Raw genomic sequence first — 115,343 nt, forward strand, 5'->3', positions numbered from 1 at the left:
ATGGATGAAAATTTAATGATGATATGGCAGAAGTGCCTTCAGTTTATGCGCGATAATCTCAACGCAGCTGAAGACAATTCTGATTTGAAAAAGCTTGAAAAATCTTTCGACTTGTTGTTCGATAAAGTGCAGCCAATTTCTTTGGTTGACAACAATCTTACACTAATGGTACCTAGTGATTTTTACAAAGAATATATTGAGGATAATTACTTGTCTCTACTTTCTGCTGCCCTGAAGAAAAATATAGGAAAAGGAGTAAAATTATGGTATTCTGTAATGGAAAATAAACCTAACGGTTTAGAAAAGCCTGTTACAATGAATATGAAAGGGAAAAGCGTACCAACTCCTAAAGTTCAGGAAACAATGCCTCAAGGTTTTTCATCTAATATTGTTAATCCTTTTGTCGTTCCTGGAATCAAAAAAGTAAATATTGATTCTAATTTGAAATCTGATTTTTCCTTTGATAACTATGTAGAAGGAGAAAGCAATAAATTTGCAGCAACAGTAGCAAGATCTATTGCAAAAAGACCGGGAGCAACAGCTTTTAATCCATTGTTCTTATATGGAGGATATGGAGTAGGTAAGACACACTTGGGACAAGCAGTAGGATTGGAAGTTAAAAGCCAGTTTCCTGATAAAGTTGTTCTTTATTTATCTTCTGAAAAATTTATACAGCAATTTATTTCAGCAGCAAAAGCACATAAACAAACTGAATTTGCTAACTTTTACCAAATGGTAGATGTTTTAATTATAGATGATATTCAGTTTCTTTCCGGCAAATCAGCTACTCAAGATAGCTTCTTCCATATTTTTGATTATTTACATCAGAATGGAAAACAGATTATCCTGACTTCTGATAAAGCTCCTGTGGATATTATGGATATCCAGGACAGAATTGTTTCCCGTTTCAAATGGGGACTTTCTGCAGAGATCAAATCTCCGGATCTTGATACCAGAAGAAAGATCATTGTAGATAAACTAAGCAGAGATGGGATAGTTTTAACCGAAGATATGCTTGATTTCTTAGCTGCTGAGGCTAAGACTAACGTAAGAGAGCTAATTGGAGTAATCAATTCAGTAATTGCCTACTCGACAATCTATAAATCTGATTTAAGTCTTGAATTATTAAAGGATACCATTAATAAGATTGCTGCTAATCAGAAAAAAATCATCAATATTCCTTATATTCAGGAGATTGTGTGTGATTATTTTGGAATCAAAAGAGAGCAGTTGCTATCTAAAACAAGAAAAAGAGAGATCGCACTTCCAAGACAGTTGGCCATGTATTTTGCAAAAGAATTTACCAACGCTACTTTCACAAAAATTGGTGAGGAAATGGGAGGTAAAGATCATTCCACAGTAATGTACGCTTGTGAAACGATAAAAGATGTTTCCAAGATCGATAAAGAAGTTAAAAAGTACGTAAAAGAACTTACGGAAAGGATCAAGCACTAAAATAATTTAATTTTACAATAAAAGAAAATGAAGGATAGAAATTATTCTTCATTTTTTGTTTAATTTTGGTAGAAAGGTTAGTTTTTAATTGATACAATTATTCACATGAAAATATTGATGGTATGTCTGGGGAACATATGCAGGAGCCCTTTAGCAGAGGGAATTATGAAAGAGAAGCTTCCTTCTGGTTTTTTAGTGGATTCTGCAGGAACGATTTCAATGCATGAAGGGGAGCATCCGGACAAACGGGCAATAAAGACAGCTACCAATCATGGAATTGATATTTCAAAACAGAGATCAAGACCCATTACAAGTGCTGATTTTGAAAAATTTGATAAAATATATTGTATGGATATTGATATTTATAGTGATGTCATTTCAAAAACTAAAAATGAAGCGCAGAGACAAAAAGTCTTTTTGTTTTTAGAAGCAGCAGGCAATCATCAGAATGCGGAAGTTCCTGATCCTTATTGGGGAGATATGAATGATTTTGAAGATGTTTATCAACTTTTAGATGATGCATGCAATATAATACGAAATCAAATTTTAAAATAATATGAAATATTTTTTTTTACTATTTATTCTTATGGGTACTCTTTCTTTTTCTCAGACTAAGGATGAGGTTGCCATTCGAAAAGTAATGGATGATTTTATGGGCTGTATTAAAACTGGGGATGAAGTGAAATACCTTTCCTTATTTCAGGAACCTGTTCTCTGGACTGGTGTTTATGCTGATCGTACACAAGTAAAACGTTTAGAAAAAAATCCTAAAGCTGACAGTCATTTTGCTGATGATTACAAAACATTTATCAAAGGATTTAAAGATGATAAGTCAGAAGAAAAATTTGATAATATTAAAATTATTGAAGATGGATCAATCGCTTCAGCCAATTTTGACTATAGTTTCTGGTATGATGGAAAAATGAGCAATTGGGGAAAAGAGATATGGACCCTAATGAAAATTAATGGTTCGTGGAAAATTACTTCGGTAACATTTTCAATGGACCTGACAAAATATTTCCCACAACCTTCACTCAAAGAAAGAACCCAAAAATAAAAGAATGCTTTTTTTACTTCCAGCCTATTTATCAGAAAATACACCTCTTACCCATTTTTCACCAGTTATGAATGATTATATCATGCAGACTGATTATTTTTTTGTGGAAAATGAAAAGACCGCCCGAAAAGTCATTAAATTTTTTGCACCTGAAAAAAAACAGGCAGATCTTAAACTTTTTTTATTAGATAAATACACTGAAAATGCTGATATCAAAGAAGCTCAGGAATTGATGTTAAAAGGTCAGGATTTTGGATTGCTTTCTGAAGCAGGGCTCCCATGTATAGCTGATCCTGGAAACCTTATTGTAAAATGGTGTCATGAGAAAAATATTAGAGTAATCCCTATTTCAGGGCCATCTTCTATTATTCTGGCTTTGATTTCAAGTGGATTCAATGGTCAGGAATTTTCTTTTAACGGATATCTTCCAATCGATAAAGGAGAAAAAAAGAAACAGATTTTACATTTAGAAAGCTTAGTGCAGAAAACAGGGTTTTCTCAGATTTTTATGGAAACACCTTACCGGAATAATCCTCTTTTTGAAGATTTGTGTAAATTCTTATCACCTAATACAAAACTGTGTATTGCAGCTAATATCAATGATCCGGAACATGAATTTATCCGGACAAAAACCATTAAAGATTGGCAGAAACAAAAACCAGAGCTTCATAAAATACCAGCTGTTTTTGTGCTTGGCAAATAATTGTCTTTGCGATCCGTATGGCGAAGCAATCTCAAAAAGAAAGAACTTTTTATAGAACGATGGGAGACCATTGGATCAATAAAAATCCGGATATGAATTTCATATCCGGATTTGTTTTATTTTTTTCTTCTTCCTTTCCATTTTCTCCATAAGAACACGATTAAAGGAATTACTAAAAAGAATGGCCAAAAAGAGATAATGCCCAATATGAAAGCGATAAAACTATTCCAGCCTTCAGTAATAGAATCTCCAAAACGGTTTCCGAACCCTATTTTTGAGGTAGCAGAACTTCTTACTTTCTCCTTATATAAATTTAAATTTAAAGTACTGTAATTAACTCTGTCATCAATGAAACGAAGCTTCCCTTCGGCTACATCGATCTCATCTTCTAAACCACGTATTTTTTCCTGAATTTCAAGCATATCTTTTGTGTTAGAAGCTCTTTTAAGTAAATCGCGATACTTTTCAAGATAGATTTTCTTATTGGCAAGCTTTATGGAAACGTCGGTATATTCTTCAGTTACATCCTGGGAAGAGATGTTTTTTGACAATACCGAGCCTATTCCGTTAGAAAAAGAATTAACAAGAGCATCGAAATTTTTATGAGGAACACGTATTGTTAATTCTAGATTTTCATCAACATCGGAGTTTCGAAAATCTTCAGTCTGGATATAAGCATTATTTTTCTTTAAGATTTCAGCCGCCTGAATTTGGGATTTTTTAATATCTCCTACCTGAATACGCAAATCTCCATTCTTTATAATTTTCTTAGAAATAGTATCTGTTTTTTTTGAAAGATTTTTTTGCGTTGGTTCTTGAAGTGCTGGCGGAGGCGGAGGTGGTGGTTCGTTTTCTGTTGAAGTAATATTTTTATCTTCTTGCATTACTTCTAAGAGATCCGCCTTAACCTCATGGCTCACTTTCTCATTAGATTTACTACAATGCACAACAATGACTAAACAAAATAGAAGTAGAATTAATTTTTTCATAAATGATTTTGAATGAATGTTATCAAAAATCATGCTTGAGTATAAGAAATGGTTAAAAATTAATATCTTATCCCCGTTTTCTTTAAGATAAATGTTAAAAGCCAGACAGGTCCAATTAAAAGAAACTTAAGATCTTTTAAAAAAGGTGGCTTTTTACCTTCAATTTGATGTCCGAAAAAACGTAAAATCCAGGTGGCAGCAAACAGAGATAAGTAAATAATCCATGCACTGTTCCAAAAATTAATATTAACGGTATATACTAACCGTTCCATCAGAAGCATTATAATGAGCATTATAATGCTGATCAGTAATGATAGCCGAAGGTAAAATACCGTAATCAGAGCTACTGCGATGGTGCTTATAATACTGATGCAGCCAAAATAGGGTGAACACATATGGGGTGACGGAATAAGAGAAATAAAACCTAAAATAGTCCAGAAAGTCAAAGGAACACATATCCAATGAATGAATTTGTTCGTTTTGTTTTGGTGACTTTTACAATATTCTGCAAAGAACAGGTCTATTTTTCTCATGCTAAGGAATTATGACAATACTAAATTAATAAAATTTTGCAACCGTCCAAGAGATTGAATAAATTTGCGTTATGTCTGTCTTAGAAAAATTTGGTGTAGAAATTTTCACACAACATAATATTTTCGAGAGAATCTCTACTGAAAAGCCTTTCCGTCCTGATAATCCTGCGTTTATTTTTGTGAAAACAGGAACGATAAAGATTCGTCAACATTTTAGAGATCTGGAGCTTAGTCCGAATATGTTTATGGTAACTGATCCACAAACAGTGTATGAAATGATATCTGTAAGTGATGACTTTCAATCCAGGATGGTTTCTTACAAAAGAGAGTTTATATCTGCTCTGTCCCTCAAGTTTAATCGTTTAATAGGATACCGGTATTTCAGACAGCAAATGAACAAAGGAGTTCCCTTTAAACAGGATGAAATGGAGGTGGTATGGAAAAGTGTCAACTTCCTTAAATACATATTAGATTCTGACACAGAAATGATGTATAAAAAAGAAATGGTAGAGCATTTATTTTCTGTTTTCTGCTACCAGATGGCGGGAATTATTTCTAAGGAAGACAGTAATTCACTCGGGCAAATGTCCAGACAGGAAGAAATTGTTTTTATTTTTTTAACTGATCTTGCCGAGCATCATAATACCCAAAGGACAGTGGAGTTTTATGCCGGAAGACAATCTATTACAACCAGACATCTTTCCTCGGTGGTTAAGATGATTACGGGAAAGTCTGCGAGTCATATTATCGCGACCATTGTTCTCAATGAAGCGAAAGTTCTTTTAAACTCTTCCAGCAGGCCGGTTTCAGAAATATCATCGATGCTTGGATTCAGTGATCAATACTCATTTTCTCATTTTTTCAAGAAACATCTGGCAGTAAGTCCAAGCCAATACAGAAATCAATTTGAAGGGTAAATCCTACATTTGAACATCTTTTTCCAATTATCAAACATTTGTTTGATTTCTTTGTCGCCGTAACTTTGCCTTTGTAAAACAAGGTAAAATGATAAACAAGGTAAAAACAGCACTATCAGTATTGATAGCTATATTCCCTGCGCTGTTTTTTGCGCAGGAAGTCAGACAAATGACGGCAAATGAGATTGCTGAACTCGCAATTCAGAATCATCAGCAGTTAAAAGTTTCAGCTCATAATATCAATATAGCGAAACAACAAACAGATATTACCAAGCTTCAAAAGCTACCCAATATCACCGCATCAACAAGTCAGTTTTATTTGGGTAATGCAGTAGCAATTGATAAAGATTTTTCCAATTCTACCTCTATTCCCATGCCTCACTATGGAAGTTCTTATGCAGTACAGGCTACACAACTGATATTCAAAGGAGGTTTGGTAAATAAGTCTATTGAAATGGCAGGATTGCGTGAGCAGCTTTCCGAGCTTGATCTCGAAAAGAATAAGCAGGAGGTCAAAATTCTCGTCATATCCAATTACTTAGATGTATACAAGATCCTTAACCAGGAGTCCGTTTTTCAAAACAATAAAAAACTTGCCCAGGAACGTTTAAAGAATATTCAAAAGTTCTATCAGCAGGGTATGGTGACGAGAAATGAAGTCATTCGTGGTGAATTAGCCATCAAAAATTTGGATCAGGGAATCTTAACGCTTGTCAATAATCGGAAGATCCTCAATTATAACCTGAATATTGCCTTGGGATTACCAGACGGTACAGAAATTATCCCCATTGAAAGTTTAACCAATAAAGAAGCAGGCATTGGAATGGATTATTATATGGACTTAGCTCACAACAGTAATCCGCAATTGAAATCTGCAAAAAAGAATATTGACCTTGCCGATAAAAATGTAGAGATCATAAAAACTGATCAGCTTCCTACATTATCAGGTTTTGGAGGTTATACGTTACAGCGCCCTATTACCACAAGAAGTCCTGTTTTGGATATGTATTCAGGAGGATGGCAGGCCGGAGTTTCTTTAAGCTATAATATCGATAATCTTTATAAAACCAAGGAACGGATAAAGCTTGGAGAGATGCAGAAAGTGCAGGCCGGAGATGCCATGACTCTCACACAGCAGAATGTAGATATGGGAGTAAATGCTGCTTACGTAAAATACCAGGAATCTATCCAGCAGGCTGATATCTTGAATGATGCTAAACAATTAGCAGAAGAAAACTATAAGATCACAGAAGCTAAATACTTAAATCAGCTTGCTGTACAGGCAGAAATGATCGATGCACAAAATCAGAAACTACAATCGGAGCTGGATTTTGCCAACGCGGAGATCAATGTGTTATATCAATATTATAATCTTTTAAAATCAACAGGAACCCTTTAATTTTTAAAACTGAAAGACAAGATAATGGAAAACAAGGAACAACAAAATATAGACTCTACTCCCGCTACACCAAGTGCAGGAGCTAAGAAAAAAGAGGCTAGAAAAAATAAGATACGTGCGATCATTTCTAATATTATCGTATTTCTGATCATAGGTTTTGGACTATTCTGGCTGGTTAGGGAATATTTTCACATTGGAGATAAGAGCTATACGGAGGCTGCTCAGGTAGAGGAATTTATTAATCCCATCAATACTAGGGTTTCAGCATATATAAAGGAAATAAAATTTATAGAACATCAACAGGTAAAAAAAGGAGATACGTTGGTGGTTTTAGATAAAAATGAAATTATAACACAATTGGGACAAGCGGAAGCTGCCTATCAAAACGCCTTAGCACAACGATCTGCTACCAGTTCATCAGTTAATACTGTTTCCAATAATGTCAATGTTATGGAGTCTAATATTGCGGGTGCAAAAGCAAGATTATGGAATGCAGAACAAAATCTGAATAGATATAAAAATCTTTTAGCTTCCGAAGCAGTTACCAGACAACAGTACGATCAGGTAAAAACGGAGTATGATGCGCAAAAAGCTGCTTATGAAACTTTAGTTAATCAGAAACAATCTGCTAACCTTTCTACTACAGAGGTTAAAAGCAGATTGGGAATCAATGATGCTGAAATTAAAAGGACAAAATCAGCTTTGGACATGGCCAGGATCAATCTTTCTTATACGGTGATCACTGCTCCTTATGATGGGATTATGGGGCGAAGAACAATTTCTGAGGGTCAGTTGATCCAGCCCGGACAACAGGTTGCAACGATTGTTTTAAATGGAGAAAAATGGGTGACAGCAAACTTTCTTGAAAGCCAGATGCCGAATATAAAAATCGGCGAAAAAATCACAATGTCGGCAGATGCTTTAGGAGGTAAAAAGTTTGAAGGAGTTGTTAAAGCGATCTCTGCAGCTACCGGATCCAGATATTCAAGTGTTCCAACGGATAACTCCACAGGTAACTTTATTAAGGTGCAGCAGAGAATCCCTGTAAGAATAGAATTTACCCGTTCCAACAAAAAAGAAGATGTGGATCAACTGAGTGCGGGAATGAACATGAATGTGAGTATTGACGGGAAAAATTGAGATTCTACCAATCTTTAACTTTCCACTTTCAATTTTCCACTTTTAACTACTAACTAACAACTAGCAACAAAAAATGTACAACAAAGGACTATACCGTAATTGGGTACCAAAACCAGTTCAGCTCTTGCTGATGGTCTTGTCACTATCTGTAATAATGCCGTTAGGGGGTGTTTATACAGGGAATATCAGCTATCTTGTTGGAGGTACAGGAGCTCTTTCTGAGTATTTTGTTTGGGCCAATTATGCAACAACAATAGGAATGGGTGCCTGTATGCCTGTACTTCTCAGAATAAAAATGAGATTTAAAATTCGTGATAAGATCACGCTGATTCTGGTTTTAGTAGGATTGTTGAGTTATATCAATTCAACTACTTTACAACCAATGGTTATGGTAACAACTTCTCTTGTTATTGGATTTTTAAAAATGATGGTCGCTATCGAATTGTTTTTACCATTAATGGCAATCATCGGAAATAGAGGGGTGTTTTATGGAGTATTCTATTCTTTTGTTTTAATGATGAGTCAGGTTGCAAGTTACTTGGCAGCGGAGGTTTCAGTTCTTTATAATTGGCAGCACTTTTATGTTATAGTGGCTATTTTGTGCTTTGTTTTAGCACTTTTACACTGGATCCTGATGCATGATAAATACTTTGCACTTAAGGTTCCTTTGCATTATATCGACTGGTTGAGTATTTTGCTTTTCATTTCAACATTTATGTTTTCAGCTTATGTGTATTCATTTGGAAAGCAGCAGGACTGGTGGAATTCACCCAAAATCATGTATGCAAGTATTGCGGCATTTATAAGTTTTGCTTTGTTGGCGACCCGTCAATTAACTCTAAAAAGACCTTATTTATCATTTGTTGTATTCAAAAAAAGTAATGTTCAGAACGGTTTATTTATGCTCTTCTGGTTGGGAATGTTCCTTGGGACCGCAACATTACAGAACACTTTTGCGGTAGGAGTACTTGGATATGATCAGGTCACTAACAGCAGTCTCAACATCTTAATGATTCCTGGGATCATATTTGCCGGGATTGTTGCTGTCTTTTGGTTTAAAAAGGAAAAGCCTTTAAAAATGTTTGTTTTCTCTGGATTCTCTTCAATGATAGGATATGTAATCGTCATGTATTTTTCTATGGTATTAGAATTTAATTATGATGGATGGTACCTTCCTATGTTTTTAAAAGGCTATGGAATGTGTTCATTATTTGTTTCTGTTTGGTATTATACATTAGATAAACTGGAACTAGATGATATGTTGGCGGCGATCGGCCTGGTATTGGTTTGGAGAACTTTTTTAGCGGTGGGTTTTTTCTCTGCTCTCTATTCGTGGTTTCAATATCACTTTCAGGTTGTTGCTATTGGAGATCTGGCAGTCTATATTGATGGGATGACCATAACTCCGCAAACATTAGCGGGCAAAATGAAGACTGTTCAGCTAAATGCGGTTATCATTGCAAGTAAAAAAATATTTGGTTATATCATTATAATGGGCTTCGGAGTGTTGGTGTATGTTCTGGGACACCATTTTGGACGAGAACGTTTCCAATACGGAAGATTTATCAGAATGCTTAGCGGTAAATCAGTAATTGCCCGAAGAAGATTGGAAGAACGAAAAAAATTATTGGAAGAAATAAAAGATGCGGCAGGTCCCGCAATGTAAAAATACCTTGTTTTTCACTAGTAAAACCCTGAACTTTTTGTGAGTTGGGGTTTTACGTTTTCCTGATTCCCCTAAAAAGAAGTGCTGACTTTAAATATGAAAAATTTCATACATTCTAATTTTTATTTAGACGTAATAAAAATTAAATTTGGGAATTATTATAAAACTATTAATAAAAAAATGAAAAAGCAGCATGTAGTAACTTTATTGGCTTCAGGAATGATTTTTTCTCAGGTAATTCAGGACTTAGCTTCTAAAAATGTCGAAGATGTGGTTGTTTTAGCTTCAGGAAAACCTACAAAGATCTTCGAAATTCCCGGAACGGTTGGGGTAGTACAGAAGGAAAAGATTCAGGAGCAGGTAAAAAGTGGAGTTCCTATCAAAGAAATGTTATATTCTACATAAGGACTTCCGAACTCTTTAATTATAAAGGAAGAGGAAGAACATTCGATTTATCTTATACATTCGATTTTTAAATTAATCTCAAAAAATTCAGTTATGGCTAAAATGCAAGCCGGCCAGATTGTTGCCGAAGTGACCAGAAAGGAGTATATAACACCCCATTTTATAAGGGTTTATCTTCATTCTGAGGAAGTATCACAGTTTAGAAATACTACGATTGGAGATAACAATAAAATTGCGATCCCGCCACAGGGTTTAAATGAGATCCATTTTCCGACCTGGGGTGACAATCATGAATGGATATATCCGGAGAAAGAAATAGCTCCTTCTATCAGAACCTATACCCATCGCGGAATCAATTGGGAAACCAATGAATTGTATATCGATTTTGTAGATCATGGTGATGGGGGGCCTGCTTCAAAATGGGCAAGAGAAGCCGAAAAAGGTTCAAAATTGGGAGTGATGATGCGAACTGAACCAAGAGAACTCTATCCTCAGGTTGACTGGTATTTTTTGATTGGCGACGGTACTGCGATCCCGGTTTTAGGTGCTATTTTAGAAGCGCTTCCGGAAACGGCCAAAGGAGTTTGCATTATTGAAGTTCATGGGAAAGAAGATGAACAAAAATTAGAAACTAAAGCTGCCATAGAATTCATATGGGTTCATAATCAGGATTCTCATTTGGGAAATAATATGACACAAACGGTAAAATCAGTAAAAATCCCTGAAACTTCGAAGTTCGGATACCTAGCCTGTGAGCTTTCAACAGTAAAAGAGGTTCGAAACTATTTCAGAAAAGAAAAGAACTGGAAACAATCAGAATTGTATGCCTATTCTTACTGGAAAGCGGGCCTGTCCCAGGATCAGTCCCAAAGTGAACGAAGAAAGGATAATTCAGATCACTAAAAATAGACCCAGGAGCATGTCTGGGTTTTTAGTGGCGAAAATACTATTCCTATTTTTCGAATAATGATTAAGAGCTCTTTCCCGCTATTCACTCATACTCTTCTTTTATCCTGAGCCTGTCGAAGGAGGGTAACCGTTCCTATCGGGACTAGCTGTCATTGCGAATAAAGTGGAGTCACTTCATTCATAGTCTATCAAAGATTGCTCAACAACTGTAATCTTAGTAGTTGTAATTATTTTTCAAGCCAAAACCCGTATCTTTAGCCTTTTAAAAATTGGTATGAAAGATTTAATGGGTAAAGCGATCTGGGATTATTATCACAATGAAAATTCAGAAGATCTGCAGACTGAAACTTCTATTTCTGAACTGGATGAACTTCCTGTAGATTACCTTTTCAGGGATTTTGAAGAAATGAATGGTCTTGAACAGAAAGCTTTAGAACTATCTCATGGAAAAGTTTTGGATATTGGAGCCGGAGCCGGTTCTCATGCTTTATATCTTCAAAATGAAAGAAATCTGGATGTCGTGGCGTTGGATATTTCTCCAAAATCTGTTGAGGTTTGCCAGTTAAGAGGAATTAAAAATGCTGTTTGCCAAAATATACTTGATTTCTCCGGGGAAACCTTTGATACCATTTTATTATTGATGAATGGTACGGGAATTTTTGGAAGTTTAGAAGAGATAGATAGCTATCTTCAGAAATTACAATCTTTACTTAATGATAAAGGGCAAATCTTAATTGATAGCACAGATATTTTATATATGTTTGACCGTGATGAAGATGGGGGAGTATATATTCCGGCAGAAGGGTATTATGGAGAATTGGATTACATTGTTCATTATAAAGGTGAATCAGAAGACCCAATCAAATGGCTCTATCTTGATTTTAATACGCTGCAAAACGCTGTGCACAGTAATGGTTTTGCTATTGAAATGGTCATGCAGGATGAAGATGCTTATTTGGCAAGACTCACAAAAAAATAATCTATCCTCGTCATTGCGGGCAAAGTGAAACAATCTCAAATAATTTATAGATGACATTTCTTCGTTCCTCGCAGTGACAGTAGCAGAAATAAAAAAAGACACATGAAAATCATGTGTCTTTTTTATTATAAAATATCGTTGATTATCCTATTTCAATACCATTTTCAACATTGCTGTCGTCGGGAGTAACGAAAGATAATTTACCATCTGGTTTAGTGGTTAACAAAAACATTCCCTGAGATTCAATCCCTCGGATTTTTCTTGGGGCAAGGTTTAATAAGATCATTACCTGCTTTCCAACCAATTCCTCAGGAGTAAAGCTTTCAGCAACACCAGAAACAACTGTTCTGATATCCACGCCAGTATCCACTGTAAATTTCAATAATTTATCAGCTTTTTCTACTTTTTCAGCTTCCAGAATAGTAGCTGTTCTTAAGTCAATTTTTGAAAAATCGTCAAAAGTAATTTCCTCTTTCATAGGTGTTGCGTTAGGATTTGTCTTTTTATTGTTTTGTTTTGTGTTTTCTAGTTTTTGAATTTGGGCCTCAATAACGTCATCTTCTATTTTTGAGAAAAGAAGAGATGCTTCATTGATGGTATGTCCACTTTCAATTAAAACAGATTTTGTTTCAACATCATTCCAGCTTAATTTCTGAGCATTGAACATATTCAGTAATTTTTCAGAACTGAAAGGCATAAAAGGTTCACAAAGCTGAGCAAGGGCTACAGCGATCTGAGCACCGACAAATAATGAATGTGCTGCCTTTTCAGGATTGTCCTTAATTGTTTTCCAAGGCTCTTCAGTTTGGAGATATTGGTTTCCAAAACGAGCTAAGTTCATTAAAGCAGTTAAAGAATTTCTGAATTCATAGTTTTCTAAAAATCCTGAAATTTCTTTCGCCGATTTATTGATTTCCTGTAATTCGGGAGCATTTTTATCTCCTTGAGGAACCACTCCGTTATAATATTTATGAATAAGAACCGCAACTCTATTGATGAAGTTACCAAAGATTCCTACCAATTCAGAATTGTTTTTTGTTTGGAAATCCTTCCAAGTGAAGTTATTATCTTTTGTTTCCGGAGCTGATGAAAGTAAGGCATATCTCAAAACATCCTGTTGCCCTGGAAAATCTTCAACATATTCATGCGCCCATACCGCCCAGTTTCTCGAAGTTGAAATTTTCTCATTTTCTAGATTCAGGAATTCAAATGCGGGAACATTGGTAGGCATGATGTAATCCCCATGGGCTTTCATCATCGCCGGGAAAATAATACAGTGGAAAACAATATTATCTTTTCCGATGAAATGGACCAGATCACTGTTTTCATTTTGCCAGTAATCTTTCCAGTCTTTTCCGTTTTTCTCTGCCCATTCCTGAGTGAAGGAAATATATCCGATCGGTGCATCAAACCACACATAAAGTACTTTACCTTCTGCGTCAGGAAGTGGAACTGGAACTCCCCAGTTCAAGTCTCTGGTCATGGCACGAGGTTTTAAACCATCATTCAACCATGATTTTACCTGTCCGTATACATTGGGCTTCCAATCATCCTTATGTCCTTCAATGATCCATTCATTTAAGAAATCTTCATATTCATTTAGAGGAAGGTACCAGTTTTTGGTCTCTTTTAAGATGGGAACATTTCCACTTAGCATTGATTTCGGATTAATCAGTTCAGATGGAGAAAGGGTAGTACCACATTTCTCACACTGATCTCCGTAAGCATTTTCATTGCCACAGTTAGGACATGTTCCTACAATATAACGGTCAGCTAAAAATTCATTAGCCTGCTCGTCAAAGTACTGTTCAGAAATTTCTTCGGTGAATTTTCCTTTTTCATATAAGGTTGTAAAGAAATCCTGGCTGGTTTCGTAATGTTTTTTAGAAGTTGTTCTGGAGTATTCATCGAATGAAATTCCCAGATCTGAAAAAGATTTTTTAATGATTTCGTGGTATTTGTCCACAATATCCTGAGGGGTTACCCCTTCTTTTTTTGCTCTTATGGTAATAGGAATTCCATGCTCATCTGAACCACAGATAAACGCTACATCTTTTCCTGATCTTCTTTGAAATCTTGCGTAGACATCCGCAGGAATATAAACACCTGCCAAATGTCCTATATGAACCGGTCCGTTTGCATAGGGCAAAGCTGCCGTAATCATCTTTCTGTTTGACATTTATAGTAATAATTTAACTACAAATATACGGAATATCTCCCGAAAATTCCTGATAGCTCGTAATATTAGCAATCTTAAGCTGTAATTATAAAATAAATATTACATTTTGTTAAACGGATGTTTAACTATTTGTTAATACCTGGATAATATTATGTATTGCATAGGATCGTGTAAATAAATGAAAAGCAGAAATCTAATCTTTGGGCCGCGTTTAATTTACATAAAATTATCTAAAGTTTTATTAAATTTATGATAATTCTAATTTTTTTATAAATTGCAAGTCTGGTTTGAACACCATTATTACTACAAAAACGAAACTATATAAAAACAATATTGTGAGAAATTTTACAACGGTATTAAAAATCGCGCCTGCTTTTTTATTGGCCAGTTCGATGGTTTATGCACAAGACTCTGTGACCAAAGAAAAGAAAATAGAGGAAGTCGTGCTGATTGGATATGGAAAGCAGAAAAAATCGGACGTAACGGGTTCGATAACCTCCGTATCTTCAAAAGATTTTAACGGTGGTGCTACATCTGCAGGACAGCTGATCCAGGGAAAGACTCCCGGAGTACAGATTACCAACAATAGTGGTGCTCCTGGTGCAGGAACTGCTATAAGAATTAGAGGAACAGCTTCTTTAAATGGTAACAATTCACCATTGATTGTTATCGATGGTGTGCCACAGGATTTTGTAGGGGTAAACGGTGCATCTGATCCTTTATCATTGATTAACCCTAATGATATTGAGACGTTTGATATTTTGAAGGATGCATCTGCTACTGCTATTTATGGTAACCGGGCTACAAACGGTGTTATTCTCATTACAACGAAGAAAGGAAGCGCAGGTAGATTTAGAGTTAACTTTTCGACTGTTTCTTCCGTTTCCACAAAAATGGGAAATGTTGATGTCCTGGATGCAGATCAATTTAGAAACTTTGTAAATACTTATGCACCCGCTGCCTATAAAACAAAGTTAGGAAATGCGAATACCAATTGGCAGGATCAAATCTATCAGGCAGCATGGGGAACTGATAACAATGTAGCGTTTTCAGGTGGTGTTAAAGGCTTGCCTTACCGTTTATCAATTGGCTATAATGAACAGAATGGTATCGTAAAAACCAATTCATTTAAAAGAACATCTGTTGGATTAAATTTAAATCCTAAATTTTTTGACAATCACTTGTCTGTAAATATAAGTACAAAAGGAACTTTTACGGATAACAGATTCGTTGATGGAGGGGTTATTAAATCAGCTACTTATTTTGATCCTACACAACCTGTGTATTCAGGGAATTCTAATTTTGGAGGATATTATGAATGGCTGGATGCAGGATCTGCAAATGGTACTAATGTAAATGCTACTTCAAATCCATTAGGAATGATTAATGGGATTCACGATGTTTCATCGGTTTTAAGAGGTTTGGGAAATATCCAGTTGGACTATAAATTTCATTTCCTTCCTGATTTGCATTTTAATGTAAATGCCGGTTATGATTATACAAGAAGTGATGGACAGAAAAAAGTGAGTGCACTCTACAGACCTGGGGTAAACGATATGGGTAGTTCTTCTATCTATAGAATGGAAAAAAAGAATAAGTTATTGGAAACTTATTTTAATTATGTAAAAAATATTTCTGCGATTAATACAGGGATTGATCTTACTGCTGGTTATTCTTACCAGGATTTCCGTACTATTATACCTGGGTCGATCAATTATAAAGGAAATGCTCCAACTAAGATTAATAATGATTTTGAAACCCAAAATACTTTAATATCATTCTATGGAAGAGCAATATTCACCATTGCAAATAAATATATTATTTCAGGATCATTAAGAAGAGATGGATCTTCTCGTTTCTTTAATGGAACAAAAGATAATCTTTGGGGTAATTTTCCGGGAGTATCTCTTGCCTGGAAGCTAAATGAAGAAAGCTTTATTAAAAATATTTCTTCTATCAGTACATTAAAACTGAGAGCTGGATGGGGGAAAACAGGACAACAGGAATTACCAGGTTTAGATGGTAACAGACCATTTAATTATCCTGCTTATGCCGCTTATAATCCAAGTAATGATGGTGCTTATTACCAATTTGGTAATCAGTATTATTATATGTTCAGACCTAATATTTATAATCCAAATCTTACTTGGGAAACAACTACAACGAAGAATTTAGGAATCGATTATGGGTTTTTAAATAATAGAATCTTTGGTTCTATTGATGTTTTCCAGAAAGATACTGAAAAACTATTGGTTTTAGCTCCAATTGCCGCAGGTGACTTAAGTAACCAAAATTTACTGAATGTAGGTAATATGAAAAATAAAGGAATTGAGGGTAGTATTACTGTTGTTCCTATTAAAAATTCAAATACAACCTGGGAGTTGAGTTTTAACGCAACACATTATAAGCCGGAAATAACAAATCTTTTAGAAAGAGCAGATGCAAGCTTTAATATTCCTGTTGGGGGAATTGACGGAGGATCAGGAAATACTATTCAGGCTCATGCAGTAGGATATGCACCGAATGCTTTCTGGGTGTATCAACAGGTTTATGACAATAATGGAAAACCTTTAGATGGAGTATTTGTTGATAGAAATGGAGATGGAGTTATAAATACTTCGGACAAATACTACTATAAGTCTACAACACCAGATGCAATTTTAGGATTCTCTACTAAGGTTTCTTACAAAAACTGGGATTTTGGTTTAAGTGCCAGAGCGGTATTAGGTAATTATGTTTATAATAATGCAGCGTCAAATAGTTCATTGCAGTCCGCTTCTACTAATGAGTATCTCCAAAATGTATATTCAACAGCACCATCTTATCAGTTTTCGTTACCACAGTATTTTTCGGATGTTTATGTGGAAAATGCTTCATTCTTAAGGTTGGATAACGTTAATATAGGATATAATTTTGGTGAAGTATTCTCTAAAGGAAGTAGCTTGAGAGTATATGGTATGGCTCAGAATGTTTTTGTTATAACAAAATATTCGGGGATAGATCCTGAGGTTTTCAATGGGATAGACAATGGTTATTACCAAATGCCTAGAATTTATTCATTAGGTCTTAATTTTCAATTTTAATTAGTAGTAAAATGAAATCAAATAAAAGTTTTAAAAATATATTTTTAACAGCCTCTGTTATTGGGCTGTTATCAGTCACATCGTGTGTTAACGACCTTGAGAGAGAACCTATCACAGATATTACTTCTGCAAATGTTTACAAGGATTTTGGTAATTATCCTAATATTTTAGCAAAATTATATGGTGGATTGGCCATGGGAGGCCAGGTTAGTGGAGATGGAGCAAACTATCCGGATACTGATATTAATGGAATTAATGGTGGTTTTTCTCAATATACCAGATTAATGTATACCATGAATGTTGTTTCCACAGATGAGGCAGTTATTGCATGGAATGATGGTAATTTACATACTATTCATAAGATGACCTGGGATTCCTCTAATGAATTTATCTCTGCCTTATATTATAGAATCTTTACTGAAATTGCTTTTTGTAATGAATTTTTGAGGAATGTAACAGATGAGAAATTAGCAGAAAATAATATTACTGGAGATAATCTGGCTCAGGCGAAGCTAATGCGCACAGAAGCAAGATTTTTAAGAGCACAATCTTATTATCATGCACTGGATATGTTTGGAAATGTTCCATTTGTAAAAGAAGATTATCTTCCTGGATCTGTAAATCCACCACAAAGGATTGAAAGAGCTGCTTTATTCAATTTTGTTGAACAGGAATTGTTGGCTTGTAGTAATGATTTAAAAGATCCGAAAGCAAATGTATATGGTAGAGCAGATAAAGCAGCGGCGTGGTCATTATTGGCAAGATTATATCTAAATGCTTCTGTGTATACAGGAACACAAAGAAATAATGACTGTATTACCTACTGTAACAAAGTAATTGGAGCTGGTTACTCTTTAAAGCCTAAATATGGAGATTTGTTCCTTGCAGATAATAATCTTAATAATCCTGAAGCAATTTTCTCAATTAATTTTGATGGAATAAATACACAAACCAATGGAGGAACAACGTATCTGGTTCACGCTGCTATAGGCGGATCAATGCAGGCTGCAGATTATGGAGTAAATGGAGGCTGGGGTGGTCTTAGAACTACAAAAGCTTTTGTAGGTAAATTCCCTGCAAATGGTGCTGATAAAAGAGGTAATTTCTTCACTACCGATCAAAATCTGGAAATTAATGATCTAGGTTCATTTAATGACGGCTATGCTTTTATTAAATTTAAAAATATTAAAAGTAATGGAGTGGCCGGAGCTGACAAAACCTGGGTAGAAGCTGATATTCCATTGTATCGTTTAGCAGATATTTATTTAATGTATGCTGAAGCAACCCTTAGAGGGGGAAGTGGAAATATTGCCACTGCGGTAGGTTATATTAATCAATTGAGAGAAAGAGCATATGGAAATACTACTGGTGATGTTACTGCAATCAACCTGGATTTCATTTTAGATGAAAGATCAAGAGAACTGTCATGGGAAATGACAAGAAGAACGGATCTTATTCGTTATGGAAGATATACTACAGGTGATTATTTATGGCCATGGAAAGGAAATGTGAAAGAAGGTAAAGCAGTTGAAAGCTTTAGAAATTTATTCCCAATTCCTGCTAAAGACCTTGTAGCCAATCCTAATTTGATTCAAAATCCCGGGTATTAATTTTTAAACTCAATCTGAAAAATGAAACATTTTTTTAAAATATTAGCCATAGCGTTCATTGGGCTTCTCGTTATTTCATGTGATAAAGATGAGGATCAGGCTATACTTGGCGAGAACAGCCAGGGTAAAATTTCTTCGGATAAAACCAATGTCGTTCTGAATGAAGTTACTGCAGGCAACACAGCTATTAGTTTTACCTGGGTAAATCCAACCTATAATACAGCCATTGTACCTAAAAGACAAATAGAATTTGGAGTTAAAGGGAAGGGTTTTAAGGATAGTTCTGTGTTTGATGTAAGCAATGATATTACTACCATTTCGATGACTCATGCGCAACTTAATGCAGCAATGTATAGCTGTGGAGCGACTCCGGATATTTCGAATCAAATTGAAATAAGATTAAAAACAATAGCAGGAACTGCATTTTTTTATTCCAATACGATTAATGTAACCGTAACTCCATATACTCCGAACCCGGATTTGGTTTATCCCAAAATAAATGTACCGGGAGCTTATGCTGGAGCAGCGGGTTATGCAGATTGGACTCCGGGTAATTCTCCTAATTTATTTTCACCTGGAAAGGATGGGAAATATAGAGGATTTATTTATGTAACAACCTTGGCTAGTGATAAAGGCAAATATAAATTTGCAATTAATGAGGACTGGCCGGGCAATAAAGGGGATGATGGTACACTTTCGGGTAAATTAAAAGTTGATGGTGCAGATATAGCTGCAAGTGCTGTTGGAACACATTATTTAAAAGTAGATTGGGCTGGAAATACCTACTCATCTGTGGCGGCTAATTTTGGAGTAATTGGAGATGCTACACCTACAGGTTGGAATTCAGATACTGATTTAGTATATAATCCTTCTACCAAAAAATATGAAATAGCATCTATTCAATTATCAAGTACTGGGTTGTTTAAATTCAGAGCTAATGATGATTGGGCAATGAAGTTTCAACCTTCAAATGGCGATCAGGCATTAGTGTCAGGAACAGGAGTGCAGACATTCTTTAACATTGAAGGTACTGTAACTGGGGATTCCGGTTATAAGGTTGCCGTTACGGGAGCATATAAAATAGAATTAGACTTACATAATTCTGCTAATTACAAATTAACGATTACAAAATTATAAAACAGGCTGGAATGCCTGATAAAGTGTTGTTTTATTAGCAACACTTTATTTATTTTTAAACATATAAATAGTCATTATGAAGAAAATTACAGTTGGAGCTTTATTGTTTTCAATGATGTTTGCGGGCGTTAATGCACAAACTTTAAAATCACCGGACGGGAAGTTCGAAATGGACTTTCAGGTAAAGCAGGGAGTACCTTATTATAACTTAAAATATAATGGGACGATAGTTGTTGAAGATTCTAAATTGGGATTGAGATTATTTAAAGACTCAGCTATCAAATTTGCCTCTGAAATTGCGAAAGCAGACGATGCTAAATTTGATCTGAATAACGGTTTTACTAAAACAGACGAAAAAAGAGATTCTAAAAATGAAATCTGGCAGCCGATTCTTGGTGAGAAGAAAAATTATATTAATAACTATAACGAATTAGCAGTAACCCTTAATCAGGCTTCTTCAGACAGAAGTATTGTGGTGAAGTTCAGATTGTTTAATGATGGATTAGGGTTCAGATATGAATTTCCACAACAAAAAAATCTTAACTATTTTGTCATCAGAGAAGAGGATTCTGAAATCGATTTTCCAACAGATATGAAAGCGTGGTGGATCGTAGCGGATTATGATTCTCAGGAATATCAATACCAGGAGACAAAAATTTCTGAAATTCCTGCAAGATGGGATAAAGCTTTTGACGCCAATGCTTCACAATCATTGGTAAAAAATGCAGTTCAATCTCCTTTAATGTTAAAGAAAGAGGGAAAAACCCCTTTGTATGTTAACGTTGCGGAAGCGGCTGTTTTAGATTATCCAGCCTCTCATTTAGAAGTAGATGCTCAGAATTTTAAATTCAAAACTCATCTTACTGGAGACAGACAAGGTGCAAAAGGATACATTCAGACACCATCTGTTACCCCTTGGAGAACGATCATTGTTTCGCCAAAAGCAGAAGAGGTGATGGATTCTAAAATGATTTTTAACCTTAATGAGCCGACAAAATATAAAGATACCTCTTACATTCACCCAACAAAATATATGGGTGTATGGTGGGAGATGATCATCGGAAAATCCCAATGGGCTTATTCTACAGCAGAAAATGTTCATTTAGATAAAACTGATTTTACTAAACTGACTCCAAACGGAAAGCATGCTGCTAATAATACAAAGGTTAAAGAGTATATTGATTTTGCGGCTGAAAATGGTTTCCAGGGACTGTTGATTGAAGGTTGGAATATTGGATGGGAAGACTGGTTCGGGCATTCCAAAGACTTTGTTTTTGATTTCATTACCCCTTACCCGGATTTTGATATCAAAATGCTGAATGACTATGCACACTCAAAGGGAATAAAATTAATCATGCACCATGAAACTTCCGGTTCAGCAGCGAACTATGAAAGATGGGCGGACAAAGCATTCCAATTGATGAATAAATATGGATATGACGCTGTAAAAACAGGGTATGTGGGAGATATTATTCCAAGGGGAGAGCATCATTATTCTCAGTGGACGATCAACCATTTCTACAGGATTGCTGAGAAAGCGAATGAGTATAAAATCATGATCAATTCTCACGAATCCGTACGTCCAACGGGTGAAAGCCGTACCTACCCGAATTATATTTCTGCTGAAGCAGCCCGTGGAACAGAATATGAAGCATTCGGAGGAAACAATGCGGATCACCAGACTATTTTACCATTCACAAGATGGATGGGAGGTTCAATGGACTATACTCCAGGAATTTTCCAGACTAAACTGGATTATTATTTCCCTGGGGATAAACGTTTTGTAAAAACGACTTTGGTAAAACAATTAGCGTTATATGTTACGATGTATATGCCGCTTCAGATGGCTGCTGATTTACCTGAGAATTATAAAAAGCATATGGATGCTTTCCAATTCATCAAAGATGTGGCTGCAGACTGGGATGATACCAAAATCTTAGCAGCAGAGCCTGGAGATTATGTAATCACGGCAAGAAAAGCTAAAGGAACTGATAACTGGTTTGTAGGCGGAATTACCGATGAAAACAAACGTGAGTATACGGTAGATTTCTCTTTCCTGGATAAAGGTCAGAAATACGAGGCAACGATTTATGAAGATGGAAAAGATGCTGATTATATCGACAATCCACAAAGCTATAATATCTACAAAAAGCAGATAACGAGCAAGTCTAAGATCAACTTTAAAATGGTAAGAAGTGGCGGTTTTGCGATCTCCATTAAACCCATAAAATAAATTTTAAGCATTCACTTAAAACTTAAACCTTACAGGTGTATGATCCTGTAAGGTTTTTTTAAACCTGTCCATTATGAAAAAACTATATATAATTGTAGCCCTTTCAGTTGTTTCGTTTGCTTTCTCACAATTAAAAACGTTGGAAAGGGTAGAACCTGCTTTTTGGTGGAAGGGAATGAAAAATCCTGAACTTCAGTTGTTGGTGTATGGAAAAGATATTGCAAGTAATGAGATTGAACTGTCAGATGGCGTTACAATAAAAGATATTCAGAAAGTTGAGAATCCTAACTATATCTTTATTACCATTAATACGGATGAGGTAAACGTCCCTGAATTTAAGATCAACATAAGAAAGGGAGAAAAAAATATAGCTTCTTATTCTTATGAACTGAGACAAAGAAATCCCAATTCAGCGGATCGGGAATCTTTTACCTCTAAAGATGTTATGTATCTGATTATGCCCGATCGCTTTGCGAATGGTGACGAAAAGAATGATTCCCGTCCTGATCTCACTGAAAAAGCAGACAGAAACCTACCTAATGGAAGACACGGAGGTGACCTTCGCGGAATTATCAATAATCTGGATTATATTCAAAATTTGGGAGCGACATCTGTATGGTTAACTCCTGTTACTGAGGATAACGAAAAAGTGTATTCTTATCATGGATATGCACAAACGGATCTTTACAAAATCGACGGTCGTTATGGAACCAACGAAGAATACCGTGAGTTATCCCGTGAATTGAATAAAAGGAAAATGAAGTTGGTGTTGGACTATGTCACCAATCACTGGGGAGTTTCCCATTGGATGATCAAAGACCTTCCTACAAAAGATTGGATTCACTGGTTTAAAGAAGGTGAAAATGGTTTTTATAGGTCCAATTATAAAACAACCACCCAATTTGATACGAACGCATCTGAAATTGATACCAAATATGCCTTAGATGGGTGGTTTGATAAAACAATGCCTGATATCAATCAAAAAAATCCGCTTGTTTTAAGATATTTGATCCAAAATGCAATCTGGTGGATTGAATATGCGGAGTTAGGAGGTTTTCGTGTGGATACCTATCCTTACAATGATAAAGAAGCAATGGCAAAATGGGCCAAAGCAATTACTGATGAATATCCAAAATTTAATATCGTAGGTGAAACCTGGCTCTATACGGCAGGTCAGATTTCAGCCTGGCAAAAAAATTCAAAAACAGGAGAAGCAGCAAACTATAATTCTAATCTGCCTTCGGTAATGGATTTCATGCTGTATGGTGATCTTCCAAAAGCATTTAATGAAAAAGAAAGCTGGGATAGCGGATTAATTAAATTATATAATGTATTTACCAGTGATTTCCTTTATCCGGATATCAATAATATGCTGGTCTTTTTTGAAAACCATGATACGGAAAGATGGAATGAAATTTTTAAGGGAAATCCGGAAGCTTATAAAATGGCACTCACTGTAATTGCTACGGTGCGGGGAATTCCACAAATCTATTATGGCTCTGAGATCGGAATGCGAGGTGATAAAAATAAGGGAGGTGATGCTGATATCAGAAGAGATTTTCCGGGAGGATGGAAATCGGATCAACAAAACGCTTTTAAGCTATCCACGCAAACAGCAGAACAGAAACAGTTTTATGAGTTTACCCAAAAGCTTTTGAACTGGAGAAAGGGAAAAGAGGTTATTCATACAGGAAAAACTAAAAACTATATTCCTCAGAAGAATGTTTTCGTATATTTCAGATATAATGAAAAAGACAGTGTAATGATTATTCTAAACAATGATAAAAAGGAGCAAACTCTGGATTTAAAACGCTTTAACGAATCTCTAAGCAACATTCAAAGAGGGAAAGATATCATTTCGGGAAAAGAATTTTCTTTACAAAATAGCCTAACCATACCGGCAAAAACTTCTATGGTTATTGAATTACAAAAATAATTTACATCAATTTACTTATTCTAGACTATGAAAAAATTAACGATCATTTATGTACTGGCACTTTTGGTGCTTAATCTTACCCATTTATCAGGGCAATCCAAAGAGACCAAATTTGGAAAAGATAAAACGGAGATCAATACGATGCTTGACGGCTTCAATGTAGCAGCAGCAAAAGCTGATTTTGATGCTTACTTTAATTATTTTGCTGATGAATCAACATTCATTGGAACAGATGCAACTGAAGTTTGGGATAAAAAAGCCTTTATGGTTTGGGCTAAACCTTATTTCGACAAAAAGAAAACCTGGAATTTTACTTCACTTAAAAGAAATGTCTATTTCAGCAAAGATGGAAAACTGGCTTGGTTCGATGAATTATTAGATACTCAGATGAAAATTTGTCGTGGTTCGGGTGTTGTAGAAAAGATAAATGGAACCTGGAAAGTAAAGCAGTATGTTCTTTCGGTTACCGTTCCCAATGAGGTGGTAGATAAAGTGGTCGTTGAAAAAACTCCTATTGAAGATGCACTTTTACAACAACTGAAAACCAAATAATATCTTACAGAGAGAATGGGTAAAAAAGTAAAACCAAACTTGTCCATGGCTCAGATCATCAATATGAGCATGGGGTTTTTAGGAATTCAGATGGCTTTCGGTTTACAGAACGGAAATGCCAGTAGGATTCTTGCCAATTTTGGGGCTGATGTTCATGAATTATCCTGGTTTTGGTTGGTAGCCCCCGTCACAGGACTTATTGTGCAACCCATTATCGGGCATATGGGAGATAATACCTGGAGTCCATTGGGGAGAAGGAAGCCTTATTTCTTAATTGGAGCTGTTTTATGCGCAATTGGTCTGGTTTTACTTCCGAATGCCGCTTCTGCTACGCATATGATGGCCGCTAATGTATTATTGTTAGCTGTTATATTTTTAGCAATGATGGATGCTTCTATCAATGTTGCAATGGAGCCTTTCCGTGCATTAGTGGGAGATATGCTTCCAAAGCATCAGGGAACGATAGGGTTTTCAGTTCAAACAATCCTCATTGGAATAGGGGCTGTGATAGGGTCTTATTTACCGGATTGGCTGACCCGATTAGGTATTTCTAATGAAGCTCCTTCTGGTTTTGTAGCCAATAATGTTATTTATGCATTTTATATAGGTGCTGGAATATTGTTATTGACTATATTATATACGATACTAAGTACAAAGGAATATTCTCCAAAAGAGTTTGCAGAATTTGAAAATGGGAAAGAAGTAGTTGAGGAACCATCCAAATTCACGGATATCTTTAAAGATTTTGCTAAAATACCCTTACTCATGAAAAAGCTTGGTGCTGTACAATTTTTCTCATGGTTTGCCTTGTTTACCATGTGGGTATTCACGACAAGTGCTTTAGCAACGCATCATTTGGGGCTTTCTCCCCAGGATACACATTCTGTTGAATTCAATAAAGCCGGAGATCTTACCGGGAAATTATTTGGATACTATAATTTATGGGCGATTCCATTTGCCTTTTTATTAACTCCTATTGCCAAAGTAATTGGAAAAAAACAAACACATGCTCTGGCTCTTCTTTGTGGTGGTATTGGACTAATTTCAATGTACTTTATTAAAGATGTAAGTTACCTTAAGATTTCTATGATAGGATTAGGTTTCGCATGGGCAAGTATTCTGGCAATGCCTTATGCGATGTTAATTGATGCAATTCCTCAAAAGAAAATGGGGGTCTACATGGGAATTTTTAATTTCTTTATTGTGATTCCACAAATTATTAATGGTCTTTTTGGAGGACCTATTGTAAGTAAGTTCTTTGGAAACTATGCTATCGGTTATGTTGTTGTGGGTGGTGTCTGCATGATTTTGGGAGCAATTCTTACAATGATTTTTATTAAATCAGAAGATGAAACACCTAAAGAAATTGAAGAAGAAATACAGCAGGTGCATTTTTGATGAGGTTACAATTTAATACATAAAACATATTAATAGAAGCGGGCTTTAGCCCGCTTTTATATTTTAATACATCCGGGAAAGCTTTGATTCAAAACATTATTTACATCTCGCAGATTTAGCAGATCCCGCAGATTTTTGGTCATTTTTAAAATATTATGAACATCAATAGGGGTGGGCTTTAGCTCACATTCTATTATTATGCATCCAAAAACGGCTTTAGCTAAAACCTAATTTTAACCTCATATTTTTAGTAAAGAATACAGATATTTTTTGACCATTTTCATTTATGATTTTCTCATAAAATGCCTTCTCTTTATTTATACAATCAATTAGAATTTAATTTTTAATTAAGCTAAGCCTTGCTTTAAATCTCTAACTTAGATTAACCAAATAACTGAAAATGTACGATATCATCATTATAGGAAGCGGAGCAGGAGGAGCAACAATGGCTTATAAACTAGCCGATACTGGGAAAAAAATTCTGATCATCGAAAGAGGTGACTATGTTCCTGTTGAAAAAGAAAATTGGGACTCTGTCGAGGTTTTTGAAAAGAACAGATATACAACCACCGATTTATGGCTGGATAGGCATGATAAACCCTTTCGACCGGGAATGCATTATAATGTAGGTGGAAATACTAAATTTTATGGGGCAGCTTTATTCCGTTTGAGGGAAGAAGACTTTAAAGAGATAAAACATTACGGAGGAATTTCACCTTCCTGGCCTATTCAATATGAAGATTTAAAGGAGTATTATCTTGAAGCAGAGAAACTTTTCCATGTTCATGGTAAAAGAGGATCTGATCCCACTGAACCTTTTGATTCAGAACCATATCCTAATCCGCCATTACCTCATGAACCTAGAATACAAGAGATCGTTGATCAACTGACCGATTATGGATTTCATCCTTTTGAATTGCCTGTTGGAGTCAATTTTAAACCTCATAATGCTGCAAACGCTCCTTACACATTAGATCGTTTTGATGGTTTTCCGGATGCTTCCGAAAGAAAGGGTGACGCTCATCTTTGTTCACTATCAAAAGCGTTGGAGTATCCCAATGTAGAATTGATGATCAATACAAAAGTTCTCAGATTACATCCCAATGATTCGGGAACCAAAATTTCAGAAGTTGTCGTGGAACAAAATGGTGACATAAAAACCCTGACTTCAGATTTGGTCATCCTTTCAGCTGGCGCTATTAACTCCGCTGCCATATTATTGGAAAGCAAGAACGAACAATTTCCTTATGGTCTGGCTAATACTTCAGATCAGGTTGGAAGAAATTATATGTTTCATCAGAATACAGCGTTAGTTGCATTGTACACAGAACCAAATCCCACGAAATTTGGAAAAACTTTTGGGATAAACGATTTTTACCACGCCAACAGAGGATACGAATTTCCTTTGGGGCATATTCAAATGTTGGGAAAATCTGATGAACACCAGATTAAAGCGGATAGTCCAGTTGCAGCACCTGGCTTTACTTTTGAGCTAATGGCAAAACATGCGGTGGATTTTTGGCTGACTTCAGAAGATCTTCCGGATCCTGAAAATAGGGTAACCGTTGAAAACGGACAGATCAAGATTACCTATTCTGAAAACAATCAAAAAGGACATGAGCTGTTGAAAGCAGAGCTGATCAAAGCTTTAAAAGCATCTGGCAAGTTTGAAAGCTTTCTGTTCAAGGGATTTTATTTCAGTAAAGGAATGGATGTAGCTTCTCCAGCCCATCAAAATGGAACTACAAAAATGGGAACAGATCCTAAAACTTCAGTGGTTGATACCTATTGTAAAGCACATGATTTAGAAAATCTGTATATCGTCGACGGAGGATTTTTTGTTTCGAGCGGGGCAGTAAATCCTGCATTGACCATTATTGCTATGGCATTGCGCGTAGCAGATTATCTTAAAAATTCTTTTTAAGGTCATGAACTCCAGAACAGTCACCATTGTTGTTGTCTATTTATTAGCTTTTTTAACAGGAGTTAATTTCGTTGTATTTCCGGCATTAGGAACTGCTTTTACGGATCAGTCATTATTTGCGTTAACTCCGTCACAGTTTGGAAATCTATTTATTCCACAGGTGATCTGTATTATTCTTTCCTGTTTGGGAGCTCCTTTTTTAGTTAATAAAACAGGACCTAAAATAGTTTTGGTTGCCGGTCTTTTATTAATGATTATATCCACAGGAAGTTTGTGGCTGCTCCATCATTTCATTGGTGTTAAGTCCTTATTATTTCCTGTATTAATGATTTTGGTAGCATTTACGGGAACAGGATTTGGTCTTTCTATCACAACACTGAATCCATTAGCGGCAAGTTTGTTTGAAGATAAAAGGTCTTCTGCGATTTTGATTTTACAGTTTTTAGTTGGATTGGGAACTTCTACTTCTCCTTTAATGATAAACCTTGTAGGAGGTGTTAAAAACTGGATGTACCTCCCCGGAAGTATATTTGTTGTGGTGGTTATTGCCTTTGCAGCTTTTTTATTTTTAAAATTAGAGAAAGGATCTTTTTTTGAGCTTCCCAACCATTTTAAAACTCCGGGAAAATTATGGATTTTCTTTATTGCTATTGTTTTGTATGGCTGTATAGAAGGTACTTTCGGAAGTTTTGGAGGAATTATACTTAAAAATCAGGGTTTAGATAATAATAAAGCCAGTCTTGGGCTCTCTCTATTTTGGGGAGGCATTGCTTTGAATCGACTGTTATTTGGAATTTTTTCAAAACGGTTTGACCTGTCTTATGTTTTTCTTACTTCGCCTCTTTGGGTAGCAGGCTTTCTTTTTATAATGTTAATCGATCCCAATATAAATATCCTATTATTCCTAATGTTCTTTATTGGGTTTTTCATGGGAAGTATTTTCCCCGGATCTATTGGTTGGGGAACGGTAGAATTTCCTACACTTTCTGTCTTGGTGTCGGGGTTTATGATGGCGGCCAATCAGATCGGGACTGGTGTTGTAACCAATGTCTTAGGTAGCTTTTCAAATGATACTTCTATCATATTGGAATTTCTAATCTTTTTTATGCTCATCATTTGCGTTTTGCTCTTTTATCTTAAGCGGAATTCAAAGATTAAAGAAGCATTTTAAAATAATAAAAGCGGATCTGAGTGAATCCGCTTTTAATTTACAAGTCCGAAACTTTAATAGTTTTCATTAATTATGCGAAAACAGCTTCTATTTCTGAAACGGTTTTAAGTAAATTTTCCTCTTTAAGTTGAGGGATCATAGTTCCTTCAGATTTGAAAATTTCAATATCTGTAATTCCGATGAATCCGAATAAAGTTGTTAGATAATGTTCCATATTTTCAACAATTCCATTATCGTAAATTCCACCCACTGCCAGATTGAGATACAATTTTTTATTCTTTAATAATCCCTTCAGTATTCCGTCACTGTAGGAAAATGTTTTATTGGCAACTGCAATACTGTCGATCCAGGATTTTAGAGTAGAGGGAAAAGTAAAATTGTAAAAAGGAACACCAATCACGATAATATCAGCTTCCTGAATTTCTTTTAAAGCTTCATCAGAATATCTTGATGCATTTTTTTGGTCATTATTTTTTTCCTCATCAGGAATAGCAAGTGATGCAAAATGTTTAATTTCCATATGAGGGATCGGATTTGTAGACAAATCACGAACAACTACTTCGCTTCCAGGATTTTTTTCTAATAATTGACTGATAAGAATTTCAGAAAGCTTATTACTTATCGAATTTTCACCATTGATGCTTGTTTTGATATTTAAAATGTTTGCCATTTTGTTTTTATTTTTGTTGATTATTAATGACAAAATTATTGTAAATTTACTTTCAAAAGTATAGTAGTTACCTAAAGGAAAGTGGAAAAAATGGAAAAGCAACCCAACCATAAAGAATGCATGCAGGTCTTGAAACCTGTTCGTGATACCCTGGATATTATTAGCGGCAAATGGAAATTACAGATTATCATTTCCCTGAATGCCGGAAATAAGCGTTTTACAGAAATTGAACGAAGTATTCCTAAACTTACATCAAAAGTTTTAGCTAAAGAATTAAAAGATCTGGAGCAAAATGGTTTGGTTGAGAGAATAGTGAAAGACACCTATCCCGTTTCCATTGAATACTTGCCGACAGAATATACCAAAACGTTGCATCCGGTTATAGGATCATTAAGTGAGTGGGGGAAAAATCATCGGCAACATATTTTTGGGACTACTATGACAGAGGTGGCTGATAATGGTAGCTAAAAGGGTTAATAACTAAGAGGCAAAATGACTCAAATGTTAAAGCGTAAGGCTTTAAACTATAAACGCAATCTTTGTCATTCCGTAGGAATCTATATTATTCTTTAAACTTTAAAATGTTTAGATTCCTACGGAATGACAAGGTCGGCTAATAAATGCTTCGGGTAAACAAAAAACTCTCTCTTGGAAAATTCTAAATTTATAATCAAAATTTACAACTATCAACTATCAACTTTCCATTTTCAACTTTCAACTCATTCTCTTTCTTATCCTACATCAACATCCATCCCACCCACACTCCCTACATTTGTATCATAATTAATCAAAGATGAAAACAGTATATCATAAATCAGATTCAAGAGGCCATGCTAATCATGGTTGGTTAAACAGTTACCATACTTTCAGTTTTGCGAATTATCAAAATCCTGAAAGAACAAACTTTGGAGTTTTAAGAGTATTGAATGATGACACCGTTTCTCAGGGAATGGGATTTGGAGCCCACCCTCACAGAGATATGGAAATTATTTCTATTCCTTTAGAGGGAGATTTGGAGCATAAAGATTCAATGGGAACTACGGCTGTTATTAAAAAAGGGGAAATTCAGGTGATGAGTGCCGGAACTGGTGTTCAACATAGTGAATACAATAAAAACAAAGATGAAGAAGTAAAATTCTTACAAATCTGGGTTTTCCCAAGAGAATTGAATGTAGAACCTCGATACGATCAGAAAAGCATTAAAGAAGGGGAAAAAGTGAATGGATTCCAGCAGATTCTTTCACCCAATAAAAATGATGATGGTGTTTGGATTCACCAGGATGCATGGTTCAACCTGGCGAATTTTACGAAAGGGAATGGTAAAAACTATGTTTTCAATAAAAAAGGAAACGGAGTTTATGCTTTTGTATTAAAAGGAAGCGCCAAAGTAGGTGACCGGGTTTTAAATGAAAGAGATGGATTAGGTATTTGGGATACTCAGAGTTTTAACATCGAGGCTGTTGAGGATACAGAAATATTATTGATGGAAGTTCCGATGGAATTACCGTCTTATTTGAAATAAAAATTAAATTTGTAGACATTAAAAAAATTAAATAGAATGAAAGTTTTAGCAATAGCAGGAAGTAATTCCGAAGCATCAATGAATAAGCACTTGGTATCTTATGCCGCTTCTATGTTTGGAGAAAAAGCAGAAATAGAAGTAATCGATTTAAATCCTTTTGAAATGCCAATTTATAAGCATGAAAGAGAATTAGCTGGTGGTGTACCTCAGGAAGCAAAAGATTTTGCTGCAAAGATTGATGGTGCCAATTTATTGTTGGTTTCTTTAGCTGAACATAACGGAACTTACTCAACGGCTTTTAAAAATGTATTCGATTGGGTTTCTAGAATTAAAGACAGAACGGTTTGGAATGAAGTGCCTATGCTTTTAATGTCTACATCACCTGGTGGTAGAGGAGGAGCCGGAGTTTTGGAAGCTGCTGGTAAACGTTTTCCTTTCCACGGTGGAAATGTGGTAGAAACATTTTCGCTTCCTTTCTTCAATGATAATTTTGATAAAGCGGCTGGAAAAATATCTAATGAGGAAAAAGACAGTGAGTTAAGAGAGAAAATTATTAAGATTTCTGCCATTGAAACAATCTTGGAAAAATAGAATTTGAAATCTAATTTAAAATTACTATTTTTGCAAAAAGAAAAGAGATGAAAATTCAGTCCACTTTCAAAGAATGTTTTTCAATAAAAGGGAAAACTGTGGGCTCTAAAATTCTCAGATAAAATACTGGCCGATAATCTACTAAGATTGTCGGCTTTTTTATTTTCAAAGTTTTGAATAAAATTAATATAAAAGATAAGATACATCAGATGACAGATATTACAATAGTCTGCAATCTGAGATCTCGCATCTAAAATCTAAATACAACATGAGCAACACTTACAAATCTGCAGGAGTAGACAAAGAAGAAGGATACAAAACCGTTGATAAGATCAAAAAAGCGGTCGGTGAAACCCACAATTCCAATGTATTGAATCATTTGGGGAGTTTTGGTGCTTTTTATGAGATCGGGGGTTATAAAAACCCGGTATTGGTTTCAGGTACAGATGGAGTAGGAACAAAGCTTAAAGTAGCTTTAGATTCTAAAAAATATGATTCTATTGGGGTAGATTGTTTCGCAATGTGTGCTAATGATATTCTTTGCCACGGTGCTAAACCATTATTCTTCTTAGATTATTTGGCTTGTGGAAAATTGGATTCTGAAATTGCTGCAGAAATCGTTTTAGGAATGGTGGCAGCTTGTAAAGATAACAACTGTGCATTAATTGGTGGAGAAACTGCTGAAATGCCGGGAATGTATCAGCCAGGAGATTATGATGTTGCCGGATTCTGTGTAGGAATTGTTGAGAAAGATCAGATCATTGATGGTTCTAAAATAAAAGCGGGTGATAAAATCATTGCATTACCAAGCTCAGGATTCCATTCTAATGGATTTTCGTTAGTAAGAAAAGTATTCCCGAATTTTGACGAAGAATTTGAAGGAAAACCATTATACGAAACACTTTTGGTTCCTACCAGATTATATTATAAAGACATTCACAAAGTAATTGAAGAAGTAAAGGTTGCGGGGATCGCTCACATTACCGGAGGAGGTTTATATGAAAATATTCCAAGAATTATTGGTGATGGTTTATGTGCTTCTATTGATGCTTCAAAAATTCAGATTCCAAGTATCATGCTTGAATTGGAAAAAAGAGGTGGCGTAGCACGTGAAGAAATGTTCGGAACCTTCAATATGGGAGTAGGGATGATCGTTGTAGTCGATCCTCAGCATGCTGAAAAAGTATTACATCTTTTAGATGATGCTTACGAAATAGGAGAAATTACTGAAGGAAGCGAGAAAATTAATTTAACATTTTAAAGACTTCAGATTCCAGATATCAGATTCCAGACTTTCGTCTAGTATCTAGTGTCTGACATCTAGCATCTAAACTTAATGAAAAACATCGTTGTACTCGTTTCAGGTTCCGGAACCAATCTTCAAAGGATTTTAGATACCATTGACAACGGAGAAATCCAAAATGCAAAAGTATCTCTTGTTGTTGCAGATAGAGAATGTTACGGACTTGAAAGAGCAAAAAATCATAACATAGATACTATTCTTATTCCAAGAGGGAAAAATTTTAGTAACGAATTGACTAAAGTAATTCCTGAAAATACAGATTTAATTGTATTGGCGGGCTTCCTGTCTATTCTTAAACCTGAATTTTGTGAACATTGGAATGGTAAAATAATTAATATACATCCTGCTTTGCTTCCTAAATATGGAGGAAAAGGGATGTGGGGAATGAATGTTCACCATGCGGTTATTGAAGCTAAAGAAAAAGAAAGTGGTGCAACCGTTCATTTTGTAACTCCCGGAATTGATGAAGGAGAAGCAATTCTTCAGAAATCATTTGAAGTGACAGAAAGTGACAGTCCGGAAACATTAGCTGAAAAAGTACATAAGATTGAATATGAAATATTTCCGATAGCAATCAATAAAGTACTCAAGAATCAACACCAATAAACACCAATAAAATGACAATGAGAATTTTTATTTCTCTTTTGACTGTTTTTATCCTGTTTTCGTGTAACAAGGTTGCAACGAAAGATCAGGAGATCAAAATAGAAAAGTATTTTGATTATGGAGATTCTATTGAATCAGGAGGAGTGAAGATGATTCCAATCACGACACCTGCCGGAGACTTTAAAGTGTGGACAAAACGTTTCGGGAGCAATCCGAAGATCAAAATTTTGCTTTTACACGGAGGTCCGGGAATGACGCACGAATATATGGAATGCTTTGAAACTTTCTTCCAGAAAGAAGGTTTTGAGTTTTATGAATATGATCAGTTGGGATCTTATTACAGTGACCAACCGAAGGATGACAAACTTTGGACGACGGATCGTTTTGTAGATGAAGTAGAACAGGTACGAAAAGCAATTGGTGGAGACCAGTCTAATTTTTATGTTTTGGGTAATTCCTGGGGTGGAATTTTAGCCATGGAATATGCGCTGAAATATCAGAAAAATTTAAAAGGATTAATCGTTGCCAATATGGTTGCCAGTGCACCGGAATATGGCAAATATTCAGAGGACGTTTTGGCAAAGCAGATGAAGCCGGAAGTTTTGAAAGAGATAAGAGAAATCGAAGCAAAAAAAGATTTCAATAACCCACGTTATATGGAATTGCTCGTTCCTAATTTTTACAATGAGCATATATGCCGCTTGAAAGAATGGCCGGATGGATTAAACCGGGCGATAAAACATGCTAATGCAAATGTGTATACATTGATGCAGGGACCGAGCGAATTTGGAATCAGCGGACGCTTGGCAAACTGGGATGTTAAGAACCAGTTGCACAATATCAGTATTCCGACATTAATGATCGGTGCAAAATATGACACGATGGATCCAAAAGCGATGGAAGAACAAAGCAAATTGGTGAAAAAAGGAAGATACCTTTATTGTCCAAACGGAAGTCATCTTGCAATGTGGGACGATCAAAAAGTTTTTATGAATGGAGTCATTAATTTTATAAAGGATGTTGATTCTCAAAATTTTAAGAAGTAAGCAATTAATAAGAATCTCAAAATTTATAATTGCAAAAACAGATAGCCCTGAATCTGTAAAATATTGTTTTAAAAAAATCTAAGTAAATAAAAGTAAATCCGGAGGTGAAAGACCGGGAATACAGTTTGAAATGGCTGTGAAAAGTAAAAAATTGAAAGTAAAATGAGTAAAAAGAGAGTTTTAATCAGTGTTTCTGACAAGAACGGATTAATAGAATTCGCTCAGTTTCTGGAAGCCCAGAACTACGAATTGATTTCTACTGGAGGAACATTCAAGCATTTGAAAGAAGCAGGTTTAAATCCTATTCAGATCGATGAGGTGACCAACTTCCCTGAGATGTTGGATGGTAGAGTGAAAACTTTACACCCAAAAGTTCATGGCGGATTATTAGCTGTTCGTTCGAATGAGGAACACATGAAGACGGTTCAGGAACATGGAATTGGTTTGATCGATATGGTTATCGTAAATCTTTATCCTTTCTTTGAAAATGTAAACAAAGACATTTCTTTACATGAAAAGGTAGAATTTATTGATATCGGTGGTCCTTCTATGCTTCGTTCAGCAGCTAAAAACTTTGACTCTGTTACTGTAATTACTGACGTGGAAGATTATACAGCAGTAAAAATTGAAATGGAGCAGAACGGAGATACCTATATTGAAACCCGTAAAAAATTGGCTGGTAAAGTATTTAACCTTACTTCTGCTTATGATGCTGCTATTTCAAGAATGCTTTTAGAAGAAGAATATCCTACTTATTTAAGTGCTTCTTACAAAAAAGCAGCTGACTTAAGATACGGTGAAAACCCTCATCAGACTGCTGCTTACTATGTTTCTACTTTCGAAAACGGAGCAATGAAAGATTTCGAACAGCTTGGAGGAAAAGAACTTTCTTTCAACAATCTTCGCGATATGGACCTTTGCTGGAAAGTAGTTACCGAATTCAAAGAAGAATTGGCTTGTTGTGCAGTGAAACATTCTACTCCTTGTGGAGTTGCTATTGGAACTTCTGCATTGGAAACTTATCAAAAAACTTTTGAATGTGATCCAATTTCAATCTTTGGCGGAATTGTTGCAATGAACTACAAGATCGATGCAGTGACTGCTGAAGAATTAAATAAAACTTTCCTTGAAATTGTAATGGCTCCTGATTTTGATGAGGAAGCTTTAGAAGTTTTGAGAAAAAAGAAAAACTTGAGAATTATAAAAATCGTTAATCCGGTTTCTGATAAGCAGACTTGGGTGAAGATTGACGGAGGTATTTTAGTTCAGGATAATGATACTTATTTTTCTGAGGATATTAAAGTAGTAACCGACGTACAACCTACCGAAGAGCAGAAAAAAGCATTGCTTTTCTCTCAGAGAGTAGTAAAATACGTAAAATCAAATGCGATTGTTGTTTCCAACGGAATTCAGGCCTTTGGAATCGGTGGTGGACAGGTTAACAGAATCTGGGCTACTCAACAGGCAATTGAAAGAGCTAAGGAGAAATTCTCCGGAAATCTTGTACTGGCTTCAGATGCATTTTTCCCTTTCCGTGACGTAGTAGATTTCTGCGCTGAGCAAGGTATCAAAGCAATCATTCAGCCGGGAGGTAGTGTAAAAGATCAGGATAGCATCGAAGCCGCAAACGAACACGGAATTCCAATGATGTTTACTGGAGTTAGACATTTTTTACATTAATTAAATTAGAATTAAAAAGTAGTTTTGAGGTGGCATTTATCGCTTTCAAAATTATATATTTGTATATTATAGACTAGATAATTAAATAAAGTATGAGAATCTTAATTATAGGTGAAGGTGGAAGAGAGTCTGCATTGGCAGCGAAACTTCATAATGACTCCAGAGTTACTAAAATGTTTTTTGCTAATGGAAATGCAAGTACGGATGTAATAGGGAAAAATATTCATTTGTCGGAAATTAAAGAACTTAGAGATTTTGCTATCAAAGAAAAAGTGGATTTGACGATCGTAGGTCCTGAAGCTCCACTTGTAGCTGGTTTGAAGGATGAATTTAAGAAGCATGATCTTAAAGTTTTTGGTCCAAGCCAGAAAGTAGCAAGTCTTGAAGGAAGTAAAGCTTTCTCTAAGAAATTTATGCAGACCTATGATATTAAAACAGCTAAAGCTGTTGTATTTGATTCCTATAATGAGGCTAAAGAGTATGTAAAGACTCAGGAATATCCTTTAGTAATTAAGGCAAGTGGTTTAGCTGGTGGAAAAGGTGTTGTAATTTGTGATACTTTAGAAGAAGCTGAAGCTACGATCCATGATTTCATGATTCGCAGAATTTATGGAGATGCGGGTATCCGTTTAGTTATCGAAGAATTTTTACAAGGTTTTGAAGCATCTATTATAGCATTCTCAAACGGTGAAAAATTATTCCCTTGTATTGCTGCCAAAGATTATAAAAAAGCTGGAAACGGTGATACAGGACCAAATACAGGAGGTATGGGATCTGTGGCACCAAGCCCGGAATTTACGGCAGAACATCAGGCTGATTTCGAAAAGAACATCTTAGAACCTACGGTTCATGGTCTTAAAGAAGAAGGATTCAGCTTCAAAGGAATTATCTTCTTTGGATTGATGGTGACTAAAAACGGAACTTACCTTCTTGAATACAACATGAGATTCGGAGATCCTGAAACTCAGGTGTTGATGGCTCTTATGGAAAACAACCTGTTAGATGTTATCAATGACTGTATGAATGGTAAAGACATTGAGCTTAAGTTTAAAGACGAAAAAGCAGTATGTCTGGTAATGTGTTCAGGTGGTTATCCAAGAAACATTGAAGTAGGCTTTGAGATCAAAGGAGAAGACAAAGTAAAACATAGCCAGTTATTGCATGCAGGAGCTATCAGAAAAGGAGACAAAGTTGTTTCTAATGGAGGTAGAGTTCTTAACCTGGTTGCAACTGGAGCTACTTACGAAGAAGCTCGCAAGAAAGTATACGAAGATGCACTTCCGGTTCACTTCGATTACAGTTTCTACAGAGAAGATATCGGAAAGTTTTAATAAAAATCATAAAAAAAGATTTGGAACGTTTCCAAGTCTTTTTTTGTAAAACAATTAATATTAGAAATAAGATTTCAGATGCTAGATTCAAGACTTCAGACCTAAAAATCTGATATCTGATGTCTAAAATCTGATATCTTTCAAACAAATCAATTATAAAAATGAACAACGGTATTATCATATTAGATTTCGGATCACAGTACAACCAGCTTATCGGAAGAAGAATCCGTGAGATGGGTGTATATTCTGAAATCTTACCTTACAATACACCTTTACAAGAAATTTTAGAACGCCAGCCGAAAGGAATTATCCTTTCAGGTGGTCCAAGTTCAGTAAATGCAGAAAATGCTCACCTGGTTGAGAAAGCGTTATACGAGCAGGGAATTCCTGTATTGGGTATCTGCTACGGAATGCAGCTTACAGCGCATGTTTTAGGTGGTAAAGTAAACAAAGGAGAAAAAGGAGAGTATGGAAAGGCTCACTTAGATATTATTAAAGAAAATGCTTTATTAAAAGGGGTAAGCCAGAACTCTGTTGTTTGGATGAGCCATTTTGATGAGGTGGGTGATTTACCCGCTGGATTTGAATTGAATGCAAAATCTGGTGTTATCGCTTCTATATCCAATCCTGAGAGACAAATTTATTGCGTTCAGTTCCACCCTGAGGTTTCTCATACTGAAGAAGGTGGGAAAATGCTTGAAAACTTTGTTTTCGCGATCTGTAATGCAGAGAAAAACTGGAAACTGACCAATTATATTGAAAAAACAGTAGCTGAGATCAAAGAAAAAGTAGGAGACAATAAAGTGATCCTTGGGCTTTCCGGAGGGGTAGACTCTTCCGTAGCGGCAGTTTTGATCCATAAAGCAATCGGAGATCAATTGACATGTATCTTTGTTGATACAGGTTTATTGAGAAAGAATGAAGATGTAAAAGTAATGGAAAACTATGGAGAGCATTTCCATATGAACATTAAATTGGTTAACGCTTCAGAAAGATTCTTAACAAAATTAGCGGGAGTAGACGATCCAGAACAGAAAAGAAAGATCATCGGAAACGAATTTATTCATGTTTTTGATGAAGAATCCCATAAAATTGAAGGCGCTAAGTTTTTAGCGCAAGGAACGATTTATCCTGATGTTATCGAAAGTCAGTCTGTAAACGGACCTTCTGCGGTAATTAAATCTCACCATAACGTAGGCGGACTTCCAGAGGAAATGGAATTTGAACTTTTGGAGCCTCTTAGAGAGCTTTTCAAGGACGAAGTAAGAAAAGTTGGAGAAGAATTAGGTATTCCTCATCATCTGGTACACAGACACCCTTTCCCTGGTCCTGGTTTAGGAATCAGAATTTTGGGAGCTGTTGATGCTGAAAAAGTGAAAATTCTACAGGAAGCTGATGATATTTTCATTGAAGAATTATACAAAAATGACCTATACGAAAAAGTGTCTCAGGCTTTTGTAGTATTACTACCTGTTAAATCTGTTGGAGTAATGGGAGATGAAAGAACGTATGAATACACTGCTGTAGTTCGTTCTGCAAATACCATCGATTTTATGACGGCAACGTGGAGCAGACTTCCTTATGAGTTTTTAGATACTGTTTCAAGCAGGATCATCAACGAAGTAAGAGGGATCAACAGAGTGGCGTATGATATTTCAAGTAAACCACCTGCAACGATTGAGTGGGAATAATCCTAATTTGAAAATAAAAAAAACAGAATCCTACTTTTTTAGTAGGATTTTGATTTTTTATGATTATACTCATGGATAATTCATTTTTTACACCGTACCTTTGTACAAGAATTACATGATTTATATTGAATAGATATAATAATTTTTTTTTCATCATTTGTGTTTTTGACCTCCCTTCGGGGAGGTTTTGTTTTTTACAATAAGCATTTTTAAAGCCTTTCCTTTTAAATATTTACGTTAGAGGGATTAAATATTTTCTATGTATTTTGATTTATACTAAATTTGGAAAACAGAAACAGTTTTTACCATTTTATTCAATTTAATATGCTTTTAAAAACATTTTTTCCACTATTACTTACAGGAATTTTTTTTCCTAATTTAATTTCAGCACAGCACATGTATCCTCCTCGAACCCAGAAATGGAATGCTGATGAATTGGGAAATCAGCGGGCCGTTTTACGATGGGAAGCATCTACAAAACAAGCCAAAGCTACTATTCCATGGAGAAATGTAAAAGTAAGTTCAGATCAGAAACTGATTATTATAGACAGTCTCACTCAGAAACAATATGAGCCGGACACTTATCTGAATGTCAATGAGGAAGAAGGTTCATTCATTTTCACTCCAATATCAGGAAAAGGAATTTACTATGTTTACTTTCTTCCCTATCAGCTTGACAAAAGGACTAATTATCCAACAGCATCTTATCTGAAAAAGAATGATAAAGGAACAGGAAAGGAAGTAGAGATGCCATTGGCCAATCTATTAAAAATAGAATCGGTGGATTCATTTGACAGCAATGAACCGATGGAGATGATCGCTACTCAAAAAGAAGTCGATCAATATAAAGCGAAACATCAGAATGAGGCTTATCTTATTTTCCCTGAAGTTAGGGAGAATCCGATTAAGATGAATAGAATCCCTCAACATTGGGTAGATGGTAGAAAAAATTCCTCGGTGCTACAGGGGAAAACGGAAAGAGGAATGTTTTATGCCTTCCAAATCGGAGTTTTACCTCTTAAAACGGATCTTAAAAAAGTGAAAATTATAGCTTCTTCATTAAAAAATGTTTTAGGAGCTACTATAGAATCTCAATATTTTAATTGCATTAATACGGATGGTATAGGGTATAATGGAGACCAGCTTCAGCTTAATGTAGATGTGAAAAAAGATGATCTGCAAGCTTTTTGGTGTGGTTTTGATATTCCGGAAACTACATCTCCGGGAACTTACAAAGGAACAATTATGGTTCAGCCTGAAAATGCGGCCGCACAAATGGTAAAAATTATATTGACCGTAGGTGAAGGAAAGGCTGTTAATAAAGGTTTCGATGAGCCTTGGAAGATGACCCGTTTGCCATGGCTTAACTCAACCTTGGCACAAGGCAATACCGTAATAAAACCCTATACACCTTTACAGGTTAAAGGACAGGAGATTTCATTGCTGGGAAGAAAAGTAATATTAGATGGTTCAGGATTTCCGAAACAGATTGAGACTTTCTTTACTCCTGAAATGACCTCGATTGGAAAAAGAGCCAACCCTCTACTCAACAAGCCTATTCATTTTGTGACAAAAAGCTCAGGGACAAATATCGATAATTGGAAAAGCTCAGGAATCCAGTTTGCCGGACAAGAGGAAGGTAAAGTGTCCTGGAGCAGTACAAGCACTTCAGAAAATCTGAAAATGCAGGTTGAAGGTTCTATCGAATTTGATGGTTTTATGGAATATACAGTGAAGATCACTGCATTGAATGATATTGCTCTTCAGGATATTGCCATGCAGATCCCTTTTGCAAAAGATAAAGCAACTTATATGATGGGATTGGGTCAGAAAGGAGGATACAGACCTGAAAATTTTGAATGGAAATGGGATGTTGCCAAGAAAAATCAGGATGGGGCATGGCTGGGAAATGTAAATGCCGGAATACAATTTTCCTTACGCGATCAAAATTATTCGAGACCCCTCAATACCAATTTTTATCTGCAAAAACCTTTGATTCTTCCTGCTTCATGGGGGAATGACAACAAGGGAGGAGTGAGTGTTAAAGAAATGGAAGGTGGTGTTTTGGTCAATAGCTTTAGCGGTGCCAGAAATATGAAAAAAGGGGAGGAGCTTTATTATAACTTTCACTTGTTGATCACCCCATTTCATCCTATCAATACTGAGGAGCAGTGGAACAACCGTTTTTATCATGCTTATAAACCAGTTGATACAATTAAAGCCAGTGGTGCAAATGTGATCAATATTCATCATGGTAATGAGATCAACCCTTATATCAATTATCCTTTCGTAGCAACTAAAGAAATGAAAGAGTATATCGCTAAGGCTCATGAAAAAGGGCTTAAGGTGAAGATCTACAATACGATTCGTGAGGTATCCAACAGAATGTATGAGCTGTATCCTGTAAAAAGCCTGGGACAGGAAGTTTTTTCTTCCGGAAAAGGAGGCGGTTACTCATGGCTACAGGAACATCTTCATGACAATTATATAGCAGCCTGGTATGTGCCTGAGTTTAAAGATGCGGCCATCATCAACAGTGGGATGAATCGTTGGCATAATTATTATGTGGAAGGAATGAATTGGCTGGTTAATAATCTAGGGATTGATGGGATTTACCTCGATGATGTAGCCTTTGATAGGGTAACGATGAAAAGAATAAAAAGGGTGATGACACAAAATGGACATCCCGGTATCATTGATCTGCATTCTGCCAATCAATACAATGATAAAGATGGTTTTAATAATAGTGCTAATCTTTATCTTGAACATTTTCCTTATATCAATCGCTTATGGTTTGGTGAATATTTCGATTATAATAATAACAGTCCTGAATTTCTGTTAACGGAAGTGAGCGGTATTCCTTTTGGGTTGATGGGAGAAATGCTACAGGATGATGGAAATCCATGGCGGGGAATGCTTTACGGTATGACCAGTCGCCTGGGTTGGTCTGGAAAAAGCAATCCGACCCATCTTTGGAAAGCCTGGGATGATTTTGGAATCAAAGGATCAAAAATGATTGGCTACTGGGTGAATGATAATCCTGTTAAAACAGATAACCCTGCAGTATTGGCTACCATTTATCAGCAAGGTAAAAAAGTAATGATCTCACTTGCGAGTTGGGCTCCGGATGATACACAGGTAAGATTAAAAGTGGATTGGAAAAAATTAGGACTGAATCCAAAAAACCTGAAAATGAGTCGTCCTGCAATTAAGGATTTTCAAGAAGCGAAAATATTTAACATGGATGAGGAGATCAGTATTCCAAAGAATAAAGGTTGTTTGTTAATTATCCAATAGAATAAAAAACACCCGATAATAGGAGAAAGTTCGGCTTACAATTTGATTTATTTTACCTAAATTTAATAAAATTTATATCAAATGCAAGTAGATACAAGGACTTTAAGCGTTCAGGATTATGATGGATTAGTTGAAACCATGAGGCGTGCTTATCCGCAAATGTCAGAATATGTCTGGTCTAAAAAAAGCATCGAAAAATTAACGAAGATATTTCCTAAAGGCCAGATCTGTATTACTGTAGATGGTAAACTGGCAGCTGTAGCTTTATCCATAATTGTTAATTATGATGAATTTGGAGATGATCATACCTACAGTGATATTACGGGAAATTATACTTTTAATACCCATTCTTCCACAGGAAATGTTCTTTATGGTATTGAGGTTTTTGTAGATCCTGAATATAGGGAGTTACGGCTGGGAAGAAGATTATACGATGCAAGAAAAGAATTGTGCGAGCAATTGAATCTGAAATCCATTGTTCTTGGTGGTCGGATTCCCAATTATCACAAATATAGCGATGAATTATCAACAAGAGAATATATTAGAAGGGTAAGGGATAAAGAAATTTATGACCCTGTTTTGTCTTTTCAGCTATCCAATAATTTCTTACCCATTAAAGTTCTTAAGAAATACCTTCCGGAAGACGAATCTTCAAAGGAAAATGCGGTTCTTCTGCAATGGAATAATATCTATTACAGCAAAAATCCCAATACAATGCAGGACAGTATCATTCGACTGGGTCTTGTCCAATGGCAAATGAGACATTTCAAGAATATTGATGCTTTTTACGAGCAGGTTGAGTTCTTTGTGAATGTAATGGGTGATTATAAATCAGATTTTGTTCTTTTTCCGGAACTCTTCAATACTCCTTTATTAGCTCCATTTAATAAGCTGTCAGAAAGAGATAGTATGATTGAATTGGCTAAGCTTACCGAGCAGATCAAGGTAAGAATTTCAGAACTGGCAATCAGTTACAATGTTAATATTATTTCCGGAAGTATGCCTGTTTTTGATTCAGATAATAATGATCTTTATAATGTGAGCTATCTGATGCACCGTGATGGACGGATTGATGAATACCGTAAAATACACATCACACCCAATGAAAGAAAGTATTATGGAATGAAGGGTGGTAATGAGATTAAGGTATTTGACACAGACTGTGGAAAAATTGGACTTGTAATTTGTTATGATGTGGAATTTCCGGAGCTGCCCCGAATCCTGGCAGATCAGGGGATGAAAATTTTGTTTGTTCCCTATCTGACAGATACACAGAATGCCTATATGAGAGTGCGCCACTGTGCGGCAGCAAGGGCCATTGAAAATGAATGTTATGTTGCAATAGCAGGATGTGTAGGGAATTTACCCGGAGTAAATAATATGGATATCCAGTTCGGTCAGGCGGCTGTATTTACCCCTTCGGATTTTGCCTTTCCATCAAATGCCATAAAGGGAGAAGCTACTCCAAATACAGAAATGACTCTTATTGTAGACGTAGATTTAAATCTTTTAAAAGATCTCCATTATAACGGTTCCGTGCAGATCCTCAAAGACCGACGAAATGATCTTTATGAGACGTACTTAAAATAAACTTTCTAAAATTAAATATATAAATCCTGTCTTTGAAGACAGGATTTTATGTAAGCTATACCTTATGAAGGCTGTTTTTGGAATACCAATTTTGACCACATTACATTTTCTTTACCTTTTATCAGACTAGGCTGGTTTTCAAGGAACATAAGGGTCTTGAATCCCAATTGTTCGGCATGTCTTATTGTTTTTTCTCCATTGGTATCATAAATATGACTTCCCACACCTGCTGGTCCATTTCGGAGAGTTAGCGCAAAAATACCATTGGGAGCTGTAAGACTGGCAATTTTGGATATAGAAAGATATTGCTCTTCAGGGGCAAGATGATGCCAGATTCCTGATGCTAATACAAAATCAAATAAGATATCAGAATTTTTTAATGTTGTAAGCTCTGGTAAAGAATCGTCGAGCCATTCAATAGTAGAATCCGGGAACAGTTCTTTTCCTAGTGTTCGGAACTCTTGTAGAGGCTCTACTGCCGTCACAGAATGTCCCATTTCAGAAAATACAGCAGCATCTCTTCCTATTCCGGCACCAATATCAAGAATAGAACCTGGTTTTTTAGGAATAAATTGAATAAAATCCTGATGGAGCTCAAAAAAATCGATCGAAAGAGTGGCTTTCGTAAATTTTTCCAGAGCTTCAACATAGCCTCGGGTTCCGTAAATTTCCTTTTTCACAATGGGATCCGTATTATTTTGATACAGAAAAGACAGGTTTTCACCTGTCTCTCTTTATACTGTTATCCTTTGTTGGATTATGCTAACTGTGGACAAACCACAGCAGGGCAGATCAATCTTGGACATCTTGGTCTTCCGTCAGTAGGGCAACATTGATTTGAGCATCCTACAATGATAATTCCAGCTCCTGAAACTGTTCTCAATTCTTCTCTAGATAGTTTTTTGATAGGTAAATTTTTCATTTTGTAATATTTTACAGGTTAGTAATAATTTTGTACCCTATAAAGATAAAAAAAACTAATAAATAACAATAAATATGAAATTTTTTCTTCGCTCCCTATTTTAAATAATGCATAGGAACAGTTTTTGGAGTAATTTGCAATCATTATCTATAACAACATGTTTGATAAACAACAACGAAAACTGAAAAGATCCGCCAGACTGATCTCCGTATTAAGTAAATATGGATTTAAAGATATGCTGGCAAGAATGAATGGAGGGAATAAGCAAGAAGAGGATTCTGGAAATTCCGATGAAATTATATCAAAAGGGACAGTTTATGAAAGGATCAGATTGGTTTTGGAAGAATTGGGCCCCACATTTGTAAAATTAGGTCAGACATTCAGCAACAGAGAAGATTTACTTCCACCAGAACTAATTCAGGAATTACAGAAGCTACAGGATAAAGTGGATACAGTCGAGATGAACGTCACTGAAATTCTGGAAAATGAATTTAATATTTCCACTAAAGATCATTTTCAGGAAATTCAGGTACAGCCTTTAGCCACTGCTTCTATTGCTCAGGTGTACAAAGCTACCCTGCTTGATGGAACAGAAGTGATTCTGAAAATAAAAAAGGCAGATGTACAAACGGTTATAGAGGATGACTTGCTTTTAATAAAAGATCTTGAAAAAATTGTTTCTTCGTATTCTGAAATAGGAGAGAAGCTTAATTTAAAACAGGCAATCTCCACTTTTGAAAAATCTTTGCTCGAAGAAGTTTCGCTGATCAATGAAAAGGATAATATTTTACAATTTGCCCGGAACTTTAAAAATAGTAAAGAAACCTATGTTCCGAAAGTCTATGAAGAATTCTCCAACAATAATGTTCTTTGTATGGAGTTTATTGATGGGATCAAGGTAATAGACAAAGCTCAGCTTTTGGCCCATAATATTGATCCGGTAAAAATTTCTGAAGTAGGATTGAGATTATTTGTTTCGCAGATATTGGACTATGGTTTTTTTCATGCGGATCCACACGCAGGAAATATTTTGGTGAAAAAGGACGGAAAGGTTGTTTTCATAGATTTTGGAGCCGTAGGACAAATTCAGCCTAATGACAAGGAGATTCTTGAAAATCTTATTGTGAGCTTTGTTGCTAAAAACTCACACAAAATAGTCAGATACCTGAAGAAAATGGCTATTAGCTATGAGATTCCGGATGAAAGGAGATTTGAAAATGATGTGAATGACATTCTGAACTTTGTTCACAGTTCTTCATTACAGGAGATCAATGTCCAGGTGATGATCAATAAAATGAAAGATATTCTTAAAGATAACCGACTGCATATGCCGGATTATTTTTATCTGTTATTTAAAGGAATCAGTCTCATAGAAGGAGTAGGAAGGACAATTAATCCTGATCTCGATATTGTAAAAAGTCTTAGCCCGTACACAAAAAAAATATTTGCTAAAAAAATTAGCCCGAAGAATATTTTAAAGACAGGAATGGATAAAATGATGAATTTTACAGATAATGTTGATGAAATTCCCAAGGAACTTCGTTCTGTCTTACAGAAACTGGATGAAAATAAATTTACTATTTCCAGTGAAATTAAAAATATCGACAAGACCAATCAGATTATCAAATCGAGTGCTATTAATATGATATTAGCTTTAATTCTCGGTGCAAATATGATTGCGACAGCCATTGTTTTTGTTTCAGAGGCTCCGCCCCGAATAGGAGAAATGTCGTTAATCGCTGTTTTAGGTTTTATCTTTTCAGTGATATTGGTTGTGATCATTTTGCTTAGAATAACAAGGAAATAATCCTTTAGGAGAAGAAGTATTTAAATAAAAAATAAAAAAATAACCGGATGAAATTACTGATCTTACTTGCGATGACGCTTTACAGTTCTTTTTTATTAGCCCAGGAAACCAATACTAAGGGGATACAGGGTGACTACGATGGAAATGGGACAAAAGAATATGCCTATATTAAAATAAATGATTGTACAGAGGAATGTGACGGAAAATGTGAAACCGTGGTTTATTTTAGTGATAAGAATATAAAGTCTTTCACAGTTTCACAAGCCAATGGGGTAGAATTATATAATCTTGGCGATCTGAATGGGGATGGAAAAGACGATATAGGAACGTATACGCTTTGGTGTACAAGTTGTTGGGCTCCATTTAGTACTTATACCTATAATAAAACGGGTTGGAAAGCTTTGGTGAAACCGATTACTACTCATTGTTCACAATGGGAAGCGGATAAATTCCCAATTAAAAAAGACCCTAAAAAGAAGGGGAATGTTATTATTACTTCCAGCGAATGGAAAGATGATGATATTAAGATTGTGACTAAAAGCGTTAAAGTGAATTGAAAATTGAAAGTGGAAAGTGGAAAATTGAAAGTTATGAATTATTTTTGCTAGAAGCTAGAAGCTAGAAGCTAGAAGCTAGAAGCTAGAAGCTAGAAGCTAGAAGCTAGAAGCTAGAAGCTATTCAACTATCATTTCCCATTATACATATTAATACCTATCTTTGCAAAATGGAAAAACTCACTTTTGCAGATTTTGGCCTGCCGGTTAAAATTCTTGATGTTTTAGCGGATTTAGAATTATTCGAACCTACACCTATTCAGGAAAAGAGCATCAGTCCGATACTTTCCGGAAGGGATGTAATGGGGATTGCTCAAACCGGAACAGGGAAAACGCTTGCTTATCTTTTGCCGGTTCTTAAGACCTGGAAATATAATAAAACAGGAAACCCAACAGTTTTAGTGCTGGTACCTACAAGAGAATTGGTGGTTCAGGTAACAGAAATTCTTGAAAAACTAACAGAAAATCTTACTGCAAGAGTTATAGGAATCTATGGTGGGAAGAATATTAATACACAAAAGCTTTTATTTAATGACGGTTGTGATATTTTAGTGGGAACTCCGGGAAGGGTAATGGATTTGGCTATTGATAATGCAATTTCTCTGAGAGAGGTCCAGAAACTGATTATTGATGAGTTTGATGAAATGCTTAATTTAGGATTTAGACCGCAATTAACACATATTTTTGAAATGATGAAGGAGAAAAGACAAAACATTCTTTTCTCTGCAACAATGACGGAAGCTGTAGATGAAATGCTGGATCAGTATTTTGCACATCCAATTGAAATTTCATTGGCAAAATCTGGAACTCCACTTGAAAAAATAGAGCAGACTGGCTATAAAGTTGAAAACTTCAATACAAAGATCAATTTGCTCGAGCATTTATTAAAAAGCGAGGCAGATATGTCTAAAGTGTTGATTTTTACTAATAATAAAAAGAATGCAGATTTACTGTTTGCTAAGATTGATGAGTTATTTCCAGAGCAGTTTGACGTTATCCACTCAAATAAATCTCAGAACTACAGATTGAAAGCAATGAAGCGTTTTGAGAATGAAGAGATCAGAGGATTGATAACAACAGATGTCATGGCAAGGGGATTGGATATTTCGAATATCACACACGTGATCAACTTTGAAACTCCTGAAGTGCCGGAACAATATATTCATAGAATTGGTAGAACCGGTAGAGCAGATAAAGATGGTAAAGCCATTACTTTTGTGACTAAAAAAGAAGAATCTTTGGTATTGGATATTGAACTCTTAATGGACAAAGATTTGAAATTTATTGATTTCCCTGAAGAAGTAAAAATAAATCCTAAAAAGATCGCTTCTGAGGAAGATCAGGTTGTCATGAAAAACCCGGCACAGGTAAAGTTATATGATGGTGGCGGAGCTTTCCACGAGAAAAAAGATAAGAATAAAAAAGAAAACTGGGGTGGACCTTCCAAAAGAAAAGCACCAAAGAAATTTGGAGCTAACAGGGCACAACAGAAGGCGATTTCAAAATCGAAAAGAAAGAAATAATAAAAAAGAAGCTCTATAAGAGCTTCTTTTTTTATAGTTGCATATTGTTCTTTTGAAGAATTTCTTTAAATTTTTCAATCTTCCCTTTTTCTTTCATACTTTTATAAATTGCTGACATCATGGCTTCAGCATCACTCCTATAGGGCGATTTTTGATCACTATAAATCCGGTAAGCTTTACAGATATAATCTAATGCTTTTTCTTCATCTTTAATACCTGAAAAATAAATCTGCCCCATCCCGTAATATACTTCCGGATCTCCAGGATATATTTTGTCTAAATCTAAATATGCATCAATTGCTTTTTGAAAATCTTTTTTGTAGATATAAACGAGTGGAATGTTTTGTAACGGCATTTTTCCTTTAGGATCTATTTCAAGAGATTTTTTGTAAGCAAAAATAGCTTTGTCATATTCATTTATCCTTCTATAATTGATCCCTAAATTATCCCAGGCGTACTTAAATTTTGGATCTTTTTCTACGGTTTTCTCGTAGTTTATGATAGCTTCTTTCCAGTCTTCCTTCTGTGAAGCTTGTAATCCCTTATTATAGAATTCTAATGCAATAGGATCTTTTGAAAGTTCATCATTTTTAGTTTCTGATACCTTAGTTGCATATTTTACACTCTCACAATTCCTCATTAGATAGCTCTCTAATTCATTATAGCTATCGATATATTGCTGAGATTTTTTGTTCGTGTTAAAGGTTAGATTGATTTGTTTTTTACCATCGACTTCAGGCGCATTTTTTTGTAAAGTTTCGACGCTTCCTAGAAGTGATCCCATTTGTAAAGCACCTGCCTGCTTATCAATACAATCATTAATATCCTTTAAAATGTCTTTTTTATCCCGATTTAATAGAGTGATTGAATCAGTACATTTACAGGCATTGTCGGAAAGCTCTTGAATAAGTTTCTTCTTATCAAAATCTTTATCTTTTTGTCCAAACGCCCATGAACAAATGAAAAAAAGAATTAAAATGGTTACTGTTTTTTTTATCATCTTTAAATTATTTCATATAAGGTCTTATAACATCCGCCCATATCTTATTTCCTTCGGGAGTAAGATGTAGCATATCTTCCAGAAAAAGATCCCTTCTTACATTACCATTGGCATCTTCCATTGCTTTTGTAATATCAATATATTCCGAGTTTTTCTGTTTTTTTATAAAAGCCTTAATCTCAGTGTTTGTTTCTTTCATTTGCTGCCACAGGATTTCTCTGCTTGGCGAAAATTTTATGGAAATATAATCAACCTCTATATTAGGAAATCTTTTCCGAATTTTTCTGTAAAATGTTTTAAAGCGTTCAACTACAACTTCAGCCTTTAACTGATGATCATCCGCAAAATCATTGTCTCCACAATAAATAATAATTTGTTTTGGCTGGTAAGGAGCAAGCAGATCATCAGCAAACTCATTAAGATCTGTTAATCTTGAGCCGCCAAATCCACGGTTTATGAGCGTTTTATCGGGAAAATAACTGGCTATATCTGTCCATCTTGTAAAAGATGAACTTCCGATTAAAAGGATGGCATCTTTTGGAGGAGGTGTTTCCTTATCTAATTTTTTAAAATTTTGTATGTCCTGCCAGAACATTGATTTTTTTTCCTGTGAAAAGAAAATGGCAAATGACAGCAATAAAAATGCTGATAGAATCTTCTTCATTTTTTTAATAATTTTTAGTTATTGAAAACCCGTCTCAAAAAAAACTCCCGAATTTTTCGGGAGTATGGTTTTATCTTTTGTAACTGATGTAGATGTTATCTACCACCGTATCACCATTTACATCAATATTTCCAAATAGCTGTTGTAGCTTTAATTCTGTGTTGTTTAGAATAACAACTCTGTATTTAAGCTCAGTATCGTTGTTGTATTTTATTGTTAAATCTTTTGTATCTGTATTATATGTGAAGGTACCTTCACTTTTTCCATTTTGCTGGCAATCTGCACCCACTCCTGCATAAGAAGTATATGACGTAAAATAATCCGTTCTGAATACTGTAGTGTTTTTCGTACTACATCCGCTAGGAGTGTCGGAGGAAAGTACAGTTTTATTGTCTTTTCCGGAGATAATTTCTGTTTTACTCGTCTTCCAATCTCCCTTCATCATATCCAGTTCATAAGCTTGTATATTATCATCTTCACAAGAAGTAAGCGCCAGCGCTGAAAAGGCAAATAAAAGTAGCTGTTTTTTCATTTTCACAAATTTAAGAATATGCTAAAATATAAATAAATTTGAAATATTTGTAATGAAATTAAGGTTTTTTAAACATATGTTTACAAATAAATTAATTTCAAGTTTAAAACTGGAAGTTCAAAGCAATATAGAATTTAAAGATGTAAGAATTTAAATAGTTTAAAAATTAAAAACCTTTCATCCTTTGACTTCTTGTTTCAAGCCTTATTAATAACTCATTTCTACAATCTTATAAGCATCCTGAGGGGTTAGTTTTTTATATTCTCCCAAACCAAGCCAATTTCTTTCTGTAAATGCTTTTTCTACTCTCTCAGCTGTTCCTTTATAGTCTTCTGTATATTCCGAAAGTTTGGTCTGGATATCTAAACGGTGAAAAAATTCTTCCATTTTTTTGATTCCGGCTTCTGCTTTTTCTTCAATACTTCCTTCTGTTATTCCCCAAACTCTTTCAGCATATTGTGCTAATTTTCCTTTTTTAGTATCAAAATTATAACGGTAATGAGAAGGAGCTATAATAGCTAGTGTTCTTGCATGGTCGATTCCATAGTAAGCTGTTAATTCATGTCCCATGGCATGAACAGCCCAGTCTGTAATCACCCCTTTCTGAATTAAGCCATTAAGAGCCATTGTACAGCACCACATAAAGTTTCCGGCAGCATCATAATCAAAATTATCGGCAAGAACCTTTGGAGCTGTTTCCTGAAGACTGATCAATATACTTTCGGCAATTCTTTCCTGTAGATCGGCAGAAGAAGGAGCTGTCATATATTGTTCCAGTACGTGAGTATAAGCATCAGTAATTCCGTTTACGATCTGTCTTTTAGGAATAGACCTTACAACTTCAGGATCTAAAACTGAAAACTGTGGGAAAAGACCAGGTCCCCCTGTTGATAATTTTTCGTTGGTTTCCCTTCTTGAAATAACGTATCCGGAATTCATCTCTGAACCAGTTGCGGGAAGCGTTAAAATACTACCGAAAGGCATACCTTCACCTTCAAATGTTCTCACAGGTTTTGTAAGAATCTCCCAAGGCTCACCATTATAGTTTGCTGCTGCGGAAAGAAATTTAGTTCCGTCAATAACCGATCCACCACCTACTGCCAGTAAGAAAGTAATTCCTTTTTCTTTGATCTCCTGAAGCGCATTAATAAGAACTTCATATTCAGGATTGGCAGGAATACCGCCAAATTCATGTACTTCATGATTTTTCAGGGCTTCCTTTACCTGATCATAAACCCCGTTATTTTTAATGCTTCCGCCCCCGTAAATCATTAGTATTTTGGCATCAGCAGGAATTTCTTTTGAAATTTTAGCGATTTCACCTTTTCCAAAAAGTATTTTGGTTGGATTTTTAAATTCGAAATTGAGCATTATTTTGATTTTATTTTAAGTCAAATTTACGCAATGCAATATGAAAATTGAGTTAATGAAGTTTTAAAATTGAAATACTTTCATTTTATAAAAACTATTAATAATGGGTCCTTATTATCTTTCGCTTAAATAGATTTTAGCAGTTTCTATAAACTTCTCTTTATTTTTCTTCATGTTTTCTATCATTTTCTTTTTGTCGGGAGGAGTAGGCAGGTATTTATCTCCCCAAATATTAATCTCGACAATAATAGGAATCAGATCAATACCTTTTTCTGTAAGGTGATAGAGGATTTTTAATTTACTATCCGGGTGATTCTTTTTATCAATAACACCATTGTCCAATAAGTGCTGCAATCTGGAAGCTAATATATTGGTGGCAATCTTTTCATCAGCTTTAAGAAATTCTCCATAGGTGCATTCTTTATTGAGCATGAGATCACGGATGATTAAGAGAGACCATTTATCTCCCCATATTTCAAGGGATGAGCTAATCGGGCAGTCAGATCTTTTTTTAGTCATAATTTTTACATTAAAAAATACTTGCAAAATGAAAGTTTTTATTTAAATTTACTTTTATTTTGCAAGCAAATTTAATCATAAATAAATTAATAGATCAATGGAAAATTATGACGTTGCCATAATAGGTTCTGGTCCTGGTGGATATGTAGCAGCAATCAGGGGCGCACAATTGGGTTTCAAGACTGTGATTATAGAAAAGTATGATACTTTAGGAGGAACATGTACGAATGTGGGCTGTATCCCCACGAAAGCATTACTGGACAGTACGCATCATTATGCAGATGCCAGAAACAACTTTAAAATTCATGGAATTAATCTCAATGAAATCAATCTTGACTTCTCTCAAATGTATAAAAGGAAATCAGAAGTGGTGGGTAAAAATACTTCTGGGCTTGAGTTTTTAATGAGCAAAAATAAAATTACCCGTTTGCAAGGTGTTGCCAGGTTTATCAATAATTCTACTTTGGAAATTACCGGAAAAGAAGGAGTCCAAACAATAGTTGCAAAGAATTATATTATTGCAACCGGCTCTAAGCCTTCCACTATACCAGGAATAGTTATAGACAAGCGAAGAATTATTACTTCTACAGAAGCGCTTGCTCTTCAGGAAAAACCTAAAACCATGGTCATTATTGGCGGTGGGGTGATTGGAGTGGAAATGGCATCTATTTTTAACCGTATGGGAACTCAGGTAACAATCCTTGAATACGCTGATCGTCTTATTTCAACAATGGATCATGAGCTGGGTAAAAATCTTCAAAAGATTTTAAAAAAGGAGGGTATTGATATTCATCTTAATCAGTCTGTTTATAAAGCAGAAAATATAGGTTCTTCTGCCAATGTATTTTTTCGGGATGAAAAAGGAAAGGAGAATGTGATGGAAGCCGAATATGTTCTTATGGCAGTAGGGAGAAGACCATATACAGAAGGATTAGGTTTAGAAAATACAAATGTGGAACTTGATCAGCGTGGTTTTATTAAAGTGAATGAAAAATGTCAGACATCAGTATCTGCTATTTACGCAATTGGTGATGTTATTGGAGGCGCAATGCTAGCTCATAAAGCGGAAGAAGAAGGAGTTCTGGTTGCGGAAACAATTGGGGGTCAAAATCACCATATTCATTATAGCCGTATCCCATCTGTCGTATACACTTGGCCGGAGGTAGCGTCTGTAGGATATACTGAAGAGTATCTGAAAAATAATCAGATTGAATATAAAGCAGGTAAGTTTCCATTTTCGGCAAGCGCACGGGCAAGAGCTTCCATGGATACGGAAGGTTTTGCAAAAGTCTTGGTCGATCCTAAATATGGTGAAGTTTTAGGAGTGCATATTATTGGGGCAAGGGCAGCTGATTTAGTTGCTCAGGCAGTTATTGCCCAGGAATTTGAAGTGACAGCTGAAGATATGTTCCGTATTTCCTATGCGCACCCAACCTATTCAGAAACGTTGAAGGAAGCTTATTTGATTGCATCCGGACAGGGAGCAATTAATATATAATAGTTTTAATCTCTATAAAAACTACTCTTTCCAGGGTAGTTTTTTTATTGAGTGATACACTCATCGCTTTTATCATAAATTCCATTAGTTTTTGCTTCGAGTTTTCCGGTTTTCCTATTGATTTTAATGAGGAATGACTCTTTTGTAACGGGACAGTCTTTTGATTTTAAACCATATATCGAAACGTACTTATCTTCTATTTTATAAGACCCTGTGAATCTATTTTTCGTGTCAATTGAATAACCATATGTTTTGGCGATTAATAAAGCCTCCGGAAGGTTGTCAATTGTTCCTATAAAATCTCTTAGTTGCTGTTCTGTGGAAAAATACACTGATCTTTCTTTTTTGCAGGCAAGAATATAAGAGAAACATCCTTCTCCAATACATTTTTGGAAAAACCCCTTTTCAGGAAAAGGTTCGTTGATCGTCATAGGGCCCGGCATCTGACTTTCATAAATAACAGCCTTATCAGGATCGGTGATGTTGCTTAGTACTCTCCAATAAGCATATTCTTTACTTGGTATGATGAATGGATACAGATAATCAGTGGTATCCAGAATATCAGGAATTTTTTTGTAATCATCCGGAACTTTAATCTGTGCGAAAAACAAATTGGATATGATGAGGGAAGCAGCAATGATTAGTTTCATAGATGAAAGTGTTTCTGACAAATTTACGAAATGGAATTTTTATTCCATTATTGAATCGGGTTATTCCTTAACTGCTTTATTAACGGATTAAAAATTTATGCTACTGTTTGTCTTTCAAATAATCAGCAGCATTTGTATTTCCCGGATTTAAAAGAAGTGACTTCTTATAATTGACAATAGCTTCTTTTCTGTTTCCCATAGTTTCTAAAATCTCACCATAACTGTCAAAAACATTTGCGCTTTCAGGAAATAATAAAGTGTTTAGTTTAAATACATTTAATGCCTCATTCTTTTTATTGAGACCTAATAATTGGTAACCCCATGCATTTATTTCGTCTTCTGTTAAAGAGAAGTCTTTATGATCTTTTTTTAATGTTTTATATGCTTTGTCGATATTGCTGAATCCACCGTTTATGACTTGTTTACGTAATAATTTCATATTAGAACTTAAACCAAAACCGTTTTCAATTTTCATATCTGGACTATAGTAACTGGCTATTTCATCAATAAACCATTCTGGATTCGAGCCTTGAAGATTCGTTAAAACAACAATGGATAAGTTATCCTGAGGGTAAACGAATAATGCAGAGCGCATTCCTCCAACCGGGGCTGCTGCCGGATGGTCGTCTCTGACTACGGTAGGCCAACCCAGTGCATACCCGTTTGTTAATTTATTAAAGCCATCGACATGTCCATCATTGAGTTTTGTGGTAGTGAAAAGCTGTTTGATACTGTTTTTGTCTTTTAGTAACTGGCCATTTTGCAATGCAATAAGCCATTTACCAAGATCTTCAGCAGAAGAAATAATTCCTGTTGCTGTTCTGAAAAAAACAGGAAAAGTAGCAAAAGCATTATGCTGTTTTCCATCGTTGATCCACTTTCCATCCGTATTGATGATCGTAGAATAAGCTCCGGCACTATTGGGAATGATGTCATTGGAATCCCCAAACTATGTAACAGTCATTTGGCATGGTTTAAATTGATTGTCTTCAATAAATTTTGTAAAATGCTGACCACTCAACTTGGTAATGATTCGTCCTAAAATATAATATCCGGTCTGATTATAACTAAACCTTTCTCCCGGGCTGAATTCCATGGGTAGCTTTTTGACCAATTCCCAATTCTTTTCTTCAGAGCCATCCCCTAAAACCTGTTCTTTATTGTCGATATTATTAGGAAGTCCGGAAACATTACTTAAAACCTGTCTGATGGTGATCGGCTTCCATTCGTTTGGAATATCAGTAATATAGAGGGAAATAGGATCGTCAACTTTTAATTTTCCTTCTTCTTGCAGTTGTAAAATAGCCACCCCAACAAAAGCTTTGGTCATGGAATTAATGGAAAATACAGTATTTGTTTTTACGGCAACCTGATGCTCAACGTTGGCTAGCCCATAGTTGTTGAGCTTTTCAAGTTTCCCGTTTCTGATAATAGCCAATTGGAGCCCTGGTATTTTGAGCTGTTCCATTTTATGCTCAAGAAAAATGTCGATACTATCTGAAGTTTTTTGTGCTGAAACCAGATAAGAAAGTAATAGTGAAATTGCTATCAATGCATTTTTTCCGGATAATGATAAGTATTTCATAGAGTAGGATTTATACATAGAACATCTTTGGTGGCTATTAAGTTACATAGGTACATACAATATTAATAGAAAAGAGAATTTTATTGTTCGGAAATTCCATACTAACAGAAGGTTTAATATTTACTCATATTTTATATTTTTTTAATTAAAATAAGCACCAATTACAAACAAAATCTCCTAAATTTGTTATATGATACATGACCAACGCGCAGAGAAATTCAGGCAAATTGTAGAAAATAAGTTTCAGATCTACAACTCTTTATTTATGAGTTTGCCTTATGATAAAATGACGAATATCGGGATGCTACTCCCGTTTTTATATGAGGAAAGTAAAAATGGTTACGAAGCCGGAAAGACTCCCGAAGAAATTGTAGAGGATTTTTTTAAAAGCCATACCGATTTACATACGGAAGAACAAAAACTTGAATTGCTTTTTAAGATCATACAATATATCGAAAGGCAGGTGGTTTTATTCGACAGTATTGAAGATGCTGCTTTTCCTAATCTTCACTCTGAAAGCGATAACGGGACAGTAACGAATCTTTTTGAGCGTTCCCAACAGGATCATAAACTTGAAAAAGTCCGGGAAAAATTAAGGGATTTTACTGTTAAGGTTGTTTTTACTGCTCACCCTACACAATTCTATCCAAGTTCTGTTCAAAGAATCATTCAGGATTTAAGGTCGGCGATTACTACAGATTCTGTAACGAATATTGACATGTTATTACAGCAGTTAGGCAAAACACCATTTGTTAATAAAGAGAAACCAACACCGATTGATGAGGCATTAAGTATCATTTCTTATTTGCGATATGTGTATTATGATACGATCGGTGAGTTATTTACCAAGATCAGAAAAACTTTTGGAAACGGACATTTTCATTTGCATGAAGATATCATCCAGCTTGGCTTCTGGCCTGGAGGTGACAGAGATGGAAATCCTTTTGTAACGGCTGATGTTACCAAAAGAGTAGCCGAGGAACTTCGTTCTGCAATTTTAAAATCTTATTACAGCCATTTGAAGTATATCAGGAGACGTTTAAGTTTCAGAGGGGTGTCAGAAGTACTGCAGCAACTTAATGATGAACTATATGCAGCCATTTTCAATAATCATAAGATCACCACTGAAGATATTCTGAAAAGAGCGGACAAAGCGGAACATATTCTTGTAAAAGAGCATAATTCATTGTTTTTAGAGCTGCTAATGAATTTCAAGGATCGTGTTAAGATTTTCGGAACCCATTTCGCAACCCTTGATATTCGTCAGGACAGCAGGATTCATCAGCAGGTTATTGATGAGGTTTTTGCTAAAGTGTATGGGAATGTCGAAGCTGATCACAACGAAAAATTTAATAAATTAATTCAAATCACAGATAGAGTAAATGCTGATGATTTTGAAGGAATTGTAAAAGATACTTTACTTACAGTTTCAGAGATTACTGAAATTCAGCAATTGAATGGATTGCGAGGGATGAACCGATACATTATCTCTAATTCTGATGCTGTAAAAGATGTGATGAATGTATATGCATTTTTTAAAATCTGTGGTTATAAGGAAGAAGACATCAATATGGATATTGTCCCATTGTTTGAAACCATGGAAGGGCTTGATAATGCTGAAAATGTAATGAAGGAGCTTTATGAAAACCCTGTTTACAAGAAACATCTTGAAAAAAGAGGGAACCAGCAAACCATTATGCTTGGTTTTTCTGACGGAACAAAAGATGGAGGATATTTAAAAGCCAACTGGGAGATTTATAAAGCTAAAGAGGCGTTGACCAAACTTTCTGAAGAAAGCGGGATCAAAGTTGTTTTCTTTGATGGTAGAGGCGGACCACCTGCGAGAGGAGGAGGTAAGACCCATGACTTCTATGCTTCTCAAGGAAACACTATCGCCAATAATAAAATTGAACTAACGATCCAGGGTCAAACAATCACCAGTATTTTTGGGAATAAAGAACAGGCAAAATATAATTTTGAGCAACTTCTTACAGCAGGAGTAGAAAATGATGTCTTTAAAAATTCTAAAAAAGATTTCACTGAGAAAGAAAGGAAACTCATTACAGAATTGGCTGAAATCAGTTATAAGAAATATTCAGATCTGAAAGCACATCCGATGTTTGTTCCCTACCTTCAGGAGATGAGTACATTGGAATATTACGGTAAAACAAATATTGGAAGCCGGCCATCAAAACGTGGAAATGGAAATGAATTAAAATTTGAAGATTTAAGGGCTATTCCTTTTGTAGGTTCATGGTCACAGTTGAAACAAAATGTGCCCGGGTTCTTTGGTTTTGGCTTTGCCATGGAAGAAATGAAGAAACAGGGAAGGTTTGAAGAAGTAAGAGAATTGTATAAGGGATCAGACTTCTTTAAAACTTTAGTTTTAAACTCTATGATGAGTATGAATAAATCTTATTTCCCGCTTACATACTATATCAAAAACAATCCGAAATTTGGAGCATTCTGGAATGTATTGTTTGAAGAATATAGCCTTTCAAAAGATATTATGCTGGAACTAACGGGATTTACAATGCTTCAGGAAGAAGACCCATTATCGAGAAAATCTGTGAAAATCCGTGAAAAGATCGTTTTGCCATTATTGAGTATCCAGCAATATGCTTTAATGAAAATCCAGAAAGGAGAAGGGAATAAAGAAGCTTATGAAAAGCTGGTAACCCGATCATTGTTTGGAAATATTAATGCGAGTAGAAACTCAGCTTAAGTGCTATGTGATACTAATTAAGTATATCATTTAGAGTGAAGCGGAATGAAGAATTTCAATAGTACAAATAATTGATAAAAGAACAGGCCTCTCAATTTGAGAGGCCTGTTCTTTTTTATTCTTTTATAAATTTCTCATAATATATTTTCTCATTCGTCTGAATTTTTAGGTAATAGGTTCCCTTCGAAAAATGGTCAACTTTAATTGATTTTTGTTGGGTATTTTTCATCATCAACCTTCCAAGGTTATCATAGATCTCAAGCGATAAAACCTCGGTTTCTGAAGCTACATTTAAAATATTCTTAACCGGATTAGGAAATATAGCAATCTTTTGCTTTTTTACGGTTTCAGACGTGCTTAAAGTTCCATTGTAAAAGCTTCCAAAATTCAAAATTCCATAACCCATCTGATCGGTATGACCAGGATATAAGGATGCAGTTTGTCGTAATCTGTTTTTCATCAGATCTCTATTCATCGTTGAAAAAGCCTGAATTAAGCAAGCTACTCCTCCTGCGGCAATAGGTGTTGCTATGGAAGTTCCGTTAACGACGGTTGTAGAATTATTCAATACGGTAGGGGTTGCAGTACCTCTTGTGCTTCCATCGGGTTTAATTGCTCCCAATGCATTAGGTCCATAAGAAGAAAATCCTGAAGAATTTCCTGCTGAATCAACGGAACCGATTGTAAAGACATTCGTATTGTCAGCTGGAGTTGTGATATAATGCCAGGGTTGTTGTCCTGAATTTCCTGCAGCAATTAAAACAAAAATTCCTTTGGTTGTAGCAATATTAGCCGCTCTGGCAATAAATGAAGTGCTCCCATTCATATCCGAATACTGATAATTATATTTTGAATCATCAAATGTTGAATACCCCAAAGAAGTGGTGATAAGGTCAACTCCTTTTCTGTCGGCTTCTTCAGCGGCTTCGATCCAGTAGAGTTCTTCTTCAGGAACTTCAACCGTAGAGTTTTCACTTCGGTAAAGATAAAAATCTGCATCTGGTGCTGAACCAACAAATGTATCCTGGATGTAACCTCCAATAGCCCCTAAAACTACAGAACCATGAGCATTGAGGGATGGATTGTAGATGTCATTGGTTTTTGTAACAAAATCGTAACTTGCTTTAATCCTATTGTTCGTCCATAATCTGGAAAAAGCAGAACCTGTATTTACGGTTGGAAACCCAGTGTCTATCACAGCAATCGATACTCCGGTTCCTGTAAATCCTGCCAAGTGAAGTGGTCTGAGATTGATCTGATCGATTTGCTCAGCCCCTGAACCATAATCAAAAGTGGTTAGATTTTTATTGGTATTATCAAAATTTTCCCATTTATTAATATTCAGTTGTTTAGTTCCCGTTGAGGCATTTCTAGCAAAACTTTCTACCGACTGTACATAAGGCTGAGATTGGAGGGTTGTAATCTGAGCAGAGGTCGCATTGACTGCCACTCCATTGAGCCATTTTGAATAGTCTATAACCGTAAAACCAAGATTTTGGATATTTTGAATATAGGATTGTTCAATAGGGGCATCCTGATCGTTTAGAGAAATTCCCAGGGATGTTCTCCTGTTTAATGACTTCTGACTAAGCTCAGACAGCGGATTTGCATAGAAAACTGATTTATTAGGTTTATCTTTAAAAAAGACAAAAACTAGTGCTGTTTGAGCAAAACTAAGAGAATAACCTGTTAAGAGACAAAAGAGTAGAGTTTTTTTCATAGAGTTATTTTGTATAAAGGTAAAACAAAATCAATAAAATTTTTGAATGGATTTTAAATTCCTTATTTTTACGGAAATATTTATTTATGAAAAAAATTCAGATGGTTGACTTGCAAAGTCAGTATTACAAAATAAAGAATGATGTAGATAATGCAGTATTAAATGTAATGGATTCAGCGGCTTTTATCAATGGCCCAGAAGTAAAGTCCTTCCAGAATGAATTGGAATCTTATTTAGAAGTAAAGCACGTAATCCCTTGTGCAAACGGGACAGATGCTTTACAGATTGCTTTGATGGCTTTAGACCTTAAAGAAGGGGATGAGGTGATCACTGCCGATTTTACTTTTGCAGCTACTGTAGAGGTAATTCATTTATTGAAACTTAAATCTGTTTTAGTAGATGTAGATTACGATACATTCACCATTTCAACAGAAGAAATAAAAAAAGCAATTACTCCAAGGACGAAAGCAATTATTCCGGTACATATTTTTGGACAATGTGCCAACATGGAAGAGATCCTGAAGATTGCTGAAGAGAATAATTTGTTTGTTATTGAAGATAACGCGCAGGCCATTGGTTCAGACTATACCTTTTCTGATGGTACTGTAAAACAGGCAGGGACTATGTCTACTGTAGGAACTACTTCTTTCTTTCCTTCTAAAAATTTAGGATGCTATGGAGATGGAGGTGCTATTTTTACCAATAATGATGAGTTAGCTCACCGTTTAAGAGGAATTGTAAATCATGGGATGTATGAAAGATACTATCATGATGAGGTAGGGGTGAACTCTCGTTTAGACAGTATTCAGGCTGCTATTTTAAGAAAAAAACTTCCAAACCTTGATTCTTATAATGAAGCGAGAAGAAAGGCAGCTGATTACTACGATGAGGCTTTTGCAGGAAATTCAAACATATTAACTCCAAAAAGAGCTGAAAACACGACACACGTATTTCATCAGTATACGTTAAGAATATTAAATGGAAAACGTAATGAATTACAAAAATTCCTTACAGAAAAAGAAATTCCTGCAATGATCTATTATCCGGTAGCATTGAGAAAACAAAAAGCTTATTTTCAGGAAAGTAATGATGCCGACTTTGTGAATACGGACAAGTTATTGGATCAGGTTATTTCTCTTCCGATGCATACGGAATTGGACGAAGAACAGTTGAAGTATATTACTGATGCTGTGTTGGAGTTTATGGGGTAGAATGAGAGAAGAATTTTTCTTAAAAGGTAAAAAATATAAATTCTTTTTAGGATTTCATCTTTTTGTTTTGGTGCTATACTCAATATTTATGATTATTGCTCTTAAATCTCATCATTCTTCATCCAGCTATAAATACTATGAAAGTAATATTTCAGAAACTCTTTTTAAATATACCTTTTATATTATAATAAATTTGATTTTATCTCTGGTACTTTATTTAAAGATAAAGAATGCAAAAGTTATTCTTAATCTTTTTGCAACAATAATTTTTATAATACTTTGTTACGCATTGTATACTTTGATAATAACTTACCAGAATAATACATATTATAATTTTGTAATTTGTTTTAATATTTTGATTGTTGGATTTATAATTTTTTATATCTCCTATCTGAATATTAAAAGTCAAGAAGATCAGAATAACGAAATAGAAAGTTTAGGACAAGACGAAGAATAAAAATTCAAAATATAAAAATATAAAACATAAATGGCAATACTGGTAACAGGAGGTCTTGGATATATAGGTTCTCACACTGTTGTAGAACTTCTTAATAATAACTTTGATGTTGTTATTGTAGATGATTTATCCAATTCAGAAAGATTTATTTTAAAAAATATAGAAGAAATTACAGGAAAGAAACCTGTTTTTTATCCTTTTGATTTAAAAAGAAAGGAACTTTTGACTCAGGTTTTTGATGCCCACCAAATTGATGGATGTATTAACTTTGCAGCTTCTAAGGCTGTCGGAGAAAGCCAGGTAATGCCGGTTGACTATTACGAGAATAATTTATTTTCTTTGATCAATATTCTTCAGGAATTTAAGAAAAGAGAAATTTCTAATTTTATTTTCAGCTCTTCATGTACTGTTTATGGGCAGGCAGACGTAATGCCTATAGATGAAAATACTCCCTTAAAGCTGCCAGAGAGTGTTTATGGGAAAACGAAACAGATGGGAGAGGAAATCATTAAAGATTTTGCGAATGCATACAAAAGAAAAGTTTCCCTATTAAGGTATTTTAACCCTATTGGGGCGCATCCCTCAGCAAAATTAGGGGAATTGCCAATTGGAGTTCCAAATAACCTAGTTCCTTATGTCATGCAGACAGCGGCTGGTATTCGTGAAAAACTGAATATCTGGGGCAATGATTATGATACTGAAGATGGAACACCGATACGTGATTACATTTATGTGGTCGATCTTGCTAAAGCGCATGTAGCAGCTCTGAAAAAATTAATGACAGATCATAATAACGATACTGTTATTGATATTTATAACCTTGGAACAGGAAAAGGTTCTTCTGTATTGGATGTGGTGAGTGCTTTTGAAGTTGCCAACGACGTAAAAGTTGCTTACCAGATTTGTGATAGAAGAGAAGGAGATATTACAGTGGCATATGCTAATGTTGATAAGGCTGAAAGTGAATTGGGCTGGAAATCTGAAACGAGCTTAGAGGAAGCTTTAAAAACAGTTTGGGAATGGCAAAAATATCTAAACTCCAGAAATTCGTAATAAATAAAACAAAATATTTTTTTTGATAAGAAATTTTTTAAAAGATTTCTATCTTAGATACGTTAAAATAGATTAATATGAAAACAGAAAGAATAGGGATCACATTCTCTTCATTTGACTTACTTCATGCAGGTCATATAAAAATGTTAGAAGAAGCAAAAACAATTTGCGACTATCTGATTGTTGGTTTACAAATTGACCCTTCTCATGATCGTCCAAATAAGAATAAGCCCACTCAGACCATTGTAGAAAGATATATTCAACTTAAAGCTGTAAATGCAGTAGATGAAATTATTCCTTATTACACAGAAGAAGATTTAGAAGATATTTTAAAGTCCTTCGTGATCGATGTACGAATTATTGGGGATGATTATTTGGATAGGGATTTTACAGGGAAAAAATACTGTGAAGAAAAAGGAATTGAAATCTATTATAACAAAAGAGATCATCGTTTTTCCTCCAGTGATTTAAGAAAAAGAATTTTCGAGGCAGAGAAAAATAAATTAGCTGTAAAATAAAAAAATCCCGATCTGCAGATCGGGATTTTTTTTGTATTACATTGGAGCTTGCTGGTCATCTCCGGCTGCATTGGAGTTAATGTCTTTTTTCTTTTTAGGCTGGTCTATCTTCTCACCCTGCTTAAATCTATAAGTTAAGGATAAAGCAAACTGTCTAGGCTGCCATTGCATATATGAATCTCTGGTAAAATCTGTGCCATAAGTTGTAGATCGCATTGCTCTAGTATTAAAGATATCCTGAATGTTGAAACCAATGGTTCCATTACCATTCCATATTGTTTTAGAAGCTCCAAAACTTATAGCGTACATATCCTTTCTATCCTGGCTCTGAGTTTTCTGTGCTCCTCTGTAAAAACCTTGAAGCTGGAAGTTGAAAGTCTTATCCACTTTAAAGGTAGAAGTAAGTCTGGCTCTGGTAGAGAAACCACTTCCATCAAAAGACATAGGTTTATCCATTGTTTTAGGATCGTAGAAAGTACCTGTAGTTTTATATCCAAATAAATCTACATTACCCATAAATTTTAGCCATTTTGTAGCATCCCAGTTAAAATTTAAATCTAAACCATAACGATCATCATTTCCAAGATTGATAGGCTTGGTGTGAAAAGTTGTTATATTATTAGTATCAACGGTTTTATAAACCAGCATTTTTACATCATCACTGGAATGTCTGTAATATAGCGTAGGGTTAATAGTAAAATTCTTTTTTGAAATGCTATATCCAAATTCGTAAGAATCTACATAGGACGGATTTAAGTCAATATTCCCATCAAAAATATTCTGGTTATCATTATAGCTTGGATTGGGTATCATAAAGAAAGAACGTGGACGGTCAATCCTTCTTGAATAGTTAACTAAAAATTGATTGTCCTTGGCAATTTCATAGCTTAAGAAAACGCTTGGAAAGAGATTGTTGTAATTCTTAGTTGTTTTTTGAGCACCACCAGCAAGATTTAGATAATCAATATCCACTTTAGAGATCTCATCTCTTAATCCCAGTTGATATCCAAGTTTTCCGATCTTGCTTTTGAACTGAAGATAAAATGCATTGAACATTTCTTTATAGGTGGCATTATATGAATAATCTTCCAGATAAGAATTAAGAGGATGAGATACAGTACTTTCCATAACCATATTGTTGTAGTTATTTCTGTTAACATCTATTCGATAACCGGCCTCTATTTTAGAATTCTCTCCAACGGGTAATTCGTAATCTGCTTTTCCAATGAATGATTTGTTAAGTGTCTTCTGGGTTACCAAATCTTGTAATTGGAAAACTCCATTATTGGTGTCTGATATATCTGTATCATTATTGGAACGGTTTCTTTGTAAGCTTGCTGATAAGGATAGGTTCTGACCTTTATCATCAAATTTATGATCTAAACCAAAGTCTCCTTGAAAGGCTAAATTATTACCATTTCCTGTATTCAGCCTTTGTCTGAAACCAGTTGTATTATTGGAGAAATAATCATTGTATGTAACATTACCATTAGTTTGATTATCAAAAGTTCTAACTGTTCCAGAAGCATTAATTGAAGTCTTATCAGTGATGTCATATATTACTCCTGCTGAAGCATTGTAGTTGTCATTTTTACTTTTTGTAATTGACTCATTATCGATTTGATTGGTAGTTCCACTACTAAAGAATGAATTGTTTCGGTTGGTATTTTTAGATTCCCTGTATCCACCACCACCATTTAGAAACCAATTAAACTTTCCCTTTCTCCAACTTAAATTTGTATTAAGAGAGGTTTGAGGAAGATATCCCAAATTTCCTATAACACTACCATTGAATCCCATTTTTTTATTTTTCTTCAAAATAATATTAAGAATACCTGCCGTTCCACTTGCTTCAAATTTCGAGGACGGGTTGGTTATCACTTCAATCCGTTCAATCTGATCAGCTGGAATACTTTGTAAAGCATTAGCTCCATCATCAATACCTAATAATGCAGAAGGCTTACCATTAATCAAAAATTTTACATTCGAACTTCCTCTCATAGAAACTGTACCATCGGTTTCTACAGATACGGAAGGTACATTTGATAATACATCCTGAAGGTTTCCTCCTTTACTAACAATATCCTGAGAAGGGTCATAAGTTCTTTTATCTAATTCTACTTTATACGGCTTTGCCTGCACGGTAATCGTTACTCCTTGTATATCCCCGGTTTTAAGATTGGTAGCGCTTTTTTCTGCTTCAATAGATAAAGCTCCAATATTTCCCGCAGCTGCAATTTGTTTATTAATTATGCTCTTTTTATAATCAATTGCTTCAATAGTGATATCGTAGTTTCCTGGTGCCAGATCGAGTTTGTACTGACCTTTCTCATCAGTTAGAGCTGCATCGCTGAATAATTTATTTTGTTTATTGCTAAAAGTAACTGAAGCATAAGGAACGGGTTGGCTGTTTTTACTGACAACTGTCCCGGAAATACCTACCTTCTCCTGGCCGAAAGCAAAAGCTGCCGCTGAAAGTACAAAAGTAAGCCCTAAGGTTTTTTTTGTGAAAATGTTAATGATTTCCGTCTTGTTCATAAGGTATTGTTTGTGTAAAATCGTGAAAATATAACTCTTATTATTGTGAAATTATTAATGATCTAAATTTCAAAATATTAAGATTGATTTATTGTTTGTAATGTATATGTCGCTTTTGGAGACTAAATGTTAATTACGAAATTGTTAAAATAAAGTTAAACTTGCTTTTTATTTTATATTTTTTGAATTAAGCCAGTTCTGATAGGCTTTTGCATTGATTGCATGCTCTTCAGCACTTGCTGTAAATTTGTGATAACCAAACCTTGCAGGATCAGCACACATGAATATATAGTTATTGTTTTCTGCATTAAGAACCGCATCCACTGAATTCTTATCTACCACGCATATTGGCCCCGGAGGAATACCTGCATTAGCATAAGTATTGTAAGGTGATGGAGTAGAGAGGTGTTTATACAGAACTCTTTTTATAGACTCTTTAAAATTTGTTTGCTTATTAATAGCATATATAACTGTAGGATCAGATTGTAATTTCATTCCTTTTCTATATCGGTTCAGATATAATCCTGCAATCGTTTTCATTTCATCTTTTTTTCCACCTGATTCTTTATATACAATAGATGCCAAAGCATAAATCTGATCTCTTGATAATCCCGACTGCTGTTCTTTATTTTTTCTTTCACTGTTCCAAAAATCATTATACTGGTTTTCAAATTTTTTAAAGAAATCCTTAGGGCTTACAGTCCAGAAAAAATTATAAGAATCGATAAAAAAATATTTTTTAAGATCTTCAGCACTATTATATCCCTTTTCCGTAGCAATGCTGTTAAGATCATTGACAAATCTTAATGAATCCAGTTCCGTTTTTTTAGTGACTTTACCAATCATCTGATAGATGTCTCCAAAATCACCTATTCTAAATGTATTCTCAGTTTGATTTCCTGCTTTGATCATATTTACGATGTTCGTATTACCTGTCCCATTTTGGATGTGGTAACGGCCCGGCTTAAGATGTTGTTCAAGATCTTTATCTTTTGCCACTGTTTCAAACGATTCTTTATTTTGTATATACGGACCAATAGAATCCAGGACTTGTTTAAACGTTGCCCCATGGGGAATTAAAACATATCCTTCTTTTTCTACGTTATTACCGTAATATGTATTATAAAATCTCAACCCAAAAAATCCCGCAACTGCTACAACAAGCAGTACGATAATGAGAATAATTTTTTTCATTATTAAATAATTGATTTAAAAGTTTTGTTTTTAAATAAGGTCAACCTTACCTCTAAAAACTTGTTTCGCTGGACCCTCCAACCAAATATTTTGGAATGAATTTCCGTCTTTTTCAGCGTAAACCTTGAGATTTCCACCTAAGGTTTTAACTTTTACAGAGATTAGATTGTTTTTTTGTAAAAAAGTTAAAGCAGATGCTGTAACTCCTGTTCCACAACTGTAGGTTTCGTCCTCAACGCCTCGTTCATAGGTTCTTACGAAAATTTCATCATCGGTAATTTTTTCAACAAAATTCACATTGATTCCTTTTTCTTTATAATTTTCCGAATTTCTGATCCCGTTTCCTTCCGCAAAGACGTTATAAGTAACAAGATCCTCAACGTATTTTACATAATGCGGTGAGCCTGTATTCATCACAGTATCATTTCCATCGTTAGAAATATTTTCAACATCAATCATTTTTAGCTTGATGATGCCATTACTTATTTCTGCATCATGTTCTCCATCTATTGCAATGAATTTACATTTATCTTCAAAAATATCCAGAAAAAAAGCAAAGGCAACCAGGCATCGGCCGCCGTTTCCACACATCGTGCTTTCACCACCATCAGAATTGTAGTAAACCATTTTGAAATCATACCTGTCATCATTTTCCAATAGAATAAGACCGTCTGCACCAATTCCGAAACGTCTGTCACAAAGCTTTTCGATAATTTCTTTATCTTTTGGAAACTGCAAATCACGATTATCTATCATTACAAAATCGTTTCCAGTGCCTTGATATTTATAAAATTCCATACTTTCTTTCTCTAAAAATAAACAAGCAAAATTAATGTATTTAAAATAAAAAACGAACAGTGTTTGCTGTTCGTTTTTGTTATTTAGAATGATTATCTTCTAAATCCGCTTCCGCTTGATCGATTAGAATTATCTTGCTGTTGCGGATTACTTTGGTTATTGCTTCTAAAGCCACTACCGCTATTTGTATTTACATTAGTATTAGAGTTTGATGAACTGTTGTTTCTAAACCCACTGTTGTTTTGAGGTCTTTCAGTGTTTTGCTGTGGAACATTTCTGTAACCACTTCCCTGATTGCTTTGATTGTTAGAGTTTGAATTTCTGAAACCACTGTTACCGTTGCTTCTGTTATTATAATTACTATTGTTATAATTGCTATTATTAGTACGTGTATTTTGAAGACCATTGTTGGGTCTCTGAGAAGTAATTGTTCCTCTTCTTTCTACATATACCTTTCTTCTGTTGTTATTGTTTCCATAGTAATAGTAAGGAGCACCGTTGTCGTAATAATAATTTACATCATTTCTGTAATAATATCCATCATTACCATAGTATCCTCCGCTTCCGTAGTATCCTGATGGAGCATAGTAATATCCATTATTATAATATGGATCTCCATAACCATTATTAGAATATCCATCTGCATAGGCTAAACAGGATGTTAAGCTCATTATAGTGAAAATACTAAACGTTATTTTTAACAAATTTTTCATGACTTTATTTTCTTTTTTCTTTAAAACTTTTTTTCCAATTGACGTATCCCATGATCGCCATTATAGTAAATACCAAATATTGAACCGAAGTGATTCCAAGACCCTTAAAAATCATCATAGGCATACAAATAAAATCTCCGATAATCCAGAAGATCCAGTTCTCAATGCGTTGTTTAGCCATAAACCACATACCGACTAAAAATATAGATGTTGTGAGAACATCCAGCCAATTAGCCCAATCCAGATGATATAACCCAAGATTAGTACCTGTCATTGAAAAATGATTATCTATATAAGGCTTATAATAATAAATAAGAGTAACCAATAATAAACTTATGACGAAAAGAAGAGAAGCAAATATCCACTCTTTTTTTGAAGCCCACGAAACCTCTACATGAATATGATCTTCAGAATTCCTAGCCCACAAGATCCACCCGTATATACTCATTGCTGTATAATATATATTGATCATACAATCGCCAAGCAATCCAAAGTTGAAAAGAATATAAACATATATTAATGTGGAAATAATACCTGTTGGGTATACCCAAATGTTCTTTTTAATTGAGAAATAAACACTAAGGATGCCGAAGATTGTTCCAGTACTTTCCAGCATGATTTGTAAAGCGGTATAGCCTTCATACGGCTTTACAAAGAGATCGTATAGATTCATGTGTTCAAAAATAAGCAAAAATTCAATATACCTGAAAAATGAGTTGAATAGTATGCTAATCAGTTTTTTATGTTCTTAAATATAAATTTAATAATGAAAGTTTATCAATAATTGTTAGTATTTGTAAATTTTTTATACTTTCGTAAATCTTAAATAAACAATAAAATATGTCAAAAATTTGGGTTAAAAAACCAATGAGCGCTTATGAAGCTGATATTAAGAAAAGCGAGCTGAAAAAAGTTCTTGGTAAATGGAGCTTGACGGCAATAGGAGTTGGTGCTATTATTGGGGGGGGGATCTTTGTTCTTACTGGAACCGGTGCTTATTTTCATGCAGGCCCAGCACTTGCAATTTCTTTTATAGTAGCAGGTATTGCTTGTATTTTTGCAGCGTTGTGTTATGCAGAATTTGCTTCCATTATTCCTGTTGAAGGTTCTGCATATGCTTATGCGTACGGAACTGTAGGTGAAATTTTTGCATGGGCAATGGGGTGGTGTCTTATTTTGGAATATGCCATGGCAAGTATGGCAGTTTCGGTAAGTTGGTCAGGATACTTTACCAAATTTTTGAAGATTTTCGGAATTCATTTACCTTCATATCTTACCTCTGATCCTGCAAGTTATACAGGAGAAGGGTTCTCTATGAATTTGCCAGCGTTTATTCTTGTTTTGCTGATTACTGCATTATTGGTAAAGGGAACAAAAGAAGCTGCTAGCGCAAATAATTTGATTGTCGTAATGAAAACTTCTGCTGTTATTTTTGTTATTATAGCAGGAGCTTATATAATTTTTTCTAGTCCTGAACTTTATAATGCTGCTGATGGGGTTAAAAACTGGAAGCCATTTATTCCAGATCAGACAATGATTAAAAACCCCGAAGGCCAAATGGTTTCTGCATATGGTCTTAAAGGGATTATTTCAGGAGCTGCGGCAATATTTTTTGCCTATATTGGTTTTGATGCTGTATCCACTCAGGCTGGAGAAGCGATTAACCCTAAGAAAGATGTACCTTTTGCTATCATCACTTCATTGTTAGTATGTACAGCTTTATATATTTGTGTATCTCTTGTATTAACTGGAATGATACATTATTCCGATTTCAATCCGGAAGGAAAATTTCCTGATGCGATTAAAGCTCCTGTAGCCTATGCTTTTGAAATTGCTGGAAAACACTGGGCCAGTAATGTTGTAACCATTGCCGCTACTGTAGGATTAATTTCTGTAGTAATGGTAATGATGATGGGACAATCGAGAATTTTTATCGGAATGTCAAAAGATGGGTTGATTCCTAAATTTTTTGGTGAACTTCACCCAAAAACAAAAACACCTTATAAGGGTATAATTTTACTAGGAATAGTAGTTGCATTTATCGCTGCACTTACTCCTATTTCTACCTTGGCTGACATGACAAGTTTTGGGACTTTATTTGCATTTACATTGGTTTGTATCGCAGTTTGGATCATGAGAAAAAAAGAACCGAACATTATACGACCATTCAAAGTGCCGGCTTATAAGATAATTGTTGGATTGGGAGTACTCATAAATGTATACTTGATCCTGAACCTAAGTACTCATGCATTAGAGCTTTCAGCTATTTGGTTATTCTTTGGAGGTTTGGTTTATTTCTTCTATGGAAGATCAAACAGCAAATTAAATAATCCTGAAAAATATCAAAATCAAAATAATAATTAATACATAACCCGCTTCGGCGGGTTTTTATTTTTGCATACTATGAAAAAAATATTCTCCTTATTATTTGCTTTTGTTGGAATGTTGATATTCTCTCAACAAATAGAAAGTTTTACAACAATTTTTAATGATAAAATAAGTATACGGGCTTTTCAGATTTGGGATCAAAAAATATGGTATACAGGAACAGGGACTAAATTTGGTTTTGTGGATTTAAAAGATTCTAAAAATCAAAAGCAGATTTTATTATCGGACAAGAAGTTAGAGTTCAGAACGCTGGCTCAAAATAAAAGTTCTTTTTATGCAATTAATGTTTTAAGCCCTGCTTATTTTTTTGAAATAGATAAGAAAGATCTGAAATCAAAAGTAGTATATCAGGATACCGTGAAAACGGCATTTTATGATGCTTTACATGTTGTGAATGATCATCTTGCCTATAGTTTTAGTGATTCTGATGATACTAATTCTTTAAAATTGGCTGTTTTAAAGAATGGAAAATGGGACTCATTTAAAAATGAAGTGGTTTTAAACAAAGGGGAAGCCGCTTTTGCAGCGAGTAACACCAATATAGCTTCCACTAAAAAATATGTTTGGATTGCTACGGGTGGGAAAGCCTCAAGAATATTAAGACTGAATTCTGCAACGGGAAAGATTGAAGTTTTTGATACACCTTTTATTCAGGGAGAATCTTCACAAGGAATGTATTCTATAGACTTCTACAACGATCAGTTTGGAATTGCAGTAGGAGGAGATTATACCAAACAGGCTGATAATATAAATAATATTGCCACGACAAATGACGGTGGAAAAACATGGCAAATTCAGGCATCAGGAGCTAATGCCGGTTATGCAACATGTGTGAAAATAAGACCAGGTTCCGGAGGAAAAGAAATACTTAGTGTGGGCGATCAGCACATCAGTTATTCTGCTGATTTCGGGAAAACATGGAAAAAGATCTCTGATGAAAAAAATCTGTATGTCTGCGAGTGGATAGATTGTAATTCTTTCGCAGTAGCGGGCAAAGATAGAATTGCGGTTGTGAAATTAAAATTTTAAATTTTCAGTATAGAGGATATCACTGATAATACTTCTGCTTATTGCATTCTTCAGTTTACCTTTGACGGGAATTTCGAATATAAAACAGAAGAATAATAGTTTTCTGCTTTAGTGGAAAAATAAGTTTAAAAGAAACTTTGCAGGCAGAGTATTTAGACTCATTATAAATTTCGAAAATAAACCCTAATATAATTCATGATTCAAAATTCATAAGTTATAGTTAATTTTGTAGAATGAAATTCTTTTTGAATTTCATTTGATCTATAAAAATTTAAAATTTTTAAATGAACTCTTTAATTGATAAATATAATATTCCAGGACCACGTTATACGTCTTATCCCACCGTTCCGTATTGGGATGAAAGTACATTTTCTCCAGAAAAATGGAAGGATAGTGTTATAAGGTCTTTTCATGAAAGTAATGCTGCGGAAGGAATTTCTATTTATATTCATTTGCCTTTTTGTGAGGCTCTTTGTACTTTTTGTGCATGTCATAAGCGCATTACCAAACAGCATAGCGTTGAAACCCCTTATCTTGAAAGTGTTTTAAAGGAATGGCAGCTTTATCTTCAGCTATTTGATGAGAAACCCAAATTAAAGGAACTTCACCTGGGGGGTGGAACTCCGACATTTTTCTCTCCTAAGAATTTAAAAGCTTTATTAGAAGGGATATTTGAAACCGTAGAAATTGCTGAACATCCAGAATTTTCTTTTGAAGGACATCCTAATAATACGACCAGAGAGCATCTTCAGACATTATATGACCTTGGCTTTAGAAGAGTAAGCTTTGGTGTGCAGGATTATGATCCAAAAGTTCAAAAAGCGATTAACAGGATTCAGCCTTTTGAAAAAGTAAAAGAAGTAACAGAATTGGCAAGAGAAATTGGATATGGAGGGATAAGCCATGATTTGGTTTTTGGACTTCCTCATCAGCATTGGGATGCCATGGAGTATACGATTCGCAAAACATTAGAATTGAAACCGGACCGACTAGCCTTCTACTCTTATGCACATGTTCCATGGGTAAAAGGAGTTGGGCAAAGAGGTTTTGATGAAAATGACCTGCCTAGTGGAGAGGAAAAAAGAAGATTGTATGAAGATGGGAAAAGCCTCTTGGAAGAACTGGGATACATTGAAGTTGGAATGGATCATTTCGCCTTAGAGCATGATGATTTATACCAGTCTTTAATCCAGAAAAAACTACACAGGAATTTTATGGGATATACATCAAGCAAAACCCAATTAATGGTAGGACTTGGAATGTCCTCAATTTCTGATTCCTGGTACGCCTTTGCCCAGAATGTAAAAACTGTTGAAGAATACCAGAAGATCGTTGAAGAAGGAGAAATTCCGGTGGTAAAAGGACATATTTTAAATCAGGAAGATTTAATTGTAAGAAGGCATATTTTAAATCTGATGTGCCAGCTGGAAACTACCTGGGATATTCAGAACTCTTTTCCTGAGTTAGATAATGCATTGGAAATGCTTAAGGAAATGGAAAAAGATGAGTTGGTGGAGATTAATGATCATCAAATAAAAATTACAGAAAAGGGGAGAGCCTTTACCCGAAATGTAGCGATGGTATTTGATCTTAGGATGATGCGAAATAAACCTGAAACCAGAATTTTTTCAATGACCATCTAATTAGTCCGATTTATATCTTTTCAAAGAATATTATAAAAGCCTCAACATAATCGATTGAGGCTTTGTTTTATGGGCTTTATTGGATTATTAGTTTTTGGCTGTAGGATTTTAGTTCCCCGGATTTTATGTTGATGTAATATACACCTGCAGGGAGTTTTGATATATCGATGCTGTTATCACTATTGATCTTCATCTGATCAAGAACTCTTCCTTCTGGGCTTATGATTTCGGTAGAAAAATTTTGATTTTTTAGCCCGCTAATGAATACTTTTTTAGAAGCAGGATTTGGATATATTTTTATTTTGCTTAAATTGTTGTTCTCTTGGGTAGAAAGTGTTCCGCTTGTAATTTTGTAAATTTTTCCACTATTAACAGCGGCTACGTATAATCCTTTCTGATTGTCCTGACCGAAGCTTGAAAAGCCGTTGCCAGGATATGCGGTACTCCATGTGATCGAGTTATCTGGGCTCAGTATTCCAATCTGATCAGAACAGTAATCTGCGAAAAAATATTTTCCCTGCAATGCAGGATAAAGATTTCCCCTGTAAACGTATCCTCCGGTTATGGAACATCTTCCTCCAGAATGATTATATACAGCCACCGGAAATGTCATCGTTGATGAACTTGCGCATCCGTTCGTATTGTAAGCTGTATTCCCCTCATAACATCTCCAGCCGTAATTAATTCCTGCTGTTGAGATAGGGTTTCTGTTGATTTCTTCAATCTGGCCCTGGCCAACATCAGCAATCATTGCATTTCCTGTGGTAAGATCAAAAGAAAATTTCCATGCATTTCTAAGGCCATAAGCCCACACTTCATCTGCACCATCAACTCCTACGAAAGGATTATCAGCAGGAATGTTGTACGCATTGGTTGAGTTGATGTCAATACGAAGCATTTTTCCGAGGAGAACATTTTTATTTTGTGAATTGTTATTAGGATCTCCTCCGCTGCCGCCGTCACCGGTTACGATCCATAAATTTCCATCAGGTGCAAAATGAATACTTCCACCATTATGGTTGTCAAATGGTTTTGGAATATTTAATATTATTTTTTCAGAAGCAGGATTGGCTACATTGGGATCAGAGCTACTTACTGTATATCGGGCAACCGTAATATTTCCCGTTGAAGTAGCATTGTAATACACAAAAAAATAACCATTTGTACTGTACTGTTGATGGAAAGCCAGTCCTAAAAGACCCCTTTCTCCGCCATAAAGAACTTTGCTGCTAATATTTAAAAAATTAGTAGCATTAATAGTCCCGGTAGGTTGAATAATTTTTATAATTCCGTTCTGCTGCACTGCGAATAACCGGCTGTCATTAGCATTAGTAATTTCGACTGGGCTAGTAAGCCCGCTTGCAAATTCTTCCAGATTTATAGACTGTGAATTAAGAAATAAGGAAGAAAAAATACTTGCCGTAAAAAGTAAAGTTTTCATAATATTTTGATATTTAGTGTATTGTGAAGTTAGTGAAAAACAGCTAGTAATCAAAATTTGAAAAATTAACAAATTATTGCCTTAAAATTGATAAATCTTAAATGGAAGTCAAGTTGTCGATATATCTGAAAATAAACCATTTCTGTTATTGAAAGTTCATAAAATATAAAGAAAATCATTATATTTGCCGACTTAATTTAACGTAGTTATAACAAAATGCAAGGAAAAGGACTTATTACAATTGTTGCTATTGTACTGGGGTTGATTTGCTTAAATGAGCTTATACCAACCTGGTACGCCAGCAAAATTGAATCGCAGATTGAAGCTGCGAACGGAAACGAGAAAGAGATCAAACGACTAAAAGAAGATACTCTTAATCTTGGTTATACAAAGCTTTATTATTCTAAAGCGAAAGACAAAGAAATGAAACTTGGTCTTGACTTGAAAGGAGGGATCAACGTTCTTTTGGAGATCAACCAAAGAGATTTAGTGAGTGATTTAACCAATTACTCTTCTAATCCTGTTCTAATCGAAGCTTTAAATAAAACTGACGAAGTTCAGAAAAATTCTACTAAAGCTTATGTTGATAATTTCTTCGATCAGTTTGAAGCACTTAACAAAGCAAAGGGAACAAATCTTAAACTTGCAGATCCGGAAATATTCGGAAACACTAATCTTACAGAGATTAAGTATAATACCACTGATGAGCAGGTAAAAAGTATTGTTAAAAGAAGAATTGATGCTTCTGTAGGTACTGCTTTTGAGGTCATCAGAACGAGAATTGATAAAATGGGGGCTGTACAGCCGAATGTTCAAAGAGTACCTGGAACCGCAAGGATTTCTGTTGAAATGCCTGGTATGAAAGACATTGATAAGGTTAAGAAAATGCTTCAGACTTCTGCAAAACTTCAGTTTTGGGAAGTACAGCAGGTTCCTGAAATTGGACCTTATTTCCAGACTTTAACTGCTATGATTGCAGCAAAAGGTGATTCTATGGGAGTTGCAAAGAATGTAAACTTCATGAATCTTTTGCATTTGGACAAGTTAAGAACCAATGGGGTTGCAAACATCAAATTGTCTGATACAGCGGTTGTCAATAAAATTTTAAATAGCAAAGTAGGTCAGGCTTTACGTCCTGCCAATATTAAATATACCCAATTCATGTGGGGTTACAAACCTGAAGCTACAGATCCTGAAAGTCTTGTATTGTATGCGATCAGAGGGAATATCAACCAAAAAGCACCTGTAGACGGTGCTGTTGAAACAGCTAGTATCAGTTATGACGAGCTGGGAAGAGTAGTGGTTGATATGCAGATGGATTCTAAAGGAGCTAAAGAATGGAAGACATTAACAGAAAAAAATGTTAATAAACCAGTTGCTGTAACTCTTGATAACAGAGTGTATACTGCTCCAAATGTTGTAAACGCTATTCCTAACGGTAGAACTCAGATCTCTGGTAACTTCTCTCAGGAAGAAGCTAAAGAATTGGTTGATGTATTAGGTGCAGGTAAATTACCAGCGGGAGCTAAAGTCGTTCAGGCTACACAGGTAGGACCTTCTCTAGGGCAGGAGTCTATCGATGCAGGGATGATTTCTTTCGGTATAGCATTTTTAGTAATTATTGTTTATATCATTTTCTATTATGGTGGTGCAGGTGTATTCGCTGTAATTGCAATGATCATTAACTTGTTCTACATTTTCGGAATTATGGATTCCGTAGATGCTACACTTACGCTTCCTGGTATTGCAGGTATTGTTCTTACAATGGCCATGGCAGTTGATACGAACGTAATTATCTATGAAAGAACCAAAGAAGAATTATTTGCAGGAAAGAGCATCTTGGAAGCCTATAAAGATGGTTTCAAACATGCTTTAAGTGCTATTGTTGATGGTCACTTAACTACATTATTAACTGCAGGAGTACTTTTCCTTTTTGGAACAGGACCTATTAAAGGTTTTGCTTTAACTTTAGGTATTGGTATCTTAATGACTTTCTTTACTTCGGTATTGATTTCAAGAACAATGATCTTCTCCAGATTAAATAAAGGAAAACAACTTTCTGTTTGGACTGCTCCTACGAAAAACCTATTCAGAAATACCTGGATTGACTTTATCGGAAAAAGAAGATATGCTTATATTATTTCTCTAGTATTAACAGTAATCAGTATTGGTTCAATTTTTATCCACGGATTTAAATATGGAATTGATTTTACCGGTGGTAGAAACTATGTGGTAAGATTTGATAAAGATGTAAATGCAGAAGATATTGAGCAGAATTTAGTGAAAATATTCAAAACTGAAGATGGTAAAAATTCTTCTGTTGAAGCTAAAACTTTTGGGAACTCAAAACAATTGAAGATCTCTACTGATTACCTTATTGATGATGAGTCTCTAAAAGCTGACCAGACTGTTGAGCAAAAATTATATGAAGGATTAAAGGCTAGCTTACCAGCTAAAATCTCTCTACATGATTTTAAATCTGCAGATAAAGACCATGCCGGGATTATTTCTTCTGAGAAAGTAGGACCTACGGTTGCAGATGATATTAAAACTCATGGTATTCTGGCTGTTGTTGCAGCTTTAGGGGGGATCTTTATTTATATCTTGATAAGATTTAGAAAATGGCAATTCTCTCTAGGTGCGGTAGCGGCATTGTTCCACGATGCGGTAATTATTTTGGGAACTTATTCATTGCTTCACAAATATATGCCGTTTAACATGGAAATCAATCAGGATTTCATTGCGGCTATCTTAACGGTACTAGGGTACTCTATTAATGATACGGTAATTATCTTTGATAGAATTAGAGAGTATTTAAGAGAGAAAAAATCTTTAACATTAGCAGGATTGTTTGATGATTCAATCTCTAGTACGCTAGGTAGAACATTTAACACTTCATTTACTACAATCCTTGTAATCTTGGCAATCTTCATCTTCGGTGGAGATAACTTAAGAGGATTTATGTTTGCAATGTTAATTGGTATCGGATTCGGTACTTATTCATCCATATTCATTGCTTCTGCTATTGCCTATGACTTCCTGAAGTCAGGGAAAGAGGAAGGTGTACATGGAAAAACGACTTCTAATAAAGAGGTCCTTGCTTCAAAATAACTATACTACAATAAATAAAAAAAAGCCTTTCATTTGAAAGGCTTTTTTTTATTTATTATAAAATTGAAAAATCGCTGAATTGAAAAATTGCTTTTATATTGGCTAAAACTTAGAATTCTCTATTTCTTCACCAAGTATAGAAGCCTTGGATCTCGAATCTTATAATTCATAACTCATAACCCGGAACTCGAACCTCGAACCGTAAATTTTCCGTTTATTAATTATTCATAATTTAGAATCATTACTGCAGTATATTTCGTTATTTTTGCAGAATTATGGAAAATTCAAGGAAAAAAGCTGCCATGAGCTTTATTTTTATAACGCTCTTAATTGATATCACGGGATGGGGGATCATTATTCCCGTTGTTCCTAAATTAATTGAGGAACTTATCCATGCTGATATCAGTGAAGCTGCCAAATATGGTGGCTGGCTTGGTTTTGCCTATGCATTTACACAGTTTATATTTTCTCCGGTAGTGGGAAATCTCAGTGATAAATTTGGACGAAGACCCATTATCTTAATATCCCTTTTTGGATTTTCGATAGATTATGTTTTACTTGCACTGGCACCAAGTATCTGGTGGCTGTTTTTAGGGAGAATTATAGCTGGAGTTACAGGAGCAAGTATTACGACTGCGAGTGCTTATATTGCTGATATTTCTACAGATGAAGACCGGGCAAAAAACTTTGGACTGATAGGAGCTGCTTTTGGTTTGGGATTTATTATTGGTCCTGTGCTGGGCGGTGTGTTAGGGCATTATGGTTCAAGGGTACCGTTCTATGCAGCAGCAGGTTTATGTCTGCTTAATTTCCTTTATGGTTATTTCATTCTTCCTGAAAGTTTGGATAAAGATAAGAGAAGGGAATTTAGCTGGAAACGTGCCAATCCTATAGGATCATTTAAATTTTTAGGAAAGCATCCTGAGATTTCAGGATTGATTGTAGCACTTATCTTAATTTATGTTGCAGGACATGCGGTACAGAGCAATTGGAGTTTCTATACAATGTATAAGTTCAGCTGGACAGAAAGAATGGTAGGGTTATCGCTTGGTGCTGTAGGTTTACTGGTAGGACTTGTTCAAGGGGGATTGATCCGGTGGACAACTCCGAGATTGGGAGAGCAGAAAAGCATTTATTATGGATTGGCTATGTATGCAATTGGCATGCTGTTGTTTGCTTTTGCTACCGAAGGATGGATGATGTTTGCATTCTTAATTCCTTACTGTTTAGGAGGGATTTGCGGACCTGCACTTCAGTCTGTAATTACGAAAAGTGTTCCTTCTAATGAGCAGGGAGAGCTTCAGGGAGCATTAACCAGTCTTATGAGTGCAACTGCGATTATTGGACCTCCTATGATGACGAATCTGTTTTATTATTTTACTCATGACGAAGCACCCTTTAAGTTTTCGGGAGCCCCTTTCTTTTTAGCATTTATTCTAATGGCAGTAAGTGTAGTTATTTCGTATTATGCTTTTCAAAAAAATAAAGAGATTAAGAAATAAGTATTTTGAAATAAAAAAAGACGGGAAATCAAATTTGATTTCCCGTCTTCAGTTGAAATACAATATAATTAAAATAATATGTTAAGGATATAGTGATTTAGTTCCATTGCTTACGATATTGCTTCCCAATCCTGAAAATGATACGGTAAAGTTACTGGAGTTAAAGCTTAAAGAACCTGTAGGTGTACACAGCCCAAGCGCATATCTGCATTGTCCGTAAGCACCGGTTTTCTTAAGTATTTTGCTTTCGCTTTTTGCTTTACCCAGGCTGATATTTCCCCAATCGCTTACATCAGCATTTGATACTGTAGATCCATTATAATAAATGGTAATTTTATATCCTGCTTCGCCTCTTTTAGATCCCCACAGCCATTTTGCAGTCCACCATTCTTTAAACCATTTAGAAAGTACCTTTGCCTGATTATTATTGGAAGTCTCAACCTGGCTGCCTCTTTCCATCATCACCAGCCCACCAAGAATATTATCCCATATAATTCCATCTTTATTATAGAAACATAGTGAGGTGAATTGTTCTCCTTTGTGAACCCATGTAATTTCAAGAACATCCGTGTTTATCTTCACTTCCTGTGCAATCACATCTGTCAAACCATTCTGAGCAGCGGATAAATCTTCTCCTGAAGTAAGGTTTCCTATTTTTCCTACTTTTACCGAATTTGGATCTACGATATTTCCGGAAGCGATATACGTTTCTTTACCTGAAATCAGATTTTTAGAGATAGCGATTCCTTTTTCAGTAGAAAGTTTTCCTAAAACTGTAATACCTGTAATTTGAAGATCAGTTTTCAGGTACTGTTCAAGATTCTTTTTAGAATCTTCTAATTGTACTTGTACTGTGCTTGCAAGGGTTTGAGATGAAGGAGATAATTCCTTTTTCAGATCAGATAAAGATTCTTTCTTTGCTGTGTTTTCCTGAAGAACTTCAGTAGTTTCATTTTGACAGCTGGTCAATGATAATACCATTGCCAGTGCAAAGAGCTTAAAAAAAGTTGTTAATTTTTTCATAGTTTAATATTTATAATTTTGTGAAAAATAAATCTAGTGAAAAAAAATAATATAATTCTTTATTAGGAGAATTAATTATTGGTTAATTTAAAATAACCGGAATGTTAATAAGATGAATAGGGTATAATTGAAAATATATAAAGGTCTACAGTAAAAAATCTTAAAATTTGTTTAAATTTTAGGTTTCTATATTGTATATGTATAATCTTTCGTAATTTTACCTCATGGAATTAAGCATTGGAGAAATGGCATTGATTGCTATTGCAATCGTTGTATTATTCGGACCGGATAAACTCCCTCAAATAGCGCGTGACTTAGGAGCAGGTGTAAGAAAAATGCGTGGAGCTGTAGAAGATATTAAAACCGAGATCATGAAAGAAACAGATAATCCTGTTTCTGAAATCAAGCGTGAGATTGAAAAAGTAAAAGATGCGGCAAAAGACTTTAATCCAATGAAGAATATTGAAAAAGATATTCTCACTGAACCATCTTCTGAACCTGCAAAACCAAAGCCTTCTGAAGACGAAACCTATGAGGGACCTGTAAGCAGATAATTGATGGAAGAGATAATTCAGGAAGATAAAAAGGTCTTTTTATTTCTCAATAATTTGGGGAACTCTTCATTTGATCAGTTTTGGATGTTGATTTCCAGTACATGGATATGGGTTCCGCTTTACATTATTTTTCTTTATTTTCTTTATAAAAATTACCATTTAAAATCTTTAGTATATATACTTTTATTTATATTGATTGGAACTACAGTTTCTGATCAGGTAGCAAGTATATTTAAGTATGGTGTAGCCAGATTAAGACCCTGTCATGATCCCAGTCTGGAACATTATATGAGAATTGTAAAATGTGGCGGACAGTATGGATTTTATTCTGCTCATGCTTCAAATACTTTTTTTCTGGCCACTTATTTAAGCATTTTATTAAAAGAGAAACTCAAGTGGTTTCCTTATACTATATTTGTATGGGCTGTAATTGTTTCTTATAGCCGTATATATTTAGGAGTGCATTTCCCGATAGATATTTTGGTGGGGGCGTTTGTTGGACTTTTATTGGGAGTGATATTTGGTGCGCTCGCAAAAAAAGTGATCAACAAACAAACTATAACCATATGAAAAAACATTTATTACTTGTATTATTAGCATTTAGTTTTGCTAATCTCTATTCCCAGGATGCAAAAACAGCTGAAGAATGCTTTAAAAAAGCAGATTACAAATGTGCTGAAGAGCAATATTCCAAATTAGCTGAAAAAGAGCAAATCCAGAAATATCAATCCGAATACTATAACAACTTAGGAACTTCCCAAAGAAGATTAGGAAAGACGAGTCTTGCACTTAAATCCTATGAATCAGCCTTAAGAGCCAATCCGATGTCCGCTTCCGTATATGCCAATCTTGCTTCAATAAATAGCCAGAAGGGGAATAAGCAAAAAGCATTGGAATATGTGGATAAGGGGTTACAGATTGACGCTGAAAATGTAGATATGTACTTAACCAGGTCTAAAATCTATGACAGCCAGGGAAAGAAAGAGCTGGCAATTAAAGATCTGAACCAAATTTTAAGTTTTGCACCAGATAATATTTATGCAAGAACAGGATTAGCCAATTTAAAAAAGAATAATGGGGACCTTGAAGGTGCTTTAAAAGATTATAATCAACTCTTATCCGAAAAACCTGAATCTTTGCTGTATAATGGCCGTGCAGATTTATACCTTAAAATGAAGAAATCAAAAGAGGCTTTGGTAGATATTAATAAAGCCATTTCAATCGATCCTAAATTTTCACAATCTTACGTCACCAAAGCATTAATTTTATTTGATACCTCAAAACCTAAAGAAGCATGTACTAATCTGGAAAAAGCCGTATCTCTGGGATATGAGAAAGCTCTTTTGTCTGATCACTTTGCCAAATGTCTAATAAAATAGATTAGTCATTATGATAAGGTTTTCCCTGTAAAATCTGATCTGCCCGATACAATTGTTCAACGATAAACAGCCGGATCATCTGGTGAGTAAATGTCATTTTAGATAATGACATTTTTTCGTTAGCTCTGCTGTATATTTCCTCTGAAAAACCATAAGCCCCACCTATTAAAATATGCACTTTTTTAACTGATGAACTCATCCATGTATCCATTTTCTGTGCAAATTCTCTGCTCGTAAATTGTTTTCCCCTTTCATCAAGGATAACCACGGAATCATTTTTGTCGATATGATTCATGAAAAGTTTCGCTTCTTCTTTTTTCAGAAGATCTGCAGAAAGGTTTTTGGTATTTTTGACGTCAGGAATTTCTATGATCTCAAAATTCCAGTGTTTAGGAAGGCGGGTAAGATAATAGCTGATCAGGGATGTAATTTCTTTATCATCTGTTTTTCCAATACACAGTAAGCTGATTCGCATGGGATGTAAGCATGTTTAATACTGCAAAGATATTCATAAATAAAAGAATTATCAGATGTTTCTTTATCCCTTTTTATATGCTTTTGGGAGCAGGTATAAATACCATAGATTTAGGCAAGTCTAAAAAAAAACGTATTTTTACATAACCAACATCACAGGATGAAGCCGAACCCTATTCCTTATCTATTTTTATATTTTCCATTAACTTCTTATAATCAGGAAGTTATTTTTGGTGAAAATAAGTACAAGGAAGAAGAAAAGGATAGCAAAATTTCGATTATTTCCAGACAGAGTTCTGGTAATGATTTTTTTGCACTTCATTTTAATAAAAAGATAATACCTTAAAATAATTATGAGTATAAAAGTTCCTGGTTTTATCTTAAAGATTCAAGAATTCTTAGATGATATCCATATTCCGGTTCTGGGAATATCACTCTGGCAGATGTTTCAGATTTATATCTCCGGTATTTTTAAGGACAAAATAGGCAGAAAAGCAGCTGCAATTTCATGGAGTTTTACGATCAGTTTATTTCCTTTTTTGCTCTTTTTACTTTCTATTTTACCCTATATGCCTCATTATGATAAGCTGCATTTTTATATTTTTGAAGTACTGATCCACAATGTTTTTCCTTCCAATATGGAAACCGATGTGAGAGGGTATATTGAAAAAAGTATTATCCCCAATATGAGGGGAATCAGCAATTTAACAATTGTTCTTGCTTTGGTTTTTGCTACAAATGGTACTTTTTCTCTGATCAATGGGTTCAATGAGAACTCTGATGAAAAACTTACAGATGTAAAAGAGTTTATTTTATCATTCTTTATTACAATTGGTTTTATAACCATCGTATTTCTGGCTCTTTTTGGAGTTTATTATGTGGAAGTCGTGCTTAAATTATTTACACCTACTCACAATGTTTCTTGGCTGGTAAACAATCTTTCCAAAATAATTGGGTTTGTGTCTTTTCCGTTATTTTATTTTATTCTGTTAGCCATGTTTTACTGGTTAGGAACCGTAAAAATAGCGAGATTCAGACAGGCTGTTCCCGGAGCTATTTTGACGACCGTTCTTTTTGTCCTTACCACTTATATTTTCGCTATTTATGTAAAAGATATTGCAAGGTATAATGTATTATATGGCTCTATTGGGAGTATGATCCTCTTGATGGTATGGGTAAATGTGAATGTGTATCTTCTATTATTTGGGAATGAACTTAATATGGCTATACGAAAACTTAGAATAGAAAAGCTTTTATCAGATGAACTTCGTAAGGAGGAGGGGAGTGATTATCCGGCAAATAGAATGGATAATAATTAATTAGATGGGCTATTTTTTTAAGTTTTATATTTTAATAATTCAAAAATTATAGAATTATTTCTTTTTTATTGAATTTTATATTAATTTAGTTTGTAATAAAGAATTTATAATTCTCGTACAAATACCAAATAATTTATTATGAAAAACATTAAAAAATTAACAAGAAACGATCTGAAAATCGTAAAAGGAGGATTAGCCTGTAGAACAGGAGATGATTATTGCCCAGGAAGCAGCTATTGCTGTAATGGACTTTGCAGGTTACCTACCTATGTTTGTCCTTAGTTAAACCTTAAAAAAGTAAAGGAGAGCATCGCATGATGCTCTCCTTTTTTATATTTTAAATTGATTGCTCATTATCTTCATTGATAAATCTGTCTTTTTTGGAACTGGCGCTCAATATGATCACCCCTGAAATTGCAGATAAGAATGATGCAATTAAAATCGCGAATTTTGCTTCATCCTGAATTTCATATTGCTCTTTAAATGAAAGTAGGGCAATAAAAATAGACATTGTAAAACCTATTCCAGCAAGCAGTCCTACTCCAAACATATGTCCCCAGGAGCTGTTATGTGGTAGTGAACTTATCTTAAGTTTAATAGCGATGAAGGAAAATAAATTGATTCCAATGAGTTTTCCTAGAACCAAACCTCCAATAATCCCAAGTCCTAAAGTACTTACCAGACCCTCTACCATTCCATTATGAAATGCAATATTGGTATTTGTTAATGCAAATACGGGCATGATCATGAAACTAACGGGTACATGTAATGCATGTTCCAGTTTTTCCAGGGGAGAAATTGTTACGTTGGATACATTGGTTGGAATGGACAAAGCGAGTAATACCCCCGCAATTGTAGCGTGAATCCCTGAATGGTGTAGGAAATACCACAAAAATAACCCGGGAATAATATAGAAAATAAGTTTTGTAACTTTTAAAATGTTCAAAAGAAATAAAAGAATGACAATTCCAAGTGATACAAGCAGATATATCCAGTGGATCTGATCTGTATAAAATATAGCAATCACTAAAATAGCACCCAGGTCATCAACGATCGCCAGGGCTGCAAGAAAAATTTTTATAGAGTTGGGAATTTTACTTCCCAGCATAGAAATCAGTGCCAGTGAAAATGCAATATCAGTAGCCATAGGAATTCCCCATCCATTGCTGTATTCAGTTCCTGAGTTGAAAAGAGTATAGATTATTGCCGGCACAAGCATTCCCCCAACAGCTGCAAAAATAGGAAGTGAGGCATTTTTAAAAGAAGAAAGCTCGCCTTCCACCAATTCCCTTTTTATTTCAAGTCCTACCAGGAGAAAGAAAATTGCCATAAGACCATCATTAATCCAAATATGTATGGGGTATTTAAGATCAAAAAGAGAAGTGCCTATTTCATAATGAAGTAAATGTTGAAAACCTTCTCCTAATGATGAATTTGCAATTAATAAAGAGACGGCTACACAAAAAATAAGGATGATTCCTGAAGATTGACTGCTATTGAAAAATCGTTTAAAATAAATAGATAAATTCATGTCTAAGATTGTAATCGTCTCACTCTTGAAACTCCGTTAATATTTTTAAGCTTTTTAAAGGTTTCTTCCAATTGGCCTTTATTTTTAACTTCGAGAATGATATTCCCCATAAATACTCCGTTATTGGATTCGATGGATAAGCTTTTCATGTCCATTCCCATCGTACCGCTGATGACCGCAGTAATATCGTTGATCATTCCCATTCTGTCTAAGCCTTCGATCTCAATCTTAACTCTGTTTTTAAAACTTTCAGCGTTGACCCATTTGGCGGGAATAACGCGGTAATCGTATTGTGCCCGAAGATTAATAGCGTTGGGACAATTGTCGCTGTGTACTTTGATACCATCGGAAATTGTAATAAATCCAAAAATCTTATCCCCTGGAATCACGGTACAGCATTTTGCATAGCTGTAATTCAGTTTTTCTTCATCCTTTCCAAAGACGATCATGTCCAGGTTCTGTTCTTTTGGTTCTTCGTAGTGAACATTTTTATTAGGAGATTTTCTGAACCTTGAAAGTAAGTTGTTGAATACATTTTTACTTTCTATATATTTCCGAAGACTGCTTACATCCAGCTCATTGCTCTGGAACTTTAAAAATAATTCCTGTGACGTTTTTAAATTAAAGAACTTTTGAAGTTTATTGATCTCCTCGTCATTAAAATTAATTTTTGCATGACGAAGTTTTCGCTGTAAAATCTCTTTTCCTTCTTCTACCAATTGGTTCTTTTGCGAATTCAAATAGCTTTTGATCTTAGACTTCGCTTTAGAGGTGACTACAAATTCCAGCCAGTCGGATTTTGGTTTTTGATTTTGGGAAGAAAGAATGTCTACCTGATCTCCATTTTGAAGAACATAGGAAATCGGGACCAATTTCCCGTTGATTTTGGCTCCTAAACATTTCATTCCTAAATCGGAGTGTACAGAAAAGGCAAAATCTAATGCAGTAGCATTGGTAGGCAGGATTTTAATTTCACCTTTTGGAGTGAATACAAAAACCTCTTTGGAATATAAATTAAGTTTAATATTATCTAAAAGTTCAGAAGTAGAAAGATTCTGTTGTTGCTCCAGAACATCACGGATTTCGGTTACCCATCTTTCAAAATTTCTGTCATCTGTACTTTGCTTGTACCCTTCCTTGTACTTATAGTGAGCTGCTACCCCTTTTTCTGCGATCTCATCCATTCGTTCAGAACGGATCTGTACTTCGATCCATTTTTTGTCCGGACCAAGAACGGTGAGGTGTAGACTTTCATAACCTGTAGAACGGGGCTGTGTGATCCAGTCACGCATTCTGGATGGGTTACTGTGGTAAACATCTGTTACAATTGAATATATCTTCCAGGCCAGAAATTTCTCATTCTTAGCATCAGATTTATAAATGATCCTGATCGCATAATTATCGAAAACCTCTTCAAAAGAAACACCTTGTTTTAGCATTTTCCTATAGATGGAAGAAACCGCTTTTGCACGGCCTTTTATGCTGAAATTCAATCCTTCCTCCTTTAATCTCTCAGAGACCTCTTTTTTGAATTCTTCAATATATTTTTCGCGGTTTTCTTTAGCAAGTTCCAGCTTTTCGGTGATCTCATTAAAAATCTCCGGATTATTATATTTTAAAGAAAGATCTTCAAGTTCGGATTTAATATTGTACAATCCCAGACGGTGGGCCATCGGAGCATAAATATAGACTGTCTCAGAAGCAATTTTCTTTTGTTTGTCCGGAGTCATGCTTTCTAAGGTTCGCATATTGTGGAGGCGGTCCGCAATTTTGATCAAAATAACCCTGAAATCTTCGGAAAGTGTAAGCAGGAGTTTTCTGTAGTTTTCAGACTGAACAGAAATATTCTGATGATTCATGATGGATATCTTTGTCAATCCATTCACTATATTGGCTATTTTTTCACCAAATATTTTTTTGATATCCTCATAGGTATAGTCTGAATCTTCAATAACATCATGGAGCAGTGCGCAGGCAATAGAAGTTGCTCCCAAACCTATTTCCGTTGCCACAATTTTAGCTACCGCAATAGGGTGATAGATGTAAGGCTCCCCTGATTTTCTTCTTTGATCTTTGTGTGCATCTAATGCAATATCGAAAGCTCTTCGGATGAGTTTATTGTTTTCCTCATCCAAAGTTCTGTAAGTATTAGAAATCAGATCTTTATATCTTGCAAGTATTTCTTTATTCTCCTGTTCTAAGTCGTAACTCATTTGTGTAAATGCCTATAATCAAACGAAAATACGAAAATTTTCCCACTTCTCAATCACAAAAAAATCCGCAGAAAATTCTGCGGATTTCCGGTTATTAGATTTTAGTTTATTAGAATTTTACCTCGGAATCAATGCCGTGGCTTGAACCTTTGATTTTGACATCCGGGCTGTTATGGATTTCTGCTCGATTTCGGGCATCAATGTATTTTTTTATATTATGATAGTCTGCCTGTTCAATTCCCATATTTTCAAATAAATAGGTTTTTACAACAGCATTTTGAGTAAAAATATCTCTTGCATTGTCAGTCTGATCAGGATCGTTTACGGCAACGCTCGCTAAATATTGTGAGCTTTGATGATGATCATCGAGATATACGATATAGTCTGAGTTTCCAAAACCGGAACTTTCCAGGTCCGTTTCGAGTTTCTTATAGTCACTGTGAGATTGAAATAATCCGGCTAATATTTTTGTCATGATCGTGTGTTTTAAATTGTACTTAAAGGTAATAATTAAATTTCAATTTATTTGAATAAAATTCAATAAAATTCCGATTATATTGTTTTATCTATATTTTAATACGGTCACATTTGATGATTTCTATCAATCAGTTGTTTGAATTTGTGATTTTGAAATAATTTAAAATTGCTTATAGTTGAGTTAACGGTCATATGCTTTAACAAGAAAAATTTTATTTATCAGAAAAGAATGTAATAGATTGAGAGTGTGGTTTGTTTTACTATTATTAATTGTTTTGTGTAAATCAAAAAATCATTGATTCTGATCCGTATTTTTCTTTTAGTGAAGATGATCGTACAATGTACAAATCTTAGTTGTATCTAATCTCAAAGAGGATATTAGTGAAATTTTACAAAAACAAAAGGATCTTGTAGAAAGTAAATAGATGTGATTTATTTTTTTTACAATATTGTATAACCTGAGTCAAAAAAAACTAATAATAAATTTTAAAATAACTATACCATGATCAGAATTTTAATTGTTTTTTCTTTGTTATCATCGCTATTACCGGCACAAACATACAGCTGGACCCCATTTTCTTATCCACCAGAAAGTGGGGGCGGAAGATATGATGATGTATTCTTTCTTAATGAAAATCTTGGCTGGGCCGCACGGGGTGGTAATGGGGCTGTTTTCAAAACAACAGATGCCGGAAATACCTGGATCCAGCAGACGGTAAGTTCTACTCCGGGAGAGTATTACAGAAATATTGAATTTCTAAATGAGAATATTGGTTTTTTAGGAACCCTAAACAATAATTTTTATAAGACAGCAGATGGAGGGAGCACATGGCAAAGGGTTAATAATATCTCTCCATATCCCCAGGGCATCTGTGGCCTGGATTGTGTGGGGACTTCTACGGTCTACGGCTGTGGAGCATGGTTTTATCCTGCCTATATTATAAAATCAACAGATAGTGGGAATACATGGCAATATATTGATATGTCTGCATATGCAACAGCTTTAGTTGAAATTACCTTTGTTGATGAAAATACAGGCTTTGCAGCTGGAAGTGATGATGATGGAGCGGTCATTCTCAAAACAACGGATGGAGGCGTAAACTGGACAAAAATTTATAATAGCAATATTCCGTTTGAGTATGTCTGGAAACTACAGCTTTTAGATAATAAAATATTTGGATCTATTGAAGCGGAAGCACCGAATACCGGAAAGTTAGTGAAATCGTTAAATGGAGGCCTTACCTGGGAAACCAGAGATTTTCCGGATACTTTTGTTCAGGCAGTTGGTTTTACTTCAGAAACTCATGGCTGGATGGGTGGTCATAATACAGGGTTCTATGAAACTTTTAATGGTGGGGATACATGGACAAATACAGGAGTGGGGTATGCTTTGAACAGGATATTTTTTGTTAATAATAATATTGCCTATGCAGCAGGAGCTGGCATCTATAAAATGAATGTAGGTAATTTGGGAGCTCGTGAAACTGAAAGCGGTAGTGTTGAGAAAAAACTTCAAATTGATGTTGCTCCTAATCCTGTCAAAGATAAGCTGCACCTGAATATTCATTTTGAGCATTCTGACCATATTATCATTGGATTGTATGATCTTTCAGGGAAATTTTTCACGAATATTTTAAAGGATGATATCCGTGAAAAAGGACTGAAAAAATATTCCTTTGATTTTAATTATCCAAAAGGGAATTATCTGCTCAACATACATTCCAATCTTGGAAGACAATCTATAAAAATTATAAAACAATAAAGTTTTTCACAGAAAAGGCGTAGAATTTCTACGCCTTTTTATTTTAACTCAAAAAAATAGATTAACTTAATCTTTCGTTTTTGATTTCATCTACAATTTCAGGATTTAACAAAGTGGAAATATCTCCGAAGTTGCTAAAATCACCTTCCGCAATTTTTCTCAGGATCCTACGCATAATTTTTCCGGAACGTGTTTTTGGAAGCCCGGAAACAAATTGTATTTTATCCAGTTTGGCAATAGGCCCGATCTGATCTGCAATCAGCTGATTGATTTCCTTTTTCAGGTTTTCTCTTTGACGGCTTTCTCCCGTTTCCTTTAAAACAACATATCCATACAATGCATTTCCTTTAATGTCATGGGGATAACCGACGATAGCGGATTCTGCCACCGCAGGATGCTGGTTGATACTATCTTCAATGGGGGCGGTTCCTAAATTATGGCCTGAAACGATAATGACATCATCCACCCGTCCTGTAATCCTGTAATATCCGACTTCATCCCTTAGAGCACCATCTCCTGTGAAATACTTTCCTGGGAAAGCCGTGAAATAAGTTTCTTTATATCTCTGGTGATCGCCCCATATTGTTCGGGCAATTCCCGGCCATGGAAAGCGGATACAGAGGTTTCCCGTCACCTGGTTTCCTGTGATTTCGTTGCGCTTATCATCCATCAAAACAGGTTGAACGCCTGGTAATGGCAGAGTGGCGTAAGTAGGTTTGGTAGGGGTGATAAACGGAAGTGGAGAGATCATGATTCCTCCGGTTTCTGTTTGCCACCAGGTGTCTACAATAGGACATTTTTTTCTTCCCACATGATCATTGAACCAATGCCATGCCTCATCGTTAATAGGCTCTCCTACAGATCCAATAACCTTCAAGGAGCTCAAATCATGTTTGTCTACCCATTCTGCACTTTCCTTAGCCAAAGAGCGGATTGCCGTAGGCGCGGTATAAAACTGCGTGATTTTATGTTTTTCTATGACATCCCAGAATCTATCCGGTTCAGGATATGTTGGAACACCTTCAAAAATAACGGTAGTAGCGCCATTCAATAATGGGCCGTAAAGGATGTACGAATGTCCTGTGATCCAGCCGATATCTGCAGTACACCAATAGATGTCATTTTCCTGATAATTAAAGATATTCTTAAAAGTATAGGCTGTGTATACCATATATCCGGCACAGGTGTGGAGCATACCTTTTGGTTTTCCTGTAGACCCGGAAGTGTAAAGAATAAACAAGGGGTCTTCAGCATCCATAATAATCGTAACGAAATCAGCAGAAGCCTTTTCATAGAGTTCAGACATCCAGTGATCCCTGCCTTCTTTCATTTTAATTTCATTATGAGTCCTTTTAACCACCAGTACATTTTCGACAGTTGAAGTTTTTTCAAGGGCTTCATCTACAATGCTTTTTAAATCTAATACTTTACTTCCTCTATAGCTTCCATCAGAAGTGATCACCAATTTAGCTTCACAGTCATTGACTCTTGAAGCAACGGCATTAGCGGAAAATCCTGCGAATATTACAGAATGTACTGCCCCTATTTTTGCACAGGCAAGCATGGTTATTGCCAATTCAGGGATCATCGGAAGATAAATGCAGACACGATCACCTTTTTCAATACCCATTTCTTTTAAAACATTGGCTGTTTTATTAACCCGGGTATATAATTCATTGTAGGAAATATGTTCAGCTTTTTCTTTTGGATCGTTAGGTTCCCAAATGATCGCAGTTTTATCACCTCTTTCATTCAGGTGTCTGTCGATACAGTTTTTTGTAATATTTAATTTTGCATTCTTAAACCAAGTGATCTTTGCCTCGTTCATGTCATACTTAACCACTTTACTCCATCTCTGATACCAGACAAAATTTTGATCGGCTATTTTATCCCAGAATTTTTTAGGGTTTTTAATAGACTTTTTGTATTCCTCAAAATAATGTGGTAAATCTTCTATTAAGTAATTTCTCATATCCCTTTTGTTTTTTGAAATTTGAATTTTATTGATATTTAAATTTATGTTTAATTTGTGGATTTAGCTCGGTAATCCACGATTTTTTCTTGTATTTCCTCAATGATCTGATCGTCGTCAATCGTTGATGGAACCTGAAATTCTTTACCATCCAAAAGAGTACGGATCAGTTTTCGCAGGATTTTTCCCGAACGTGTTTTGGGTAAACGCTTAACGACCATTGCATTCTTTAAAAATGCTACAGCTCCTATTTTCTCGCGAACCATTTTGATGATATCTTTTTCAAGCTCTTCTTCGGAAACAGTAGCTCCATTTTTTAAAACAACGGTTGCAAACGGAACCTGTCCTTTTAGTTCATTGTCGATTCCAACCACGGCACATTCCGCAACGTGAGGGTGTGAAGCAACAATTTCTTCCATTTCTGAAGTCGATAACCTGTGCCCGGCTACATTGATGACATCATCCACTCTTCCTGTAATAAAGAAATATCCGTCCTCATCCTGTATCGCACCATCTCCGGAGAAATAATATCCTTTGTATTGAGATAAATAACTGCTTTGAAAGCGTTCATTATCTTTCCATATTCCTGAAAGTGCACCAGGCGGGAGTGGAAGTTTAATGACCAGATAGCCTTCCTGATGAGGGTCGAGCTCAAAACCATTTTCGTCGAAGATTTTGATATCATATCCGGGAATTGGTTTTCCTGCCGAGGCTCTCTTGATGGTGTACTGATCGTCAAAGGTCATCAGTCCAAGCATAGGCCAGCCTGACTCCGTCTGCCACCAATGGTCAATTGCCGGAACTCCGATATGTTCTTTGAACCAATCCAGCGTGGCGACGTCACAGCGCTCACCTGCCAGAAATTGTTTTTTGAAATGTGAGAGGTCATATTTTTTCACCAGTTCACCATTAGGATCTTCTTTTTTGATCGCCCTGATCGCGGTTGGAGCAGTGAACATTGCTGAAACACGATATTCTGAAATGATCCTCCAGAAGGTTCCGGCATCGGGAGTCATAATAGGTTTTCCTTCAAAAATAATGGTGGTATTACGGTTTAATAATGGTCCATAAACAGAGAAACTGTGGCCCACGGCCCATCCAAAATCAGATGCTGCCCAGTAGGTTTCTCCCGGCTCAATACCGTATATATATTTCATGGAAAATTTTAAGGCGGTAGCATAACCACCTGTATCCCGGGTAATTCCTTTGGGTTTTCCTGTTGTTCCTGAAGTATATAATAAATAAAGTGGGTGGGTGGATCCAATAGAAATGCATGGTGTAGGGGAGGATTTCTGAACAAGTTCTTCATAATCTATCAGTCCTTCAAACATTTCATCCTGATTGTCAACCAGTTTTCGGTTGTACACAATAATGTGGTCTACTTTATCCTGAGCGAGTTCAATTGCTTTTTCTACCAATGGTAAATAGGGAATTCTTTTAGCGATTTCTATTCCGGCAGTAGCTGTAATAAGAGCTTTTGGCTTGCAGTCATCTATTCTTACCACGAGCTCATGGGGAGCAAAGCCTCCAAAAACTACATTGTGAATCACTCCAATCCTAGCACAGGCCAGCATCGCAAAAAGGGTTTGTGGGATCATTGGCATATAGATAACCGCTGTATCTCCTTTTTTTAAGCCTAATGACACCAGGCCTCCTGCTAATCTTGAAATCTCTTCCTGAGCTTGTTTAAAAGTATATTTCTTTTTCTGGTCAGTCACCGGAGAATCATAAATAATAGCGATCTGATCCCCAAAACCATCTTCAATATGTTTGTCGATGCATAAATAACACATATTAAGTTTTCCGTCAGAATACCATTCGGGGTAGCTGTTTTCATTTAGTGAAAGAATTTGGGTAGGAAACTCAAACCAACTTATTTCCTGAGCTTGTTCCTTCCAGAAATCTTCTTTGTTTTCTATACTTCTTTTAAATAAATCGTCTGCATTCATATCAATAATGGTGTTTGTGTTTGTCATTGCGAGCGAAGCAATCTACATAAAAATATCGCCCGAGATTGCTTCCTCATTCAGATAGGCTTAGTGACTTTGTCGCGTAAGTAATTACACTTTCAACTTTCAATTTTTAATTTTCAACTTAATTCTCACGCTTCAAACAATTCCTCAATCTGCTGCATGAGTTTCTTGATAGAGTATGGTTTGGTAACATAAGCATCTGCTCCCATTTCCAGCCCTTTTTCAATGTCTTTTGGATTGTTTTTCGCACTCAGGAAGATCACTTTTGTATTTTTCAGGCGTTCCTGCTCTTTGATTACTTCCAGGGTACTGTATCCATCGAGATTAGGCATCATAATATCCAATAGGATGACGTCAGGAACCATCGTTTTCAGAAAGTCCAGCACTTCCGTCCCGTCACGGGCAATGAATACCTCATACCCATTTTTTTTGAAGCTATATTCCAGGGACATTAAAATTTTATGTTCATCGTCTGCAATGATTATCTTTTTCATATTGTGTTATTGTTGCTTTTCAATTTCATTTTTAGTTATACTTTCCGGAAGGCTTATGGTGAAAGTTACACCCGAACCACTATTTTCGGCATATATCAAACCGCCATGTGCTTCAACGATCTGTTTTGAAATAGCAAGACCAAGTCCGCTTCCTGTTTGTTTTAAAATATTCTGATTTTTAGATTGATAAAACTTGTTGAAGATCATTTTCAGATCTTCTTCAGGAATTGTTTTTCCGGTATTAAATATAGTTATGATCAACCTGTCTTCCCGTATAGAAAACTCAGTTTGTATTGTTCCCTTTTCATCTGCAAATTTGAGGGCATTTCCCAGGATATTCTGAAATAACTGAATTAATCTTGCTTCATCATATTCAAATACGTGGTTGGTCAGTAGGTTTACATCTTTTACATGGATATCTTTTTGCTGTATCAAGTGAAGAAGTGGGTTGAGAGCTTTTCTATAAGTTTCATTAATATTATTTTGCCTGATATTCAGGGCTATTTCCCCATGTTCTAATTTATCAAGATATAGAATATCATTAATGATTTCACTTAAACGGTCAGATTCTGTAATAATATTGTTTAAAAACTCTTTTTTGATATCCAAAGGAATATCATCGTCATCGGCCAAAATCTCTCCGGCCGAACGAATTGCTGTGATGGGTGTTCTTAGCTCATGAGCAACAGAATCCAGGAAATCATCTTTCTGACGATCTTTGATCATTAAGCTCTCGTTGGCTACCGTTAGCTCTTCGGAAAGTTGCTTGAGTTCTTCTGATTTTTCAGTCAGCTTTTTATTTAAAATGATATTCTCTTTTGATTCTTCTAAAATATTCAAAACCTCCTTTAAAGATATTTTATCTTCCTTGGTTACCCCTTCGATCAGTATTTTTGCTGAAGCCGTCCCAATTCTTCCAGCCAAAAGATTTTCAGAAAACTTGATAAACCTTGAGTCGGCAGTTTCGGTTTGTGAATCAATGTTATATTTTAAATTAAAGATCCTTAAGGCCTGTTCTGTTTTCTTCTTACCTAAAAACCGTTCCAGAATATTTTTAATATCTGAAACATAAGCAGTACCGCGCCAGATAAAAGCATTCTCATGGTTTTGAATGTATTTGTCGACATCTACATAGAGTTCTGCAAAATTTCTTTCCCTGTAATTTCCCTTGACACTGACTGAAATAATGGTAAATAATCCTGTATTAGTTAATAGGGACCAGAAGAAAATCTCAGGGATTCTGCTTAAATAAGGAATTCTAAAAACATCAAAAATATGATAGATATCTCTTAGGACTCCTTTGAGTTCCTGATTATAAGAAAAATAATATTGCGGAATGATTAATCCGAAATAACAAATTGCCAATCCTGCAAGAAGTCCGATTAAGGCTCCTTTGTAAGTTCCTCTGCGCCAGAATAAAGCACCGAAAAAAGCGGGGGCTAATTGGGCGATTACCACAAAAGAGATCAGTCCTACAGAGTCCAGTGAAGTTTTAAGGATGAAATATTTGTAAAAGGCAAAAGCCATAATAATCAGAGCAAAAATGCTTATTTTCCTGATATTAGTGATGTTTCTGGTGTTTTGGGTTTCGCTTTCAGATTTAAATTTTCCAAGAAGGCCATAGGGAATGATGAGGTTGTTGGAAAGCATAATCGATAAAGTGATAGCCGATATAATGATCATTGAGATGCAGGAACTCAGCCCACCCAGAAAAACCAAAACGGTGATCAATGAATTGTCGAAATGTTGCGGAATTAATATAGAATAAAACTCAGGATTTACATTTTGCCCATCGAAAATAAGCCTTCCACCCCAGGCGATCGGAAAAATAAAAATAGTGAAAATTAAAAGATAAAGCGGGAAAAACCAGATTGCTGTTTTTATATGTTTTTCCTGTCTGTTTTCTACAATAGCAGTGTGGAATTGCCTTGGAAGAATGCAAATAGCAGTTCCTGAAATCATGCATAAAATCATCCAGTTCAGGGCGCCTTCAATTCCGTTAAATGTATTTTTCTGTTTAAAATCTTCGAATTTACTTGCCTTTTCATAGATGTCCGAAAAGCCGTCAAAAGCAAAATAGATCACAAAAAGTCCAAGAATAATAATAAAAAATAGTTTTAAAAAACTCTCCAGAGCTATAGCGGATATAATACCAAGGCGTTTTTCTGAAGCATCTACATACCGGGTTCCATAATAGGATGAGAATAGAGCGATAAGAACAACAACGAATGTTGCATTATCAGTCAGTATATTCTGGGATGTTGCAGTTTTTGTGACCAAATGAAAAGTTTCAGAAATCGCTTTGATCTGTAATCCAATATAAGGGATGACAGCTAACAGACAGACAATGGTGATAATAGCACTGAAATTCCTGCTGTTTCCATACCTGAGAGAGATGAAATCAGCAAGGCTGCTTATTTTATTGATTCTGGAAATCCTTACAATCCTTGTATTAATGAAAATCCATGCAGGGATAACGATAATAGGTCCTACGTAAATCGGTAAGTAATTTAATCCACTTGTAGCCGCAACCCCTATGCTTCCGTAATAGGTCCATGCTGTACAGTAAACAGCCAGTGATAAAGCATAGATGTAAGGGTTGTTGATCCATAACTTGCTTTTTTTCTTTTCCGCCAGATGGGCCACCAGGAAAAGAAGAGCAAGATAGAGCAGGACTACTATAAATAAAGCGAAGCTACTCATTCATCATATTTTTTCACAATTATAAAAGATATAATGATAGAGATCATCCAGACAGCGAATATATAAATCAAAATGACAGGATAGCCAAAAGTTTCTTTGTCACTGTTAAACAACAAAGAAATGGGAATACTGAAAGCTATTAGCAGGCTAATGCTGAGGATGATCAGTTTTTGTTCGTGTCTCTTCTTCATAGGGGTGTTGATAAAAAAGATAATTGATGAATGATTACAATATAGTTCATCAATTATCTTTTACCTCTTATAATTTAATTATATTTTATCATCAGAATATTCTCCTGTTAAGGCGTAATATCCAAAAATGGCAAGTCCACCGGAAATAATTGGCATCAAAACAAAAAGAATGATAATGCCAAAAACCAGATCCTCCTGCTTTCCTGAAGTGATTTTCGGTATACCCAATACGGTAATCCCGAAATACCCCACGACTAAAGCAATTAAAATCCATAGAATGCCTAATATTTTTTTTAATCCGTTCATTTTAGTAGTTTTAAAATTAATAAAATTTTGAGTGATTCAGTGTCTAATCGTGGATATTATTATTCTTATTTTTAAGATAAAATAATCCGATCAATAAACAGACCGCTGCGACACCAATAGGATACCAGAGCCCCTGTAAATACCAGGTAGGATGTCCTGCGTCTTTTCCTGATGTTACCAGATAAGTGGCAACAGCCGGGAGTAGTCCTCCAAATACTCCATTTCCAATGTGATATGGTAGCGACATGGAGGTGTAACGAATCCTTACCGGAAACATTTCTACAAGAAATGCTGCTATCGGGCCATAGACCATGGTCACAAATATCACCTGGATAAACACCAGGAAGACCAGGTACCATTTCGTATCGTCACTCAGTTTTAAAGATTGTGACACTTTTGGTTCCTCTGCTTTCCCGTCTTTTATTACCGGACCATTGGCAGACCAATGGACGATGCTGTCCTTTTTGAGTAAAGTACCATCTGTAAACAGCGTTTCTTTATGGAAAGTAACCAAGCTGTCGGTTGCAATGTCTTTATGGATTTTAGCGGTTCTCTTTTCTGTAATTCCATTGGTAGCAACCGTCTTATTTTCGAGATTAACACTTTTGTACATGCTGTCATAGATCGGGCGGTAAGCTAAAATTGCAACCAGCATTCCTGTCATCATAATTGCTTTTCGACCTACTTTATCAGAAAGCCATCCAAAGAATACAAAGAATGGAGTGCCCAGAAGTAGTGCCGTAGCCATTAATGAATCGACCTGTGAAGATTCAACGTTCATTACCTTTTGCAGGAAGCTCATTGCATAAAACTGTCCTGTATACCAGATAACCCCTTGTCCCATGGCGGCTCCGAACAGGGCCAGCAAAACAAATTTGAAATTGTATCTATTTCCAAAGCTTTCCTTTAAAGGATTTTTGGATGTTTTACCTTCACTTTTAGCCTTTGCAAAAAGGGGAGATTCTTTCATGTTTTTTCTGATCACATAAGAGACACCCACCATTAAAATGGAGATCCAAAATGGAACCCTCCAGCCCCAACCGTCAAACTCTTCTGCTGAAAGCGTATTTTTTGTAATTAAAATAACGATCAATGAAATGAATAGTCCTGCTGTAGCCGTAGTTTGGATCCATGATGTCCAGTATCCCCTTCGATGAGGTTGTGCATATTCTGCAACGTAGGTGGCCGCTCCTCCATATTCACCTCCCAATGCTAATCCCTGTAATAACCTTAGTATCAAAACTAAAACGGGAGCCATGAATCCGATGGTTTCATAACTCGGAATACATCCGATAAGGAAAGTGGAAAATCCCATGATCAGTAAGGTAACCAGGAACGTGTATTTTCTCCCGATAATATCTCCTAATCTCCCAAAGAATAATGCCCCAAAAGGACGTACGACAAATCCTGCGGCGAAAGTAGCCAAGGTAGATAAAAATGCTGCAGTAGGATTGTCTGAAGGAAAGAATTTAGTGGCCAGAACAACAGCCAGACTTCCGAAAATATAGAAATCATACCATTCTATCAATGTGCCGAGTGATGATGCAGTAATAACACCCCAGATGGTTCTGTTTTTCTGCTTGTCGGTCATATTTTCATAGCTTTCATGATGGGTTTCGCTCATATCACTTGATTTTTGTTTGTTAATTAAATGTTTTTTTTAAGGCAAAATGGCAAATTTGCTGAATCGCTGAATTTAAATCGTTCGATTTAGTACGCCGCTGTCATTTCGAGGGTAAGAGAAATCTTAAGTTAAAATCGCAAATTTGCTAAATTGCTATTCTGCTATTTCGCCTTTTGCCTTTTCGCCTTTTCGCAAAATATTTATAAATAGATTTGAAACTGAACAATAAATTCTCCTTTTGATTTTGGACGTTCAGTAGGGTTGGTGTAGACCGGCCTTGTTGAGTATTGGGTTGTAATTTTTGCATGGTGTCCATCAATAAACCAGTTGGCGCCAACGTCGAATTGAGAGGAAGATTTATCAAAAGCTTCAAAGTTTTTGTGGGTATAAGCTGCAAAAGGCTGGATCCTGATCTTCGGTTTCTCTGCCTGGCTTGGTAATAATAAGCCTGCCTGTGCGTAGGTAATATTACCTGTTCCAATGGTCGGTTGTAAATTTCCAGGGCCGGCAATTGCTTTTTGCCCGACGAAATTAGGATCTGTTGCAGCAATGTTCATTGTACCTAAATTTCTAACATAATTAGGTCCGAATTGATAGTTATAATAACCGGCGTAGGCTGAAACGGCCATTTTATTCTTAGCATTTCCTAATGGGATATCTGCAAACGCGTCAACAGACAATAGTGTAATATCGTGTTTCTCTATGTTAGAATTTACTGAAGTTCTTGTTCCGTCTGCCTGATGATAAAAACCCGCGCCTACATTAAATACTTTTTTCGTTCCAAGGTAGGATCCAACTTTAAAGGGGAGGGTGTTGGATTCCTGATCCAGAAATTGGTATTCAACGTATCCGGCTTTAGAAAAGCTTGGATTGCCGTTATTATCTACGGCAACCGCTTTTGAAGGATCTGTAACGTTTACAGGAACCAGATCCGTTGCAAAAGGTTTGTTCAAGCTGAATCGGTATTCAAGTTTTCCATATTTTCCTTTGGCAAACATACCCAGCTGTCTTGCAAACTGATCAGAACTATCGATCAGGGGCCATGAAAAGACAGGGGAATCAAGGGTAAGAAAATTAAGTGTCGAAGCCATTGTCATCCTGGATAAACCCATATAGTAATGCAAGCCGGCTCCCAGTGTTAAACTGAATTTTCCTGCTTCTCCAGGCATAAGAACAGCATATTCATTCCAGGCATCATGAAAGAAAAGCTGGGTTTTTTTTCCGTTTCCATTTCCTCCCGTTCCGGTTGTCCCCGGTGCTCCGCCATTAATAAAAGTTTGATTATTGATTCCAAAATGAAGCAGGATCATGTATCTTTTAGTGATCTGAGCATAGGTTAATGCTCTGAGTCTTCGGTTTCCAACACTCCAGGTATTGTCTGTGGGGTCACCCCCAACCATACTGCCTGGATTCATTTGGGAGTTCCTCAACCAGAATTGATCCCATAAAATAAATCTGACAAATTTATCTCCTTCAGGATTCAGATTTATTTTTAATCCATTTCCATAATCTGGTGATCCTTGAGCGTATAGAGAATTACTGATTAGAGCTAATCCAATAAAAATGAGTATTTTCTTCATAAATTATCAATTTTTTGGCGTTAATTTTGTGAAAGCCAAATTGTAATTAATAATTTAGTTGTGAAAATTTAATATATATTAGTGCTAAGCATATAGCTTTTTTATAAGTTGCTGGTTATTAGTTGAAAGTTGAAAATGGAGAGTTGAAAGTGTTTGTTAATAGTTCCGGGGTTTGAGGTTCGGGATGCGGGTTGCGAGATCCGAGTTACAAGCTTCGAGGTTTATACTGAGTTAAGAAATAAAAGATTGTAGATTTTAACTGATATAAAAGCGATTTTGCAATTCAGCAATTTCGCAATTTTACATTAGTTACTTCTTAAATCTCTCCCACTTAATCAACATATACTTATCTGCAAACTGAGTAATAATAAGCCCTGAATCTTTTATGTTGTCCTCATTGGACATATACTCGATTAATTCATTTTGCTTTAAGATTTTATAGACAGGATGAAATTCGGAATGGGGAGGTCGTGTGATATTGTATTTTTTGATCCATGAACTGATGGTTACATGAGATACCCCAATGATTCTTTCTATTTCGCGAAAACTTAGACCTTCAAGATACAATTGAAGTGCTTTTGTTACGTAGTAATCATCAATTTGTTTTCCTATTTTTTTTACTGTAAAATAATAATTACAATCCTTACAATGGAATCTTTGTTTCTCGTTAATGACTCCGCTTTTTACAAGATGAGTGCTTTTGCATTTGGGACATTTATTCTCCATATATAGTATTTTAGCAAATATATAATAATTTAGCAAAGTTATATATTTCTGATAAGATATATTATCTTGTAAAATTGATTAAAACAAAAAAAATATCTTTTTTATTTGGTTATTAAAGTTATTATGCTTTAAATTTGCCAAAAAATTCAGATAAATAAATGGAAATAGAAATTTCCTCATGCGAACATTTAATGTATGTGAGTGAAATACAGCAGGAAATGTATGATTCTGCACAACGGAGAGGGACGGGGATCGCAAAACGTTCCATAGAATATTTAAGTAAAAAGATTTCAGAGGGTAATGCCGTGGTTGCAACTGAAAACGGAGAATGGGTGGGATTCTGTTATATAGAAACCTGGTCCCATGGTCAGTTTGTTGCCAATTCGGGACTTATCGTTTCACCTAAATACAGGAACGGAGGTGTTGCTACTTTAATAAAGAATAAAGTGTTCCGGTTATCGAGGGAAAAGTATCCGGCTGCAAAGGTATTTGGATTAACGACAGGGCAGGCAGTTATGAAAATCAACAGTGATTTAGGATATAAGCCGGTTATTTATTCTGAATTGACCCAGGATGAGGAATTTTGGAATGGTTGTAAGAATTGTGTGAACTATGAAATTTTAATGAAGAAAGAACGAAAGAATTGTTTATGTACAGCAATGTTGTTCGTTCCAAAAGATAATAAAGTTAATGAGGTTGAGAATGATCATCCTCAAAATGAATATAACAATGAAATAAACCAGGTCAGCTTTTTGTCTTCAGAACAAATAGCGTCCGGTGAATCGAATTATACAAGTAACAATACGAAAAAGAAGACCGATGAAAAAGAAAGTAATCTTAGCGTTTAGTGGTGGTTTGGATACCTCTTACTGTGCTAAATATCTTAGTGAAACTCTGGGATATGAGGTGTATGCAGTAACTGTGAATACAGGAGGTTTCTCTAAAGAAGAAGAAAAAGAACTTGAAATCAAAGCCCTTAATTTAGGGGTGAAGGAATACAGGTGTATTGACGCTCAGGAAGATTACTATAATTCATGTGTAAAGTATCTGATCTTTGGAAATGTATTGAAAAATAATACCTATCCGCTTTCTGTAAGTGCTGAACGTACGATTCAGGCTCAGGAAATCGCCAAGTACGCACTGGAAATAGGAGCGGATGCTATTGCACACGGAAGTACAGGTGCCGGGAATGATCAGGTTCGTTTTGATCTGATCTTCCAGGTAATGGCTCCTCAAGTGGAAATTATTACGCCTATCCGGGACATGGCTTTGTCCCGCGAAGAAGAAATTGAGTTTCTGAAAGGGTATGGCTATGAAATGGAATTTCAGAAGGCTCAATATTCGGTTAATAAAGGATTGTGGGGAACTTCTGTAGGTGGAAAAGAAACATTGACTTCAAGAAGTAATCTGCCTGAAGAAGCTTTTCCGTCCCAAATTAAAGAGACACAGCCTTCCGAACTGGAAATTGAATATAAAAATGGTGAGCCGGTAGCAGTGAATGGTGAATATTTCAGCCATCCTGTATATGCCATCCAAAAGATTGAACAGTTAGCCTCTGCTTACGGAATCGGTCGTGACATTCATGTAGGAGATACGATTGTAGGAATTAAAGGCAGAGTCGGATTTGAAGCGGCAGCAGCATCTGTGATTATTAAGGCGCATCATTTACTGGAAAAACATACTTTATCAAAATATCAGCAAATGATGAAGTCGCAGTTGTCAGACTGGTATGGAAACTGGCTGCATGAAGCATTGTTCTTAGATCCTGTCATGAGAAATATAGAGTCATTTCTGACGGATTCTCAGGAGACCGTAACAGGGAAGGTCTTTCTAACACTTCATCCTTACAGATTTGTTTTAAATGGTATTGAATCTCAACATGATTTGATGTCTGACAAATTCGGTAGTTATGGAGAAGCAAACAGAGCCTGGAGTGGAGATGATGTGAAAGGATATACCAAAATCGTTAGCAATTCACTGAATATTTATCACCAGATTAACGGAGTGAAAATATGAAAACAGTAGGAATTGTAGGTGCTAACGGATATACCGGTAGTGAATTGGTGCGTCTGTTGGCTTTTCATCCCAATATTGAATTGAGTTTTTTATATAGTCGTTCTAATTCGGGTACAAAGATTTCGGATCTGTACCCGGATTTAGCGACGGTTTGTGAATTGGTTTTAACGGATAAACCTTCATCTGTCGATATTGTTTTTCTGTGCTTGCCTCATAAGGAAAGTCAGAATTGGCTGAATCAAAATACTGTTTCTGATGATACATTGGTGATTGATCTTGGAAATGATTTTCGTTTAGAGGGTGTTTTTGGAAATAGAAATTTTATCTATGGACTACCTGAGATCAATAAAAAAAATCTTTTAGGTGCTAAAAGTATTGCCAATCCGGGGTGTTTTGCAACGGCTATTCAACTGGCATTGCTTCCCTTAGCTCAAAAAGGATTATTAAATGAGGTGTATACAACTGGTATTACCGGATCTACAGGAGCGGGGCAGTCTTTACAGGCGACCACGCATTTTACGTGGAGAAATGATAATATTTCTGCTTACAAGACCCTTACGCATCAACATGTAGATGAGATTTTACAACAATTAAATTCTCGGAATGATAAAGAGGTGACTCTCAATTTTGTTCCATGGCGTGGAGATTTTACAAGGGGGATTTTTACAAGCTCGACAGTTAAATTAAATTTAGAGCTTTCAGATATTGAACAATTGTACAGGGAATTTTATGCAGCTGAGCCTTTTGTAAAGGTACATGACAGGGCAATTGATCTAAAACAGGTTGTCAATACAAATCGCTGTGTGATTCATATAGAAAAGAATGAAAATGTAGTTGTTATTCATTCAGCGATCGACAATTTGTTAAAAGGAGCTTCCGGGCAGGCGGTTCAGAACATGAATATTGCGATGGGATGGGAAGAGAATTTGGGACTGAAATTGAAGGGAATAGGATTTTAACGACTGTGAAATCGCAAAATTGCTGAATTGCAAAATCGCTTTTATATCAGTTAAAATCTACAATCTTTTATTTCTTAACTCAGTATAAACCTCAAAGCTTGTACCTCGGATCTCGCAACCCGCATCTCGAACCTCGGAACTCTTAACAAACAACTTTCAACTTAAAAAAAATGAACTTATTTAACGTATATCCGCTATTCAATATCAATCCTGTAAAAGCTCAGGGATCATTTCTTTGGGATGACAAAGGGGAAAAATATCTCGATTTTTATGGAGGCCATGCAGTGATTTCCATTGGTCATAATCATCCCTATTATCAGGAAAAACTGAAAGATCAACTAGATAAAATTTCTTTTTATTCCAATTCTGTTCAAAATGAACTGCAAACAGAGCTTGCTTATAAATTAGGAGCATTGTCCGGATATGAGGATTATAATCTTTTCCTATGTAATTCAGGGGCAGAAGCAAATGAGAATGCTATAAAACTGGCTTCTTTTCATAATGGAAAGACTAAAGTGCTTTATTTTTCAGGATCATTTCATGGAAGAACTTCTGCGGCTGTTTCAGTAACTGATAATCCAAAAATAGTGGCACCGGTTAATTATTCTGAGCGATTTATCAAATCGGAATGGAATGATATTGAACAACTGGAGAATATTTTTAAAACTCAGGGAAATGATATTTCATCAGTGATCATTGAAGGAATTCAGGGAGTCGGAGGAATTATGATTCCCACTTCGGAATTCTTATCGAAAATAAAAGAATTGTGTGAACAATATGAGGCTGTTTTAATTTTAGATGAAGTACAATCCGGTTATGGAAGATCTGGTTATTTCTTTGCGCACCAGGAATTTAATGTTCAGCCGGATATTATTACCACGGCAAAAGGGATGGGAAATGGTTTTCCAATAGGAGGTGTATTGATCCATCCGAAATTTGAAGCAAGCAATGGTTTGCTGGGAACTACTTTTGGAGGGAATCATCTGGCTTGTGCCGCAGCTATAGCTGTTTTAGATGTCATAAAAGATGAAAACCTTATCGGAAATACAGAAAGCATGGGTAATTATATAGAAAATGAAATTAAAGATTTTTCTCATATTAAATCTATTCGAAGGAAAGGATTGATGATCGGAATAGAGCTGGACAGAGATTGTGCTGAGGTGAGGAAAAGCCTGCTTTATGATCATCATATTTTCACTGGAAATTCTAATGATAAGGCCGTGCTGAGGATTCTTCCCGCACTTAATATAAGGAAAGAGGAAACGGATCTTTTCATTAATGCTTTGGAAGAAGTGTTGAGGGGATTGTAAGAGAGTAGCGAAAAGGCTAAATCGCTGAATTGCTGAATCGTAAAATCGTGAAATTGCGAAATTGTGAATGGACTAATGTAGGATATAATTTGATGTTTGTCATTCCGTAGGAATCTAAGCACTGCAGTTATAGTCAGGGTTAGAAAAAATAAAAATAAGAGTCAACTGACCATTAAATAAATTAATCAAATGAAAAATTTTACCACTGTGAGTGATATTGAAAACTTACAGGAAATCATAAAAAAAGCTTTACAAATAAAAGAAAATCCCCATTCGGAAACTGAAAAAGGGAAGGGGAAAACAATAGGACTGGTATTCTTGAATTCAAGTTTAAGAACACGTTTAAGCAGTCAGATTGCAGCGCAAAATTTAGGATTGAATGTTATTGCATTAAATGCTGCACAGGAAGCCTGGAATCTGGAATTTGCAGATGGAGCAATCATGAACGGGGATACTGTAGAACACATTAAAGATGCGATCGAAGTATTAAATCAATATTGCGATATCATTGCGGTTCGTTGCTTTGCAGGAATGAAATCTAAGGAAGACGATGTGAACGAGAGCATTCTGAGCCAGTTTCAGAAACATGCAACCGTTCCTGTTATTTCTCTGGAATCGGCTACACGTCATCCATTGCAGAGTTTAGCAGATTGCATTACGATTACTGAAAATTGGAAAGAAGAACGTAAGCCAAAGGTGGTATTGACGTGGGCGCCGCATATTAAGCCAATCGCTCAGGCTGTAGGAAATTCTTTTACAGAATGGATGCAGGAGATGGATGTAGATTTTGTTATTGCTAACCCGGAAGGCTATGATTTAGATAAAAACTTTACAAAAGATACAAAGGTGGTTCATGATCAGGATGAGGCTTTAAAGGATGCCGACTTTATATACGTTAAAAACTGGTCGTCTTTTGAAGATTATGCAGCAATGCCTGAAGTAAAAGATAATTGGATGTTAACGGCTGAAAAGTTGAAAGGAACGAATAATGGAAAAGTAATGCATTGTCTTCCTGTTCGTCGGAATGTAGAATTGAGTGATGAAGTAATGGATGGTGGAAATTCTATTATTTATCAACAGGCTAAAAACCGTATTTTCTCTGCACAGGCTGTGTTCAGTGAAATTTTAGATGAAATTAACCAGAGTAAATAACGGATCATGAAGGATAAACTTTTTGTTGTAAAAATAGGAGGTGCTTTAATTGATGATGAAGAATTATTAAATCAGTTTTTAGAGCAGTTTTCTGATATTAAGGAAAAGAAGATCCTTGTTCATGGAGGTGGAAAACTGGCGACAACATTAGCTGATAAACTGGGAGTTGAGCAGAAATTAATCAATGGACGAAGAATCACGGATAAAGATACACTGGATATTGTAGCCATGGTTTATGCAGGAGGAATAAACAAAAATATTGTGGCAAAACTTCAGCAGAAAAAATGCAAGGCGATAGGATTTTCGGGGGCTGATGCGAACTTAATTAAAGCTAAAAAAAGAGAGGATGCAGAAATTGACTTCGGATTTGTGGGAGATATTGAGAAGAAAAGCGTCAATAACAAGCTGATTTCAAAATTAATTAAGTTGGAGCTTGTTCCTGTATTTTCTGCGATTACGCATGATAAAAAAGGAAATCTTTTTAATACCAATGCCGATACGATTGCATCGGTAATTGCACAGTCTTTATCAGCAAAGTATGATGTGGAATTGCTATACTGTTTTGACAAAGAAGGAGTATTGGAAAATGTAGACGATCCTGATTCTGTTATTAAAAGTGTATCTCGGGATGACTTTTCTATCTTAAAAGAAGAAGGGAAGCTGCATAAAGGAATTTTACCTAAGCTTGAAAATGCACTTGGAGCAATTAATAATAATGTAAATAAAGTTTTCTTAATTAAAGAAACCCAATTGAAAAACCATATAGAAAATCATCATGGAGGCACTGAAATCTGTTTATAGTCAAGAGGAATTGTTCAATAAGGCAATTGAACTGTTGAAAAAACTGATTGAAACTCCTTCATTCAGCAAAGATGAATATAATACTTCTGTCATTATTGAGGATTTTTTTCAGAAGCATCAGGTTTCTGTAAAACGTTTTAAAAATAATATCTGGGCGGCTAATAAATATTTTGACCCGTCAAAGCCTTCTGTATTATTGAATACTCATCATGATACGGTAAAGCCTAATAAAGCGTATACGTTGGATCCGTTTGCAGCCATTGAGAAAGATGGAAAATTGTATGGATTGGGAAGTAATGATGCCGGAGCTTCGCTCGTTTCTTTAGCGCAAACATTTTTACATTTCTACGAAAGAGAAAATTTAAAATATAATCTAATTATTGCTCTTACAGCAGAGGAGGAGATTTCAGGATTTGATGGAATTGAAGCTTTGTTTCCCCAACTATCGAATGTGGAATTGGCTATTGTGGGAGAACCTACACAAATGAATTTGGCTATCGCTGAAAAAGGTCTTTTGGTTATTGACGGCGAAATGAAGGGAACCCCTTCTCATGCTGCTCATCCTAATGATGATAATGCCATTGTGAAATGTATGAAAGATCTCCAACATATCACCACTTTCAAATTCCCAAAGGTTTCAGATTACCTTGGAGAAGTGAAAATTACCCTGTCGGGTATTCATGCCGGGGTTCAGCATAATGTGGTTCCGGAAGCATGTAATTTTACGTTAGATGTGAGGGTTACTGATGAATATAGCAACGAAGAAGCTTTTGAAATCATTCAGTCCCAAATGAAATCAAACCTGACCGCCAGATCTTTCAGGTTGAATTCTTCTAAAATAGAATTAGATCACCCTTTTGTACAGGCAGGTCTGGCGATAGGAAGGACAACTTATGGCTCTCCCACCTCTTCGGATCAGGCAATCATTCCATGTACATCGGTTAAAATGGGACCCGGAGACAGTAGGCGCTCTCATACAGCGGACGAATTTATAGAGCTCAATGAAATAAAAGAGGGTATTGATATTTATATCCGGATTTTGGAAAAAGTGCTGTAAAGAGACACCATATGTTTTTATAGACCAGATTGTCTGAAATCTGAAATCTAGCATCTGGAATCTAAAAAAAATGTTTTGACCCACTCAGCATGATCATCATGAAGTAGCAGTTTTTAATAAGATTTATGCAAAAAGACAATTAAAAATGAAAGACTTAGTTGAATGTGGAACATGGTAAGGTTTTTTTCAGGAAGTTGAGAATATCATGCTGGGTACAAAACAATATTTTAACAGACTTGATCCAAAATCAAATTATACAATAATATTTTAAATAAACCATTATGAAAAAGATATGGCAGAAAGATGATCTTGCCACCAATATATTAGTCAATCAGTTTACAGTAGGAAAAGACCTTGATTTCGATGAGCGATTAGCGAAATATGATGTTAAAGGCTCTATGGCGCACGGTAAAATGCTTGCAGAAGTTGGAATTATTTCCAACGAAGAATCAGAACAGATGACTTCTGTACTGTCGATGATATTAGAAGATATTGAAAATGGAAGCTTTGAAATTGATAAAGAAGCTGAAGATATCCATTCTCAGATTGAAGCCATCTTAATTGAAAAATTAGGAGACACAGGAAAAAAAATCCATACTGCAAGATCACGAAACGATCAGGTTTTACTGGACATTAAATTATATCTGCTGGATGAGATCCGCGAAATAGCAAGTCTTACTGACCAGTTTTTTCAGTTGCTGATAGGGTTGGCGGAACAGCATAAAAATGTTTTACTTCCCGGCTATACCCATTTACAAATTGCGATGCCTTCGTCTTTTGGATTGTGGTTTGGGGCGTATGCTGAAGCTTTATTAGATGATGTTGAAATGCTGTATTCAGTAAAAAATATAATTAATAAAAATCCTTTAGGTTCAGCAGCGGGATATGGTTCATCTTTTCCGATAGACCGGGAGAGTACGACCTATCATCTTGGGTTTCAGACGATGAATTACAATGCGGTATATGCTCAGATGACCCGTGGAAAATCTGAAAAAATGCTGGCAATGGCAATGGCGACATTAGCTGGAACTCTTGGTAAATTTGCTTATGATGTATGCTTGTATTTGAGTCAGAATTTTGATTTCATAAGCTTTCCCCAGGAATTTACAACGGGAAGTAGCATCATGCCACATAAAAAGAATCCGGATATTTTCGAATTGGTACGCGCAAGATGTAACCGGATTCAATCATTACCAAATGAGCTTATTCTATTAACCAATAATCTACCGTCAGGATATCACAGAGATGTGCAGCTGACTAAGGAGATTCTCTTTCCGGGTATCGATTCTCTAAAAGAATGCCTGGAGATCTTAAATTATACGGTACCTCATATTAAGGTTAGAAATGGTATTTTGGAGGAAGGCAAATACAAATACCTTTTCAGTGTAGAGAAAATCAATGAAGAGATTAAGAAAGGCAGTTCTTTCCGCGATGCTTATATTAAGGTAGGAAAGGAAATAGAAAATGATGAATTTGATTTTGAAATTGGAAACCTGAATCAGACCCACCAGGGAAGTATAGGGAATCTCTGTCTGGATAAAGTGAGTTACCAGTTTAATAAACTGAAAAATAAAATATTAGGTTAAATGTAATTTTAATTAAAGGCAAAAAGGCAGAATGGCGAAATAGGAGAATGGCAATGTAGCAAATTTGCCATTTTGCTCTTATGAAGGAGAAAAATTAAGCCAAATCAATTTTAAATTTTGTTGATTTCTTCACTTCATGTAAAACAATGGAGCTATGATATTGTCCGATATTAGGAATATTAGAGATGACGCTTACTGCAAAGTCATTATAGGAGTTGATATCTTTAGCTATGATCTTTAACATATAATCATATTCCCCGGAAAGGCTTATGATTTCCTGAACCTCGTCATATTTACTGATGTTTTTCTCAAAGGTTTCCAATACTTTTTTGGATTGTTCTTTAAGACGGACATTACAATAGACAACAATATTGAGTCCTAATTTTTCACGATTTAGAAGACCTACATATTTCTCTATGACTCCCTGTTTCTCTAATTGCTTGATTCGTTCATACGTTGGAGTGAAGGTAAGACCAATCTTCTCGGAGATTTCCTTTACAGATAAAGTGGAGTCTTCCTGAATAATACTGAGAATCATTTTGTCTTTGGCATCCATGTGATCAATTTCAATTTTAACAAAAATATTAAGAAAAAATGAGAATAAAGTATGATTGAAGTTTTTTAATTTTTTTAGAACTTTAGTTTTGTCAATTCGGTTAATTGTTATATCTTTGCACCTAATGAATAAAAGAGTATTTATATCATTAGATTTACCGGGCGACAGCGCCCTTTACGATATTTATTGTTATTAAGCGAAGATTTTGTCTTCGCTTTTTTTATGTAAAAAAATTAAGATATTATGTTTACGATTACAGAACTAAGTACCGAGAAAATCAACAGTATACTGGCCGAAGCACTGGCTTTTGCAAATGGAAAAACTGCAAAAATTGAAGGTGAAGTTTTTTGTTCAAATCTGTTTTTTGAAGACAGTACGAGAACAAAAACAAGCTTTGATGTAGCTGAAAGAAAATTGGGTTTACAGGTAGTTCCATTTGATGCTTCACACAGTTCAGTCAATAAAGGAGAGAGTTTATACGATACCGTAAAAACAATTGAAAGTATCGGAGTGAATCTGGTCGTAATAAGAGATAAAAAAGATGGTTTTTTCGAAGAATTGAAAAATATCAGTATTCCGGTGATCAATGGAGGCGACGGAACAGGAAATCATCCATCGCAATGTATGCTTGACCTGATGACGATCCATCAGGAATTTGGAAAATTTGAAGGGCTTAAAATAGGAATCGTTGGAGATGTGAAACACAGCAGAGTTGCAAACTCTAACGCAGAGGCATTAAGAAGACTAGGTGCTAAAGTATATTTTTCCGGACCTGAGGATTGGTTTGATGAAGGAGCCTTAATCAATGGAACTTACTTACCTGTCGATCAGTTGATCGCTGAGGTAGATGTGCTCATGCTCTTGAGAATTCAACATGAAAGACATGACGCCAAGATGAGTTACTCCGCTTCTGAATACCACAGAAGATATGGTTTGACAAAAGAAAGGGAAAAAGTAATGAAAAATAGTGCAATCATTATGCACCCGGCACCGATCAACAGAGGGGTGGAGATTGATACTGATTTGGTAGAGTGTGAGCGCTCCAGGATCTTCAAGCAAATGCAGAACGGGGTCTTTGCAAGAATGGCAATATTGAAAAATGCACTGGAAGAAAAAGGATTTAAATTTAAATAATTATTGTAAAAAGTATTAATGTAAAAGGTATTCATGAAATCGTTAGTACGTTAATACATGAATACACTATACAACAAAAATAAAAATGAAAAAGAAGTTAATATTAGAATCCGGAGAGGTTTTTAACGGAGAAGGTTTCGGAGCTGAATTGGAAACATCAGGAGAAGTAGTTTTCAATACCGGAATGACGGGATATCAAGAATTGATTTCCGACCCATCTTATTGTGGTCAGATTGTATGTATGACGTATCCATTGATCGGAAATTATGGGATCAACCGGGACGATTATGAAAGCATTGAGCCTGCTATTAAAGGTCTTATTGTGAAGGAAGTTTGTGATCTACCCTCTAATTTCCGGACTCAGATTACTTTAGATGAACTTTTCAAGAAGAAAAATCTTTCAGGAATTTCAGGAATTGATACAAGAAGACTGACTAGAATTCTTCGTAACTCCGGAGTAGTGAAAGGTAAAATTGTGAATGCTGATGCAGATGAAAACACAATTGTTGAAGAATTGAAAGGAACAATTTTCCCAACCAATCAGGTAGAAACAGTTTCTACAAAAACTCCTTATGCGAATCCGGGAAGAGGCTTCAAAGTAGTCTTGGTAGATTTCGGATCAAAATTAGGAATCATCAGAGAACTTTCTCAACGAAACTGTGATATCATTGTAGTATCACACGATACCACAGCTGAAGAGATCTTGTTAATGAATCCGGACGGGATTATGCTTTCAAATGGCCCTGGTGACCCGGAAGATAATCAACAGGCATTAGAAATGATCCGTGGTCTTTTAGGAAAAGTTCCAATCTTTGGAATTTGTTTGGGGCACCAGTTAATAGGATTAGCTTGTGGCGCAAAAACATTCAAACTGAAATTCGGGCACAGAGGAGGAAACCACCCGGTTTTAGATTTAGAGAAAAACAAAGTTTCGATCACTTCACAGAACCACGGTTATGCAGTAGATCAGGAAAGCCTTAAAGGAACAGACCTTATCGAAACACACATCGCTCTTAACGACAGAACAAATGAAGGATTAAAACACAAAATCCACCCTTGCTTCTCCGTTCAGTATCACCCGGAAGCAAGCCCGGGCCCTGAGG

Annotated in this window: 93 protein-coding genes and 1 pseudogene (1 of these 94 running past the window's edge); 60 read left to right on the top strand and 34 right to left on the bottom strand. The window is 35.4% G+C overall.

The features are described 5' to 3' along the window. The 4 genes from dnaA to CEY12_RS00020 all read left to right on the top strand — a co-directional run bounded on the left by dnaA (position 1) and on the right by CEY12_RS00020 (position 3,215). Positions 1-1,455: a chromosomal replication initiator protein DnaA gene (gene dnaA / locus CEY12_RS00005; protein ID WP_089025735.1), complete on the top strand. Its 1,455-nt coding sequence runs from the start codon at positions 1-3 to the stop codon at positions 1,453-1,455. A 105-nt stretch (positions 1,456-1,560) separates the two neighbouring features. Beyond that, positions 1,561-2,010: a low molecular weight protein-tyrosine-phosphatase gene (locus tag CEY12_RS00010; RefSeq protein ID WP_089025736.1), complete on the top strand. Its 450-nt coding sequence runs from the start codon at positions 1,561-1,563 to the stop codon at positions 2,008-2,010. A 1-nt stretch (position 2,011) separates the two neighbouring features. Continuing rightward, positions 2,012-2,512, top strand: a complete 501-nt coding sequence (locus CEY12_RS00015) for a hypothetical protein (RefSeq protein ID WP_089025737.1) — start codon at positions 2,012-2,014, stop codon at positions 2,510-2,512. Between the two features lie 4 nt (positions 2,513-2,516). After that, on the top strand, positions 2,517-3,215 hold the full coding sequence (locus CEY12_RS00020) for an SAM-dependent methyltransferase (protein ID WP_089025738.1): 699 nt from the start codon (positions 2,517-2,519) through the stop codon (positions 3,213-3,215). Between the two features lie 116 nt (positions 3,216-3,331). On the opposite strand, the gene CEY12_RS00025 is transcribed toward CEY12_RS00020, so the two are convergent. Both CEY12_RS00025 and CEY12_RS00030 read right to left on the bottom strand, forming a co-directional pair. Further along, entirely contained in the window at positions 3,332-4,204 is an 873-nt protein-coding gene (locus CEY12_RS00025; RefSeq protein WP_089029727.1) for a DUF4349 domain-containing protein, read from the bottom strand. 59 nt (positions 4,205-4,263) lie between these two features. Then, positions 4,264-4,737: a DUF962 domain-containing protein gene (locus CEY12_RS00030; protein ID WP_089025739.1), complete on the bottom strand. Its 474-nt coding sequence runs from the start codon at positions 4,735-4,737 to the stop codon at positions 4,264-4,266. 71 nt (positions 4,738-4,808) lie between these two features. On the opposite strand from CEY12_RS00030, the gene CEY12_RS00035 reads away from it, so the two are divergent. The 7 genes from CEY12_RS00035 (at position 4,809) to CEY12_RS00065 (ending at position 12,152) form a co-directional block, all read left to right on the top strand. Further along, complete coding sequence (locus tag CEY12_RS00035; protein ID WP_089025740.1) at positions 4,809-5,654, top strand: helix-turn-helix domain-containing protein; 846 nt, start codon at positions 4,809-4,811, stop codon at positions 5,652-5,654. Positions 5,655-5,742: 88 nt separating this feature from the next. Next, the gene (locus tag CEY12_RS00040) at positions 5,743-7,053 is read left to right on the top strand and encodes a TolC family protein (RefSeq protein ID WP_089025741.1); all 1,311 of its coding nucleotides are present in this window, start codon (positions 5,743-5,745) and stop codon (positions 7,051-7,053) included. Positions 7,054-7,077: 24 nt separating this feature from the next. Further along, positions 7,078-8,193, top strand: coding sequence for an HlyD family secretion protein (locus tag CEY12_RS00045; protein WP_089025742.1), 1,116 nt, complete (start codon positions 7,078-7,080; stop codon positions 8,191-8,193). Positions 8,194-8,266: 73 nt separating this feature from the next. Beyond that, on the top strand, positions 8,267-9,859 hold the full coding sequence (locus tag CEY12_RS00050; protein ID WP_089025743.1) for an MFS transporter: 1,593 nt from the start codon (positions 8,267-8,269) through the stop codon (positions 9,857-9,859). Positions 9,860-10,039: 180 nt separating this feature from the next. Further along, positions 10,040-10,264: a hypothetical protein gene (locus tag CEY12_RS00055; RefSeq protein ID WP_157676712.1), complete on the top strand. Its 225-nt coding sequence runs from the start codon at positions 10,040-10,042 to the stop codon at positions 10,262-10,264. A 93-nt stretch (positions 10,265-10,357) separates the two neighbouring features. Further along, complete coding sequence (locus CEY12_RS00060; protein ID WP_089025745.1) at positions 10,358-11,167, top strand: siderophore-interacting protein; 810 nt, start codon at positions 10,358-10,360, stop codon at positions 11,165-11,167. A 280-nt stretch (positions 11,168-11,447) separates the two neighbouring features. Continuing rightward, entirely contained in the window at positions 11,448-12,152 is a 705-nt protein-coding gene (locus tag CEY12_RS00065) for a class I SAM-dependent methyltransferase (protein ID WP_089025746.1), read from the top strand. Positions 12,153-12,294: 142 nt separating this feature from the next. On the opposite strand, the gene metG is transcribed toward CEY12_RS00065, so the two are convergent. Beyond that, positions 12,295-14,331, bottom strand: a complete 2,037-nt coding sequence (gene metG / locus CEY12_RS00070; RefSeq protein WP_089025747.1) for a methionine--tRNA ligase — start codon at positions 14,329-14,331, stop codon at positions 12,295-12,297. Between the two features lie 335 nt (positions 14,332-14,666). Here metG and CEY12_RS00075 point away from each other — a divergent pair, with 335 nt between their 5' ends. The 9 genes from CEY12_RS00075 (at position 14,667) to CEY12_RS00115 (ending at position 29,375) form a co-directional block, all read left to right on the top strand. Next, positions 14,667-17,414, top strand: coding sequence for a SusC/RagA family TonB-linked outer membrane protein (locus CEY12_RS00075; RefSeq protein WP_089029728.1), 2,748 nt, complete (start codon positions 14,667-14,669; stop codon positions 17,412-17,414). Between the two features lie 11 nt (positions 17,415-17,425). Next, positions 17,426-19,024, top strand: a complete 1,599-nt coding sequence (locus tag CEY12_RS00080) for a RagB/SusD family nutrient uptake outer membrane protein (protein WP_089025748.1) — start codon at positions 17,426-17,428, stop codon at positions 19,022-19,024. A 21-nt stretch (positions 19,025-19,045) separates the two neighbouring features. After that, positions 19,046-20,161, top strand: a complete 1,116-nt coding sequence (locus CEY12_RS00085) for a SusE domain-containing protein (protein WP_089025749.1) — start codon at positions 19,046-19,048, stop codon at positions 20,159-20,161. 76 nt (positions 20,162-20,237) lie between these two features. Next, positions 20,238-22,394, top strand: coding sequence for a glycoside hydrolase family 97 protein (locus tag CEY12_RS00090; protein ID WP_089025750.1), 2,157 nt, complete (start codon positions 20,238-20,240; stop codon positions 22,392-22,394). A 73-nt stretch (positions 22,395-22,467) separates the two neighbouring features. Then, complete coding sequence (locus CEY12_RS00095) at positions 22,468-24,330, top strand: glycoside hydrolase family 13 protein (RefSeq protein ID WP_089025751.1); 1,863 nt, start codon at positions 22,468-22,470, stop codon at positions 24,328-24,330. 27 nt (positions 24,331-24,357) lie between these two features. Next, positions 24,358-24,882, top strand: coding sequence for a nuclear transport factor 2 family protein (locus CEY12_RS00100; RefSeq protein WP_089025752.1), 525 nt, complete (start codon positions 24,358-24,360; stop codon positions 24,880-24,882). A 15-nt stretch (positions 24,883-24,897) separates the two neighbouring features. Then, entirely contained in the window at positions 24,898-26,280 is a 1,383-nt protein-coding gene (locus tag CEY12_RS00105; protein WP_089025753.1) for an MFS transporter, read from the top strand. Between the two features lie 400 nt (positions 26,281-26,680). Further along, positions 26,681-28,204, top strand: coding sequence for a GMC oxidoreductase (locus CEY12_RS00110; protein WP_089025754.1), 1,524 nt, complete (start codon positions 26,681-26,683; stop codon positions 28,202-28,204). A gap of 4 nt (positions 28,205-28,208) precedes the next feature. Continuing rightward, on the top strand, positions 28,209-29,375 hold the full coding sequence (locus CEY12_RS00115) for an MFS transporter (protein WP_089025755.1): 1,167 nt from the start codon (positions 28,209-28,211) through the stop codon (positions 29,373-29,375). Positions 29,376-29,445: 70 nt separating this feature from the next. Here the strand turns inward: CEY12_RS00115 and CEY12_RS00120 are convergent, their stop codons facing one another. Continuing rightward, a complete protein-coding gene (locus CEY12_RS00120) occupies positions 29,446-30,045 on the bottom strand; it encodes an FMN-dependent NADH-azoreductase (protein WP_157676713.1) in 600 nt (199 codons plus the stop codon). A 90-nt stretch (positions 30,046-30,135) separates the two neighbouring features. On the opposite strand from CEY12_RS00120, the gene CEY12_RS00125 reads away from it, so the two are divergent. From CEY12_RS00125 to CEY12_RS00175, 11 genes are all read left to right on the top strand, one after another. Further along, positions 30,136-30,513 carry a winged helix-turn-helix transcriptional regulator gene (locus CEY12_RS00125; protein WP_089029729.1) on the top strand — a complete coding sequence of 126 codons (378 nt, stop codon included), beginning with the start codon at positions 30,136-30,138 and terminating at the stop codon, positions 30,511-30,513. Positions 30,514-30,838: 325 nt separating this feature from the next. Then, positions 30,839-31,567, top strand: coding sequence for a pirin family protein (locus CEY12_RS00130; RefSeq protein ID WP_089025757.1), 729 nt, complete (start codon positions 30,839-30,841; stop codon positions 31,565-31,567). Positions 31,568-31,603: 36 nt separating this feature from the next. Continuing rightward, on the top strand, positions 31,604-32,158 hold the full coding sequence (locus CEY12_RS00135; RefSeq protein WP_089025758.1) for an NADPH-dependent FMN reductase: 555 nt from the start codon (positions 31,604-31,606) through the stop codon (positions 32,156-32,158). A gap of 268 nt (positions 32,159-32,426) precedes the next feature. After that, positions 32,427-33,419, top strand: a complete 993-nt coding sequence (gene purM / locus CEY12_RS00140) for a phosphoribosylformylglycinamidine cyclo-ligase (RefSeq protein WP_089025759.1) — start codon at positions 32,427-32,429, stop codon at positions 33,417-33,419. A gap of 75 nt (positions 33,420-33,494) precedes the next feature. Then, positions 33,495-34,067, top strand: a complete 573-nt coding sequence (gene purN / locus CEY12_RS00145; protein ID WP_089025760.1) for a phosphoribosylglycinamide formyltransferase — start codon at positions 33,495-33,497, stop codon at positions 34,065-34,067. 17 nt (positions 34,068-34,084) lie between these two features. Further along, on the top strand, positions 34,085-35,113 hold the full coding sequence (locus CEY12_RS00150) for a proline-specific peptidase family protein (protein ID WP_089025761.1): 1,029 nt from the start codon (positions 34,085-34,087) through the stop codon (positions 35,111-35,113). Positions 35,114-35,275: 162 nt separating this feature from the next. Continuing rightward, positions 35,276-36,793 (top strand): bifunctional phosphoribosylaminoimidazolecarboxamide formyltransferase/IMP cyclohydrolase, encoded by a 1,518-nt coding sequence (gene purH, locus CEY12_RS00155; RefSeq protein ID WP_089025762.1) that lies wholly within the window; start codon positions 35,276-35,278, stop codon positions 36,791-36,793. Between the two features lie 92 nt (positions 36,794-36,885). Continuing rightward, positions 36,886-38,124 carry a phosphoribosylamine--glycine ligase gene (gene purD / locus CEY12_RS00160; protein ID WP_089025763.1) on the top strand — a complete coding sequence of 413 codons (1,239 nt, stop codon included), beginning with the start codon at positions 36,886-36,888 and terminating at the stop codon, positions 38,122-38,124. 161 nt (positions 38,125-38,285) lie between these two features. Further along, positions 38,286-39,815, top strand: coding sequence for a glutamine-hydrolyzing GMP synthase (guaA, locus tag CEY12_RS00165; RefSeq protein ID WP_089025764.1), 1,530 nt, complete (start codon positions 38,286-38,288; stop codon positions 39,813-39,815). A 396-nt stretch (positions 39,816-40,211) separates the two neighbouring features. Continuing rightward, positions 40,212-43,112 (top strand): glycoside hydrolase domain-containing protein, encoded by a 2,901-nt coding sequence (locus CEY12_RS00170; protein WP_228409754.1) that lies wholly within the window; start codon positions 40,212-40,214, stop codon positions 43,110-43,112. Positions 43,113-43,193: 81 nt separating this feature from the next. Then, entirely contained in the window at positions 43,194-44,702 is a 1,509-nt protein-coding gene (locus CEY12_RS00175) for a carbon-nitrogen hydrolase family protein (protein WP_089025766.1), read from the top strand. A 62-nt stretch (positions 44,703-44,764) separates the two neighbouring features. Here the strand turns inward: CEY12_RS00175 and CEY12_RS00180 are convergent, their stop codons facing one another. Then, complete coding sequence (locus tag CEY12_RS00180; RefSeq protein WP_089025767.1) at positions 44,765-45,382, bottom strand: class I SAM-dependent methyltransferase; 618 nt, start codon at positions 45,380-45,382, stop codon at positions 44,765-44,767. 77 nt (positions 45,383-45,459) lie between these two features. Next, positions 45,460-45,624, bottom strand: coding sequence for a bacteriocin-like protein (locus CEY12_RS22420; protein ID WP_172820998.1), 165 nt, complete (start codon positions 45,622-45,624; stop codon positions 45,460-45,462). A 157-nt stretch (positions 45,625-45,781) separates the two neighbouring features. Here CEY12_RS22420 and CEY12_RS00185 point away from each other — a divergent pair, with 157 nt between their 5' ends. The 3 genes from CEY12_RS00185 to CEY12_RS00195 all read left to right on the top strand — a co-directional run bounded on the left by CEY12_RS00185 (position 45,782) and on the right by CEY12_RS00195 (position 49,508). Next, positions 45,782-47,431: an ABC1 kinase family protein gene (locus tag CEY12_RS00185; RefSeq protein WP_089025768.1), complete on the top strand. Its 1,650-nt coding sequence runs from the start codon at positions 45,782-45,784 to the stop codon at positions 47,429-47,431. A 47-nt stretch (positions 47,432-47,478) separates the two neighbouring features. Continuing rightward, positions 47,479-47,988 (top strand): hypothetical protein, encoded by a 510-nt coding sequence (locus CEY12_RS00190; RefSeq protein ID WP_089025769.1) that lies wholly within the window; start codon positions 47,479-47,481, stop codon positions 47,986-47,988. Positions 47,989-48,155: 167 nt separating this feature from the next. Further along, positions 48,156-49,508: a DEAD/DEAH box helicase gene (locus CEY12_RS00195; RefSeq protein ID WP_089025770.1), complete on the top strand. Its 1,353-nt coding sequence runs from the start codon at positions 48,156-48,158 to the stop codon at positions 49,506-49,508. Positions 49,509-49,539: 31 nt separating this feature from the next. Here the strand turns inward: CEY12_RS00195 and CEY12_RS00200 are convergent, their stop codons facing one another. The 5 genes from CEY12_RS00200 to CEY12_RS00220 form a co-directional block, all read right to left on the bottom strand. Continuing rightward, positions 49,540-50,508 (bottom strand): tetratricopeptide repeat protein, encoded by a 969-nt coding sequence (locus tag CEY12_RS00200; protein WP_089025771.1) that lies wholly within the window; start codon positions 50,506-50,508, stop codon positions 49,540-49,542. A 7-nt stretch (positions 50,509-50,515) separates the two neighbouring features. Then, positions 50,516-51,172: a GDSL-type esterase/lipase family protein gene (locus CEY12_RS00205; protein WP_089025772.1), complete on the bottom strand. Its 657-nt coding sequence runs from the start codon at positions 51,170-51,172 to the stop codon at positions 50,516-50,518. Positions 51,173-51,242: 70 nt separating this feature from the next. After that, a complete protein-coding gene (locus CEY12_RS00210) occupies positions 51,243-51,704 on the bottom strand; it encodes a lipocalin family protein (RefSeq protein WP_089025773.1) in 462 nt (153 codons plus the stop codon). Positions 51,705-51,911: 207 nt separating this feature from the next. Continuing rightward, positions 51,912-53,075: an iron-containing alcohol dehydrogenase gene (locus tag CEY12_RS00215; RefSeq protein WP_089025774.1), complete on the bottom strand. Its 1,164-nt coding sequence runs from the start codon at positions 53,073-53,075 to the stop codon at positions 51,912-51,914. Positions 53,076-53,189: 114 nt separating this feature from the next. Next, positions 53,190-53,594 carry a winged helix-turn-helix transcriptional regulator gene (locus tag CEY12_RS00220; RefSeq protein WP_089025775.1) on the bottom strand — a complete coding sequence of 135 codons (405 nt, stop codon included), beginning with the start codon at positions 53,592-53,594 and terminating at the stop codon, positions 53,190-53,192. 97 nt (positions 53,595-53,691) lie between these two features. On the opposite strand from CEY12_RS00220, the gene lpdA reads away from it, so the two are divergent. Further along, complete coding sequence (lpdA, locus tag CEY12_RS00225; protein ID WP_089025776.1) at positions 53,692-55,092, top strand: dihydrolipoyl dehydrogenase; 1,401 nt, start codon at positions 53,692-53,694, stop codon at positions 55,090-55,092. A gap of 44 nt (positions 55,093-55,136) precedes the next feature. Here lpdA and CEY12_RS00230 read toward each other — a convergent pair whose 3' ends face one another. Both CEY12_RS00230 and CEY12_RS22510 read right to left on the bottom strand, forming a co-directional pair. Then, positions 55,137-55,742: a hypothetical protein gene (locus CEY12_RS00230; RefSeq protein ID WP_089025777.1), complete on the bottom strand. Its 606-nt coding sequence runs from the start codon at positions 55,740-55,742 to the stop codon at positions 55,137-55,139. Positions 55,743-55,842: 100 nt separating this feature from the next. Then, a pseudogene (locus CEY12_RS22510) lies at positions 55,843-57,345 on the bottom strand (serine hydrolase). Positions 57,346-57,517: 172 nt separating this feature from the next. Here CEY12_RS22510 and CEY12_RS00245 point away from each other — a divergent pair. Beyond that, positions 57,518-60,052: a phosphoenolpyruvate carboxylase gene (locus CEY12_RS00245; protein ID WP_089025780.1), complete on the top strand. Its 2,535-nt coding sequence runs from the start codon at positions 57,518-57,520 to the stop codon at positions 60,050-60,052. A gap of 115 nt (positions 60,053-60,167) precedes the next feature. On the opposite strand, the gene CEY12_RS00250 is transcribed toward CEY12_RS00245, so the two are convergent. Then, the gene (locus CEY12_RS00250; protein ID WP_089025781.1) at positions 60,168-61,772 is read right to left on the bottom strand and encodes a S8 family peptidase; all 1,605 of its coding nucleotides are present in this window, start codon (positions 61,770-61,772) and stop codon (positions 60,168-60,170) included. Between the two features lie 86 nt (positions 61,773-61,858). Between CEY12_RS00250 and CEY12_RS00255 the strand changes: the two genes are divergently transcribed. The 3 genes from CEY12_RS00255 (at position 61,859) to CEY12_RS00270 (ending at position 65,011) form a co-directional block, all read left to right on the top strand. Beyond that, on the top strand, positions 61,859-62,983 hold the full coding sequence (locus CEY12_RS00255) for a DegT/DnrJ/EryC1/StrS family aminotransferase (protein WP_089025782.1): 1,125 nt from the start codon (positions 61,859-61,861) through the stop codon (positions 62,981-62,983). A gap of 487 nt (positions 62,984-63,470) precedes the next feature. Continuing rightward, positions 63,471-64,493, top strand: a complete 1,023-nt coding sequence (galE, locus tag CEY12_RS00265; RefSeq protein WP_089025784.1) for a UDP-glucose 4-epimerase GalE — start codon at positions 63,471-63,473, stop codon at positions 64,491-64,493. Positions 64,494-64,570: 77 nt separating this feature from the next. Beyond that, positions 64,571-65,011 carry an adenylyltransferase/cytidyltransferase family protein gene (locus CEY12_RS00270; RefSeq protein WP_089025785.1) on the top strand — a complete coding sequence of 147 codons (441 nt, stop codon included), beginning with the start codon at positions 64,571-64,573 and terminating at the stop codon, positions 65,009-65,011. Between the two features lie 36 nt (positions 65,012-65,047). Here the strand turns inward: CEY12_RS00270 and CEY12_RS00275 are convergent, their stop codons facing one another. The 5 genes from CEY12_RS00275 to pnuC form a co-directional block, all read right to left on the bottom strand. Then, complete coding sequence (locus tag CEY12_RS00275; protein WP_089025786.1) at positions 65,048-67,549, bottom strand: TonB-dependent receptor; 2,502 nt, start codon at positions 67,547-67,549, stop codon at positions 65,048-65,050. Positions 67,550-67,717: 168 nt separating this feature from the next. Beyond that, a complete protein-coding gene (gene mltG / locus CEY12_RS00280) occupies positions 67,718-68,743 on the bottom strand; it encodes an endolytic transglycosylase MltG (RefSeq protein ID WP_089025787.1) in 1,026 nt (341 codons plus the stop codon). A 30-nt stretch (positions 68,744-68,773) separates the two neighbouring features. Next, the gene (gene dapF, locus CEY12_RS00285) at positions 68,774-69,541 is read right to left on the bottom strand and encodes a diaminopimelate epimerase (protein ID WP_089025788.1); all 768 of its coding nucleotides are present in this window, start codon (positions 69,539-69,541) and stop codon (positions 68,774-68,776) included. A gap of 92 nt (positions 69,542-69,633) precedes the next feature. Beyond that, a complete protein-coding gene (locus tag CEY12_RS00290; RefSeq protein ID WP_089025789.1) occupies positions 69,634-70,254 on the bottom strand; it encodes a hypothetical protein in 621 nt (206 codons plus the stop codon). 4 nt (positions 70,255-70,258) lie between these two features. Further along, positions 70,259-70,927, bottom strand: a complete 669-nt coding sequence (pnuC, locus tag CEY12_RS00295) for a nicotinamide riboside transporter PnuC (protein WP_089025790.1) — start codon at positions 70,925-70,927, stop codon at positions 70,259-70,261. Between the two features lie 167 nt (positions 70,928-71,094). On the opposite strand from pnuC, the gene CEY12_RS00300 reads away from it, so the two are divergent. From CEY12_RS00300 to hemN, 3 genes are all read left to right on the top strand, one after another. Beyond that, complete coding sequence (locus CEY12_RS00300) at positions 71,095-72,618, top strand: amino acid permease (RefSeq protein ID WP_089025791.1); 1,524 nt, start codon at positions 71,095-71,097, stop codon at positions 72,616-72,618. Positions 72,619-72,657: 39 nt separating this feature from the next. Next, positions 72,658-73,671, top strand: coding sequence for a glycosyl hydrolase (locus tag CEY12_RS00305; protein ID WP_089025792.1), 1,014 nt, complete (start codon positions 72,658-72,660; stop codon positions 73,669-73,671). Positions 73,672-73,955: 284 nt separating this feature from the next. Further along, positions 73,956-75,314: an oxygen-independent coproporphyrinogen III oxidase gene (gene hemN / locus CEY12_RS00310; protein WP_089025793.1), complete on the top strand. Its 1,359-nt coding sequence runs from the start codon at positions 73,956-73,958 to the stop codon at positions 75,312-75,314. Positions 75,315-75,390: 76 nt separating this feature from the next. On the opposite strand, the gene CEY12_RS00315 is transcribed toward hemN, so the two are convergent. After that, complete coding sequence (locus tag CEY12_RS00315; RefSeq protein ID WP_089025794.1) at positions 75,391-76,755, bottom strand: PQQ-dependent sugar dehydrogenase; 1,365 nt, start codon at positions 76,753-76,755, stop codon at positions 75,391-75,393. Positions 76,756-76,971: 216 nt separating this feature from the next. Here CEY12_RS00315 and secD point away from each other — a divergent pair, with 216 nt between their 5' ends. Both secD and CEY12_RS00325 read left to right on the top strand, forming a co-directional pair. After that, on the top strand, positions 76,972-79,866 hold the full coding sequence (secD, locus tag CEY12_RS00320) for a protein translocase subunit SecD (protein WP_089025795.1): 2,895 nt from the start codon (positions 76,972-76,974) through the stop codon (positions 79,864-79,866). Between the two features lie 275 nt (positions 79,867-80,141). Continuing rightward, a complete protein-coding gene (locus CEY12_RS00325) occupies positions 80,142-81,368 on the top strand; it encodes a TCR/Tet family MFS transporter (protein ID WP_089025796.1) in 1,227 nt (408 codons plus the stop codon). An 81-nt stretch (positions 81,369-81,449) separates the two neighbouring features. Here CEY12_RS00325 and CEY12_RS00330 read toward each other — a convergent pair whose 3' ends face one another. After that, the gene (locus CEY12_RS00330) at positions 81,450-82,391 is read right to left on the bottom strand and encodes a hypothetical protein (RefSeq protein WP_089025797.1); all 942 of its coding nucleotides are present in this window, start codon (positions 82,389-82,391) and stop codon (positions 81,450-81,452) included. A gap of 224 nt (positions 82,392-82,615) precedes the next feature. On the opposite strand from CEY12_RS00330, the gene CEY12_RS00335 reads away from it, so the two are divergent. The 3 genes from CEY12_RS00335 to CEY12_RS00345 are packed head-to-tail and all read left to right on the top strand — an operon-like array spanning position 82,616 to position 84,324. Beyond that, the gene (locus tag CEY12_RS00335) at positions 82,616-82,945 is read left to right on the top strand and encodes a twin-arginine translocase TatA/TatE family subunit (protein ID WP_089025798.1); all 330 of its coding nucleotides are present in this window, start codon (positions 82,616-82,618) and stop codon (positions 82,943-82,945) included. A 3-nt stretch (positions 82,946-82,948) separates the two neighbouring features. After that, positions 82,949-83,515 (top strand): phosphatase PAP2 family protein, encoded by a 567-nt coding sequence (locus CEY12_RS00340; protein ID WP_089025799.1) that lies wholly within the window; start codon positions 82,949-82,951, stop codon positions 83,513-83,515. Further along, positions 83,512-84,324, top strand: coding sequence for a tetratricopeptide repeat protein (locus tag CEY12_RS00345; protein ID WP_089025800.1), 813 nt, complete (start codon positions 83,512-83,514; stop codon positions 84,322-84,324). The genes CEY12_RS00340 and CEY12_RS00345 overlap by 4 nt, the downstream gene beginning before the upstream one ends. Position 84,325: 1 nt before the next feature. On the opposite strand, the gene CEY12_RS00350 is transcribed toward CEY12_RS00345, so the two are convergent. Continuing rightward, positions 84,326-84,799 (bottom strand): 23S rRNA (pseudouridine(1915)-N(3))-methyltransferase RlmH, encoded by a 474-nt coding sequence (locus CEY12_RS00350; protein ID WP_089025801.1) that lies wholly within the window; start codon positions 84,797-84,799, stop codon positions 84,326-84,328. 352 nt (positions 84,800-85,151) lie between these two features. On the opposite strand from CEY12_RS00350, the gene CEY12_RS00360 reads away from it, so the two are divergent. Then, positions 85,152-86,117 (top strand): YihY/virulence factor BrkB family protein, encoded by a 966-nt coding sequence (locus tag CEY12_RS00360; protein ID WP_089025803.1) that lies wholly within the window; start codon positions 85,152-85,154, stop codon positions 86,115-86,117. Positions 86,118-86,255: 138 nt separating this feature from the next. After that, on the top strand, positions 86,256-86,399 hold the full coding sequence (locus CEY12_RS22165) for a bacteriocin-like protein (RefSeq protein WP_157676715.1): 144 nt from the start codon (positions 86,256-86,258) through the stop codon (positions 86,397-86,399). A 55-nt stretch (positions 86,400-86,454) separates the two neighbouring features. Here CEY12_RS22165 and nhaA read toward each other — a convergent pair whose 3' ends face one another. The 3 genes from nhaA to CEY12_RS00375 all read right to left on the bottom strand — a co-directional run bounded on the left by nhaA (position 86,455) and on the right by CEY12_RS00375 (position 90,336). After that, positions 86,455-87,648 (bottom strand): Na+/H+ antiporter NhaA, encoded by a 1,194-nt coding sequence (gene nhaA, locus CEY12_RS00365; protein WP_089025804.1) that lies wholly within the window; start codon positions 87,646-87,648, stop codon positions 86,455-86,457. A gap of 2 nt (positions 87,649-87,650) precedes the next feature. Further along, positions 87,651-89,861 carry a RelA/SpoT family protein gene (locus CEY12_RS00370; RefSeq protein ID WP_089025805.1) on the bottom strand — a complete coding sequence of 737 codons (2,211 nt, stop codon included), beginning with the start codon at positions 89,859-89,861 and terminating at the stop codon, positions 87,651-87,653. A 109-nt stretch (positions 89,862-89,970) separates the two neighbouring features. Then, entirely contained in the window at positions 89,971-90,336 is a 366-nt protein-coding gene (locus tag CEY12_RS00375; protein ID WP_089025806.1) for a hypothetical protein, read from the bottom strand. A gap of 504 nt (positions 90,337-90,840) precedes the next feature. Here CEY12_RS00375 and CEY12_RS00380 point away from each other — a divergent pair. Further along, a complete protein-coding gene (locus CEY12_RS00380; RefSeq protein WP_089025807.1) occupies positions 90,841-92,100 on the top strand; it encodes a YCF48-related protein in 1,260 nt (419 codons plus the stop codon). Positions 92,101-92,161: 61 nt separating this feature from the next. Here CEY12_RS00380 and acs read toward each other — a convergent pair whose 3' ends face one another. The 8 genes from acs to CEY12_RS00425 form a co-directional block, all read right to left on the bottom strand. Then, positions 92,162-94,093: an acetate--CoA ligase gene (gene acs / locus CEY12_RS00385; RefSeq protein ID WP_410493972.1), complete on the bottom strand. Its 1,932-nt coding sequence runs from the start codon at positions 94,091-94,093 to the stop codon at positions 92,162-92,164. 29 nt (positions 94,094-94,122) lie between these two features. After that, complete coding sequence (locus CEY12_RS00390; RefSeq protein WP_089029730.1) at positions 94,123-96,021, bottom strand: AMP-binding protein; 1,899 nt, start codon at positions 96,019-96,021, stop codon at positions 94,123-94,125. Positions 96,022-96,173: 152 nt separating this feature from the next. Further along, positions 96,174-96,539, bottom strand: coding sequence for a response regulator transcription factor (locus tag CEY12_RS00395; RefSeq protein ID WP_089025809.1), 366 nt, complete (start codon positions 96,537-96,539; stop codon positions 96,174-96,176). A 6-nt stretch (positions 96,540-96,545) separates the two neighbouring features. Continuing rightward, on the bottom strand, positions 96,546-99,242 hold the full coding sequence (locus tag CEY12_RS00400) for an ATP-binding protein (protein ID WP_089025810.1): 2,697 nt from the start codon (positions 99,240-99,242) through the stop codon (positions 96,546-96,548). A 269-nt stretch (positions 99,243-99,511) separates the two neighbouring features. Next, positions 99,512-99,739: a DUF6814 family protein gene (locus CEY12_RS00410; protein ID WP_089025812.1), complete on the bottom strand. Its 228-nt coding sequence runs from the start codon at positions 99,737-99,739 to the stop codon at positions 99,512-99,514. 43 nt (positions 99,740-99,782) lie between these two features. After that, positions 99,783-101,363 (bottom strand): MFS transporter, encoded by a 1,581-nt coding sequence (locus CEY12_RS00415; RefSeq protein WP_089025813.1) that lies wholly within the window; start codon positions 101,361-101,363, stop codon positions 99,783-99,785. Positions 101,364-101,563: 200 nt separating this feature from the next. After that, positions 101,564-102,943, bottom strand: a complete 1,380-nt coding sequence (locus tag CEY12_RS00420; protein WP_089025814.1) for a porin — start codon at positions 102,941-102,943, stop codon at positions 101,564-101,566. A gap of 309 nt (positions 102,944-103,252) precedes the next feature. Next, positions 103,253-103,669: a terminase gpP N-terminus-related DNA-binding protein gene (locus CEY12_RS00425; protein ID WP_089025815.1), complete on the bottom strand. Its 417-nt coding sequence runs from the start codon at positions 103,667-103,669 to the stop codon at positions 103,253-103,255. A gap of 158 nt (positions 103,670-103,827) precedes the next feature. Here CEY12_RS00425 and CEY12_RS00430 point away from each other — a divergent pair, with 158 nt between their 5' ends. The 8 genes from CEY12_RS00430 (at position 103,828) to argH (ending at position 112,550) form a co-directional block, all read left to right on the top strand. Continuing rightward, positions 103,828-104,517 carry a GNAT family N-acetyltransferase gene (locus CEY12_RS00430; RefSeq protein WP_089025816.1) on the top strand — a complete coding sequence of 230 codons (690 nt, stop codon included), beginning with the start codon at positions 103,828-103,830 and terminating at the stop codon, positions 104,515-104,517. Beyond that, entirely contained in the window at positions 104,489-105,685 is a 1,197-nt protein-coding gene (gene argG / locus CEY12_RS00435) for an argininosuccinate synthase (protein ID WP_089025817.1), read from the top strand. Before CEY12_RS00430 ends, argG begins: the two co-directional genes overlap by 29 nt. Next, complete coding sequence (gene argC, locus CEY12_RS00440; RefSeq protein WP_089025818.1) at positions 105,682-106,644, top strand: N-acetyl-gamma-glutamyl-phosphate reductase; 963 nt, start codon at positions 105,682-105,684, stop codon at positions 106,642-106,644. Before argG ends, argC begins: the two co-directional genes overlap by 4 nt. Positions 106,645-106,814: 170 nt before the next feature. Further along, a complete protein-coding gene (locus CEY12_RS00445) occupies positions 106,815-107,954 on the top strand; it encodes an aspartate aminotransferase family protein (RefSeq protein ID WP_089025819.1) in 1,140 nt (379 codons plus the stop codon). A gap of 189 nt (positions 107,955-108,143) precedes the next feature. Beyond that, positions 108,144-109,106, top strand: a complete 963-nt coding sequence (locus tag CEY12_RS00450; protein ID WP_089025820.1) for an N-acetylornithine carbamoyltransferase — start codon at positions 108,144-108,146, stop codon at positions 109,104-109,106. 6 nt (positions 109,107-109,112) lie between these two features. After that, complete coding sequence (gene argB, locus CEY12_RS00455; RefSeq protein WP_089025821.1) at positions 109,113-109,907, top strand: acetylglutamate kinase; 795 nt, start codon at positions 109,113-109,115, stop codon at positions 109,905-109,907. After that, positions 109,882-110,964 carry a M20 family metallo-hydrolase gene (locus tag CEY12_RS00460; RefSeq protein ID WP_089025822.1) on the top strand — a complete coding sequence of 361 codons (1,083 nt, stop codon included), beginning with the start codon at positions 109,882-109,884 and terminating at the stop codon, positions 110,962-110,964. Before argB ends, CEY12_RS00460 begins: the two co-directional genes overlap by 26 nt. 281 nt (positions 110,965-111,245) lie before the next feature. Continuing rightward, on the top strand, positions 111,246-112,550 hold the full coding sequence (argH, locus tag CEY12_RS00465) for an argininosuccinate lyase (protein ID WP_089025823.1): 1,305 nt from the start codon (positions 111,246-111,248) through the stop codon (positions 112,548-112,550). Between the two features lie 94 nt (positions 112,551-112,644). Here the strand turns inward: argH and CEY12_RS00470 are convergent, their stop codons facing one another. Next, positions 112,645-113,106, bottom strand: a complete 462-nt coding sequence (locus CEY12_RS00470; RefSeq protein WP_089025824.1) for an Lrp/AsnC family transcriptional regulator — start codon at positions 113,104-113,106, stop codon at positions 112,645-112,647. A 243-nt stretch (positions 113,107-113,349) separates the two neighbouring features. Here CEY12_RS00470 and CEY12_RS00475 point away from each other — a divergent pair, with 243 nt between their 5' ends. Together CEY12_RS00475 and CEY12_RS00480 are read left to right on the top strand one after the other, a co-directional pair. After that, positions 113,350-114,240, top strand: coding sequence for an aspartate carbamoyltransferase catalytic subunit (locus tag CEY12_RS00475; RefSeq protein ID WP_089025825.1), 891 nt, complete (start codon positions 113,350-113,352; stop codon positions 114,238-114,240). 85 nt (positions 114,241-114,325) lie between these two features. Then, on the top strand, positions 114,326-115,343 hold the 5' portion of the coding sequence (locus CEY12_RS00480; RefSeq protein ID WP_089025826.1) for a carbamoyl phosphate synthase small subunit. It continues 56 nt past the right edge of the window; the window shows 1,018 of its 1,074 coding nt (coding positions 1-1,018); it begins with the start codon at positions 114,326-114,328; its stop codon lies off the right edge, out of view.

This window comes from Chryseobacterium sp. T16E-39 (genome assembly GCF_002216065.1).
Lineage (GTDB): Bacteria > Bacteroidota > Bacteroidia > Flavobacteriales > Weeksellaceae > Chryseobacterium.

What these genes read in the sequence shown, in the direction of transcription:
- dnaA (WP_089025735.1), top strand. Translation starts at nt 1, where the DNA reads ATGGATGAAAATTTAATGATGATATGGCAGAAGTGCCTTCAGTTTATG.
- CEY12_RS00010 (WP_089025736.1), top strand. Translation starts at nt 1,561, where the DNA reads ATGAAAATATTGATGGTATGTCTGGGGAACATATGCAGGAGCCCTTTA.
- CEY12_RS00015 (WP_089025737.1), top strand. Translation starts at nt 2,012, where the DNA reads ATGAAATATTTTTTTTTACTATTTATTCTTATGGGTACTCTTTCTTTT.
- CEY12_RS00020 (WP_089025738.1), top strand. Translation starts at nt 2,517, where the DNA reads ATGCTTTTTTTACTTCCAGCCTATTTATCAGAAAATACACCTCTTACC.
- CEY12_RS00025 (WP_089029727.1), bottom strand. Translation starts at nt 4,204, where the DNA reads ATGAAAAAATTAATTCTACTTCTATTTTGTTTAGTCATTGTTGTGCAT.
- CEY12_RS00030 (WP_089025739.1), bottom strand. Translation starts at nt 4,737, where the DNA reads ATGAGAAAAATAGACCTGTTCTTTGCAGAATATTGTAAAAGTCACCAA.
- CEY12_RS00035 (WP_089025740.1), top strand. Translation starts at nt 4,809, where the DNA reads ATGTCTGTCTTAGAAAAATTTGGTGTAGAAATTTTCACACAACATAAT.
- CEY12_RS00040 (WP_089025741.1), top strand. Translation starts at nt 5,743, where the DNA reads ATGATAAACAAGGTAAAAACAGCACTATCAGTATTGATAGCTATATTC.
- CEY12_RS00045 (WP_089025742.1), top strand. Translation starts at nt 7,078, where the DNA reads ATGGAAAACAAGGAACAACAAAATATAGACTCTACTCCCGCTACACCA.
- CEY12_RS00050 (WP_089025743.1), top strand. Translation starts at nt 8,267, where the DNA reads ATGTACAACAAAGGACTATACCGTAATTGGGTACCAAAACCAGTTCAG.
- CEY12_RS00055 (WP_157676712.1), top strand. Translation starts at nt 10,040, where the DNA reads ATGAAAAAGCAGCATGTAGTAACTTTATTGGCTTCAGGAATGATTTTT.
- CEY12_RS00060 (WP_089025745.1), top strand. Translation starts at nt 10,358, where the DNA reads ATGGCTAAAATGCAAGCCGGCCAGATTGTTGCCGAAGTGACCAGAAAG.
- CEY12_RS00065 (WP_089025746.1), top strand. Translation starts at nt 11,448, where the DNA reads ATGAAAGATTTAATGGGTAAAGCGATCTGGGATTATTATCACAATGAA.
- metG (WP_089025747.1), bottom strand. Translation starts at nt 14,331, where the DNA reads ATGTCAAACAGAAAGATGATTACGGCAGCTTTGCCCTATGCAAACGGA.
- CEY12_RS00080 (WP_089025748.1), top strand. Translation starts at nt 17,426, where the DNA reads ATGAAATCAAATAAAAGTTTTAAAAATATATTTTTAACAGCCTCTGTT.
- CEY12_RS00085 (WP_089025749.1), top strand. Translation starts at nt 19,046, where the DNA reads ATGAAACATTTTTTTAAAATATTAGCCATAGCGTTCATTGGGCTTCTC.
- CEY12_RS00090 (WP_089025750.1), top strand. Translation starts at nt 20,238, where the DNA reads ATGAAGAAAATTACAGTTGGAGCTTTATTGTTTTCAATGATGTTTGCG.
- CEY12_RS00095 (WP_089025751.1), top strand. Translation starts at nt 22,468, where the DNA reads ATGAAAAAACTATATATAATTGTAGCCCTTTCAGTTGTTTCGTTTGCT.
- CEY12_RS00100 (WP_089025752.1), top strand. Translation starts at nt 24,358, where the DNA reads ATGAAAAAATTAACGATCATTTATGTACTGGCACTTTTGGTGCTTAAT.
- CEY12_RS00105 (WP_089025753.1), top strand. Translation starts at nt 24,898, where the DNA reads ATGGGTAAAAAAGTAAAACCAAACTTGTCCATGGCTCAGATCATCAAT.
- CEY12_RS00110 (WP_089025754.1), top strand. Translation starts at nt 26,681, where the DNA reads ATGTACGATATCATCATTATAGGAAGCGGAGCAGGAGGAGCAACAATG.
- CEY12_RS00115 (WP_089025755.1), top strand. Translation starts at nt 28,209, where the DNA reads ATGAACTCCAGAACAGTCACCATTGTTGTTGTCTATTTATTAGCTTTT.
- CEY12_RS00120 (WP_157676713.1), bottom strand. Translation starts at nt 30,045, where the DNA reads ATGGCAAACATTTTAAATATCAAAACAAGCATCAATGGTGAAAATTCG.
- CEY12_RS00125 (WP_089029729.1), top strand. Translation starts at nt 30,136, where the DNA reads ATGGAAAAGCAACCCAACCATAAAGAATGCATGCAGGTCTTGAAACCT.
- CEY12_RS00130 (WP_089025757.1), top strand. Translation starts at nt 30,839, where the DNA reads ATGAAAACAGTATATCATAAATCAGATTCAAGAGGCCATGCTAATCAT.
- CEY12_RS00135 (WP_089025758.1), top strand. Translation starts at nt 31,604, where the DNA reads ATGAAAGTTTTAGCAATAGCAGGAAGTAATTCCGAAGCATCAATGAAT.
- purM (WP_089025759.1), top strand. Translation starts at nt 32,427, where the DNA reads ATGAGCAACACTTACAAATCTGCAGGAGTAGACAAAGAAGAAGGATAC.
- purN (WP_089025760.1), top strand. Translation starts at nt 33,495, where the DNA reads ATGAAAAACATCGTTGTACTCGTTTCAGGTTCCGGAACCAATCTTCAA.
- CEY12_RS00150 (WP_089025761.1), top strand. Translation starts at nt 34,085, where the DNA reads ATGAGAATTTTTATTTCTCTTTTGACTGTTTTTATCCTGTTTTCGTGT.
- purH (WP_089025762.1), top strand. Translation starts at nt 35,276, where the DNA reads ATGAGTAAAAAGAGAGTTTTAATCAGTGTTTCTGACAAGAACGGATTA.
- purD (WP_089025763.1), top strand. Translation starts at nt 36,886, where the DNA reads ATGAGAATCTTAATTATAGGTGAAGGTGGAAGAGAGTCTGCATTGGCA.
- guaA (WP_089025764.1), top strand. Translation starts at nt 38,286, where the DNA reads ATGAACAACGGTATTATCATATTAGATTTCGGATCACAGTACAACCAG.
- CEY12_RS00170 (WP_228409754.1), top strand. Translation starts at nt 40,212, where the DNA reads ATGTATCCTCCTCGAACCCAGAAATGGAATGCTGATGAATTGGGAAAT.
- CEY12_RS00175 (WP_089025766.1), top strand. Translation starts at nt 43,194, where the DNA reads ATGCAAGTAGATACAAGGACTTTAAGCGTTCAGGATTATGATGGATTA.
- CEY12_RS22420 (WP_172820998.1), bottom strand. Translation starts at nt 45,624, where the DNA reads ATGAAAAATTTACCTATCAAAAAACTATCTAGAGAAGAATTGAGAACA.
- CEY12_RS00185 (WP_089025768.1), top strand. Translation starts at nt 45,782, where the DNA reads ATGTTTGATAAACAACAACGAAAACTGAAAAGATCCGCCAGACTGATC.
- CEY12_RS00190 (WP_089025769.1), top strand. Translation starts at nt 47,479, where the DNA reads ATGAAATTACTGATCTTACTTGCGATGACGCTTTACAGTTCTTTTTTA.
- CEY12_RS00195 (WP_089025770.1), top strand. Translation starts at nt 48,156, where the DNA reads ATGGAAAAACTCACTTTTGCAGATTTTGGCCTGCCGGTTAAAATTCTT.
- CEY12_RS00200 (WP_089025771.1), bottom strand. Translation starts at nt 50,508, where the DNA reads ATGATAAAAAAAACAGTAACCATTTTAATTCTTTTTTTCATTTGTTCA.
- CEY12_RS00205 (WP_089025772.1), bottom strand. Translation starts at nt 51,172, where the DNA reads ATGAAGAAGATTCTATCAGCATTTTTATTGCTGTCATTTGCCATTTTC.
- CEY12_RS00210 (WP_089025773.1), bottom strand. Translation starts at nt 51,704, where the DNA reads ATGAAAAAACAGCTACTTTTATTTGCCTTTTCAGCGCTGGCGCTTACT.
- CEY12_RS00215 (WP_089025774.1), bottom strand. Translation starts at nt 53,075, where the DNA reads ATGCTCAATTTCGAATTTAAAAATCCAACCAAAATACTTTTTGGAAAA.
- CEY12_RS00220 (WP_089025775.1), bottom strand. Translation starts at nt 53,594, where the DNA reads ATGACTAAAAAAAGATCTGACTGCCCGATTAGCTCATCCCTTGAAATA.
- lpdA (WP_089025776.1), top strand. Translation starts at nt 53,692, where the DNA reads ATGGAAAATTATGACGTTGCCATAATAGGTTCTGGTCCTGGTGGATAT.
- CEY12_RS00230 (WP_089025777.1), bottom strand. Translation starts at nt 55,742, where the DNA reads ATGAAACTAATCATTGCTGCTTCCCTCATCATATCCAATTTGTTTTTC.
- CEY12_RS00245 (WP_089025780.1), top strand. Translation starts at nt 57,518, where the DNA reads ATGATACATGACCAACGCGCAGAGAAATTCAGGCAAATTGTAGAAAAT.
- CEY12_RS00250 (WP_089025781.1), bottom strand. Translation starts at nt 61,772, where the DNA reads ATGAAAAAAACTCTACTCTTTTGTCTCTTAACAGGTTATTCTCTTAGT.
- CEY12_RS00255 (WP_089025782.1), top strand. Translation starts at nt 61,859, where the DNA reads ATGAAAAAAATTCAGATGGTTGACTTGCAAAGTCAGTATTACAAAATA.
- galE (WP_089025784.1), top strand. Translation starts at nt 63,471, where the DNA reads ATGGCAATACTGGTAACAGGAGGTCTTGGATATATAGGTTCTCACACT.
- CEY12_RS00270 (WP_089025785.1), top strand. Translation starts at nt 64,571, where the DNA reads ATGAAAACAGAAAGAATAGGGATCACATTCTCTTCATTTGACTTACTT.
- CEY12_RS00275 (WP_089025786.1), bottom strand. Translation starts at nt 67,549, where the DNA reads ATGAACAAGACGGAAATCATTAACATTTTCACAAAAAAAACCTTAGGG.
- mltG (WP_089025787.1), bottom strand. Translation starts at nt 68,743, where the DNA reads ATGAAAAAAATTATTCTCATTATCGTACTGCTTGTTGTAGCAGTTGCG.
- dapF (WP_089025788.1), bottom strand. Translation starts at nt 69,541, where the DNA reads ATGGAATTTTATAAATATCAAGGCACTGGAAACGATTTTGTAATGATA.
- CEY12_RS00290 (WP_089025789.1), bottom strand. Translation starts at nt 70,254, where the DNA reads ATGAAAAATTTGTTAAAAATAACGTTTAGTATTTTCACTATAATGAGC.
- pnuC (WP_089025790.1), bottom strand. Translation starts at nt 70,927, where the DNA reads ATGAATCTATACGATCTCTTTGTAAAGCCGTATGAAGGCTATACCGCT.
- CEY12_RS00300 (WP_089025791.1), top strand. Translation starts at nt 71,095, where the DNA reads ATGTCAAAAATTTGGGTTAAAAAACCAATGAGCGCTTATGAAGCTGAT.
- CEY12_RS00305 (WP_089025792.1), top strand. Translation starts at nt 72,658, where the DNA reads ATGAAAAAAATATTCTCCTTATTATTTGCTTTTGTTGGAATGTTGATA.
- hemN (WP_089025793.1), top strand. Translation starts at nt 73,956, where the DNA reads ATGAACTCTTTAATTGATAAATATAATATTCCAGGACCACGTTATACG.
- CEY12_RS00315 (WP_089025794.1), bottom strand. Translation starts at nt 76,755, where the DNA reads ATGAAAACTTTACTTTTTACGGCAAGTATTTTTTCTTCCTTATTTCTT.
- secD (WP_089025795.1), top strand. Translation starts at nt 76,972, where the DNA reads ATGCAAGGAAAAGGACTTATTACAATTGTTGCTATTGTACTGGGGTTG.
- CEY12_RS00325 (WP_089025796.1), top strand. Translation starts at nt 80,142, where the DNA reads ATGGAAAATTCAAGGAAAAAAGCTGCCATGAGCTTTATTTTTATAACG.
- CEY12_RS00330 (WP_089025797.1), bottom strand. Translation starts at nt 82,391, where the DNA reads ATGAAAAAATTAACAACTTTTTTTAAGCTCTTTGCACTGGCAATGGTA.
- CEY12_RS00335 (WP_089025798.1), top strand. Translation starts at nt 82,616, where the DNA reads ATGGAATTAAGCATTGGAGAAATGGCATTGATTGCTATTGCAATCGTT.
- CEY12_RS00340 (WP_089025799.1), top strand. Translation starts at nt 82,949, where the DNA reads ATGGAAGAGATAATTCAGGAAGATAAAAAGGTCTTTTTATTTCTCAAT.
- CEY12_RS00345 (WP_089025800.1), top strand. Translation starts at nt 83,512, where the DNA reads ATGAAAAAACATTTATTACTTGTATTATTAGCATTTAGTTTTGCTAAT.
- CEY12_RS00350 (WP_089025801.1), bottom strand. Translation starts at nt 84,799, where the DNA reads ATGCGAATCAGCTTACTGTGTATTGGAAAAACAGATGATAAAGAAATT.
- CEY12_RS00360 (WP_089025803.1), top strand. Translation starts at nt 85,152, where the DNA reads ATGAGTATAAAAGTTCCTGGTTTTATCTTAAAGATTCAAGAATTCTTA.
- CEY12_RS22165 (WP_157676715.1), top strand. Translation starts at nt 86,256, where the DNA reads ATGAAAAACATTAAAAAATTAACAAGAAACGATCTGAAAATCGTAAAA.
- nhaA (WP_089025804.1), bottom strand. Translation starts at nt 87,648, where the DNA reads ATGAATTTATCTATTTATTTTAAACGATTTTTCAATAGCAGTCAATCT.
- CEY12_RS00370 (WP_089025805.1), bottom strand. Translation starts at nt 89,861, where the DNA reads ATGAGTTACGACTTAGAACAGGAGAATAAAGAAATACTTGCAAGATAT.
- CEY12_RS00375 (WP_089025806.1), bottom strand. Translation starts at nt 90,336, where the DNA reads ATGACAAAAATATTAGCCGGATTATTTCAATCTCACAGTGACTATAAG.
- CEY12_RS00380 (WP_089025807.1), top strand. Translation starts at nt 90,841, where the DNA reads ATGATCAGAATTTTAATTGTTTTTTCTTTGTTATCATCGCTATTACCG.
- CEY12_RS00390 (WP_089029730.1), bottom strand. Translation starts at nt 96,021, where the DNA reads ATGAATGCAGACGATTTATTTAAAAGAAGTATAGAAAACAAAGAAGAT.
- CEY12_RS00395 (WP_089025809.1), bottom strand. Translation starts at nt 96,539, where the DNA reads ATGAAAAAGATAATCATTGCAGACGATGAACATAAAATTTTAATGTCC.
- CEY12_RS00400 (WP_089025810.1), bottom strand. Translation starts at nt 99,242, where the DNA reads ATGAGTAGCTTCGCTTTATTTATAGTAGTCCTGCTCTATCTTGCTCTT.
- CEY12_RS00410 (WP_089025812.1), bottom strand. Translation starts at nt 99,739, where the DNA reads ATGAACGGATTAAAAAAAATATTAGGCATTCTATGGATTTTAATTGCT.
- CEY12_RS00415 (WP_089025813.1), bottom strand. Translation starts at nt 101,363, where the DNA reads ATGAGCGAAACCCATCATGAAAGCTATGAAAATATGACCGACAAGCAG.
- CEY12_RS00420 (WP_089025814.1), bottom strand. Translation starts at nt 102,943, where the DNA reads ATGAAGAAAATACTCATTTTTATTGGATTAGCTCTAATCAGTAATTCT.
- CEY12_RS00425 (WP_089025815.1), bottom strand. Translation starts at nt 103,669, where the DNA reads ATGGAGAATAAATGTCCCAAATGCAAAAGCACTCATCTTGTAAAAAGC.
- CEY12_RS00430 (WP_089025816.1), top strand. Translation starts at nt 103,828, where the DNA reads ATGGAAATAGAAATTTCCTCATGCGAACATTTAATGTATGTGAGTGAA.
- argG (WP_089025817.1), top strand. Translation starts at nt 104,489, where the DNA reads ATGAAAAAGAAAGTAATCTTAGCGTTTAGTGGTGGTTTGGATACCTCT.
- argC (WP_089025818.1), top strand. Translation starts at nt 105,682, where the DNA reads ATGAAAACAGTAGGAATTGTAGGTGCTAACGGATATACCGGTAGTGAA.
- CEY12_RS00445 (WP_089025819.1), top strand. Translation starts at nt 106,815, where the DNA reads ATGAACTTATTTAACGTATATCCGCTATTCAATATCAATCCTGTAAAA.
- CEY12_RS00450 (WP_089025820.1), top strand. Translation starts at nt 108,144, where the DNA reads ATGAAAAATTTTACCACTGTGAGTGATATTGAAAACTTACAGGAAATC.
- argB (WP_089025821.1), top strand. Translation starts at nt 109,113, where the DNA reads ATGAAGGATAAACTTTTTGTTGTAAAAATAGGAGGTGCTTTAATTGAT.
- CEY12_RS00460 (WP_089025822.1), top strand. Translation starts at nt 109,882, where the DNA reads ATGGAGGCACTGAAATCTGTTTATAGTCAAGAGGAATTGTTCAATAAG.
- argH (WP_089025823.1), top strand. Translation starts at nt 111,246, where the DNA reads ATGAAAAAGATATGGCAGAAAGATGATCTTGCCACCAATATATTAGTC.
- CEY12_RS00470 (WP_089025824.1), bottom strand. Translation starts at nt 113,106, where the DNA reads ATGGATGCCAAAGACAAAATGATTCTCAGTATTATTCAGGAAGACTCC.
- CEY12_RS00475 (WP_089025825.1), top strand. Translation starts at nt 113,350, where the DNA reads ATGTTTACGATTACAGAACTAAGTACCGAGAAAATCAACAGTATACTG.